This window comes from Aeromonas sp. 604443, assembly GCF_049170315.1.
GTDB lineage: Bacteria > Pseudomonadota > Gammaproteobacteria > Enterobacterales > Aeromonadaceae > Aeromonas > Aeromonas veronii_A.
On record NZ_JAAKMI010000016.1, the window covers coordinates 1 to 108668 of the forward strand.

The 108668-nt window shown below is 59.0% G+C and carries 94 protein-coding genes, 1 tRNA gene and 1 riboswitch; of the genes, 57 read left to right on the forward strand and 38 right to left on the reverse strand.

The genetic code is table 11. The features are described 5' to 3' along the window. Positions 1-198 precede the first annotated feature (198 nt). Positions 199-708: a VC2046/SO_2500 family protein gene (locus G5380_RS17895; RefSeq protein WP_421258549.1), complete on the forward strand. Its 510-nt coding sequence runs from the start codon at positions 199-201 to the stop codon at positions 706-708. 111 nt (positions 709-819) lie between these two features. On the opposite strand, the gene hpf is transcribed toward G5380_RS17895, so the two are convergent. After that, complete coding sequence (gene hpf, locus G5380_RS17900) at positions 820-1158, reverse strand: ribosome hibernation-promoting factor, HPF/YfiA family (protein WP_005334257.1); 339 nt, start codon at positions 1156-1158, stop codon at positions 820-822. 368 nt (positions 1159-1526) lie between these two features. On the opposite strand from hpf, the gene G5380_RS17905 reads away from it, so the two are divergent. The 3 genes from G5380_RS17905 (at position 1527) to G5380_RS17915 (ending at position 7208) form a co-directional block, all read left to right on the forward strand. Continuing rightward, the gene (locus tag G5380_RS17905; protein ID WP_421352952.1) at positions 1527-4031 is read left to right on the forward strand and encodes a putative bifunctional diguanylate cyclase/phosphodiesterase; all 2505 of its coding nucleotides are present in this window, start codon (positions 1527-1529) and stop codon (positions 4029-4031) included. Positions 4032-4130: 99 nt separating this feature from the next. After that, the gene (locus G5380_RS17910; RefSeq protein WP_040066126.1) at positions 4131-6032 is read left to right on the forward strand and encodes a transglycosylase SLT domain-containing protein; all 1902 of its coding nucleotides are present in this window, start codon (positions 4131-4133) and stop codon (positions 6030-6032) included. A gap of 177 nt (positions 6033-6209) precedes the next feature. Continuing rightward, complete coding sequence (locus G5380_RS17915) at positions 6210-7208, forward strand: LacI family DNA-binding transcriptional regulator (RefSeq protein WP_040066127.1); 999 nt, start codon at positions 6210-6212, stop codon at positions 7206-7208. A gap of 77 nt (positions 7209-7285) precedes the next feature. Here G5380_RS17915 and G5380_RS17920 read toward each other — a convergent pair whose 3' ends face one another. Both G5380_RS17920 and G5380_RS17925 read right to left on the reverse strand, forming a co-directional pair. Continuing rightward, positions 7286-8350, reverse strand: coding sequence for a 3-deoxy-7-phosphoheptulonate synthase (locus G5380_RS17920; RefSeq protein ID WP_421352953.1), 1065 nt, complete (start codon positions 8348-8350; stop codon positions 7286-7288). Between the two features lie 118 nt (positions 8351-8468). Then, positions 8469-10421, reverse strand: coding sequence for a TonB-dependent receptor domain-containing protein (locus G5380_RS17925; RefSeq protein ID WP_421352954.1), 1953 nt, complete (start codon positions 10419-10421; stop codon positions 8469-8471). A 266-nt stretch (positions 10422-10687) separates the two neighbouring features. On the opposite strand from G5380_RS17925, the gene G5380_RS17930 reads away from it, so the two are divergent. From G5380_RS17930 to G5380_RS17980, 11 genes are all read left to right on the forward strand, one after another. Then, positions 10688-11836 (forward strand): isochorismate synthase, encoded by a 1149-nt coding sequence (locus G5380_RS17930; protein ID WP_421352955.1) that lies wholly within the window; start codon positions 10688-10690, stop codon positions 11834-11836. Next, positions 11833-13473, forward strand: a complete 1641-nt coding sequence (locus G5380_RS17935) for a (2,3-dihydroxybenzoyl)adenylate synthase (RefSeq protein ID WP_421352956.1) — start codon at positions 11833-11835, stop codon at positions 13471-13473. Before G5380_RS17930 ends, G5380_RS17935 begins: the two co-directional genes overlap by 4 nt. Beyond that, the gene (locus tag G5380_RS17940) at positions 13470-14402 is read left to right on the forward strand and encodes an isochorismatase family protein (protein ID WP_421352957.1); all 933 of its coding nucleotides are present in this window, start codon (positions 13470-13472) and stop codon (positions 14400-14402) included. The genes G5380_RS17935 and G5380_RS17940 overlap by 4 nt, the downstream gene beginning before the upstream one ends. Next, positions 14399-15160, forward strand: a complete 762-nt coding sequence (gene dhbA / locus G5380_RS17945; RefSeq protein ID WP_421235716.1) for a 2,3-dihydro-2,3-dihydroxybenzoate dehydrogenase — start codon at positions 14399-14401, stop codon at positions 15158-15160. The genes G5380_RS17940 and dhbA overlap by 4 nt, the downstream gene beginning before the upstream one ends. A gap of 126 nt (positions 15161-15286) precedes the next feature. Then, the gene (locus tag G5380_RS17950) at positions 15287-19276 is read left to right on the forward strand and encodes an amino acid adenylation domain-containing protein (RefSeq protein WP_421352958.1); all 3990 of its coding nucleotides are present in this window, start codon (positions 15287-15289) and stop codon (positions 19274-19276) included. Then, positions 19273-20142 carry a hypothetical protein gene (locus tag G5380_RS17955; RefSeq protein WP_421352959.1) on the forward strand — a complete coding sequence of 290 codons (870 nt, stop codon included), beginning with the start codon at positions 19273-19275 and terminating at the stop codon, positions 20140-20142. The genes G5380_RS17950 and G5380_RS17955 overlap by 4 nt, the downstream gene beginning before the upstream one ends. Positions 20143-20410: 268 nt before the next feature. Beyond that, entirely contained in the window at positions 20411-21499 is a 1089-nt protein-coding gene (gene pdhA / locus G5380_RS17960) for a pyruvate dehydrogenase (acetyl-transferring) E1 component subunit alpha (RefSeq protein ID WP_279485772.1), read from the forward strand. After that, a complete protein-coding gene (locus tag G5380_RS17965; RefSeq protein WP_021231077.1) occupies positions 21492-22478 on the forward strand; it encodes an alpha-ketoacid dehydrogenase subunit beta in 987 nt (328 codons plus the stop codon). The genes pdhA and G5380_RS17965 overlap by 8 nt, the downstream gene beginning before the upstream one ends. Continuing rightward, a complete protein-coding gene (locus G5380_RS17970; protein WP_421352960.1) occupies positions 22475-23575 on the forward strand; it encodes a dihydrolipoamide acetyltransferase family protein in 1101 nt (366 codons plus the stop codon). The genes G5380_RS17965 and G5380_RS17970 overlap by 4 nt, the downstream gene beginning before the upstream one ends. A 208-nt stretch (positions 23576-23783) precedes the next feature. Beyond that, on the forward strand, positions 23784-23993 hold the full coding sequence (locus G5380_RS17975) for a cold-shock protein (RefSeq protein ID WP_005302803.1): 210 nt from the start codon (positions 23784-23786) through the stop codon (positions 23991-23993). 90 nt (positions 23994-24083) lie between these two features. Then, positions 24084-24389, forward strand: a complete 306-nt coding sequence (locus G5380_RS17980) for a hypothetical protein (protein ID WP_421312006.1) — start codon at positions 24084-24086, stop codon at positions 24387-24389. Here G5380_RS17980 and G5380_RS17985 read toward each other — a convergent pair. Next, positions 24376-24624, reverse strand: a complete 249-nt coding sequence (locus G5380_RS17985; RefSeq protein WP_005334209.1) for a TIGR02647 family protein — start codon at positions 24622-24624, stop codon at positions 24376-24378. The genes G5380_RS17980 and G5380_RS17985 overlap by 14 nt on opposite strands. Positions 24625-24869: 245 nt before the next feature. Between G5380_RS17985 and G5380_RS17990 the strand changes: the two genes are divergently transcribed. Together G5380_RS17990 and G5380_RS17995 are read left to right on the forward strand one after the other, a co-directional pair. Next, positions 24870-25424, forward strand: coding sequence for a hypothetical protein (locus G5380_RS17990; RefSeq protein WP_421352961.1), 555 nt, complete (start codon positions 24870-24872; stop codon positions 25422-25424). Between the two features lie 156 nt (positions 25425-25580). After that, positions 25581-25973, forward strand: coding sequence for a DUF2750 domain-containing protein (locus tag G5380_RS17995; protein ID WP_005344491.1), 393 nt, complete (start codon positions 25581-25583; stop codon positions 25971-25973). 94 nt (positions 25974-26067) lie between these two features. Here the strand turns inward: G5380_RS17995 and G5380_RS18000 are convergent, their stop codons facing one another. From G5380_RS18000 to G5380_RS18020, 5 genes are all read right to left on the reverse strand, one after another. Beyond that, the gene (locus tag G5380_RS18000; RefSeq protein WP_421352962.1) at positions 26068-27918 is read right to left on the reverse strand and encodes an extracellular solute-binding protein; all 1851 of its coding nucleotides are present in this window, start codon (positions 27916-27918) and stop codon (positions 26068-26070) included. Positions 27919-28047: 129 nt separating this feature from the next. Then, complete coding sequence (locus G5380_RS18005; RefSeq protein WP_421263595.1) at positions 28048-28941, reverse strand: EamA family transporter; 894 nt, start codon at positions 28939-28941, stop codon at positions 28048-28050. Between the two features lie 126 nt (positions 28942-29067). After that, positions 29068-29814, reverse strand: coding sequence for a DNA-binding transcriptional regulator YciT (locus tag G5380_RS18010; protein WP_216954124.1), 747 nt, complete (start codon positions 29812-29814; stop codon positions 29068-29070). A 94-nt stretch (positions 29815-29908) separates the two neighbouring features. Then, positions 29909-32341, reverse strand: coding sequence for a formate C-acetyltransferase/glycerol dehydratase family glycyl radical enzyme (locus G5380_RS18015; RefSeq protein ID WP_421352963.1), 2433 nt, complete (start codon positions 32339-32341; stop codon positions 29909-29911). 4 nt (positions 32342-32345) lie between these two features. After that, entirely contained in the window at positions 32346-33242 is an 897-nt protein-coding gene (locus tag G5380_RS18020) for a glycyl-radical enzyme activating protein (protein ID WP_421352964.1), read from the reverse strand. 128 nt (positions 33243-33370) lie between these two features. On the opposite strand from G5380_RS18020, the gene fsa reads away from it, so the two are divergent. Beyond that, complete coding sequence (gene fsa, locus G5380_RS18025; RefSeq protein WP_421352965.1) at positions 33371-34024, forward strand: fructose-6-phosphate aldolase; 654 nt, start codon at positions 33371-33373, stop codon at positions 34022-34024. 125 nt (positions 34025-34149) lie between these two features. Next, positions 34150-34329 carry a hypothetical protein gene (locus G5380_RS18030; protein WP_216954119.1) on the forward strand — a complete coding sequence of 60 codons (180 nt, stop codon included), beginning with the start codon at positions 34150-34152 and terminating at the stop codon, positions 34327-34329. Positions 34330-34337: 8 nt separating this feature from the next. Here G5380_RS18030 and G5380_RS18035 read toward each other — a convergent pair whose 3' ends face one another. After that, positions 34338-35537 (reverse strand): HD-GYP domain-containing protein, encoded by a 1200-nt coding sequence (locus G5380_RS18035; protein ID WP_216954117.1) that lies wholly within the window; start codon positions 35535-35537, stop codon positions 34338-34340. 168 nt (positions 35538-35705) lie between these two features. On the opposite strand from G5380_RS18035, the gene rsuA reads away from it, so the two are divergent. Further along, positions 35706-36398: a 16S rRNA pseudouridine(516) synthase RsuA gene (gene rsuA / locus G5380_RS18040; protein WP_421208144.1), complete on the forward strand. Its 693-nt coding sequence runs from the start codon at positions 35706-35708 to the stop codon at positions 36396-36398. A 19-nt stretch (positions 36399-36417) separates the two neighbouring features. On the opposite strand, the gene G5380_RS18045 is transcribed toward rsuA, so the two are convergent. Beyond that, a complete protein-coding gene (locus G5380_RS18045) occupies positions 36418-37317 on the reverse strand; it encodes a DMT family transporter (RefSeq protein ID WP_421352966.1) in 900 nt (299 codons plus the stop codon). Positions 37318-37474: 157 nt separating this feature from the next. On the opposite strand from G5380_RS18045, the gene G5380_RS18050 reads away from it, so the two are divergent. Continuing rightward, positions 37475-39112, forward strand: coding sequence for a peptide ABC transporter substrate-binding protein (locus G5380_RS18050; RefSeq protein ID WP_421352967.1), 1638 nt, complete (start codon positions 37475-37477; stop codon positions 39110-39112). Positions 39113-39122: 10 nt separating this feature from the next. Then, positions 39123-39665 carry a phosphodiesterase gene (gene yfcE, locus G5380_RS18055; RefSeq protein WP_421352968.1) on the forward strand — a complete coding sequence of 181 codons (543 nt, stop codon included), beginning with the start codon at positions 39123-39125 and terminating at the stop codon, positions 39663-39665. Between the two features lie 36 nt (positions 39666-39701). Here the strand turns inward: yfcE and G5380_RS18060 are convergent, their stop codons facing one another. From G5380_RS18060 to flgA, 3 genes are all read right to left on the reverse strand, one after another. Further along, positions 39702-40118, reverse strand: coding sequence for a flagella synthesis protein FlgN (locus G5380_RS18060; protein WP_421352969.1), 417 nt, complete (start codon positions 40116-40118; stop codon positions 39702-39704). After that, the gene (gene flgM / locus G5380_RS18065) at positions 40115-40435 is read right to left on the reverse strand and encodes a flagellar biosynthesis anti-sigma factor FlgM (protein WP_005344518.1); all 321 of its coding nucleotides are present in this window, start codon (positions 40433-40435) and stop codon (positions 40115-40117) included. The genes G5380_RS18060 and flgM overlap by 4 nt, the downstream gene beginning before the upstream one ends. A gap of 92 nt (positions 40436-40527) precedes the next feature. After that, the gene (flgA, locus tag G5380_RS18070) at positions 40528-41211 is read right to left on the reverse strand and encodes a flagellar basal body P-ring formation chaperone FlgA (protein ID WP_216954405.1); all 684 of its coding nucleotides are present in this window, start codon (positions 41209-41211) and stop codon (positions 40528-40530) included. A gap of 144 nt (positions 41212-41355) precedes the next feature. Between flgA and G5380_RS18075 the strand changes: the two genes are divergently transcribed. From G5380_RS18075 to mgtE, 14 genes are all read left to right on the forward strand, one after another. Next, complete coding sequence (locus G5380_RS18075; protein WP_005344523.1) at positions 41356-42267, forward strand: chemotaxis protein CheV; 912 nt, start codon at positions 41356-41358, stop codon at positions 42265-42267. A 19-nt stretch (positions 42268-42286) separates the two neighbouring features. Then, complete coding sequence (locus G5380_RS18080; protein ID WP_005344525.1) at positions 42287-43111, forward strand: CheR family methyltransferase; 825 nt, start codon at positions 42287-42289, stop codon at positions 43109-43111. Positions 43112-43371: 260 nt separating this feature from the next. Next, positions 43372-43770 carry a flagellar basal body rod protein FlgB gene (flgB, locus tag G5380_RS18085; RefSeq protein WP_005344526.1) on the forward strand — a complete coding sequence of 133 codons (399 nt, stop codon included), beginning with the start codon at positions 43372-43374 and terminating at the stop codon, positions 43768-43770. After that, positions 43770-44189 carry a flagellar basal body rod protein FlgC gene (flgC, locus tag G5380_RS18090; protein WP_005344527.1) on the forward strand — a complete coding sequence of 140 codons (420 nt, stop codon included), beginning with the start codon at positions 43770-43772 and terminating at the stop codon, positions 44187-44189. Before flgB ends, flgC begins: the two co-directional genes overlap by 1 nt. A 15-nt stretch (positions 44190-44204) precedes the next feature. Continuing rightward, on the forward strand, positions 44205-44945 hold the full coding sequence (locus G5380_RS18095; protein WP_216954111.1) for a flagellar hook assembly protein FlgD: 741 nt from the start codon (positions 44205-44207) through the stop codon (positions 44943-44945). 10 nt (positions 44946-44955) lie between these two features. Continuing rightward, complete coding sequence (gene flgE / locus G5380_RS18100) at positions 44956-46314, forward strand: flagellar hook protein FlgE (protein ID WP_421173084.1); 1359 nt, start codon at positions 44956-44958, stop codon at positions 46312-46314. A gap of 137 nt (positions 46315-46451) precedes the next feature. Then, positions 46452-47198: a flagellar basal-body rod protein FlgF gene (gene flgF / locus G5380_RS18105; RefSeq protein ID WP_005344530.1), complete on the forward strand. Its 747-nt coding sequence runs from the start codon at positions 46452-46454 to the stop codon at positions 47196-47198. A gap of 14 nt (positions 47199-47212) precedes the next feature. Further along, a complete protein-coding gene (gene flgG / locus G5380_RS18110; RefSeq protein ID WP_216954109.1) occupies positions 47213-48001 on the forward strand; it encodes a flagellar basal-body rod protein FlgG in 789 nt (262 codons plus the stop codon). 14 nt (positions 48002-48015) lie between these two features. Beyond that, a complete protein-coding gene (gene flgH / locus G5380_RS18115; protein ID WP_421173102.1) occupies positions 48016-48687 on the forward strand; it encodes a flagellar basal body L-ring protein FlgH in 672 nt (223 codons plus the stop codon). Positions 48688-48695: 8 nt separating this feature from the next. Then, entirely contained in the window at positions 48696-49793 is a 1098-nt protein-coding gene (locus tag G5380_RS18120) for a flagellar basal body P-ring protein FlgI (protein ID WP_227340838.1), read from the forward strand. Between the two features lie 43 nt (positions 49794-49836). Further along, positions 49837-50910: a flagellar assembly peptidoglycan hydrolase FlgJ gene (flgJ, locus tag G5380_RS18125; RefSeq protein WP_227340837.1), complete on the forward strand. Its 1074-nt coding sequence runs from the start codon at positions 49837-49839 to the stop codon at positions 50908-50910. Between the two features lie 3 nt (positions 50911-50913). Further along, on the forward strand, positions 50914-52917 hold the full coding sequence (locus G5380_RS18130; protein WP_337072996.1) for a FlgK family flagellar hook-associated protein: 2004 nt from the start codon (positions 50914-50916) through the stop codon (positions 52915-52917). A 4-nt stretch (positions 52918-52921) separates the two neighbouring features. Continuing rightward, positions 52922-54130 carry a flagellar hook-associated protein FlgL gene (flgL, locus tag G5380_RS18135; RefSeq protein WP_216954104.1) on the forward strand — a complete coding sequence of 403 codons (1209 nt, stop codon included), beginning with the start codon at positions 52922-52924 and terminating at the stop codon, positions 54128-54130. Positions 54131-54306: 176 nt separating this feature from the next. Continuing rightward, positions 54307-54476, forward strand: a riboswitch (M-box (ykoK) riboswitch). Positions 54477-54596: 120 nt separating this feature from the next. Then, complete coding sequence (gene mgtE / locus G5380_RS18140) at positions 54597-55940, forward strand: magnesium transporter (RefSeq protein ID WP_216954102.1); 1344 nt, start codon at positions 54597-54599, stop codon at positions 55938-55940. 62 nt (positions 55941-56002) lie between these two features. On the opposite strand, the gene ppx is transcribed toward mgtE, so the two are convergent. The 3 genes from ppx to G5380_RS18155 form a co-directional block, all read right to left on the reverse strand. Then, on the reverse strand, positions 56003-57493 hold the full coding sequence (gene ppx, locus G5380_RS18145) for an exopolyphosphatase (protein WP_421352970.1): 1491 nt from the start codon (positions 57491-57493) through the stop codon (positions 56003-56005). Next, positions 57483-59552 (reverse strand): polyphosphate kinase 1, encoded by a 2070-nt coding sequence (ppk1, locus tag G5380_RS18150; protein ID WP_139734028.1) that lies wholly within the window; start codon positions 59550-59552, stop codon positions 57483-57485. The genes ppx and ppk1 overlap by 11 nt, the downstream gene beginning before the upstream one ends. A 74-nt stretch (positions 59553-59626) precedes the next feature. Then, on the reverse strand, positions 59627-60142 hold the full coding sequence (locus tag G5380_RS18155; RefSeq protein WP_421173083.1) for a glycine cleavage system protein R: 516 nt from the start codon (positions 60140-60142) through the stop codon (positions 59627-59629). A 196-nt stretch (positions 60143-60338) separates the two neighbouring features. Between G5380_RS18155 and G5380_RS18160 the strand changes: the two genes are divergently transcribed. From G5380_RS18160 to G5380_RS18180, 5 genes are all read left to right on the forward strand, one after another. Further along, positions 60339-61217: a DUF2726 domain-containing protein gene (locus G5380_RS18160; protein WP_421352971.1), complete on the forward strand. Its 879-nt coding sequence runs from the start codon at positions 60339-60341 to the stop codon at positions 61215-61217. A 268-nt stretch (positions 61218-61485) separates the two neighbouring features. Beyond that, the gene (locus tag G5380_RS18165) at positions 61486-62907 is read left to right on the forward strand and encodes a sigma-54 dependent transcriptional regulator (protein WP_266133996.1); all 1422 of its coding nucleotides are present in this window, start codon (positions 61486-61488) and stop codon (positions 62905-62907) included. Between the two features lie 106 nt (positions 62908-63013). Continuing rightward, complete coding sequence (locus G5380_RS18170; protein ID WP_042033343.1) at positions 63014-64048, forward strand: sensor histidine kinase; 1035 nt, start codon at positions 63014-63016, stop codon at positions 64046-64048. 76 nt (positions 64049-64124) lie between these two features. Then, positions 64125-65468, forward strand: a complete 1344-nt coding sequence (locus tag G5380_RS18175; RefSeq protein WP_421352972.1) for a sigma-54-dependent transcriptional regulator — start codon at positions 64125-64127, stop codon at positions 65466-65468. 156 nt (positions 65469-65624) lie between these two features. Further along, positions 65625-66386 carry a Nif3-like dinuclear metal center hexameric protein gene (locus G5380_RS18180; protein WP_042033345.1) on the forward strand — a complete coding sequence of 254 codons (762 nt, stop codon included), beginning with the start codon at positions 65625-65627 and terminating at the stop codon, positions 66384-66386. A gap of 109 nt (positions 66387-66495) precedes the next feature. Here G5380_RS18180 and purN read toward each other — a convergent pair whose 3' ends face one another. Together purN and purM are read right to left on the reverse strand one after the other, a co-directional pair. Next, entirely contained in the window at positions 66496-67134 is a 639-nt protein-coding gene (gene purN / locus G5380_RS18185) for a phosphoribosylglycinamide formyltransferase (protein ID WP_421352973.1), read from the reverse strand. After that, positions 67131-68168: a phosphoribosylformylglycinamidine cyclo-ligase gene (gene purM, locus G5380_RS18190; RefSeq protein WP_335836776.1), complete on the reverse strand. Its 1038-nt coding sequence runs from the start codon at positions 68166-68168 to the stop codon at positions 67131-67133. The genes purN and purM overlap by 4 nt, the downstream gene beginning before the upstream one ends. A 176-nt stretch (positions 68169-68344) precedes the next feature. On the opposite strand from purM, the gene upp reads away from it, so the two are divergent. From upp to hda, 3 genes are all read left to right on the forward strand, one after another. Beyond that, the gene (gene upp / locus G5380_RS18195) at positions 68345-68971 is read left to right on the forward strand and encodes a uracil phosphoribosyltransferase (RefSeq protein ID WP_005334115.1); all 627 of its coding nucleotides are present in this window, start codon (positions 68345-68347) and stop codon (positions 68969-68971) included. A gap of 150 nt (positions 68972-69121) precedes the next feature. Next, positions 69122-70141: a DUF2066 domain-containing protein gene (locus G5380_RS18200; protein WP_421352974.1), complete on the forward strand. Its 1020-nt coding sequence runs from the start codon at positions 69122-69124 to the stop codon at positions 70139-70141. Between the two features lie 102 nt (positions 70142-70243). Then, positions 70244-70945 (forward strand): DnaA inactivator Hda, encoded by a 702-nt coding sequence (hda, locus tag G5380_RS18205; protein WP_013723920.1) that lies wholly within the window; start codon positions 70244-70246, stop codon positions 70943-70945. A 106-nt stretch (positions 70946-71051) separates the two neighbouring features. Here hda and aceA read toward each other — a convergent pair whose 3' ends face one another. The 4 genes from aceA to G5380_RS18225 all read right to left on the reverse strand — a co-directional run bounded on the left by aceA (position 71052) and on the right by G5380_RS18225 (position 75174). Beyond that, the gene (gene aceA, locus G5380_RS18210; protein ID WP_005344572.1) at positions 71052-72365 is read right to left on the reverse strand and encodes an isocitrate lyase; all 1314 of its coding nucleotides are present in this window, start codon (positions 72363-72365) and stop codon (positions 71052-71054) included. 73 nt (positions 72366-72438) lie between these two features. After that, positions 72439-74046, reverse strand: coding sequence for a malate synthase A (gene aceB, locus G5380_RS18215; protein ID WP_421352975.1), 1608 nt, complete (start codon positions 74044-74046; stop codon positions 72439-72441). A 688-nt stretch (positions 74047-74734) separates the two neighbouring features. Beyond that, positions 74735-74875 (reverse strand): hypothetical protein, encoded by a 141-nt coding sequence (locus G5380_RS18220; protein ID WP_421204665.1) that lies wholly within the window; start codon positions 74873-74875, stop codon positions 74735-74737. Between the two features lie 222 nt (positions 74876-75097). Continuing rightward, a tRNA-Pro gene (locus tag G5380_RS18225) sits at positions 75098-75174 on the reverse strand. A gap of 256 nt (positions 75175-75430) precedes the next feature. Between G5380_RS18225 and tadA the strand changes: the two genes are divergently transcribed. The 9 genes from tadA (at position 75431) to G5380_RS18270 (ending at position 86547) form a co-directional block, all read left to right on the forward strand. Continuing rightward, a complete protein-coding gene (gene tadA, locus G5380_RS18230; RefSeq protein WP_266133794.1) occupies positions 75431-75982 on the forward strand; it encodes a tRNA adenosine(34) deaminase TadA in 552 nt (183 codons plus the stop codon). A 204-nt stretch (positions 75983-76186) separates the two neighbouring features. After that, positions 76187-78424: a phosphate ABC transporter permease gene (locus G5380_RS18235; RefSeq protein ID WP_421352976.1), complete on the forward strand. Its 2238-nt coding sequence runs from the start codon at positions 76187-76189 to the stop codon at positions 78422-78424. A gap of 32 nt (positions 78425-78456) precedes the next feature. After that, positions 78457-80106, forward strand: a complete 1650-nt coding sequence (gene pstA, locus G5380_RS18240; protein ID WP_042012620.1) for a phosphate ABC transporter permease PstA — start codon at positions 78457-78459, stop codon at positions 80104-80106. 110 nt (positions 80107-80216) lie between these two features. After that, on the forward strand, positions 80217-81035 hold the full coding sequence (pstB, locus tag G5380_RS18245) for a phosphate ABC transporter ATP-binding protein PstB (protein WP_216954080.1): 819 nt from the start codon (positions 80217-80219) through the stop codon (positions 81033-81035). A 107-nt stretch (positions 81036-81142) separates the two neighbouring features. Next, the gene (gene phoU / locus G5380_RS18250) at positions 81143-81853 is read left to right on the forward strand and encodes a phosphate signaling complex protein PhoU (protein WP_005334097.1); all 711 of its coding nucleotides are present in this window, start codon (positions 81143-81145) and stop codon (positions 81851-81853) included. Between the two features lie 190 nt (positions 81854-82043). Next, positions 82044-83363 carry a hemolysin family protein gene (locus tag G5380_RS18255; protein ID WP_005334094.1) on the forward strand — a complete coding sequence of 440 codons (1320 nt, stop codon included), beginning with the start codon at positions 82044-82046 and terminating at the stop codon, positions 83361-83363. A gap of 19 nt (positions 83364-83382) precedes the next feature. After that, the gene (locus G5380_RS18260) at positions 83383-83925 is read left to right on the forward strand and encodes a hypothetical protein (RefSeq protein WP_069555291.1); all 543 of its coding nucleotides are present in this window, start codon (positions 83383-83385) and stop codon (positions 83923-83925) included. Between the two features lie 293 nt (positions 83926-84218). After that, positions 84219-85121 carry a homocysteine S-methyltransferase family protein gene (locus tag G5380_RS18265; RefSeq protein WP_421352977.1) on the forward strand — a complete coding sequence of 301 codons (903 nt, stop codon included), beginning with the start codon at positions 84219-84221 and terminating at the stop codon, positions 85119-85121. A 10-nt stretch (positions 85122-85131) separates the two neighbouring features. Then, positions 85132-86547: a basic amino acid/polyamine antiporter gene (locus tag G5380_RS18270; protein WP_421352978.1), complete on the forward strand. Its 1416-nt coding sequence runs from the start codon at positions 85132-85134 to the stop codon at positions 86545-86547. A gap of 109 nt (positions 86548-86656) precedes the next feature. Here G5380_RS18270 and G5380_RS18275 read toward each other — a convergent pair whose 3' ends face one another. Next, positions 86657-87496 carry a sterol desaturase family protein gene (locus G5380_RS18275; protein ID WP_421352979.1) on the reverse strand — a complete coding sequence of 280 codons (840 nt, stop codon included), beginning with the start codon at positions 87494-87496 and terminating at the stop codon, positions 86657-86659. 168 nt (positions 87497-87664) lie between these two features. On the opposite strand from G5380_RS18275, the gene G5380_RS18280 reads away from it, so the two are divergent. Then, positions 87665-88456, forward strand: coding sequence for a substrate-binding periplasmic protein (locus G5380_RS18280; RefSeq protein WP_005334089.1), 792 nt, complete (start codon positions 87665-87667; stop codon positions 88454-88456). Positions 88457-88563: 107 nt separating this feature from the next. On the opposite strand, the gene G5380_RS18285 is transcribed toward G5380_RS18280, so the two are convergent. From G5380_RS18285 to G5380_RS18295, 3 genes are all read right to left on the reverse strand, one after another. Then, positions 88564-89307 carry an amino acid ABC transporter ATP-binding protein gene (locus G5380_RS18285; RefSeq protein WP_421352980.1) on the reverse strand — a complete coding sequence of 248 codons (744 nt, stop codon included), beginning with the start codon at positions 89305-89307 and terminating at the stop codon, positions 88564-88566. A gap of 89 nt (positions 89308-89396) precedes the next feature. Further along, on the reverse strand, positions 89397-90356 hold the full coding sequence (locus G5380_RS18290; protein ID WP_421352981.1) for an amino acid ABC transporter permease: 960 nt from the start codon (positions 90354-90356) through the stop codon (positions 89397-89399). A gap of 99 nt (positions 90357-90455) precedes the next feature. Further along, positions 90456-91256, reverse strand: a complete 801-nt coding sequence (locus G5380_RS18295) for a transporter substrate-binding domain-containing protein (RefSeq protein WP_005334079.1) — start codon at positions 91254-91256, stop codon at positions 90456-90458. A 520-nt stretch (positions 91257-91776) separates the two neighbouring features. On the opposite strand from G5380_RS18295, the gene G5380_RS18300 reads away from it, so the two are divergent. Beyond that, positions 91777-92910 carry a GGDEF domain-containing protein gene (locus G5380_RS18300; protein WP_421352982.1) on the forward strand — a complete coding sequence of 378 codons (1134 nt, stop codon included), beginning with the start codon at positions 91777-91779 and terminating at the stop codon, positions 92908-92910. A gap of 86 nt (positions 92911-92996) precedes the next feature. Here G5380_RS18300 and G5380_RS18305 read toward each other — a convergent pair whose 3' ends face one another. The 8 genes from G5380_RS18305 to G5380_RS18340 form a co-directional block, all read right to left on the reverse strand. Further along, a complete protein-coding gene (locus tag G5380_RS18305) occupies positions 92997-94331 on the reverse strand; it encodes an MFS transporter (RefSeq protein ID WP_266133804.1) in 1335 nt (444 codons plus the stop codon). A 21-nt stretch (positions 94332-94352) separates the two neighbouring features. Continuing rightward, a complete protein-coding gene (gene uhpB / locus G5380_RS18310; RefSeq protein WP_421352983.1) occupies positions 94353-95873 on the reverse strand; it encodes a signal transduction histidine-protein kinase/phosphatase UhpB in 1521 nt (506 codons plus the stop codon). Further along, positions 95870-96460 carry a transcriptional regulator UhpA gene (gene uhpA, locus G5380_RS18315; RefSeq protein WP_421352984.1) on the reverse strand — a complete coding sequence of 197 codons (591 nt, stop codon included), beginning with the start codon at positions 96458-96460 and terminating at the stop codon, positions 95870-95872. The genes uhpB and uhpA overlap by 4 nt, the downstream gene beginning before the upstream one ends. Positions 96461-96652: 192 nt before the next feature. Beyond that, a complete protein-coding gene (gene rnk, locus G5380_RS18320) occupies positions 96653-97048 on the reverse strand; it encodes a nucleoside diphosphate kinase regulator (protein ID WP_005334070.1) in 396 nt (131 codons plus the stop codon). A gap of 245 nt (positions 97049-97293) precedes the next feature. Next, positions 97294-98031, reverse strand: coding sequence for a substrate-binding periplasmic protein (locus G5380_RS18325; protein WP_421208170.1), 738 nt, complete (start codon positions 98029-98031; stop codon positions 97294-97296). Between the two features lie 82 nt (positions 98032-98113). Then, positions 98114-98800 (reverse strand): hypothetical protein, encoded by a 687-nt coding sequence (locus G5380_RS18330; RefSeq protein ID WP_159159262.1) that lies wholly within the window; start codon positions 98798-98800, stop codon positions 98114-98116. 72 nt (positions 98801-98872) lie between these two features. Next, positions 98873-100264, reverse strand: a complete 1392-nt coding sequence (locus G5380_RS18335; protein WP_103250647.1) for an alkaline phosphatase — start codon at positions 100262-100264, stop codon at positions 98873-98875. An 11-nt stretch (positions 100265-100275) separates the two neighbouring features. Continuing rightward, the gene (locus G5380_RS18340) at positions 100276-101673 is read right to left on the reverse strand and encodes an alkaline phosphatase (RefSeq protein WP_421208172.1); all 1398 of its coding nucleotides are present in this window, start codon (positions 101671-101673) and stop codon (positions 100276-100278) included. 323 nt (positions 101674-101996) lie between these two features. Between G5380_RS18340 and ylqF the strand changes: the two genes are divergently transcribed. Beyond that, positions 101997-102947, forward strand: coding sequence for a ribosome biogenesis GTPase YlqF (ylqF, locus tag G5380_RS18345; protein WP_005334061.1), 951 nt, complete (start codon positions 101997-101999; stop codon positions 102945-102947). Between the two features lie 159 nt (positions 102948-103106). Here ylqF and G5380_RS18350 read toward each other — a convergent pair whose 3' ends face one another. From G5380_RS18350 to dinG, 3 genes are all read right to left on the reverse strand, one after another. After that, positions 103107-104003, reverse strand: coding sequence for a histone deacetylase (locus G5380_RS18350; protein WP_421352985.1), 897 nt, complete (start codon positions 104001-104003; stop codon positions 103107-103109). A 99-nt stretch (positions 104004-104102) separates the two neighbouring features. Continuing rightward, positions 104103-104762 (reverse strand): DUF2057 domain-containing protein, encoded by a 660-nt coding sequence (locus G5380_RS18355; RefSeq protein ID WP_216954052.1) that lies wholly within the window; start codon positions 104760-104762, stop codon positions 104103-104105. 142 nt (positions 104763-104904) lie between these two features. Beyond that, on the reverse strand, positions 104905-106977 hold the full coding sequence (gene dinG, locus G5380_RS18360) for an ATP-dependent DNA helicase DinG (protein ID WP_421352986.1): 2073 nt from the start codon (positions 106975-106977) through the stop codon (positions 104905-104907). Positions 106978-107372: 395 nt separating this feature from the next. On the opposite strand from dinG, the gene G5380_RS18365 reads away from it, so the two are divergent. Next, positions 107373-108422: a porin gene (locus G5380_RS18365; RefSeq protein ID WP_088869706.1), complete on the forward strand. Its 1050-nt coding sequence runs from the start codon at positions 107373-107375 to the stop codon at positions 108420-108422. The last annotated feature ends 246 nt before the right edge of the window (positions 108423-108668 follow it).

A 108668-nucleotide genomic window follows, 5' to 3' on the forward strand; every position in this document is an offset into this window, starting at 1 on the left:
GAAGGATTCGAACCTTCGAAGGCAGAGCCGTCAGATTTACAGTCTGATCCCTTTGGCCGCTCGGGAACCCCTCCACAAGTGCGAGGCGCATACTAACAGATCTTCCGGTTTTGTGAACCCCCAAGCAGGATTTTTCCATTAAAAGAATTGGATTTGTGGCCGATAACCAGTGAAATCGCCATTTTCGAGAGTTATCTCATGCTGCCCAGTTCAATCCGTAATCACCTGCTCGTCGATGAGGGCCAGTTGGGGCAGCGCCTCAACCGTGACCTGCAACATGGCGATCGGGCGGATTTCCGGTTGCATCTGGCCCTGCTGACCGACGCGGTGGAGGAGCAGCCCTGGTTTGATGCCAAACCGGCGGCCACTTCCCAGAGCCGTGACTGGCGTATGCACTTTGACCTGAGACCGGCAGAGGTGCTGGTGGCTGAAGGGGCTGGGAGTGACTGCAGTGCCATCAATGAGCGGTTGCAAAAGGGGGGAAGCATGGTGGATGTGCGGCTCTGGCTGGCGCTGCAAACGCCGCCGCTGGCGGTCAAGCAATCCTTGCTGGATGAGGCTGTCTACGACAACCTGTCACCGCTGGCGCGGGAGCGGTTGCAAGGAAAGCTGGCCGATGTGCCGAGGCAGGAGGATCCGCTGGTATTGCTGCCGATCCTCGATCGTTTGCAAGAGGGGGTGGATACCCGGTTGCACTGGCTCAGTTGATGGCGCCTGTTCACTGGTGTAACGCGATGCTTGTCGGAAAATCACAGGCAACAAAAAGGCGGGTAACCCCGCCTTTATGCTCTTTGGAATTTTTAGCCTTGCGGCATGCTATCAAGCGTCAGCTTCATCCGGTTGCGGCTGCTCTTTGAGCGCGGCATTGGCACGACGGGCAATCGGCTTTTCGGTGTGACGGTTGAGTTGGCGCTCCAGTTTTTGCCCCAGTTCGTTGATGGCGGCGTAGAGATCCTCATGCTCTGCCTGGGCAAACAGTTTGCCGTTGGGGATGCCAGCACTGGCTTCGACAGTGAACATCAGACGCTCTTTGGAAACAATCACATGGGGTGTGATGAGAGGCACCTGAAGACGTTCGAGCTTTTCAAAACGGGATTCGATGCGCTCGCGGATAGCCGGGGTGATGTCGATGATTTTGCTGGTAATTTCGATTTTCATATTGGCCCCCTTCGGGTCGTCTTGCTTGTGTCTTCACCTTCAGATTACTCATTGGTAAAGATTGAAACGTGATCCATGTCACATAAAATTCCCTTGGCTATTCAGCAACTTATAAATTGTGATCTTTTCCGGTTTCGTGCCAAAAACAGCTTGAGCTCCATGAAACTGGCAGGCAGTATGACGGGAATAGGATCGTTTCTGTCCCTTCTTGGCAGCACTTCGTGTCGACCTCATGTCCGGTTTCCACTGCTTGATATCGCATGTTTGTACTCTTCCCTCGCAACCTCTGATCTCATGAGCGGATGCAGGGGGCGTTGCTATGCCTGATTGGACATCAAACGTGGTTGGTTGTTGTGTTGGAGTGGTAAATGAAGCAGCAGGCCACGCAAGTCATGTGGTTTTTCGATCGGCAACATGATCAGTGGAGTCTCTCTGATCAGGAGGCCTACCAGCAGTGGCAAGGGGAGGGCAATCATCCCTGGGCCGCTCGCCTGTTACCGGAAGATGAGGCAGGCTTTGCCGACTTTCTTGTCCGGCTTCATGAATCACATCTGCCTGAGCAGTTCATCGGTCATCTGAAAGATGATCAGGGGCAGCTCAACCATGTGCTCTGGAGCGGCCAGTTTGTGCCCACCCAGCAGATCTGCTGTGGCTGGCTGGCCCCTCTTGATACCGCCAACAGTGCGGTCTCCTCCCTCAATCTCTCTTTGCCGTTGCTGCAAACCACCCTGCTCACCCAGTTGGCGCAGGCGCTCTCTGCCCGCACCGGGCTCGATTTCTTCAATACCCTGGTCAGCCAGTTGGCCCATATCCTCAAGGTGGATGCGGTCTGGGTGGGTGAGTTGTGCGGTGCCGACCGGGTCAAAGTGCTGGCCGCCGACGGGCTGGCGCAGAAGGATTATCCGCTGGCGGGATCCCCCTGTCAGGAGCTCTACAAGCAAGGGGCCATCTGTTTCGAGGTGATCGACCAGTCGCAGGAGTATCAACCCTGGCTGGCGGCCGGGCAGACTTACTACGGTCAGCCGCTGTTTGATGCCAGAGGCCAACTTCTGGGCCATCTGGCGCTGCTCTATTCGGCTCCGGCAGATACCAGCAACCTCACCTCGGTACTCAATACCTTTTCGGTACGGATGGTGGCCGAGCTGGAGCGCCTGCAATCAGATGCCCAGATGCGCCTCTCTGCCGTTGCATTCGAGACCCACGAAGGGATCATCATCACGGATCCGGGGTTCAAGATCCTGCGGGTCAACAACGCCTTCAGCCAGATCACCGGCTTTGACAGCCAGTCGGTGCTGGGCCTGCATCTGGAAGAGGATCTCTGGCCAAATCTGGGTGGGCTCGGTTACGAGCTCAATACCCTCAGCCGCTGGCAGGGGGAGACCCAGCGTCGCCATGTCGATGGTCACTCCTATCCCCAGTGGGAGATAGTGACGCCGGTGCAGGACGAGAAGGGGGTGATCAGCCACTTTGTCATCTGCTTCGAGGATATCTCCGAGCGCAAGGCGGCCGAGCGACGCATTCAGGATCTCGCCTATTACGACGAGCTGACCGGATTGCCCAATCGCCGTCAGCTCCACGAGACTCTGGTGCAGACCTTCAACGAGGCGACCCGCGATGGCTTGATTGGCGCCCTGCTCTTTATCGATCTCGATCACTTCAAGACCATCAACGACTCCCTCGGCCACGCTACCGGTGACTGGCTGCTCAAGGAGGTCGCCGCCCGTCTCAAACGGTTGGTGCGACAGGGGGATTGTCTGGCCCGCCTCGGTGGTGACGAGTTTGTGCTGCTGCTGCCATCGCTCTCGGCCAGCCCGCCCCAGGCGGAGATGCAGGCCGATATCATTGCCGAGCGGCTCATCACCGAGATTGCCGCTCCTTATACCTATGTGGGGCAGGTGCTGCACATCGGCGCCAGCGTTGGCATTACCCTGTTTCCGGATCGGGAGCAGGGGGTCGATGATCTGCTCAAGCAGGCGGATACCGCCATGTATCAGGCCAAGTCCGCTGGCCGCAAGACCCGTCGCTTCTTCGATGCCTCGATGCAGCAGCAGGCGGATCGCCGTTTGCTCATTCACAACGAATTGCGCAACGCCCTCAGCCAGCAAGAGCTGACCCTCTACTATCAGCCCCAGCATATGGTCGATGGCGGCGATATCATTGGTGTCGAGGCGCTGATCCGCTGGCAGCCAGCCGGTCGCTCGCTGGTCTCGCCGGCCGAATTTATCCCCATCGCCGAGGAGACGGACCTGATTGTCGATATCGGCAACTGGGTGCTGCACGAGGCGTGCGCCCAGTATGTGCTGTGGGAGGAAAACGGCATCCACATTCCGCAGATCTCGGTCAACGTCAGTGCCAAGCAGTTCCATGCCACCGATTTTGTCGAGCGGATCCACGATGTGTTGGCGCAAACCGGCATGGATCCGGCCTGCCTCAATCTGGAGATCACCGAGTCCGTGGTGCTGGGTCATGCCGAGGACACCATCAGCAAGATGACCGAGCTCAAGGAGCTCGGCATCAGCTTTGCCATCGACGATTTTGGCGCCGGTTACTCCTCCCTGAGCTACCTCAAGCGGCTGCCTGCCGATGAGCTCAAGATCGACCGCTCCTTCATTCAGGACATCCCGAAAGATGGCGACAACATGGCCATCGTCGAGGCGGTGATCGCCATGGCTCGACATATGGGGTTCAACGTCACGGCGGAAGGGGTGGAATCCCGCCAGCAACTGGAGTTTCTCAAGGCGCAGGGGTGCAGTTTCTATCAGGGCTATCTCGCCTCCAAGCCGCTGCCGGTGCCCTATCTGGAGAAATATGTACAGCGGCTGACCAGACCGGAGCAACTGCGTGAAATGCAGCTGAGCGAGGCAGAAAAATAGTCCTTGCTCCCCGCTGTAGCGCTGCCCGGCAACGGGTAGAATGAGAGGCAGTAGACCCACCGCCAGCGGGCGGTGTATTGCCCTCAATGGAGATGCTCAGTGAAAGCTGTATGGGGAATTGTTTTGTCGGCGCTGTTCGTGCCGACCCTGATGGCGCAGACTGCCGACCAGACGCTCTACCGTCAGGCGTATGACGCCGTACGGGCCAATGATCAGGCCCGTTTCCAGCAAATTCGTGCCCGGTTGACCCATTACCCCCTGCTCCCTTACCTCGATTACTATCAGCTCGCCTTTCGTCCGGGGGCGGCGGATTACAACGATGTGACCCGCTTTATCCGCCAGCATGGAGATACCCCCCAGTCCAACCGGCTGGAGCGCAGCTATCTGACCTATCTGGCCCAGAGCCAGCAGTGGTCGCAGTTCCTGCGCTTCTATCCGGCCAAGCCGAGCTCCACCGATCTGCTCTGCATGCACTATCAGGCGCTCTATTACACCGGCAAGCCGAAAGAGGCGTTGCAGGGGGCGGGCAAGATCTGGATGAGCGGTCAATCCCGTCCCGATGCCTGCTCCCCGCTGTTCCAGCTGTGGCAGGCATCCGGTCAGCGAACCCAGGAGAAGATCTGGCAGCGGATGACGCTGGCGTTCGAGGCGGAAAACCCCAACCTGATCCGCCACCTTGGCGCAACCCTGGGTAGCGGCTTGCAAAGCTATGGCGATCAGATGGTGACCCTGTTCGAGCAGCCTGCCAAGGCGATGAACCCGGCCTATTTCAGCAGCAATCCTTATTCTCGCAAGCTGCTCTCCCTCGGTTTGACCCGCTATGCCAATCAGGAGCCGGAGTCGGTGCTGCGCCAGCTTGCGCTGTTTCGCAGCCGTTTCGGCCTGACCCAGGCCGAGGTGAAACCGGTAGAACGTGCCATTGCCCGCCGCCTGCTGCTGGATCGCTCCATTGCCCAGCGTAGCTGGGTCGACAGCACGGTGAAAAAGCTGGCGGATCCCGACATTACCGAGCTGCGGGCGCGACTGGCCATCTGGGAGCAGGATTGGCGTGGCCTCTCCGGCTGGGTGAAGATGATGCCGATGGCCCGTCAGAAAGAGGATCGCTGGCGCTACTGGATGGCGCGCTCCCTTGAGGTGCAGGGGCAGCAAAAACCGGCGCGGGATCTCTATCTGGAGACCGCCAACCTGCGCGGTTTCTACGGCTTTATGGCCGCCCAGCGCACCGGCGTGCCCTATCGCATCAAGAACCAGAGCGTCAAGCATGTACCGGACTGGCGCACGGCCAGCCAGCGCTGGCCCTTCCTGTTGCGGGTGCGCGAATTGCTCTCGATGAACGAGATTGCGGCGGCCCGCTCGGAGTGGATCCACAACATGGATCGCAATCCGGTGGCCCAGCGCATCGAGTTTGGTCATATCGCCCTCAATCAGGGGTGGCACGAGCTGGCCATTCTCGCCAGCATTCGCGCCGAAGCGTGGGATGCCCTCGACCTGCGCTTCCCGCTGCCGCTCAAGCGCACCTTCTCCCAGATGGCGCAAGAGCGCACCATGAACACCAGTTTGCTCTATGCCATTTCCCGTCAGGAGAGCGCCCTCTATCCGCTGGCCCAGTCGCCGGTGGGGGCGCGCGGTCTGATGCAGCTGATGCCTGCTACTGCCAAAGAGACTGCCGGCAAGCTGGGGGTGCCCTATCGCAACGAGCAGCAACTGTTTGATCCGACGATGAATATTCGTCTGGGGAGCGCCTATCTCAAGCGCTTGCTGGATGTCTATGACGGCAACCGGATCTTGGCGGCTGCCGCCTACAACGCCGGGCCGGGACGGGTAAAACGCTGGCGAGAGCAGAGTGACAACAAGCCGATGGACGTGTGGGTCGAGAGCATCCCCTACAAGGAGACCCGCAACTACGTGCAAAACGTGTTGTCGTTCGATCTCATTTATCAGCACAAGCTGCAGCAGCCGCTGCGCTTCATGTCAGAGCGGGAGCTCAATCACGCCTATTGAGTCGGGGGCCGCCAGCCGGCCCCTGTTTTCAAATTTCCCTGCTGCCGGGTATCATCGGGTAAGGTTTTGTTACCAAAGGAAACATGCCTGGTGACCTGGCTCCGGGAATTGCATCAGGCCGCAGGGTATACTCGGGCGTCGGCACCGACAGGTTCCCCCACAATAAAGGAATGGATAGTGGCAACGATTAAAGACGTTTCTCAGCTGGCAAATGTGTCTATCTCCACCGTGTCGCGGGTTATCAACAACACGGCACAGGTAGCACCGGAAAAGCGTGAGGCCGTACTGGCGGCCATGAAGGAACTGAATTTTCGACCCAACAGTTTTGCCCAGGCACTGGTCAGCAAGCGTTCCAACTGCATTGGCGTGCTGGTTGGCGACCTCTGCGGCGGCCCCTTCTTTGCCCAGATGATGCGTGGCATCGAAACCATGGTCGATCAGGCCAACAAGTTCACCATCGTCATGTCTGGCAACCACGATATCGCGCGCGAGCGTCACGCCATTCAGGCGCTGCTGCAGCGCCAGTGCGATGCGCTGATCCTCCACAGCAAGGCGCTTCCGGACGAGGAGCTGAGCGAGCTGGCGGCAGGCTCTACCCCCATCGTGTTTATCAACCGTCAGGTGCCGGGCTTTGAGGATCGCTGCGTCTGGCTCGATAACCAGGCGGGGATCACCACCGCGTGCCAGCACTTGTTGGATGCCGGTCATCGCAACATCGCCTTTATCACCTCCGATGATGAAGAGTTTGTAGATGGTCAGCAGCGGATGGCCGGTTACACCCAGACCCTGGCCAGAGCCGGGATCGCCTTTGATCCTGCACTCGTCAGCCGCGCCTTTGCCGACGAAAATGGCGGCTATGTGGCGATGAGTGAACTGCTGGCCCGTGGTGTCGAGTTCACGGCCGTGCTCGGTTTCAACGACGGCATGGTGGCGGGGGCGATCTCTTGCCTGCTGGAGCGGGGTTACAAGATCCCGCAGCAGGTGTCGGTGGTGGGGTTCGACGATATCCCCTACGCCCGCTACATCTATCCCAAGCTCACCACAGTGCGCTACCCCATCGAGGAGATGGGCAGCCGCGCTGCTGAACTGGCGCTGCGCCTGCTCGATCACAAGCCGGTAGACGGCCTGGCGCTCAAGTTTGAAGCCCAGCTGGTGGAGCGTGAGTCAGTCGCCTGACGTGCGTCAAACAGTGAACAACAGTGTGGCCCCATCGGGGCCACACTGTTTTCTGAGTTATCTGAATAATCCGCCATTTATCCTGCCAGGGCGATCCGCTGCTGGCGGCGCGCCTCAACCCCTTCTGCCACCATATCGAGCAGCTGCCTTGTCTGTTCCCAGCCGATGCAGCTATCGGTGATCGACAGGCCGTAGCGCAGCGGTTTGCTGCCGATATCCTGACGCCCTTCACAGATAGAACTTTCCACCATGATGGCGGCGATGGCATGGCTACCAGCACCCAGCTGGTCGGCAATGTCACGGGCAACCAGCAGCTGGCGGGCATGTTGTTTCTGGCTGTTGCCGTGGCTGCAATCGATCATCAGGCGAGGGGAGAGATGATGCTGGCGCAGCAGCTCGCCAGCCTCTGCCACATGACTGCTCTGATAGTTTGGCTGGCGGCCACCGCGCAGGATCAGGTGGCAGTCGGGGTTGCCATGGCTGCGCACCAGTGCCAGCTGGCCATCACCGGAAGGCTGGGTATAGAGGTGGGCCGCCCGGCTGGCGAGGATCGCCTCGACTGCGATCCGGATATTGCCATCGGTGCCGTTTTTAAAGCCGATGGGGCAGGGAAGGGCCGAGGCCAGCTGGCGGTGGAGCTGGGATTCGGTGGTGCGAGCGCCAATGGCACCCCAGCTGATGAGATCCCCCAGATAGAGCATGCTGGTGAGATCGAGAAATTCGGTGGCACAGGCGAGCCCTTCCTGTCCAAGTGCAAGCAGTAACTCCCGGGCCTGGGATAGTCCCTTTTCAAGTTGATCGCTGCCATCGAGGTCGGGATCGAAGATAAATCCTTTCCAGCCGAGCGTCGTGCGCGGCTTTTCGAAATAGGTGCGCATCACCAGTTGCAGCTGCTCCCCGTATTGGCCCTGCAGTTCAGCGAGCTGGCCACCATAGTCGCGGGCGGCGGCCGGATCGTGAATGGAGCAGGGGCCGATCACCAGCAGCAGGCGGTCGTCCTCTCCCTGCAGAATATGGCGGGCTTGCTGGCGGCTGTGTGCGATTTGGCGAGCGAGCCGTGCCGGACAGGGTCTGGCCTTTAACATCTCGTCAGGGGTGGGCAGGGTGGCAAGGGGTGAAGCATTCAGAAGTGAGGTGAACATGAGCGATCCTGATGAAAATGGAAATCTGCATGCTCTTTGCTGTCCAGTGGGGATCTTCCCCTTATTCTCTTGGTTAACAGAGCGCGGGCATGGGCCCGCGCTGTTGGCTTTATGAGCTTTAGAAGCGGGCTGAGCCGCTGACGTAGTAACTGCGACCCGGTTCGACGTTCTGGAAGACGGTGTCTTTCTCTTGCAGGCGCACGTCGGTCAGGTTGTTGATCCCCAGTCGCAGGTCAAAGTTCTCGGTGACCTTGAAGCCGGTGCCGAGATCGAAGGTCTGATAGCTGGGCAGCTTGTGCAGTACGACAACCTTGTTGACGGTCTGCTCGGCAAACTGGGTGCCGGTGTAGGTGGTGCCGACAAAGGCATTGACCCGCTCGGTGGCCTGCCAGGTGATCTTGGCATTGGCCTTGTGCTCAGGCCGCTCGGGCAGAGCCTGGCCCTGATCGCCTTCAGCCTTGAGGTAGGTGTAGTTGGCGCCGAGGTTGATATCGTCGGTCAGATTGAGCTTGCCGGTCAGTTCCAGCCCCTTGGTGGTGGCTTTCTCCAGGTTGTACCAGGTGCGGTCAGTGGAGTTCGGCAGCTGTTTGAAGGTGAGCATGTCGTCGATATCGGAGTAGAAAAGGGTGGCGCTGGTCTCCCAGATCCCTTGCCCTGCGATGACGCCCAGCTCGTAGTTGGTGCTGGTTTCCGGCTTGACCTTGTCGCTGCCATAGATGCGGCAACTGCCGCCGCAGCTCTCGATGCTGTAGCCATTGGAGTACTGGTGCGGTGCCGGCGCCTTGAAGGCCTGGCTGACACCGCCTTTGACGGTCACCACATCGTTCAGCTCGTACACCAGATAGCCGCGCGGGGTGAAGTGACTGCCGTAGATCTCGTGGTGATCGTAACGGCCGCCCAGAGTCAGGGTCAGGCTGTCGGTCAGGCCGATCTCGTCCTGAGCAAACAGTGCCTCTTGGGAGTGACTCTCTTTACCGCCGATATCCTTGTAGCTCACCGCATCCACCAGCTCCCGATCCAGATATTCACCACCCAGGGTCAGGTAGTGGTTGGCCAGCGCCAGGTTGGTGTAGCCCTTGAGGGTGAAGGTGTTCTCCTCCAGTTCGCGATGCTGCGGGGCCGAGTAGCTGGTATTGAAATCATCGATCTGGGAGCTTTCATAGTTGGCCATGACGGTGGTGTCACCCCAGCTCCAGTTCCCCTTGTGAGTCAGGCCAAACAGGTTGCGATCGTTCTGCTGCTGGCGGCTGTGCACCTTGTTGCCGGTCTTGCGGAAGATATCGAGGGGGCGCTCATCCTGGTTGTAGAGATAGTCAAACTCGAAGCGCTGCTGCTCATCCACCAGCCAGCTCAGGGTGGAGGCAAAGTTGCGGGTCTGCTTGGCTTCGATGAGCGGAATGCCATCGGCCGCTTCGGTGGGGGTCCAGGCTTGACGGTCATACACCTCGCCGTTCATCCGGATCAGCAGGTTGTCGGTCAGCGGGCCGGTAAAGCCCAGGTTGGTTCTGTGCTGATCGCCGCCATCCTTGCCCTCGATGGCTTTGAAGTCGGCATCGGCTGCCCCTTGCCAGGTTTTGCCCGGCTGCTTGGTGATGATGTTAATGACACCGCCGATGGCATCGGAGCCGTAAAGTGCCGACATGGGGCCGCGGATCACCTCGACCCGCTGGATCATGCCAAGGGGGACCGGGGTGTTGTCGAAGTTGCCACCGCGCCACAGGGCATTGGAGGAGGAGAGGCGTTTGCCATCCACCAGCACCAGGGTGTACTTGCCGGACATGCCACGAATACCGATATCGCTGCGGCCATTGGTATCGGTCTCGGCCTGGATGCCCACCTCGTGGCGCAGCAGGTCGGCAAGGTCATTGACCGGTGCGGCCTTGATCTGTTCGGCACTGATAACCGAGATGGATGCGGGGGCCGAGCGGGTATTGTGCGCCGTGGTGGTGACAGTGATCACCTCATCAGCTTGAGGGGCGTTGCTGGCGGCGATTGCTTGCTGGGTCAGCAGGGTGACTATGGTGGTGGCCAGCAGGCTGGGGGCAATAAAACGGGAGGTTGAGGATTTCATTATTTACATCTTCCATAACATTCAAATGATAAGCGTTATCATTATCAAGTTGAATTTGCTCCGATCGCAACTCTTTTTTATCAATGATGTTCGGTTTCGTTCGCCCCTCTTTTTTGACTAAAAAGAAGTTGATGAAATTGATTCTCATTTGTGTTGATCGTTTTTTCACTCCTTGTTAGGATGCCGCTCACCCTGCGACAGGGTGGGTCAAATGACTCACTTTTTGTCGTTTCAGGCAGTGATTCATTCCAAGGAGTAGCACCGTCATGTGTGACCATGCACTGGAAGGAGAGTGGCCCGCCGCAACTGCCGGGCTGGATAAAGTGTGCTGTTTTGCCAGCGGTGACAGGGTACTGGTCGCCTCCGGTATCCACGACAGTTTTACCGGCATCCCGCCGGAGAAGCTGCTCGCCCATCTGCGTCAGTTGCGCCAGCAGGGGATGGTCAATCCCATCGCCATCGGCGCCATTCCGTTTGATACCCAATCCCCCTGGCATCTGGTGATCCCGGCGCAATCGCAGTGGGTCAAACGGGATGCGTTGTTACCCGCCCGCTGTTGCCAGCTCCATGGCGAGGTGAGCGAAGTGACCGGCTCTGCCCACTATCAGGGGGCGGTACGGGCAGCGTTGCAGCAGTTCAGCGAGGGGCAACTCGAGAAAGTGGTGTTGTCGCGCGCCATTGATGTGCAGAGCGCAGAGCAGACCTCCCCCGCACACGCCTATGGCTCTCTGCTGGCCCAGAATCCGGGCGCCTATGTGTTCCAGATCCCGCTGCCGGAGGGGGAGACCCTGCTTGGCGCGAGCCCCGAGCTGCTGGTATCACGCAGTGAGATGGAAGTGGTGAGCAATCCGCTGGCGGGCTCCCGTCCGCGCCACGCGTTTTCCGATCAACAGGTGGCAAGTGCCGAACTGCTGGGGGCCCAGAAGGATCGCTATGAACATGCGCTGGTGGCCGATGCAGTCGCTGCGGCCCTCGCTCCCTTCTGCCGCGAGCTGGACGTCCCCCTGGAGCCGCAGGTGATCGCCACTCCTACCATGTGGCACCTCTCGACCCGCATCGCCGGACGGCTCCATGAGCCCTCTCCCGTGCTGGCTCTGGCGCTGGCGCTGCACCCGACGCCAGCGGTATGCGGCACGCCGCTCTCGGCAGCACGTCAGGCCATCGCCCGGCTCGAGGGGTACGATCGCCGCTTCTACTGCGGCGCCGTCGGCTGGATGGATGCCGATGGTAATGGCGAGTGGGTAGTCACCATTCGCTGTGGCGTGCTGGCTGGCAGGCAACTGCGGCTTTATGCTGGCGCCGGGGTCGTGGTGGGCTCCTCGCCGGAAGCGGAGTGGCAGGAGACCGCCGCCAAGCTTGGCACCATGCTGCGGGCGTTTGGCCTCGAGAGCCGGGAGCCGGAGGTAACTGCATGAAGCCGCTGGTACCCTTTACCCCCTGGCCCGCCGAGCTGGCTGCCCACTACCGGGCACAAGGTTGGTGGCGCGGACAACCGCTCACCGCCCTGCTCGATGACTCCGCCGAACGTTATCCCGAGCGCACGGCCCTGATCTGCGGCGAGCGCACCCTCAGTTATGGCCAGTTAAAGCGTGAGGTCGATGCGCTGGCGGCGGGGCTGGCAGCGCGCGGGCTGGGCCATGGCGATACCGCTCTGGTGCAGTTGCCCAACTGCGCCGAGTTCTATATCTGCTGGTTTGCCCTGATCCGCTGCGGCGTAGTGGCTGTGCACGCCCTCTACAGCCATCAGCGGCGCGAGCTGGTAGCCTTTGCCCGCCAGATTGAGCCTGCCTTGCTGGTACTCAGCCCCTCTCACCCCGGCTATGCCGGTGAAACGGGAAGCCTTGTGGCCCTTGACGAACTGGTGGCGCCTTCTTGTCAGATACTGCTGTTCGAGCAGGCAGAAGGCTCCGATCTTCAGTCAGGATTTGCATGGTGTCAGCCTGACCCCATAGCCCGTGCTGATGGTTCGCCGCTGACGGCCATCGCGCCAACTCCTGCCGATCAGGTCGCCTTTTTCCAGCTCTCCGGCGGCAGCACCGGCACCCCCAAACTGATCCCCCGTACCCACGATGACTATGGCTACAGCGTGTGCCAGAGCGTAGCGGTGTGCGGCTGGGATGAGCGGGTGATCTATCTCTGTGCCCTGCCTGCGCCCCACAATTTTCCCCTGAGCTCCCCCGGCGCACTCGGGGTGTTTTATGCCGGTGGCTGCGTGGTGCTGGCAAAGGATCCTTCCGCAGCAACCTGTCTGCCGCTGGTGCAGCGCCATCAGGTCAACTGGGCGGCATTGGTGCCACCGGCTCTGGCGCTCTGGCTGGAGGCGGCCAGCCACTATTCGCAGACCTCTCTGGAGTGTGTGCAGGTGGGCGGTGCGCGCCTCAGCCCGGCTCATGCCGAGGCGGTGGCGAGCCGCCTTGGTTGCCGCTTGCAGCAGGTGTTCGGCATGGCCGAGGGGCTGGTCAACTACACCCGCATCGAGGATGACCAGTGGCACATCGTCAATACCCAGGGCCGTCCAATGAGCCCGGGTGACGAGGTGGAGGTGCGAGGCAGCGACGGGCGCCCCTTGCCCGATGGCGAGTGCGGCGAGCTCTGGACGCGTGGCCCCTACACCTTTCGCGGCTACTTCAAGGCTGATGCCCACAATCAGCGTGCTTTTGATCGGGACGGTTTCTACTGCACCGGCGATCTGGTCTGCCGCTTGCCCGGCGGCCATCTGATGGTGGTGGGACGCAACAAGGATCAGATCAACCGGGGCGGAGAGAAGATCGACGCCCTCGAGATTGAAGAGCTGTTGCTGACCCACCCGGAAGTGCGGCAGGCGGCGCTGGTCGCCATGCCTGATCCCATGCTCGGGGAGCGCAGCTGCGCCTTTCTGATGTGCCGCGAGCCCCTCAATCTGCCCCGCTTGCGCCGTTTCCTGCGCGAGCAGGGGGTAGCCGATTACAAACTGCCCGATCGCCTGGTGCTGGTGGAGCAACTGCCCCACACCCCGGTCGGCAAGATAGACAAACAGACGCTGCGCGAGCAGCTCGCCAAGGAGTGTGCATGACCATTCAATCCCTCGCCGCCTATCCGCTGCCTACCGCCGAGGAGCTGCCCACCGGGCGGGTGAACTGGCCCTTCGAACCGGGCCGCGCCGCCTTGCTGGTCCACGATATGCAGCACTATTTCGTCGACTTCTACGGGCCGGACAATCCGCTGATCAATCAGGTCATCGACCATATCGCCACCCTGATCCGTCAGGCGCGTGCTCTCGGCATGCCGGTGGTCTATACCGCCCAGCCCGCCGAGCAGAGCCAGGCCGATCGGGCGCTGCTCAACGACATGTGGGGGCCCGGATTGACCCGAGCGCCGGAGCGTCAGCCGATTGTTTCGGCGCTGGCCCCCGAGCCGCAGGATACGGTGCTGACCAAGTGGCGCTACAGCGCTTTTTGCCGTTCACCGCTGGCCGAGCTGATGGCCGGATGGGGGCGGGATCAGCTGGTGATCTGCGGCATCTACGGCCATATCGGGGTGATGCAGACGGCGGTCGATGCCTTTATGCGGGATATCCGCCCCTTCCTGGTGGCAGATGCCATCGCCGACTTTTCCCGCGAAGATCATCTGCTGGCGCTCTCCTACGTCAGCCGCAATGCCGGTCGGGTGATTACCGTGGCCGAGGTGATGGCGGCCAGCAAACGCCCCCTGATTCGCGAGTCGCTGCGTGCTCAGGTGTTGGCGCGGCTGCCCGCCGAGATGCAGCATGAGCAGCCCACCGAGGATGACAACCTGCTCGACTACGGTCTCGACTCGCTGGCGGTGATGGGGCTGGTGGAAGAGTGGCATCAGCAGGGGCTGGTGGTGGAGCTGGCCGAGCTGGCTCGCACGCCGACCCTGGCCAACTGGTGGGCGCTCCTCTCCCGTCAGCTGAATGTCAGTCAGGACACGGCTTATCAGGCCAACGAAGAGCACGTCAGCGAACCGGAGTGCACCCCATGAGCGAGTGGCAAGGCAGAACCGTCTGGGTGACCGGCGCGGCGCAGGGAATTGGCCATGCGGTGGCGGGCACCTTTGCCGAGGCAGGGGCCAGCGTGGTGGCGTTCGATCTGCAACTGGCCGAGGCACTGCCCGGCAACGTGAAGGGAGTGGTGATCGATGTGAGCGACAGCGAGGCTGTGACCCGCTGCTGCGAACAGCTGCTCGACGAGGGGCTGGGGCCCGATGTGCTGGTCAATGTCGCGGGCGTACTGGCGACCGGCAGGATCGATGAGGTGGATGACGCCCTCTTGCAGCGCACCTTTGCCATCAACACCTTCGCCCCCTTCTACCTGATGCGAGCCCTGACCCCGTGGTTTCAGGGACGGCGCAGGGGCGCCATCGTCAATGTCTCCTCCAATGCCGGTCGGGTGCCGCGAGTGGGGATGGGCATCTATGGCGCCTCCAAGGCGGCGCTGACCAGCCTGACCCGAACTGCTGGGTTGGAGCTTGCCCCCTACGGCGTGCGCTGCAATCTGGTGTCGCCGGGCTCGACCCGAACCCCGATGCTGTACGGCATGTGGCAGGAGGGGGAACAGCGCGAAGGGGAGCTGCGCACCATCGCGGGCCTGCCTGGGCAGTTCAAGCTGGGGATCCCCCTTGGCAAACTTGGGACCCCCGACGAGGTGGCTGCCTGCGTGCTGTTTCTCGCCTCTAATGCCGCCAGCCATATCACCCTGCAGGATCTGGTGGTCGATGGCGGTGCCACTCTGGGGGTCTAGCCCGCGCGCAGCCGATCTGGCAGGTGTGACACTCTACTTTATGGAGGAGGCCTGGCCTCCTCGCTTTTCAGCCATACGGGCAGGGGCAAGCCGCTGCCCGCTCTATGTTTGCGCAAGGACATTCCCATGGAACAGACAATGGCGATGCGCGCCACCCATCAGCGTGGGGAGCAGCCGCGCTGGTCGCTTACCACAGCTCAGGCGGGCATCTGGTTTGCCCAGCAAAAATATCCGCAGAGCCCCGCCTGCAATACCGGCGAGTACTGGCTGCTGGAGGGGGCGCTGGCTCCCCATCACTTCACCCGCGCTGTGCGTCAGACCATCGACGAGATCCCCGGTCTGCACTGCGCTTTTGTGGCCACTGCCGATGGCCCTCAGATGGTGGCCAACCCCGCCTGCTGGCAGCTGACCGAGCGGGATCTGCGCAGCGAAGCCGACCCGCTCGCAGCCGCGCAGGCCGAGATGCGTGCACAGCTGGCCGTCCCCTTCAATCTGGCCGGGGGGCCGCTGTTTGCCACCATCCTTTATCGCCTTGACGAGCAGCAGTGGGCCTGGTTTATCGCTGTACACCATATTGCCATCGACGGCTTTGGCCTGAGCCTGCTCTGCCAGCGGGTGGTGAGCTGGTATGAGGCGCTTTGTGCCGGCGAGCAGCCTGCCTCCTGCCGTTATGCGACTCAGCAGGAGTTGCTGGCCGAAGAGGCGGCCTATCAGGATTCGCCGCGCGCCGCGCGGGATCGCGATTTCTTCACCCAACAGCTAGCTGGGGTGGAGAATCCTGCGTCGCTCTCCCGCCGCTCGGCGCAAGGGCCGGGCCCCACATATCGTCTTGAGCAGCGGCTGGCTGGCCGCCAGTGGCAGGCACTGGTAGAGCGGGCGAGTCGCTCGGCCTGTCACCCCTACAGCTTGCTGCTGGCGGCAGTGGCCAGCTATGTGCAGCGAATGAGCGGCGCTGGCGAGGTGGTGCTGGGTATTCCGCTGATGGGGCGGCTGGGCTCAGCGGCGGCCGATACCCCTTGCATGAAGGTCAATGTGGTGCCCCTGCGCATCGAGCTGAGCGGCACCAGCCGGGTAGGGGAGTTGCAGGCACAGGTCGAGCGGCAATTTGCCGCCCTGCGTCGTCATCAGGGCTGCCGTCAGGAGTGGTTGCAACAGCGTCAGCCGGGCCAGCCGCTGTTTGGCCCTCAGGTCAATCTGATGCCCTTTGCCCGTACCCTCAGCTTTGGTGAAGGACACAACCAGGTACGTGGCGAGGTGCAGGTGCTGGCGGCGGGGCCGGTGGAGGAGTGCGCCTTCTATTTTGCCGAGGAGGCAGGCGCGATGACCCTGACCCTAGAAGCACATCAGGGGCGCTTCAGCCAACAGGAGAGCGAACGTCATCTGGCCCGGCTAGTAGCCTATCTGGCGGCCTGGAGTGAGGCGGGTGACGAGGCCCTGGCAGTGCGCTTGCCGCTGCTGCTGCCCTGTGAGCAGGTTGAGCTGGCGCGCTGGAACCAAACCGACCATCCGTTGCCGACCACCACCCTGAGCGCACTACTGGCCGAGGGGCTGGCGGCGGCAGATCAGAGCGTCATCGCGCTGGAGTGTGGCGCCGAGCGCTGGAGTGTGGCCGAGCTGCGCCAGCGTACCCGCCAGCTGGCCAGCTATCTGGCGGGGAGGGGCGTGGGCCCCGGTTGCCGGGTGGCGGTGGTGATCCCGCGCTCTTCCGAGCTTATTCTCGCCCAGCAGGCCATCATGGCGGTGGGGGCCGTCTATGTACCCGTTGACCCGGACTACCCGGCGGAGCGGATCGGCTACATTCTCGCCAGCAGCGATCCTGCGCTAGTGCTGACCAGTCGCACCTTGCGGATGCCGCTCGATGTGGTCGCGCCACTTGTCTGCCTCGATGCCCCCGGTGTGGCTGAGCAGCTGGCGACGATAGAAGTAGCGGGGATAGCACCTTGTGATCTGCCAGCCCCCAAACCGGAAGATGCGGCCTACATCATCTACACCTCCGGCTCGACCGGTCGGCCCAAAGGGGTGGTGGTGAGCCATGGCGCCATCGTCAATCGGCTGCTCTGGATGCAGCACATGTATCCCATCGGCCCGGCGGATCGGGTGCTGCAAAAGACCCCGGCCGGTTTCGATGTCTCCATCTGGGAGTTTTTCTGGCCCTTTATGACCGGTGCGCGGCTGGTGCTCGCCAAACCGGGCGGCCACAAGGATCCCGCCTACCTTGCCGAGCTGATTGAGCTGGCGGGGATCACCACCTTGCACTTTGTCCCCTCCATGCTGCAGATCTTCGTCGCACAAGCCGAGCTTGCATGTTGCAGGTCACTGCGGCAGGTCTTCTGCTCCGGCGAGGCGCTGCCCGCGGATCTGGTGCAGCGCTGGTATGGAACATTTTCAGCCCCCCTGCACAATCTCTATGGCCCGACCGAGGCGGCGGTGGATGTCACTTGGTACCCCTGCCGGGCAGACGAGGCGGTGACCAGCGTGCCCATCGGCTATCCGGTCTGGAATACCAGCATCCACATTCTCGACCCCTGGTTGCAGCCGGTGCCCCCCGGTGTGGCGGGGGAGCTCTGGATCGGCGGCGTGCAGGTGGCGGATGGCTACTTTGGTCAGCCCGGGCTCACCGCCGAGCGCTTTATTGCCAACCCCTTCGGAGCGAGACGGCTCTATCGCAGCGGCGATCTGGCCGCCTGGCGCGAGGATGGCGCCATCGAGTATCTGGGGCGCCTCGATTTTCAGGTGAAGATCCGTGGTCAACGCATCGAACTGGAAGAGATCGAGCAGGTGCTGCTGCGCCATCCCCGGGTGGCGCAGGCGGTGGTGCTGGCCCCCGAATTTGCCCCCGGCGATCGCCGTCTGGTGGCCTATGTGGTGGCCACAGATAGCAGCGAGTTGACGCTGGCCGAGCTGGTCCCCACCCTTGGCGCCGCCTTGCCCGATTACATGGTGCCGGGGCTCCTGGTAAACCTGGCTGAGCTGCCGCTCACCCCCAATGGCAAGCTGGATCGCAAGGGGCTGCCGCTGCCCGACATGGCGTCGGCGGTGGGTCAGTCGCTGCCGAAAACCCTGCTGGAGGAGCGGCTCTGTCGCCTCTTCGCCGAGGTTCTGGGGCTGGCGCGGGTCGGCGCCGACGATAACTTCTTTGCGCTCGGTGGCCACTCCCTGCTGGCGGCGCAGCTGGTGGTGCGCATTGAAGAGTCGACCGGACAGGCGCTCACTTTGGCCAGTCTGTTCGAAGCGCCGAGCCCAGCCCAGCTGGCGCGTCGTCTTGGCGGCGAGCGGGAGGCCATGCCCATGCTGTTGCCCCTGCGGGCGCATGGTACGCAGTCCGGCACATCGTGCCCCACCCTCTTTTGCGTCCACCCCGCAGGGGGGCTCGGCTGGTGTTATGCGCCGCTGGTGCCCCATCTGCCAGCCGACATGGCGGTCTATGCCTTGCAGGCAAGGGCGCTCTGCCAATCGGATGCGCCGCTGCCTGCCAGCTTCGACGAGTTGGCCCTCGATTATGTGACCGAGCTGCGCCGTCAGCAGAGCGAGGGGCCCTACTGGCTGCTCGGCTGGTCACTCGGGGGCATGCTGGTGCACCGGATGGCCGCCATGTTGCAAGAGCAGGGAGAAGAGGTGGCCATGGTGCTGCTGCTCGATGCCTACCCCTGTCAGCAGTGGCAGACCCAGCCGTTGCCTGACGAGCAGCGGATGCTCGATGCGCTGCTGCGGATGGGGGGGATTGCGGTTGCGGACGAGGCGCTGGACTCCCTCACTCGAGACGAGGTGGTGGCCCGACTGGGGGCGGAGGGGAGTGCGCTGGCCATGCTCGACGAGCAGGTGGTGAGCGCCATGATTGAGCTGGTGGGCCACAACAACAGGCTGATCCGTGAGCCGGTCGACTATTGCTACCACGGGGAGGTGATCTTTATCGAGGCGTCAGCCTCTCGCCAGCCCTGGCTGGATGGACGTGGTTGGGAGCCGCTGACAAAAGGGGAAATCCGCTATGAGCGCTTCCCCTGTCTGCATCAGGAGATGGTGCATCCCGACTGGCTGGCGAAGATCGGCGCCCTTATTTGTGAGCGGGTCGATGGGGTCGGGCAGCAACCGCACATCCGGCAGGAGGAGGACGCATGACCCCGGTTGCCGCCATCCGGGAAGCCTTGCAGGCGGGCAAGCTGGTAGGGCTGGGGGAGCCGCACTGGCACCCGGATTTTATCCGGCGCCAGCACGCTTGGCTGTGTGATCCGGCGCTCTGGGGAGTCATGACCGATCTGGTGCTGGAGTGCGGCAACCGCCGCCATCAGAGCTTGCTCGATGCCTGGCTGACGGGGCAGAAGAGCTGGCAGGGTGAGCCGCTGACGCTGGCACGGCTCTATCCGGTCTGGCTCGACTCCTGTGCCTTTCCCGCCTGGATGGCCCCCGAGTTTCCGGCCTTCTTTGCCGCCCTGCGCCAGAGCAATCTGGCGCGCCCCGAACATGTGCGGCTGCGGGTGCATCTCTGCGAGCCCTTATTCGAGTGGCAGGAGATGAGCCCGGAGCGGTGGCAGCAACACAACAGGGGGCGGGATCAGGCGCTGGCCGACTATCTTCTTGCACTTCCCGCCCGCGGCGTGGTGGTGCTGGCAGGGGCGCGCCATATGCTCAAAGTCGCAGGGGATCCCCACTTTGCGCAACCGACGCTGGGCCAGTTGCTGGAGGCCGCACGGCCGAGTTGGCTGCAGGTGCTTCATCCTTGGCCAATGGCTGATGGAAAGGGAGATGAGAAAGAGGAGCGAGTGTGCGAGCTGGCCGGGATCGCGACTGCCGACCTCTATCCCCACTGGCCGACGCATCCGCCGCTGGAGACTCTTATCGACAGGTTGGTGCGCGTGGCTGACCGGGGACGGGAGATGCGAATTTGCCCGACCTTGCTGGCCGAGCCCTGGCGTAGCCACTTGCTGAGTCGCGTTCACTTGCTGCCAGTTGGCATGGCCCGCCAGCTGCAACACTGGCTGGCGTAACTGCTGGTTGGAGTAACGGCTGACTGAAGTAACTCAATGGGGGAGCAAGGCTCCCCTTTTCATATTTGGCATCCTGCGTTCAGTGCTGCAAAGTTGCACCATTTACGGTATACCTTGCCACTCATCGCCGAAAATTCATCTCCTTCGCTACTTTAAAGAAGTTTCTACTGGTCTTACCTGAGTAAATCCCTTTGCTTTTTATTTAACAAGGTATTTACATCTAGGTGTCACCAGCATCGGTGACGCTCACAACGGCAAGGAGCCAGTTATGACCCATGTCGACATCCCTTTCCTTCGTTACCTCGATGCGGAAGGGTGCCCGGTCGCCACCTTACCGACCTGGCTGGACAAGGCGATACTGCACACCTTCTACCGCAATATGGTGATGGTGCGCAGCTATGACAAAAAAGCGATTGCGCTGCAACGAACCGGCAAACTCGGTACTTTTCCCTCCCATCTCGGCGCAGAAGCCGTGGGGATTGGCATTGGTCTGGCCATGCAGCCGCAGGATGTCTACGTTCCCTACTATCGAGACATGCCCACCCTCTATGTGCGGGGCGTGCCGATGGAGAAAAACCTGCAATATTGGGGGGGGGACGAGCGGGGGAGTTATTTTCTCAAACCCGATGGGACTCCCTCTGAAGATCTCCCCATCTGCGTCCCCATCGCCACCCAGATCACCCACGCCTGCGGTATTGCCTCGGCTTTCAAACTGCGTAATCAACCGCGGGTTGCCGTAGTCACTATCGGCGACGGCGGCACCTCCAAGGGGGATTTTCTGGAGGGGCTGAACTGCGCCGGGGTCTGGCACCTGCCGATGGTCATCATCGTCAACAACAACCAGTGGGCTATCTCGGTGCCGCGCAAGCTGCAATCGAGCGCTCCTACGCTGGCCCAGAAAGGGATTGGTGCCGGGGTGCGCAGTCTGCAGGTGGATGGCAACGATGTGGTCGCGGTCTACGATGCCGCGCGCAGTGCCGTCGAACGGGCCCGCAGCGGCAAGGGGCCGACCCTGATAGAAGCGGTCAGTTATCGCCTCGGCGATCACACCACGGCCGACGATGCCACTCGTTATCGCGATGGGGCCGAGGTCGAGGCCGCCTGGGCCAAGGAGCCGGTCAAGCGGCTGCGCCAGTTTATGCACAGCCAGGGCTGGTGGGATGAAGAGCAGGAGCAGAGCCTGCTGGCGGAAGCCACCCGGGAGGTAGAGCAGGCGGTCGCCCGCTATGAGGCGATGGCGCCCCAGCCGCCGGAGGCGATGCTCGATTATCACTACGCCAGCCTGCCCACCGAACTCTTGCCCCAGCGCGAGCGAGTCATTGCCAAGGGGATGAAGCAGGAGGTTGGCCATGAGTGAGATCAGTTTGCTGGAAGCGGTCAACATGGCCCTTCACTACGAGATGGAGCACGACCCTGATGTGGTGGTACTCGGCGAGGATGTGGGAGTCAACGGCGGGGTGTTTCGCGCCACAGTGGGACTGCGCGATAAGTTCGGTTTCAAGCGGGTGATCGACACGCCGCTCGCCGAGGGATTGATCGCCGGGGTGGCGGTTGGCATGGCCACTCAGGGGCTCAAGCCGGTGGCTGAGTTCCAGTTTCAGGGTTTCATCTTCCCCGGGATGGAGCAGATCATCTGTCAGGCGGCGCGGATGCGAAACCGCACCCGTGGCCGCCTCTCCTGTCCCCTCGTCTATCGCTCCCCGTATGGCGCGGGCATCCATTCGCCGGAGCATCACAGCGAGAGTGTCGAGGCGCTGTTTGCCCATATTCCCGGGCTGCGGGTGGTGATCCCCTCCAGCCCGAGGCGTGCTTATGGCCTGCTGCTATCGGCCATCCGCGATCCGGATCCCGTGATGTTTTTCGAACCGGACCGCATTTATCGCTCGATGAAATCCGAGGTGGTGGATGACGGTGTCGGCCTGCCGCTGGATGTCTGCTTTACCCTGCGCCCGGGCCGGGATATCACGGTAGTGGCCTGGGGAGCCTGCATTCAGGAGGTGATGCGGGCGGCGAACCTGTTGGCCGAGCAGGATATCCAGTGTGAGGTGCTGGATCTGGCCACCATCAAGCCGCTGGATATGGAGACCATCCTCACCTCGGTACGCAAGACCGGCCGGTTGCTGGTGGTACACGAGGCGTGTGGCAGCTTCGGGGTCGGGGCCGAAATTGTGGCGCGGGTGACCGAGCAGGCACTCCCCAGCCTCAAGGCGCCGCCCAAACGGCTGACCGGCGTGGATGCCGCCGTTCCCTACTATCGCAACGAAGCGTATTACCTCATCACCGAGCAGGATATCGCCGATGCCGCTCACCAGCTGATGGAGAACCAGTGGCTATGAAATTTTTCAAATTACCGGATCTGGGTGAAGGGTTGGCCGAAGCCGAGATCGTCGAATGGAAGGTGAGTGCCGGTGATACCGTCGCGGTCGATCAGGTGCTCTTGTCGGTGGAAACGGCCAAGGCGCTGGTGGATGTACCCTCTCCGGTGGCCGGGGTGATCGCCCGTCTCTGCGGCGCCGAGGGGGATATCCTCCATATCGGTGCGCCGCTGGTGGAGTTCGAGGGGGGCGAAGATGATGGCACCGTGGTGGGCAAGGTGAGCGCCCATCAACAACATATCGAGGATCACTTCGTGGTGGGGGCCATTGCCCCGGGTGGCACGCTGGTACAAGCCATGCCAGTGGTGCGCCTGCTGGCACAAAAACTGGGTCTGGATATCGACCGGATCAAGGGAAGTGGCAGCGGCGGCATGGTGACCGAGCTGGATGTGCAGCAGGCATTCGAGTCACAGCAGAGCAGTGGCAACGAATTCCTCAAAGGGTCGCGGCGTGCCATGGCCAAGGCGATGGAGCTCTCTCATCAGACTGTGGTGCCGGTCAGCATCACCGATGAGGTGGATTTGCGTCACTGGCGGCCTGATGAGGATGTGACGGTGCGCCTTATCAAGGCCATTGGCGTGGCGTGCCGCGCCGAGCCCTCGATGAATGCCTGGTTTGATGGCGACACCCTGTCACGGCGGCTGTTCAAAGAGGTCAATGTGGCCATCGCGGTGGATTCAAAGCATGGCCTCTATGTGCCGGTGATGGAGAACGTGGCCGAGCGGGAGGGGGCAGATATCCGGCAGGGGCTGGATCGGATGATCGCTGATGTTAAGGCGCGCGCCGTGCCGCGCGAGATGTTGCAGGGGGCGACCATTACGCTCACCAACTTCGGCGCCATCGCAGGCCGTTATGCCAGCCCCATCGTCACGCCGCCGCAGGTGGCCATCATAGGGGCAGGCAAACTGTTCGAAAAAGTGGTGTTCATCCATGGTGAAGCGCGTCCCGTCAGGGCATTGCCGCTGTCGATGACATTTGACCACAGAGCCTGTACTGGCGGGGAGGCGGCTCGTTTTCTCAGAGCGCTGGTCGAAGCGTTGGAAGCAGCCACCTTATAACGGTTTGTGCCCTGCCGTTGGCAGGGCACAAATTTGTTTGCGTAATCTACAAAGCCACGTATAATCCAAACCAGCTTGAAAGGGCGATAGTTATGTCAATGAATACGATGTTTCACATCTTGTCCTGTTGTTCATAAGTTAATCCCGTTTTTTGAGCTTTACCCGCTGAAAAGCATAAGTAATTATTTTGAATACAGGTTTAAAAGATATGTCTAACATGATCACCGGTACCGTTAAGTTTTTCAACGAAACCAAAGGTTTTGGCTTCATCCAGCAAGAAAACGGCCCGGACGTTTTCGTTCACTTCAGCGCCATTCAAGGTAACGGTTTCCGTACCCTGGCTGAAGGTCAGCGCGTACAGTTCTCTGTGACCCAAGGTCAGAAAGGCCCGCAGGCTGAGAACGTAACCGCTCTGTAATTCTTACAGAATTTAAGAAAGCCGTGGTACCTCTGGTGCCACGGCTTTTTGTTTATCTGGCTTCTGCTACTGACTCCCATGTGCTGAATCATGCTGTTATCGCTCCTGCTTGCTGCCACCTTGACTCTGACGTCCGATGCGCCGGTACCGGTTCAATCCGCGATGGAAGCGCAGGTGATCTGCCAGCAATTCGTCCAGGTCCGGATGGGCACTGCACAGCAACCCGATGAGGTGAATGCGCGACTGGTGCCTGAAAGGGAGGGGGAGTGGCTGGTGGATGGCAAAGTAAAAGGACCCGAAGGTCCTTTGCTGTTTGCCTGTCATCTTCACCAAGGGGAGCGCTGGGAGCTACTCAACTTTTCGCTCTGGGCACCACAGCCGGTCAAAGCGGTTTGAGTGCAACCAGCAGATGTTGCAGGTGTTCAACCATGGTCATGCCAAACGGGGTGAGATAGCCGCCATCTTCTGCGCTGATGAGCCCCTGTTGGTGCAGACGGGCTGCCGCCTGGCACAACTCTTCAGACATATCGCTGCGTAATTTAATCCCTAGGCTCATGTTGGCCGGATCAAAGCATGCCAGTATTTTCAAATCGTTCACGAATTCGTTAGAAACCTGGTCGATCCCAATCATGGATTTACTCCTTACGCTAAAGATGTATGCAAACTAGCATCCCCGGATCCACTTTAGTGGGCGCTGGCTCAAATTATTGATCTTTGGCTGGATGCTGCGTTTCAAATGCTGTTTTTTTCGGCGTAATCAGATGGTTGGCTGACAGCTTCGCCAAGGGCCGAGCCGGACCAAACGTGGTAGGATAGGGGAATTCTTTATATCGGACGGTCCATTGGCGGCTGTTCGCCCAGTCCAAGGTATTGCTCATGGTCAAGATCACGCTGGTATCCCTGCTGCATTCACACACCGCCACTTACCCTGTTTACCCAGTCTCCTTGCTGACCTCCTTGTTGGAGGGCCATGAGGGAGAGGTGTGGCTACCTGCCCGCAAGGGGGGCGACATTACCCATCTTCGCAAACATGCTAAAGGGGCTCGCGCCCGCGAGCTGGCAAATCTCGATGCCGGTTGGTGCGATTTTATATCTGGTCAGGAAGGGGCGACTGCGGAGCTGGATGCGCTGGCCAACTACGACACCGAGATGATGGACAACTTGCAGATGTACTGGCATAGCGCGGGCAAGATCAACAGCCCGATCACAGATAATTTGTTCGAACTTCGTCGCGAAGTGGTGGATGAGGCCCATGGCGAAAAGCTTGCCGCTCTCTGGGAGCAACAACAACAGCAGCGATTTGAGCAGTTGATGAAAAGTGCGGCTGACGGTCGGGATCAACTCTGTTTCGTCGAAGTAGAGTCTGCCTACTGGCTGCGACAGAAGTTGAGCGAGCAACCTGATGTAGAGCTGATCACCCCGACCTTTTAATCCGGTCTGGAAGGTGGGTGAAACGTTTTATTCGCCGCCCTGCTCTATCCTTATGAGCGTTGCTGTTTCCCCGACGGGAGTCAGGAGGCGGCAAGCTGGACAAGCTGACCACAAGATGTGAACATGGCGCCCTTTATCGAGAGAGAGACTTGGCCAATGAGCTATGAACTGAGCGACACCGAGCGCAATGCCGCGCTGCAACTGAACGCTGACTACCGTTACGATCACTTCATCAGCAAGCTGGTCGAGCATGAAGAGCTGTTCGTCCTGACTGACGAGCATGGCGTCATGATGCTGACCACCGACGATGAAGATTGCATCCCGGTATGGCCGCACCCGGAGTACGCCAAGGCGTGGGCCGAAGGTGAGTGGGCAGATTGCAAACCACAGTCCATCACCCTCAAGGTGTGGCTGGAGCGGTGGATTGACGGCATGGAGCAGGATGAACTCTGTGTAGCCGTGTTCCCGACTCCGGATCAGGAAGGTATCGTGCTGGAGCCGGCCGATGTGGCTGATGCCATCGCCCAGAAGCAGGCCAAGCGCGGCTGATCACCGAGCTATTTGCAACATCGGTTGCCAACAAAGACCCCGCTATCTGGCGGGGTCTTTGTTTTAGGTCTGTTTGCCAAATGAGTTGTCGCTATCAGGGCTGGCGATAGGTGGTGTCGATGATGGGCTCGGCCGGGAAAGTCTTGCCACTCTTGATGGCTGCCCTGGTCTCGGATTTTAGCTCTTCATCGATCCACAGCAGACCGCCATAGCTGTAACCGCTGTTGTCGCCACCGAGTGGCCAATAGAGCTGCTCGCTCTTGGGCGTTGCTGGTACTTTTGGCAGTTTGACCCAGCGCCATGCCCCTTCCCGGGTGTAGGGCACCTGATATGCAGGCACGAAGCTGGCCAGCTCATAGAGCCGCTGCTGGATCTGCCGTGACAGGGCCGCTTTTTTGGCAAAGTCGAACTCCTTGTCATACTGCTCCACCAAGGCTGTGATGGCGTCGTCATCGATGTTCATGATGTTGTTGGTCTGGGGCTTGTTGGCGTTGACCTTGTGGAAGAACTCCCAATAGGCGGGATAGCGGCTACCCGCCCAGGCCATCCAGGCGCTCTGGTGCTTTTTCTCCAGCATCGATTTGAAACCGGCCGATGCATCCATCAGGTTGAGCTCCAGATTAAGCCCCGCCTTTTTGGCCTCTTCCCGCAGCAGTGTGAGCCGCTGGGCGTGCTCTGCGGTGGTGTAGGTGATGGCGAGGGTCAGTGACTGCCCCTTGTCGTTTTGCAAAATCCCCTGCGGCCCCACTTTGTTAAAGCCTGCCTTGGCAAAGTATTCCCGTGCCAGTTGGGGATCGAACGGACGGGCCTTGATCTCGCTGTTGGTAAACTCCCCCTGACCTGAGCCATAGCTGTTGAGGCGTTGGTAATCCCCCCGCAGTAGGGTAGCGAGCATTCTGTCGAAATTGAGGGCATGCTGGATGCCGAGGCGAACATCGAGATTGCGCAGCAGCGGATCGGCGGTGTTGAGATAGAGCCCCATCGGCGGTTGCGGGGTCTGGTTGTAGAACCAGCGCCGCTCGATATACCCCTTCTCGAACTCGGCGGTGTTGGTCTTGTCGTGCCACCAGTTGGGGATCACCAGCGGGAAGCTGTCGAGATCGCCGCGCAGGAAGTGCTGCCAGGCGATGTTCAGAGCCCTGAGCACCTTGATCTCGATCCGCGCAGGATTGAAGCGATGCTGGAAGTAGCGCTCGTCATCCCCCCACCAGTTTTCAATCCGCTTGAAGGTGACCGATTTGCCCTTTTTCACCTGATCGATCTGATAGGGACCGGTGACCGGCAACACCTTCCAGTTGTACTCCTTGACCCAGTTGGCGGTGAGCTTGATGGCGTGGCTCGGCTCCGGGCTGATGGGCAGCGATTCGAGCAGATCCTGGCGGCTCTTTTCGGTGCCGCTGGTGATGGCCAGGGTGTGATCATCAAACTTGGTTATGTCTGCTATCTGGGTGCTGTAGTAGTTGTTGTACCAGGGGTCGTTGATCTCCTTGCTGCGCATCATCTTGAGGGTAAAGAGCCAGTCATCGGCGGTGACCGGTTGGCCATCTGACCAGCGTGCCTTGGGATTGATGCGAAAATAGAGGGTCTTGTTGTCGGCGCCGAAGGCCCACTCGTTTGCCAGCATCGGCATGGGGTTGCCGGTGACGGGATGAGTGCTCAGCAGTGGCAGGTTGGTTTCCCGCACGTAACCGGCAAAGCCGCCGTTGGAGTCGGGGCCATATTTGCGCAGGGTCAGGGGGAAGCTGGTCATAAAGGTGCGAAAGGTGCCGCCGCGCTTGGCGGCCGGATCGGCATAGAGAGGATCCTGGTTGTTGCTCTCCCACTTCAAGTCAGCGGGCAGCGTGGCACTCCAGCCAAACGGGCTCCAGCACAGGGTCAGGGTGATGGCGGTGGCGCGAATGATAGGGGAGAGTCGGCGCTCCCCGGCGATGATGGTCGATGGCATGTCCTTGCTCTCCTGAAGTCTGCTTCCTGCAGATCACACACTGGTGATGTCAGTCCCGATGGGGACTGGCTCATCATGGAAATTTTATCCTGTCAGGTCAATGAAATAGCGTAAATGGGCAGGCGCTCATCATGTCGCTCTCTGTGGTTTGAACCAGCGCAGTCGGCTACCCAGCAGATGGACCACAAAGCCGAGCAGCACCAGAGCTGAGCCCAGCCACTGCAAGGGTGTTGGATGTTCATCGAGCAGCAGCGCTGCCGTGACCATGCCGACACAGGGGATCAGCAGGGAGAGCGGTGCCACCTGCGCCACCGGATAGCGCATCAGCAGTCGTCCCCACAGGCCGTAACCCAGCCAGGTCGCGACATACGAGAGATAGAGCACGCACAGCAATCCCTGCCAGCTGAAGTCGCGCAGGCTGCTGGCCATCAGCTCCGGCCCTTCGAACAGCCAGGAGAGGGCGAAAAATGGCAGGATGGGCACCAGACCGCCCCAGGCGATCAGGCTCGGCAGCGTGGTCTGGTAGCGCAGACCAATCTGGCGATTGATGACGTTGCCAAGGCCCCAACAGGCGGCGGCACACAGCGTCAGGACAAACCCTAACAGGGTCAGGTTGCCTTCACCGTGAGTGGCGATGAGATAGAGGCCGAATCCCGCCAAGGGCAGCGCCACCCAGTGGTGGGATTGCCAGCGCTCCCCCAGCCAGATCATTGCAAAAAGCAGGGTGAATACCACCTGGGATTGCAGCACCAGCGAGGCCATACCTGCGGGCATGCCGAATTTCATGGCACTGAACAAAAATGCGAATTGACCGAGGCTGATGGCGCCGCCATAGGCCAGCAGCCAGCGCCAGGGCATGGCAGGTTTGGGTACCAGCAAGATGGCGGGGAAGACCACGCCGATAAAGCGCAGCGCACCCAGCAGCAGTGGGGGGATCCCCTCCAGCCCCCACTTGATGGCCACGAAGTTAAGCCCCCAGCAGAGGATGACCAGAGCGGCCAGAAACTTGTCTTTGGTGTGCATGCGGTGTCCTTCGGTCTGTGGCCTCTGCCATGAGAGGCCAAAAGAGGACGAGCATACCCCCGCCAGGGTGGGCGCCGTCAAGCCGACCGGCGGGGGAGCAACCCGGCAACGGGGGCCAGGTGCGATTCAGGCAGAGACGCAGTGCACTGTGATGCCGCGTGCGGCCAGGGTGGCCCGCATGGGGGCGGGCAGGGCATCGTCGGTAACCAGCACGTTGATCTGGCCCGGCGCGCCAAGCTGGCTCGGGTGGATGGCGCCAAATTTGCTGCTGTCGGTGATCACCACATTGGTCATCCCCTTGGCCAGCACGCTGTTGACCACGTCGGCCCGCATCATGTCGCGGCCGGTAAAGCCCATCTCGGGATGAAAACCGTCGACCCCGATAAAGGCCTTGGAGAAGTGCACCTGCTCGATGCAGAGGCGCGTGAGCGGCCCCACCACGCTCTCGCTCTGATGCTGGAACAGCCCGCCGAGCAGCACCACCTGAGCCGGGGTATCTTTGAGCAGATGGGCGATATAGCTGCTGATGGTGATGATGGTGACCCGTTTGTGCAGGGCCAGATGGCGCGCCAGCATGGCGTTGGCACTGCCCCCTTCGATAAAGACCGTCTCGCCATCTTCCACCAGCTGGGCGGCCCGCTCGGCGAGGCGCTCCTTGAGCAGGTAGTTGATGTTCATCCGGGCATCGGGGTCATCGGTCTCCAGCGCCATGGCCGAGCCGTGTACCCGTCTGAGCAGTCCCTGTTTCTCCAGCGCGGTGAGGTCGTTGCGCACCGTCACCTCAGACACACCTGTGTGTCGGGAGAGTTCACTCACGCTCATCTTGCGAGCCTGATGGACCAGAGTGAGGATCAGTTGGTGGCGTGGATTCATGGTGCGCTCGCATGCAAGGTGGTGGATAGCGGAAAGCCACCCGAGGGTGGCTTGCCAATCATATGACGTCACAGGCGCCATGGGGAGCGCCCCGTCAGAGACTGTGCTCGGTGCGGGCGATGATATCATCTTGCGCATCCGGGGATAAGGCGGTGAAGAAGGCTGAATAGCCCGCCACCCGTACCACCAGATCCCGGTATTGATCCGGATTGGCCTTGGCTGCCAGCAGGGTTTCCCGCGAGACGATGTTGTACTGCACGTGCCACCCCTTGTGCACCTCGAAGAAGGTGCGCAGCAGGCTCATCAGCTTGGCCTTGTCCCGCTCGTTCTCAAGGCTCGCCGGACTCAGCTTCTGGTTGAGCAGCACCCCGCCGAGGATGGCCGCCGTGGGCAGCTTGCCGATGGAGTTGAACACCGCCGTCGGGCCGAGACGATCCGAACCCGACGAGGGGCTGGCCCCTTCCGCCAGCGGCGTGCGGGCGTGGCGGCCATCCGGGGTGGCCATGGTGGCGGCACCGAAGGGGACGTTGGCCGAGATGGAGGAGGTGCCGGCATAGTAGGTGCCGCCGATGGGGCCGCGGCCGAAGCGGGTGTTGTGCAGCCCCTTGAGCTCGTCGATGTAGCTCTGGTAAGCCTTTACCAGCAGCATGTCTACCTCATCCAGATCGTTGCCATATTTGGGGGCGGCATTGGTGAGGCGCTGGCGCAGCTGCTCCCCCGCCAGTCCTGAAAAATCTTGCTCGAGTGCTTCGGCCAGCTCTTGCTGATCCACTATCCCCTGTTCGAACACCAGTTTCTTTAGGGCAGCCAGGCTGTTACCAAGGTTGGCGATCCCCACCTGCAGACCTGAGACCCAGTCATAGACGGCGCCCCCCTCCTTGATGGTCTTGCCGCGCTCGATGCAGTCATCCACCAGGGCGCTGCAGAGGATGTCATGGGCTTGAGCCTCCAGCACGCTGTCGACCACGCAGTCGATCTCGATGGATTTGCGGGTGAAGTAGCGCACCTGCTCATCCCAACGGGCCATCACCTCGTCAAAGTTGCCAAAGGTCCCTTCCCGCAGCGACTGGGATTGGGGCAGGAAGACCTTGCCGGTGGTGGCATCGCGGCCACCATCAAGGGAGGCCAGCAGGATGCGGGCGAAGTTGATAAAGCTCATGCCGGTGCAGCGGTAGCCCCACTTGCCGGGCACGGCGGTCTCGATGCAGCCGATGGCGGCGTAGTGGTGGGCATCCTCCACGCTCACCCCGAGCTTGATGAACTCGGGGATCACCACTTCGTCGTTGTTGAAGGCGGGCATGCCAAAGCCGCAGCGGATCACCTGAATGCAGGCGTCGAGGAAATCCTCGCTCATCCCGGCATGGTAGCGCACCGAGAGGTTGGGTTGGGTGGATCGCAGCTGGCCGCAGGACTCCAGAATCGCGTAGGAGAGGCCATTGATCGCGTCATGGGCACTGCCATCCCGCCAGTTCTGGCCGCCGATGGTGACGTTCTGATAGAGCGGGTTGCCGGCGGAGGCTTTGGAGTGGGTGCCGGAGCGGATCTTGTTCACCTCCAGCAACTTGAGCCAGCACCCTTGAAGCAGCTCGATGGCGCGCGTCCGTGGCAGGGATTCCGACAATTCCACCTCGCGGCGATACCAGGGGTAGAGATATTGATCCATCCGGCCGAACGACACCGAGTGGCCATTGGATTCGATCTGCAGGATGAGCTGGATAAAGTAGCAGAGCTGCAGTGCCTGCCAAAAGGTCTCGGGGGACTGGTGGGCGATGTGGGCGCAGTTGAGCGCGATGGTCTCAAGCTCGTTTCGGCGCTCGGGGCGAGATTCTTGTGCTGCCATGTCACGGGCAAAGGCAGCGTAGCGCCCGATGTGAGCGCTGACCGCATCCAGAGTGATGGCGACGGCGTGCAGGAACTGCTCGCGCTGCAGATCGGCCCAATCCGCCAAATCCAGCCGACTGCGGCGCTCGGCCACCTTGGCCTTGAAGCCATCGAGACCCAGCGTGAGCAGCTCCTCATAGTTGACCGCGAGGTGGGCATCCCCCGAGGTCATGTTGCCCTCGGCCTTGATGATGCCGCTCTCCAGCAGCGCTTTTTGCTCGTCGGTAAAGAGGCCGAAGCAGCGATCCTGCACCGTCTGGCCGCGCCAGAAGGGGGTGAGGGCGTGGATGATCTCCTTGTCGGTTTCGCTGACTGCAAAACCGGCGCCGGGACGGTCTGCCAGCTCGTCGACCTCCTTCTCAATCCAGCTCACCGTGTATTCGGGAAAGAGCGGCGCCGCCCGTACCTGACTGGCCTGATTGCCGACGATCAGCTCGTCGTGCTTGATCCAGATGGTGCGCTCCTTGAGGTGATGAGCCAGCGCCAGGGCGCGGCGCACCGGCAGCGGCCGGGCGAGATGAGCCTGATAGGCCTCGGTGTAGTGGCGGGCACGCTCGGTGCAGACCGGCGGCTGAACGATGTGGATCAGGCTCTCTTTGTGGGCGCGGATCCGCGGGCTGAGGGTATTGAGGTCGAGCTGGGTCATGATCTTATCCTCTGGTCACAGGGGTCAGCCCCTGACGTTGGGCGTATGCATGGGCAAAGTGGAGTAAATCGGGGTCCTCGAGCGGTGTCTCTGGCGCCTGATAGGGCAGATCCAGCAGGGCATATTTGCCCATCCCCAGGGTGTGGTAGGGGAGGAAGTGGATCTCCTGTACCGTGCCGAGGCTGGCAGCGGTGTCGGTGATGGCGCTGATCGATGCGCGGTCGGCATTGAAGCCGGGAATGAGCGGCACCCGGATCTGCATCGGCACGCCGTGCTCGGCGAGGCGTTTGAGGTTAGCGATGGGCAGCTCCACCTTGCCGCGGGTCCAGTGGAAGAAGCGTTCTTTATCAACGTGTTTGAGATCCGCCAGCACCAGATCCAGTGAGGGGAGGCTTGGCTCAATCTGATGCCAGGGCACATGCAGGCAGCTCTCGACCGCGGTGTGCAGCCCTTCGGCCTTGCAGCGGGCCAGCAGGGACGCGGCAAAGTCGGGCTGCATAAACGGCTCGCCACCGGAGAGGGTGACGCCACCGCCGCTGTGCTCAAAGAAGGGGCGATCCCGCAGGATGGTGTCCATCAGGGTGTCCAGCGTTTCATCCCGGCCGCACACCTGCAGCGCTTCGCTCGGACAGAGGCCGCGCAGCCGTTCCATATCATCGGCCTTGAGGGCAGAACGCCTGAGCTGGATGCCATCGCTGTCACGCAAGATTGCCGGACAAGCCTGGCTGCAGAGCTGGCATCCCTCGATGCACTGGCGCCGGTCGAGTAGTATGTCCGGCTTGGGAGAGCGGCTTTCCGGGTTTTGACACCACCGACAGGCCAGCGAGCACCCCTTGAGAAACACCAGGGTGCGAATGCCGGGGCCGTCGTGAGTTGAATATCGTTGCAGGTCGAAAATCATACCGCCTCCTTTTGTATACGCATTTTATTTGCTTTCATTCGAAAGTTGATTTGATTTCGATCAAGCTATTTGCAGATGTTTTATCGCTAGAATGGTGATATATTGAACATCCCGTTAAGGAGTTAGAGATGGAGCTGTATCTCGATACCGCCGATGTGGCGGCAGTGCGTCGCTGGTCACGGATCCTGCCGTTGGCCGGTGTCACCACCAATCCTTCCATTACCGCCGCCGGGGGATTGCCGCTCTGTGAGCTGCTGCCCGCCTTGCGCGATGTGCTGGGGCCCAAGGCGCGCCTGTTTGCCCAGGTGATGGCCAAAACTGAAACCGAGATGGTGCGCGAGGCGTTCGCCCTGCGTGAGCTGGACCCGGATCTGGTGATCAAAATCCCGGTATGCGCAGAGGGGCTGGCGGCCATCAAGAGCCTGACCGCCAACGGTGTGCCGACTTTGGGCACCGCTGTCTATACCCCGCTGCAGGGTTGGCTGGCGGCGGTGGCGGGGGCAGAGTACGTGGCGCCCTACGTCAACCGGCTGGATGCCCAGGGGGGTGACGGCATCGCCACCGTGCAGGAGCTGCAACAGCTGCTTGCGCTGCACGCGCCGAACAGCAAGGTGCTGGCGGCATCGTTCCGTACCCCGCGCCAGGCGCTCGACTGCCTGCTGGCCGGTTGCCAATCCATCACATTGCCGCTCGATGTGGCCGAGCAGTTGCTGAACGTGCCGGCGGTGGATGCGGCATTGACGAAGTTTGATCAGGATTGGCAGCGCGCCTTCGGTCGCTGATTGCCTGATTGCAGTGACAGATGGGGGAGGGTGAGGAGACGCAGGAGGGGATTGGGATTGACCGACTAGACTTGTAATAGGCAGTCAGATGCGCTGGCTGCCTTGCGATCTACCGGAGGTATCCCATGAGCGACCATCTGCTGCTCCCCCATGGTGAAGATCTGCGACGTGCGGTGCGCTGGCTCAGTGAGCACCACCAGTACGATATCGCCGCCATCGAAGAGGCCAGCCTGCGTTTCGATCTCTCGCCGCTGGATGAGGAGTTTCTGATCCGGCACTGGCTCGATAGCCAGCGCCAGTCGTGAGGACAGAGTTAGAAGAAGTTGGTGAGGTTGATGCCAAACTCTTTGGGGTCGACCGTGCACTCGATGCTCTCCTTCACACTCGATCTGGCCAGATCCAGCCACTGCACATCGAGGTAGTGGCGCTGGGAAGCGTGATAGATCACCTTGACCACCGGCTTGAGCGGCTGCTGCTCGTTGCGCTGCATCACGATGGCCAACCGCTGGTTTGAAAGCTGTACCAGCGTTCCCACCGGATAGACCCCCATGCATTTGATGAACTTGGTGACCAGTTCGGCATCGAAGTGCTGGTTGACTCCCTTTAGCAGAATGCGAAAGGCCTGGGTGGGTTGCATGCCAGCCTTGTAGACTCTGTCGGCAGTTACTGCGTCATAGACATCGACAATACCGCTCATGCGGGTATAGAGGGAGAGTTCATCCCCCTTCAGCCGCTGCGGGTAGCCAGTACCATCGAGCCGCTCGTGGTGGTTGGCGGCTACTTCCAGCATGGTTGGGGTGATGCCGGGGGTATTGCGGAGAATGTCGTAGCTATGCACCACATGCTGGCGCATGATGGCAAACTCCTCGTCGGTCAGCTTGCCCGGTTTGTTGAGCACCTCGTCCGGCGTCATGATCTTGCCCACGTCGTGCAACAGCCCTCCCAGAGTCAACTCCTTGAGCACGCTGCGCTCCAGCCCCAGATAACGGCCGAAGTTGGCCAGCAGAATGGCCACGTTCATGGAGTGCTCCATCAGGTAGGCATCCTTGGCGCGAATACGGGCCAGACAGAGCATGGCATCGCCGTGGGTGAACATGGTGTCCACCATCTCTTCGGCGACTTCGGCCAGCGGGGTGATGTCGATGGGTTCACCCGCTTTGAGGTGACGAATGAACTTGCCTTGCAGCTCGCGCGCTTCCTGATAGAGGCGGCGGATTTTAAGCTCCCGTCCTTCGCCGTTGGCACTGGCCCGGCGCCCTACCTGGGCGCTGTTGGCATTGAGATCGGGGGAGGTAACGGCGTCACTCTCGGCACTGCCCAGCTTGCTGCGGGCCAGATCGATGCGTACCGTGAGCACCCCCTGACGCACCAGATTGGCAATTTGCGCCACGCTGGTCACCAAGCCCATCTGGGCGATCTCCATCCCACCTGTCTGGCTGGCGATAGCAATGACATACATGCCGGGTTTCAGCTGGTTGACGGGAATGACGGGATAGGATGCTTGAGACTTCATGAGGGCTTCCTGACTCTTATTATTATGAGTATCGTTCGGATGGGTCACACCGGAGAAGTGTAACATCGGATGACCAGTTCGTCATAATTGGCAACCCCTTAACAGTGGCGTTGTCGCCCCCGCCCGATATAATGACGCCCCTTTACTTGTTGGACTCCGAGGTTGTGAATGCGGCTTGATAAATTTCTGTGCGATTGTTCCGATTTGACCCGCTCGCTGGCAGGCAAACTGATCCGTCAGGGTGAGGTCATGGTGGATGGCATTGTGGTCAAGCAGCCTGCCTTTCATATCAATGAGCAGAGCCAGATCGAGTTTGACGGCGTGCTGCTGACGCTGGAGCAGCGCAACCGTTATTTCATGCTGCACAAACCGGAAGGGTATGTCTGCTCCAACGAGGATCCGGATCACCCGACCGTTTTCTTCCTGATGGATGAGCCGGCGATGGGCAAGCTGCACGTGGTGGGGCGCCTTGACCTCGATACCACCGGACTGGTGTTGGTGACCGACGATGGTCAATGGTCCCATCGCATCACCTCGCCGCGTCGCGAATGTGCCAAAACCTATCACGTCTGGCTGGCCGACCCGGTGAGCCCGGATGCAATCGAGTTGTTCGCCGAAGGGGTCTACCTGCGCAACGAGACCGATAAAACCCGTCCAGCCCAGCTGGAAATTCTCGGTGAGTGCGAGGCCAGGCTGACAATTCACGAAGGCAAGTACCATCAGGTCAAGCGGATGTTTGCCTCCATCGGTAACAAGGTCGTTGGCTTGCATCGCGAGCGGATTGGCGGCCTGACGCTGGATGAGACGCTTGCTCTCGGTGAATACCGTGAGCTGACCGTTGACGAGATCGCCCTGTTCTGATCAAGCTTGTTGCCGGGTGTCAGTGAGTGCTGAAACCCAGCACCAGTGCCGTACCCAGGGTGGCAATCAGTGCCCCCACCCAGGCGGCAATGGATGGCCGCTCCCCCGAGTGCCACCACAACAGTGGCAGCAGCAGTACCGGCGTGGTGGAGGAGAGAATGGCCACCATGCCAACCTCGCCCTGCCGTAACGCAATCAGGATCAGCGTCATGCCTAGCGTCATCGCCAGGAAGCCATTAGCGATGATCATAGCTAGGACCCTACGGTTGATAGGGTTTAACGGACGTGCGATAGGCATTCCTGCCAGTTGCAAGCTGCAGTGTGCCAGCAACGCGGTGGCCATTCTGACCCCGGACGCGCTGACGGCATCGACATTGCCGCTCACCATCACAGGTTTGGCGATGATCACACCGAGACTCTGGCAAAGCGCAGCGGTGAGACCCAGCGTGATGCCTATTCCCAGGCCGCCACGGATCTGCTCCCACTCGTTATTGTTGCTGCGCCTGCCAAACAGGATCGCCAGCATCACGCCGACAAAAACCAGCAAGGCACCCAGCAAGCGCCATCCGGTCAGTGGCTCATTAAACAACCAGAGCCCCAGCATGGCTGAGAAGAGGGCATGACAGGAGAAGAGCAGGCCGCTGCGTCTTGGGCCCATCCTGTTCATGCAGGCATAGAGCGCCGTATCACCAATAAAAATGCCGATAAGTCCGGAGAGGGCGAGCAGTGGAAGTGTGCCGGCGGTGAGGGTTTGCCAGCCGCCGCTGAGCAGGCTGATGCTGCCGAGCATCAGGCTGACCAGAAACATGCGCCAGCGGCTGTAGGCAAATGCGCCGAGATGACGGGCCGGTTTGACCGAAATCAGCGCTGCAATTGCCCATAAACTGGCCGAGGCGAGGGCCAGCCACTCATAACCCATAAAAACTCCTGAAAAAAATCTCCCGAAAGACTCCATCTCCCGGGCAAGCCCGATACAATACGGGGCGTTTTCGGGGATAACAAGCGCGGCATCAGGCATTCATAAGGCGAGCCGTCGGCCTTCCCCCTCCTGCAGTAGTTTTATTCGAGGTTTTGTCATGAGGTCTGGTTTCTTCCCCACGCTGGCGCGACGCTGGCTCCCCCCCCTATTGCTTGCCGCGCTGGCCGTTCCACAGGCTCATGCAACAGCCGTTGTACAGCAGCCTCCTGTGGCCGACCGGCAGATGTTGGTCAAAGGCAATGGTGCCGAACCGGAATCCCTTGACCCGGCACTGGTGCGCTCCGGTTTTCCGGGGGAAGCCGTGTTGGTCGATCTTTTTGAAGGGCTGGTCAGTGAGGATGGCCAGGGGCATATCGTCCCGGCTCAGGCACAGCGCTGGGAGGTCAGTGAAGATGGGCTGGAGTGGCGATTTTTCCTGCGCCCCCAACTGAAGTGGTCCAATGGCGAGCCGCTGGTAGCCGCTGATTTCGTCTATGCCTGGCGCCGTCTGCTCGATCCGGCCATCAACTCCCCTTCTGCCGGATTGCTGTTGGCCATGGGGATCAACAATGCGCAATCCATCTATGCCGGCGCACTGGAGCTCGACAATCTTGGCATTGAGGCGCAAAGCGATCAGATCCTGAAAGTCACCCTGGAGCGGCCGGTTCCTTATTTTTTGCAGCTAATAAGTCAGCGTCCCTTTGTACCGGTCAATCGGCAGGTGATAGCCCAGTTTGGCAAACAGTGGACCGAGCCCGGCAAGCTGGTGAGCAATGGGGCGTATCGTTTGGCTAGTTGGGTGCCTAACGAGAGACTCGAAGCCGAACGCAATATCCACTACTGGGACGATCGCCACACTCGCATCGGGCGAGTCACCTACCTGCCGATCACCTCGCAACATGCGGAGCGGCTGCGTTATGAGGCCGGTGAAATCCAGCTGACCAACAAGGTCTCCCTCGGCTATTACCAGAAGATGAAGCGCGGATCCCCGGAGCGGCTCTGGGGCGTGCCGCTGTTTGGCACCTATCTCTATGCGTTCAATCTGAAGCGCCCCGAACTGCAGGATGTGCGGGTGCGTCAGGCGCTCTCCATGGCGGTTGATCGACAGCAGCTCATTGGATCGGTGAGCGGGCAGGATGAGCAGGCAGCATGGTCGCTGTTGCCGGAGATGCCGGGTTACCCCCGGGTGATATTGCCTGTGGCGCTTGAAGATATGCCAACCCGCCAGGCCAAAGCGGCAGCGCTGCTGTCAGCGGCCGGGTATAACAGTGCGAATCCACTCAAGCTGAGCATTACCTACAACAGCGCAGAAACCCACAAGCAGATGGCGATGGCCATTGCCGCCATGTGGCAGAAGCTGGGGGTACAGGTCACCCTCAGCAGTCTGGAGTGGGGCGCCTATCAGGTGGCCAAGGATAGCGGTGATTTCCAGGTGGCCAGAAGCTTCCTGTTTGGCGATTACGTGGAGCCATCAGCCATGCTGGGCAGCTTCCGTTGTCAAGATCTGCGCAACGAGAGCGGCTACTGCAATCCCGACTTTGATCTGATGCTGGAGCAGGCAGCCAATACGCTGGACAGCGCGAGCCGGGTTGAACTCTACCGGCATGCCGAACAGTTGCTGCTTGAGGAGGCGCCGATCCTCCCCGTGTATCATTACAATCAGATGAGACTGGTCGATCCCGCGCTGCGAGGGCTGCCCAGCCAGAATTTGAAAGGGACGATTGCCACCAAGGATCTCTATTTCAGCCCGCAGTGAGGAGCATTTCATGAAACTTGCCATCATTTCCGACATCCACGGCAGCATCATTGCGCTGGAGCGGGTGCTGACCCAACTTGACTCCTGGCAGCCGGATCACTATCTGCTGCTCGGCGATCTGCTCAACCATGGCCCGCGTAATCCTCTGCCGGAAGGGTATAACCCGGCGGCAGTGGCTGACAGGCTCAACGAGCTTGCGCCACAGATCATCGCGGTGCGGGGCAATTGCGATTCCGAAGTGGATCAGATGCTGTTGCGCTTTCCCATCACAGCCCCCTACAACCAGTTGCTGATCGATGAGCGGCGCTGGTTTGTCAGCCACGGTCATCTTTATCGCCCGGACGAGGTACAGCTACCGGCGGGTAGTCTGTTCATGAGCGGCCACACCCATGTACCTGTGCTGGAGTGGCAGGGGGAACGGATATTGATGAACCCGGGGTCAATCTGTTTCCCGCGCGGCGAGCTGCCAGCCAGTTATGGAAGCTATGAGGATGGGGTACTGCGCGTCAACGCGTGTGAGGATGGGCGGGAGTTGTTGCGCCTCGCGCTTTAAAACGGAGAGCAAAAATGCAAGGCCTGATAAGAGATGTCAGGCCTTGATACTGTAGGAGCGGGTGCCAGAGCGAGTATTGCCTTTGGCGTCATAGGTCAGGCTGTTGCGATCACGCAACTGACTCAGAAAGGTTGCCAGACGACGGTTGGAGACGATGCTCAATTCAAGCAAGCGACCGTTGATATCATTTTGTGCCTGGCAGGCATCCAGTTTTGCACGAAGCTGCGCCATCTCGTCGGGATAGGCTGCTAGCTGCAGTGCCAGTTCCGGCATCTCTGCCAGTGTCTTGTCCAGAGTTTCTATCGCAGCAAGCAACTGCTGTTTGCGCTCGGTCAGTGCAGGCAGGGCCAGTGCCTGATGCTGCTCGAGCAAGCTGAACTCCTCTTCCAGAATGCCTTGCATCTGGCTAAGGTAATCATCTTGGGTGTGCAGTAACGAAGGTAAGTCCATCATCCCAGAACTTTGTCCAGATTGGCCTCGAAACTGAACATCTTCTTGGCTACAGCGTCGCTGTTAACCTGATATTCGCCACTCGCGACGGCTTTTTTCAGTCGTTCAACCTTGCTCTCGTTGCCGGTTGAGGCGGTATTGAGGTTCTGTTGCATTTTTTGCAATTGTTGCGCCTCACTGGTCAAGGAGACGGAGTCCAGCTTGACAGTGGTCGCTTTGTTTTCGGGCGATGAGGTGACTGACTTGCTGCCTGTCCCTTGGCTATTAGCGGTATTTTGCAACCGATTATTCGCCAAGTTGTTGATATTGTTGATGGCCATTTTAGTTACCTTCGTCTGCTTTAAGATTTGCTTACCTGTTTATCGGTGCGGCAGGTCAAAACTTTAGAAAAAAAATTGTCAGGCTCCAGATATCAAAAAGTGACTGATGCGGCACCGACTGCTGTGACTTTACCTTCCACCGTTTTGCCGGAGCGAATATTGACGAGTTTGATGATCTCTCCGAAACTGCCATCTTGCAAGGCTCGGGCCATGGTTTTGATCTGGAAGTTGCTGTTTTCGGCTGTCAGGGTGACCTGATCCCCTTTACATATCACGCAAACCTGGCTCAAGCGGATGGGCTGTCCCGGTTTGATCTCCCGCTTGCTGCGTACCCCAATCAAAGGGGCCGGGTTGGTCAGATAGTCACCACGGATCAGGGTTTGATCCTGAAACGCCACTACCAGCTTGCTTTCATTCAGCAGATCCCCTTTGGCAATGGGGTCGGTGACAGTAACAAAGGGTTTTTGAATACTGACCCTTACCGGTAAGTAGACATCCCAGGGTTTTTCTTCCTCACACTTCATGTAAACAGTTGTATTACGACGAATTTCCATTTTTGCTGGCAAGCTGATGGTCAACAGATCATCGCAACGGGTTAGCGGGAGTCTCTCATCAAGGGTCGCGGCAGTGACCTCTGCTCTGGCATCCAGCGGCAGATCGAGTTGACCATAAACGAACTCTTGTGCCTGCTCTCTCAGATAGGTTGTGACATCCGAGGCATGGCTCGAGGATATGCTGCCAAAAAAGAGGCTGATGAGTAAAAGTCGGTTAATCATTTTCGCTCGTCGGTCGATAAGTTGTTCACGCATATCACCATATTTAACTATGATTGCTTCAGAATCTGTTTGTTGTCACATCGATAGTCTGACGCAATCCATCACGCATGCATGATTAATGCCAAGCGTTTTTAGGGAGTGTTTATGGCCAGTATCCTGGACTCGGTCAACCAACGTACCCAGCTAGTGGGGCAAAACCGGCTGGAATTGTTGTTGTTTCGTCTCAATGGACGTCAAAGATTTGGCATCAACGTATTCAAAGTGCGTGAAGTGTTGCAGTGCCCCCCCTTGACCGTGATGCCCAAGTTGAACTCCTGTATTCGCGGAGTGGCTCATATTCGTGGCCAGACTATCTCGGTCATCGATCTCAGCATGGCAATGGGCAAGCGCCCCATTGAAGATTTGAGCAAGTGCTTCATTATCATCTCCGAGTACAACCGCTCCATTCAGGGTTTTTTGGTGCACTCGGTCGAGCGCATCATCAATATGAACTGGGAATCTATCCTTCCTCCCCCCAAGGGGGCTGGTCGCATCAACTATATGACGGCGGTTACCGAGGTTGATGGCGAGTTGGTCGAGATCCTCGACGTTGAACGTATTCTCAACGAAATATCTCCGGTTTCTACTGAGGTCAGCCAGGAGCTGGTGGAGGCCAGTGTCGAGCATCCGACCTTGGGACGTCCCGTATTGGTTGCTGACGACTCTTCGGTTGCGCGCAAACAGGTACAGCGTGCGCTGGAGGCGATCGGAGTTGAATGCGTGCTGGCAAAAGATGGCCGCGAAGCATTGAACATGCTGCTGGAGATGACCAAAAATGGCCCTATCAAGGATCAGATTGCGCTGGTGATTTCCGATATCGAAATGCCCGAGATGGATGGCTATACATTCACTGCCGAGATCCGGAATAATCCCAATCTCAAAGATTTGCATGTTATTCTGCATACCTCGCTCAGTGGTGTATTTAACCAGGCTATGGTGCAAAAAGTTGGTGCAAACAACTTTATTGCCAAGTTCCAGCCTGATGAATTGGCCAAAGCCGTACAAAACGCACTCTAATTTAAAGAAGAACAGCTGCATGAAGACACTTTCGGATGACTTATACAAACAGTTCAGCAACTTTCTTGCGGTTCAGAGCGGGATCGTGCTGGGTGATAACAAACAGTATCTGGTGAAGAGCCGTCTTTCACCTTTGATGGCACAGTTTGGCATCGAGAGTCTGTCTGAACTGGTCACCCGTGCAATGAGTGTACGAGAGCGTGACCTGAAAATGGCGGTTGTTGATGCGATGACCACTAACGAGACCCTCTGGTTTCGTGATACATATCCGTTCCAGCTGCTGACCGACAAGATTTTTCCTGAATTGGGCAAAAGTGGTCGCCCTGTCAAGATTTGGTCTGCTGCCTCATCTTCGGGACAGGAGCCATATTCTATCGCCATGACGGCGCTGGAGCAGCAGATGAAGAAGCCGGGTACCTTGCCCGGTGGAGTGCAGATTGTCGGGACAGACATATCGACTACCATGCTGAATCAGTGCAAGGAAGGGGTATATGACAGTCTGGCTTTGGCACGCGGATTGTCGCCAGAGCGCAAGAAGATGTTTTTTGAGCCCTATGGTGACAACAAAATGCGGGTGGTAGAGCGAGTCAGAAAATTGACCACCTTTCGGCCGCTCAATCTGCTGGAGAGTTATAGTCTGCTCGGTAAATTTGACATCATTTTTTGCCGTAACGTGCTTATCTACTTTGCACCGGAAGTGAAGTCAAAAATCCTCAACCAGTTTGCATCCAGCCTCAATCCTGGTGGATACCTGATGCTGGGAGCGTCGGAATCGCTGGCGGGTTTGACTGACCGATTCGAGATGATTCGGTGCAATCCCGGAATTGTTTACAAGGTCAAATAACGTTGCAGCCCATGGTATTCAATGAGTTGTGATTGGTGACATTGTTATAAGAGAAGGAGGCACAGTGCCTCCTTCTCTCTTTATGGCTCCATTCTTATAGCTCAATTCGTGATGGCATTGCACCATGTTCCTATCTATCGCGCAGCAGATCCTTGCACTCCGTTTAAAGGCTTTTATAGCTAGGCTCGACGGCCCGCAGCATTTTGAAAATCGTCTGGCACATCTCTTGCAGGCAAAATATACCAAGCAGGAGGTGTGCTATGGCTTTTTCATTCGACAAGGCATTTGGTATCCATCAATACACGCTGGGTGTTCGCGCCAAGCGTGCCGAGGTGTTGTCCAGCAATATTGCCAATGCGGACACGCCAGGTTTTAAAGCAAGGGATATCAACTTTGCACAGGCATTGCAGGATGCCCAGCATAAACAGGGTTTTGGCCTGGTAACAACCAGTGAAAAGCACTTTGCCTTGAATATGGATGCCCCCGGTACTGTTCAATACCGCAATCCGTTGCAGCCTGATACGGGTGATGGCAACACGGTGGATGTGCAGCAGGAGCGGAGCGAGTTCTTGCGCAACAGTCTGGAGTACCAAACCTCCTTGGAATTTATGAATCGCAAGATCAGTGGCCTGCTTAAAGCCCTGAAAGGAGAGCAGTGATGAGTTTGTTCAAGGTCTTTGATATTGCCGGCTCGGCCATGAGTGCGCAGTCCGTGCGTCTCAATACGGTTGCCAGCAATATGGCCAACGCGGACAGCGTAAGCTCCAGCGTGGAAAACACTTACCACGCAAGGCGGCCAATTTTTGCCGCTCAGCTCGATCAGGCCATGTCAGATAAGCAGGGATCGGTCGGCGTTGAGGTGAAGGGCATTGTCGAGAGCAAGGCTCCACTGCTCAAGGAGTACAACCCTAACCACCCGATGGCGGACAAGGATGGCTTTATCTTCAAACCGAACGTCAACATGGTTGAAGAGATGGCTGACATGATCAATGCCTCGCGCAGCTACCAGACCAATGTACAGGTTGCAGATTCGGCCAAGAAGATGCTGCAGCAGACGCTCCAGCTTGGCAAATCCTGATAGGAGGGATGCAACATGGTCGACACCACAAACAGTGTGAACGGCATTGGCCGTACCACGACCCAGACCACAGGCACCACAACGACGCCGAAGAAAGAGCTGGATCAGGCTTCGTTTATGAAACTGCTGACCATGCAACTATCATATCAGGATCCCTTCAAGCCGGTGGACAATGCCCAGATGCTCTCCCAGATGGCTTCCATGTCTACCTCGGAGGGGATCAGCAGTCTGTCTACCCAGATGGGCAAGCTCAATGAGCAGATGATCTCCAGCCAGGCTCTGCAAGCATCTTCTCTGGTTGGCCAGAATGTACTCTTGCCCAGCAATGTGGGCTATCTGGACAAGGAGGGCCCTGTTTCCGGTGTCGTTCAGGTTGGCACGACCAATCAATACGCGGGTGTCAAGATTATCGTTGAAGACGAGGCGGGTCAGGTCATCAAGGAATTTAGCCTGGAAGGAGAACAGAAGGGCAATGTGGAGATCGCCTGGGATGGCACTGACAAGGCGGGCAACCGGGTCAAGCCAGGCAAATACGTGATCAAGGCCAGTGGCAGTGTGGATGGCAAGGCAGAAACTATTCCCACATACGCTTATGGCAAGGTCGACAGCGTTGCCCTGGGGAATGCAACAAATCCCACAATGCTTAATTTGAAGGGACTGGGGAGCACCCTGCTGAGTTCCGTCCTGCAAATATCAGGCACCAATCCAAACCAGACGGCTACTCCGTCAAAAACCACGTCGACAGCATCGATCTAAGGAGCTGGATATGTCATTTAACAATGCCTTGAGCGGTGTCAACGCGGCACAAAAAGACTTGAACGTCACCGCTAACAACATTGCGAACGTCAATACAATGGGCTTTAAAGAGTCCCGTGCCGAGTTTGCGGATGTCTACGCCAACTCCATCTTTGTCAATGCCAAGACTCAGGTCGGTAACGGTGTGGCGACCGGTGCTGTTGCCCAGCAGTTCCATCAGGGTGCGCTGCAATTTACCAATAACGCACTGGATTTGGCCATTCAGGGGAACGGCTTCTTTGTCACCTCTGATGGTTTGACCAACCTGGATCGCACCTACACCCGTGCCGGTGCATTCAAGCTCAATGAAAACAGCTATATGGTCAACAATCAGGGCCACTATCTGCAAGGCTACGAGATCAACGCCGATGGCACACCCAAGGCGGTCAGTATCAATGCGACCAAGCCGATCCAGATCCCTGATCGGGCGGGTGAGCCGATCAAAACCAGCAAGATTGATGCAAGTTTCAACTTGCCTTCCACCGCATCGCCCCTGCCTGCAGGTAATGGTGCGGGGGATGCCTCCACCTTTGACCCTAAGGATTCCAAAACCTACTCCTCATCCACCTCAGTGGTGATTTATGACTCGCTCGGTGAACCTCACACTATCACCCAGTATTTTGTCAAAGAAGCAGATCCAGCAGACCTGACCAAGCCAGCCAGCCCGACAGCTTGGCGCATGTATCTTTATCAAGGTGACAAGCCGGTCGATATCGTCGGAGGGGTGACGCCAACAATGGCCACAGGGTTGAATCCTGCACCTGCCGGTGCCCGAATTACCTTTGGTGCCGATGGTAAAATGATTACTCCGACCACACCGGCAAACATCCAAACGGAGCAGTTGGGGGCAGCAGGAGCGGGAATTATTACCAATGGTGCGGATCCTACCCAGCAGGTAGATATCACTTTCGGCACTGTGACCCAATATGCCTCACCGTTTGAAGTCAACAAGTTGTCACAGGATGGTTCCACTGTCGGCCGTTTGACCAAGGTCGAGATCACGCCGGATGGGATTGTCTCTGCAACCTACAGCAATGCCACCACCATCAAGGTAGCCATGGTGGCCATGGCCAAATTTGCCAACTCGCAAGGGCTGACCCAGGTGGGTGATACTTCCTGGCGGCAATCCCTGCTCTCCGGCGATGCTTTGCCGGGAACGCCCAATTCAGGCACCTTCGGTACCATCAAATCGTCGGCGCTGGAGCAATCCAACGTAGATTTGACCTCCGAACTGGTTGATCTGATCACTGCCCAGCGTAACTTCCAGGCGAACTCCCGCTCTCTGGAGGTCAACAGTTCGCTGCAGCAGACCATCTTGCAGATCCGTTAATTCCTCTCAGGCGACGGGGCACCTTGGGTGCCCCGTTTTTTTATCGTTCTCTACTGTCGAATGGCGTGGCATTCCCCTTCTGTTGGCATCCAAATTGCAGTTCTGCTGTCAGAGTCATCTGTTTGACGGAGAATCCCATGGATCACCTGCTTTATATCGCCATGTCCGGGGCCAAAGAGAACATGAACAGCCTGGCTGTTCGCGGTAATAACCTCGCCAATGCCAATACCACCGGCTTTAAATCCGATTTCGAGCAGGCCCGCAGCATGCAGGCCTTTGGTGAGGGGCTGCCCAGTCGGGTATTTGCCATGACGGAACGTCCCGGCCAGAACCTGCAGCATGGCATGTTGATGACCACGGGGAGGGATCTTGACGTGGCGGTGGATGGTCCCGGCTGGATTGCGGTGCAAGATCCGAAGGGGGGGGAGGCCTATACCCGTATGGGAAATCTGCAGGTCAATGCGACTGGCAACCTGCAGACCTCTACCGGCTTGAACGTCGTGGATGACGGTGGTCAACCCATCGTGCTGCCAATGCCGATGGAGAAGCTGGAGATTAACCGGGATGGCACCATCAGTGGCCGTCCTGAAGGGGCCGCCGCGAATTTGTCGGAAGATTTTCAGCGGATCAAACTGGTTAACCCGGCCGCCGATGCGGTAGAGAAGGGCCAGGATGGGCTTTTTCGGCGCAAAGATGGCCAGAATGAGCCTGCCTCTGCCAACGTTGGCCTGATCGCCGGCTCCCTGGAGGGGAGCAATGTCAATGTGGTGGATGAGATGACCAACCTGATCCGGTTACAACGACAGTTTGAAACCCAGGTCAAGATGATGAAAACGGCCGAAGAGAATGACGAGGCCCAAACCCAGTTGCTGCGTATCAGCTAATCAAGGAGTTACCTATGAATCCTGCACTCTGGATCAGCAAGACCGGGTTGGATGCTCAGCAGACCAATATTTCGGTCACCTCGAACAACCTGGCGAACGCCAGCACCGTTGGTTTCAAGAAATCGCGGGCCATTTTCGAGGATCTGCTCTATCAAAACATCAATCAGCCCGGCGGCCGTTCGTCGGCGGATACCGAGTTGCCCTCCGGCTTGATGCTTGGCGCGGGCGCCAAGGTGGTGGCTACCCAGAAAAACCACAGTCAGGGCAACGTACAGACTACGGATAATTCGCTGGATCTGATGATCAGTGGCCGTGGCTACTTTGAAATTCAATTGCCCGACGGCAGCCTGGCCTATACCCGTAATGGGCAATTCACCCTTAACAGCGAAGGCACCATAGTGACGCCGGGTAACGGTTATCCCCTGCAGCCAGAAATCCAGATCCCGGAAAATGCCCAGAGTGTCACTGTCGGCACTGATGGTCAGGTCTCGGTACAGCTGAAGGGGGATGGTGCTTCTCAAGTGGTCGGACAGATCACCCTGTCAGATTTTGTCAATGCCAGTGGTCTGCAGCCGATGGGTGAGAACATGTTTCTGGAAACCCAGTCCAGCGGTGCAGCCATTCAGGGAACTGCAGGGGCGGATGGCATGGGGGTCTTGAAGCAAGGGATGCTGGAAAGCTCCAACGTTAACGTCACCGAAGAGCTGGTGAATCTGATCCAGGCTCAGCGGGTCTACGAGATGAACTCTAAAGTCCTCTCTGCGGTGGATGGCATGATGTCCTTCCTGATCCAGCGGACCTAATGGGGAGAGCCATGATGAAAAGCGTATGGATGCTGGGGTTGCTGGTGTTGGGGGGGTGTAGCAGTACTCCCAATACACCCAGGCCTGATGACCCCGAGTTTTCCCCCGTATACGGGGAGTCGGAGCCAGTCTCGGTGAGACCGACAGGTGCTATTTTTCAGCCGGATCAGGTTAATGGCATCTATTCGGATATCAAGGCGCACAAGGTGGGTGACATCATCACCATCGAGCTGGCCGAGTCCACTTCCGCCTCGAAGAAGGCAAATACCCAGAGTGGCAAGGATAACAAGTTCAATCTGGATCCGGTGACGCTGGGGGGCGTGCCTGTCACTGCCAGCCCCTATGATCTCTCCGCATCCATCGCTCAAAGCAGTGCCTTCAAGGGGCAGGCCAAGGCGGATCAGAGCAACAGCCTGCAAGGCAATATTTCGGTCAGTGTGGCCAAGGTACTGCCCAATGGCAATCTGCTGGTACGGGGCGAGAAGTGGATCATGCTCAACAATGGCAATGAGTATATCCGTATCACAGGTCTGATTAGACCGGAGGATGTCACCTCGGATAACAGCGTGTCATCCCAGAAAGTGGCGAATGCCCGTATCTACTATGGTGGTACCGGCGATCTTGCCAATACCCAGGAACAGGGATGGCTTACCAGCTTTTTCAATGGTCCCTGGTGGCCGCTCTAGGAGATGTTATGAAGTCACTCCGTTTGGTTACTCTGCTCTGCTGTCTGCTGCCTTTGGGGATGGCTAATGCCGCCCGGATAAAGGACATCAGCTCGGTAGAGGGGGTGCGTAGCAACCAGTTGATCGGTTACGGTCTGGTCGTGGGTCTGCCAGGTACCGGCGAGAAGAACAACGCCTTTACCGAGCAGACCTTCCGCACCATGCTCAACAACTTCGGCATCAAGGTCCCGGACAACATCAAACCCAAGATCAAGGATGTGGCGCCGGTGGCGATCCATGCGGATTTGCCGCCGTTTGCCAAGCCGGGCCAGACTATCGACGTCACTGTCTCTGCCATCGGTGAGGCCAAGAGCCTGCGCGGTGGTACGCTGCTGCAGAGTTTCCTGAAAGGGCTGGATGGGCGGGTCTATGCAGTCGCACAGGGCAGCCTGGTGGTAGGCGGGCTGGGTGCCGAGGGGGCTGATGGCTCCAAGGTAGTGGTCAATACTCCGACCGTCGGCCGGATTGCCAATGGTGCAACCGTAGAGCGAGAGGTGCCCAACTCATTTAGTCAGGGAGATACGATTACCTTCAACCTCAACCGCCCCGACTTTACTACTGCGCGTCGGCTGGCTGACGTAGTCAACGATCTGGTGGGGCCCAATACCGCTCAGGCTCTGGATGCCACCTCGGTCAAGGTCTATGCCCCGCGGGATCCGGGCCAGCGAGTCTCCTATCTGGCGACTATCGAGAACCTGGAGGTGGACCCGGCCAACGAGGCGGCCAAGATCATCGTCAACTCCCGCACCGGCACCATCGTTATCGGCAGTCAGGTGAAGCTCAAACCGGCGGCCATCAGCCACGGAGGCCTGACGGTGACCATAGCCGAAAACCAGCAGGTCTCTCAACCCAACCCGCTGGCAGGGGGCGAGACCACGGTCACCAACAACTCGACCATCAATGTCCAGCAGGAGCCCGGGCGGATGTTCAAGTTTGATACCGGTGCGACTCTGGACGATCTGGTCCGAGCGGTCAATCAGGTCGGGGTCGCCCCCGGTGATTTGATGGCTATCCTTGAGGCGCTGCAGCAGGCAGGTGCCATCGAGGGGCAACTGGTCATATTGTAACTGGCGGCAAGTGATTGCCACGGGTGGCAATGAGGTAAGCAAAATGGCGGAGTTTGACACCAACAGCGGCATGAATCTCGGGGTGGTGCAGGATATCAAGAACCTGGACCGTCTGCGCCAGATGAGCCACAGCAAAGAGGGACAGGCCGGGGCACTGCAGGGGGCTGCGCGCCAGTTCGAGTCAATCTTTACCCAGATGTTGTTTCAGAGCATGCGTCAGGCCAACGGGGTGTTGACTCAGGACAACCCGATGAACAGCAGCTATACCCAGTTCTATGAAGGGATGCTGGATGAACAGCGAGTGGCAGACATGTCCAGCAAGGGGGGGCTTGGATTGGCTGATATGGTTGCCAGGCAGCTCTCACCGGCGACATTTGTCCATCAGGATGGCCGGGTGCTCAAGATGCCGCAACGGACGGAACGGGTCTATAAACCCTACGAGCCACCCAAGACGGCTGCCACTGATTTGATCTCGGCATCAAAAGTTGGCAAAGATTTTGCTGAAAAAGAGATGACCGAGGGGGTCAAGGAGAGCCACGCACTCACTATGCCCCGTCGACCGCACCGCAGCATTCCGCCCATGGGACGCATGGCCAGCGAAGAGGGCAGTGCCGCCAGTAGTGGGGGCAAAGAGTTCGATACGCCGGAAGAGTTCGTTAATCGCCTGATGCCGCTGGCCAAGAAAGCGGCCGACAAGTTGGGGTTAAGCCCGGCGGTACTGGTCGCTCAGGCGGCATTGGAGAGCGGCTGGGGCAAACGGGTGATCAAGGATGGTGAAGGGCAGATGACCCATAACCTGTTTGGCATCAAGGCCGATCCTCGCTGGGAAGGGCCCAAGGCGGTAGTCAGCACCCTGGAATATGAAGAGGGAGTGGCGTCCCGCCAGAAAGCGGCGTTTCGTTCCTATGGCTCGTTTGAAGAGAGCTTCAACGACTATGTGGACTTTCTCACCTCCGGTTCCCGCTACAAGGGGGCCCTGGCCAGAGTGGACAGTCCGGATCGCTACTTCGAGGCGCTGCAACAGGCGGGTTATGCCACCGACCCGCACTATGCCAGAAAACTGAAACAGGTATTGCGCAGTGATGCCATTGCCCGATACAACGAGATGGAGCTGTAACATATGGCAAGCGATCTGCTTGGAATTGGTACATCGGGCGTGCTGGCACAGCAGCGCCTGCTGCAGAGCACCAGTAACAATATCGTAAACGTCAATAGCCAGGGCTATGTGCGTGAGCGTACGCTGGTGTATACCAATGCCATCGGTCTTGGCACAGGTGACATCAGGACCGAGCGGGTAATCAACAGCTATATGCAGGGAGAAGTGCGTCGCGATACCTCTGCCTTTTACGCATCCCTGACTCATTACGAGCAGCTGGCCGGCGTGGATCGCCTGCTGGGAGACACCAGCAATAGCGTAGGGGAGACCATCACCTCTTATTTCAAGTCCTTTCATTCGGCAAATGAATCACCCGCCGAGATCGGTGGCCGCAAGGTAGTGATGACGGAGCTGAGCGGTATGGTGAACCGCTTTCACACACTCTCGGCCCAGCTCGACAAGCAGAGCGATACCCTCAACACCCGTATTGAAGATGAGACCAAGCAGGTCAACAGTCTGCTCACCAGCATCAATGATCTCAACCAGGCGATCATCCGTACTCAGGGGTCTCCCGAAGAGAACCTGATGCTGTTTGATCAGCGTGACGAGGCGATCAGGCAGCTCTCCGAGAAGATGGATATCCGTACCGTAACCCAGGCTAACGGCAGCGTATTGGTCAATATGAGCACTGGTCATTCGCTGATCCTGGATGGGGGCGTTGCCCAGTTCAAGGTGGTGGCGGGCGATCCCGATTCCCGTGATCAGGAGTTGCAGCTGACTCTTGGCGACAATCAGGCTCTCATCGATCACGATACCTTCGGGGGGGCCATGGGAGGGCTGTTCAAGGCGCGTACCGACCTGGAGCCGACCAAGCGTGAACTGGGCCAGCTGGCCGTTGCGATGGCGGATGCCATGAACCAGCAAAACCGTCTCGGGATGGATCTGGACAACGAGTTGGGCAGCGATATTTTCACCCTGCCAACCAGCAAGGGATTGCCTTATGGCGACAACACAGGGTCGGTCGGAGCGAATGTCAGCTTTGTACCCGGCAAAGGAAGCTCTGTAACCCCCTTCGACTATGAAGTGCGCTTTAGCAGTGCGACCGGATATGAAGTGTTCTCGCTGGACAAATCTGGTAATCGCACCTCTGTGGCGACGGGCACCACGCCGCCAGCAACGTTTGAACTGGCTGGCCACGGGATCTCGATCGATCTCACCGGTACGCCAGCGGCAGGAGACAAGCTGCTGCTGCAACCAACCAAGGGGGCTGCTGCCGGGCTGGCTCAGCAGATCAACCGGCCGGAAGACCTGGCCTTGGCTGCACCTCTTAAAGTACAGAAGACTACCAACAACATCGGCAGTGCAGACATCAAGCTCGATGGCATCTTCAATACCGGAACGGGTTCCGGTTTTGGTACCAACAGCCTGGATCCCGCCGCTCCCCAGATCGTCAAGATCGGCAATAACGGCAATTATGAGGTGTATGCCGGTGATGGCACTACCTTGATCGGTGTCGCGCCGGCAGCCAGCAAAGGGCAGAATTTGATGGCCTCGATAGTAAACCCCTTTCCGGGTGGGCCTGCGGTCTACAGCAACCCGAAACAGAGCCCGGGCTACGAGTTCAGCATTACCGGCACGGTAGAACAAACCGACAGCTTCCAGCTTAGTTACAACACCAATGGTTTTGCTGATAACAGCAATGGTCTGGCAATGGCTGAGTTGCAGAACAAGGATCTGGTACGCAAAAGCACCAATGGTGGGACGACCAACGACAAGATGACCTTTAACCAGGCTTACTCCGGGTTGGTGATGGAAGTGGGTAACAATACCAGTCAGGCAAAAACCCTGCTCAAGGCTAATGAATCCAAGCTGATCCAGAGTACCGGGATCTACGAGAGCGTCTCCGGGGTCAATCTGGAGGAGGAAGCGGCCAATCTGATCCGTTTCCAGCAATCTTACGCGGCATCCGCGCAGGTGGTCAGTACGGCCAAAACCATCTTCGATACACTGCTTTCGTCCGTGAGGTAACGTCATGCGCATCACTACAAACATGATCTACGATCGGAATCTTTACTCCCTCACCAATACCAACGAGCGACTGGACAAGGCCTATCAGCAGCTGCAAACCGGCAACAAGTTTCAGAGCGCCGGTGAGGATCCGGCAGGCATGAGCCAGAAGATGGCGCTGACCAAAGAGATTGAACTGTTTAAACAGTACGGGGTGAATGGCAGTTTGCTGCAGAACAGTCTGGGGCATGAAGAGACGGTATTGGACTCTCTCAATACTGCGATGCTCAGTGCCCAGACCCTGATCCAGAAATCCAATAATGGTGCCATTAGCCTGGATGACCGAAAGGCCATTGCCAGTGAACTGGAAGGGTTGCAGCAGCAAATGTTTGACCTGATGAACAGCAAGAACTCATCGGGTGAATTTATTTTCGGGGGCAATCAGAGCAAGACCCAGCCCTATGTGAAAGATGCCAACGGTAAATACATTTATCAGGGAGATCCTGGCCAGCGAAATATTCAGGTATCGCCCACAGTGCAAATTGCTGCCAATGACTCCGGACAAGATCTGTTTGAAATCGTAGCAACCAGAAGAACCGCCAGTGCCACCAGTGCGAATATCAAGGTAGGGGTCGGGGATCAGGGGGATTTTGATAATTTCTATAAATCCAGTTACGACCCGGCACTGCCCAGCAACACCTACACAGTCTCCACCACAATTGGCCCGCCCGATACCTATGATATCAAGGATGCGGGTGGCAATACCCTGCAGACAGGTAATTACACTCCCGGTACCAAAATACCGTTCAATGGTCTCGAACTGACACTGGATCAGCCTGCAGGTGGTGCAGCACAGCAGTTTGCTCTCAATCCTCCCAAGAATGACAACGTGTTGAACGGGATGTCAGACTTCATTACGGCTCTGCGTGATCCCAATATTTCAGCCGAGAGTTTTGAGCAAAAAGTGGCCGATGCCACCGTTCATATGAAAAATGCCCGTTTGAACATTGATCATGGGCTGGGTGAACTGGGTGGCCGGATGAACAGTCTGGAGCAGGTGATGGGTTCCAACGAGGGGTTGAGCACCCTCAATGCCGAGGCGAGAGCCAAGGTGTCGGAAGCCGATCTCTATGAGGTAATTTCAGCACTGTCAAAAGAGGATGCGGCATTGAGTGCCTCGCAGCTCTCGTTCAGCAAAATAAGTCGTCTGACGCTATTTGACTATATTCGCTAAGAAAAGGCCCCTATGGGGCCTTTTTGCTATGCATCCCCGGCAGAGTTCCCCTGATATGTTCCGACAATTGTAACAAGCTGTTGCCATACCCTGTTTCCTGGTTGAGGCGGGGTTGACCTCCCTGTGGGATTGGATAATCATGCCGCCCGCACAACAGAGGGTTGTGCATATTATTTGCAGCATCTCGTTAGGCGAGGCTCCTGTATAAACACAGGCCACTGATCTCACGACGTCCAGAGACGCCCAAGATCAGGACAGTTTTCATCGGATTAAGGTGTAAACCCAAGTGGCTTCCGGCATGCCGGATACGTTATGCAGTGCTAAAGCTGGTACGTGGGGATGATGACACGCCGAACGGCGTCATTTCCTGCCTATTACTCGTCAATCAAATTGCTGTTTTCTTTCAGACAGCGAACGGTCTCCGCTCGCGCTCAGGCTTGCCTGAAATCACATGAGGTTCTTTGTGATGAAGAAAACACACACCATTCTCAACCGTCATCAACTGCTCGATCTCGCCAGCCTGCAAGGCTGGCTGGAACACAATCTGGATCCGGTTCAGCGCGCCGATCAGCTGCTGACCCTGCGTCCGGAAGAGCTCAACTGCATCTTTGACACCTTGCCTGCGTCAGAAGGGGCAGAACTGATCGCTTCTCTCTCCGCAGAGAGTGCCGGTCGCCTTTTGCTGCGGCTCCATGGCAGCATCGTCAGCGTGTTGCAGGAGGCTATTCCCCGTCGCGAAATGGTGGCTATCCTGCGCAAACTGAGTCGTCAGGATCGCACCATGTTGCTGGCTCGCTTCCCGACCCAGGCGCAGGCCATCTACTACTCACTGCTGGATTGGCCGCCTGAGTCCGTCGGGGCCAATATGCGCCACGAGTATCTGGCAGTGAGCGAACAGGATTCCGTCGGCAAGGCCAAGCAGCTGATCCACGATGCCTGGGACAATGCCCAGCTGTTCCGCCACATCTATGTGGTCAACGTGGATGGCCGTCTACAGGGGAGTATCTCGCTCAAGAGCTTGCTGATTGCTGACCCCGAGGCCAGTGTCGCTAACCTGATGGACCGAGAGACGGTGCGGATCAACGCTCGGGCTGATCAGGAGCTGGCGGCGCGCCTGCTGATCGACCGCGACCTGTCGGTATTGCCGGTCGAGGATCAGGGGCGACTGGTCGGTATTTTCCACGTCGATGATGCCGCCGACATCCTGGAGCTTGAATCTACCGAGGATGCCGAGATGCAGGGTGGCTCATCACCGCTCGATACCCCTTACTTGCAGGCGACCCCCTGGCAGTTGTGGCGCAAACGGGTGGGCTGGCTGCTTATCCTGTTCGTGGCGGAAGCTTACACCGGCACCGTGCTGCGGGCATTCGAGGAGCAGCTGGAAGCCGCCATCGCGCTGGCCTTCTTCATTCCGCTCCTGATCGGTACTGGCGGTAACAGCGGCACCCAGATCACCACCACCATAGTACGTGCCATGGCGGTCGGGGAGGTGAGTCTGCGCAATCTCGGCACCGTGCTGAAAAAGGAGCTCTCCACCGGTCTGCTCATCTCGGGGGCCATTGCCATGGCGGCCTGGGTACGGGCATGGAGTCTCGGCGTCGGTCCCCAGATTGGCATGGTGGTGACCTTTACTATCATCGCCATCGTGCTCTGGAGTGCCACGGTCGCATCCATTATTCCCATGGTGCTGCGTCGTTTCCGCATCGATCCGGCGGTGGTCTCTGCACCCTTCATCGCGACGCTGGTGGATGGTACCGGCCTTATCATCTACTTCGAGATGGCCAAGCTGTTGCTGCCCGAGTTGCAGTAACCGGGAGATTGAGATGCAAAAGGCAGCCATTGGGCTGCCTTTTGCATTTATCTTTTTCCGGTTTAGCCGAGCTGGAACAACAGTGGCCAGCCCTGCTCCTGGCAATAACGATGCTCCTTCTCCAGATTCTGCATCAGGAGACGGTTCTCCTCGCACCAGTCGATCGGCAGGGTCACGACCAGCTGATCCCCTTGCACTGCGACTTTCCACTCAGGCAGCAGGTTGTCCTGACGCTTGTGGTGAGCGGCGACTGCGAGGCGCAGGATGCGGATGCAGCGCAGCACCGTCTGCATGTCGTGGTTGGGTAGGGGCGGCAGCTCGGAGAGCTTGAGCCCCTTGCGCTGAAAGCGTACCAGCGCAGCCAGCAGCGCCTGATCGTCCTGGTTGAAGCCAGGCAGGTCGGTGTGTTGCAGGATATAGGCGGAGTGGCGATGAATGCCGCTGTAGTTGATGGCAAGGCCAATTTCGTGAAGCCGGGCCGCCCAGCCGAGGATGGCTCGATAGGGCTCTATCTCCATCTGCCAGGGCTCTTGCAAGGCATCAAACAGGGTCAGCACGCTCTGCTCCACCCGGGCTGCTTGTTTGCGGTCCATCCGGTAGTGGATGCCTAGCGCCTGTGCGGTACGCTCGCGAATATCGTGGTGCTGCAAGCGCTCCTCGAATTCATAAAGCAACCCTTCACGCAGCGCACCGTCGGAGTAGTCGAGCCGCTCGATGGGCAGCGAGGTAAACAGCCCGAGCAGGATGGCGACCGCAGCGGCAAACACCTCCTGACGCTCCTCGGTAAGCCCGACCAGTTTGAGGTTATCGACTCGCTTGCGCTCAATCATCAGCGCCTTGAGCCGCTCCAGCCCCTCCAGCGTAATGCTGCCGTCAGTCAGCCCTTCGCCTTGCAGTACATCCCGTACCGTACGAATGGAGCCTGAGCTGCCAAGGCAGCTCTGCCAGCCCAGCTTGCGGTACTGGTTGACGATGGGGGCGAGCTGGTGCTGCGCCTCCAGCACGGCATTGGTGAAGTGCTTGTCGCTCAGCTTGCCGCTGGCGAAGAAGCTTTGGGTAAAGCTGACGCAGCCCATCTTGCGACTGGTGAGGGCCTTGTGTTCAAACCCTTCACCGATGATGAGTTCGGTGCTGCCGCCGCCGATATCGATCACCAGTACCTGGCCCTCGATATGCTGGGTATGGGCAACCCCCTGATAGATGAGCCGTGCTTCTTCCTGCCCGCTGATGATCTCGATGGGGTGGTTGAGCACCTTGGCTGCTTCACTCACAAATTCGCGCGCGTTGCTGGCACGGCGCAATGTGTAGGTACCGGCGATGCGGATCTGATCCGGTTTGATGTTGGTGAGCCGCTCGGCAAACAGCGACAGGCAGGCGAGGCCGCGTTCCATCGCCTCCGGGCTCATCCGCTTTTGCTCATCCATCCCTTCCGCCAGCCGCACCCGCTCCTTAATGCGATCGACGATGCGAAAACGCCCTTCGCTCAGATGGGCGATCACCATATGAAAACTGTTGGAGCCGAGATCCACGGCGGCATAGAGACTATTGTCCATTGTTTGACTCGATACGTTTGAGATAGTCGTAAATAGCCACCTGAGAGCGGATCTTGCGGCGGTTGCCCCGCTTCACATATTCGTTCTGCTGGTCGGCATCGATGACCCGCGCCTTGCAGGTATCACTCAGTTGTAGCTCGAGAATGTCCATGATGCGCTGCTTGAGCCGCTCGTCATAAATGGGGGTGCCCACCTCGATCCGGCCGTCGATATTGCGGCTCATCCAGTCGGCGCTGGAGATATAGAGCTGGGGGTTGCCCTTGTTGTGGAACACCATCACCCGCGGGTGCTCGAGGAAGCGGTCGATGATGCTGATCACCTTGATGTTGTCACTGAGGCCCGGTACGCCCGGACGCAGGGCGCACATGCCACGGATGATCATCTGGATCGGTACTCCCGCCTGACCGGCGGCATAGAGGCGGTTGATGAGATCCTTGTCCACCAGATTGTTGATCTTGAGGATGATGCCGCTCGGCTGGCCCGCCTTGGCGTTGGAGAGCTCGTTGTCGATGAGGCGATAGAGCTGACGGCGGCTGTTGATGGGGGAGACCAGCAGGTGGTTGAACTTGTAGCGCCGATAGGGGTACTCGATGTATTCAAACACCCCTTCCACTTCGGCGGTGATATCCGGGTTGCGGGTGAGCAGCGAGAAGTCGGTGTAGATCTTGGCGGTCTTCTCGTTGAAGTTTCCGGTGCCGATATGGGCATAGCGCACCGCCTCGCCATTTTCGTGACGGGTGATGAGGCAGAGCTTGGAGTGGATCTTGAGGCTCGGTACCCCGAACACCACCTTGACTCCGGCATCGGTAAGGATGTTGGCCCAGTCGATGTTGGCCGCCTCGTCGAAACGGGCGCGCAGCTCGACCACCACGGTCACCTTCTTGCCGTTGTTGGCGGCATCGATAAGGGAGTGGATGATCCGCGACTTCTTGGCCACCCGATAAATGTTGATGCGAATGGCGCTGACCGCCGGATCGAACGCCGCCTGGCGCACTAGCTCGGTGAAGTGGTGGAACTTGTGATACGGGTAGTAGAGCAGAATATCCTGCTTGGTGATGGCATCGAAGGCGTTGACGAAGCCGTCAAAATCGCGGCAATCGAGGGCCGGCAGTTTGGGGTTTTCCAGATAGTCACGACCCACGTTGGGGAAGCCGATGAAATCCTTGAAGTTGTGATAGCGCCCACCCGGCATGATGGCGTCGTAGGAGCTGATCTGCAGCTTGAGTTTCAGGAAGCTTATCATGGCGGCGGGCATCTCCCGCTCGTAGACGAAGCGCACCGGCATGGCGGTGAGGCGCTGCTTCAAGCCGTCACTCATCTTGTCCACCAGGCTCAAGTCCAGCTGGTCGGAGAGATCATATTCGGCATCCCGGGTCAGCTTCACCGCATAAGCGGCAATCTCGTCGTAGTCGAAGAAGCCTTTGAAGATCTCGTCGAGGCAGAAGCGGATGACGTTATCAAGAATGATGATCTGCTTCTTGCGGCGGGTCCCTTCCGGCGGCAGCTGGAAGAAGCGGGGCAGGTCGTCGGTCGGCACTTCCACCAGAGCGTACTGGATCACCTGACCGTTCTTCTTCATCTCGATGGCCAGATAGGTGTACTCATCCTTGAGGAATTTGACCGGATTAACCTCTTTGTTGAGCAGGATCGGGATGATGTGGCGCAGCACCTTCTCCTTGAAGAAGACCCGCAGCCATTTCTGAATGGCATCGGAGAGCTGGTTCTCGTTGACCAGAAAGATGTTGTGGCGGGCCAGCGCAATCAACAGCTCCTTATAGGTGTTGTCGAACGCTTCACCGAGCGCCATCACTTTTTGCTGGATGGCGCGCAGCAGCACTTTCGCTTCATCGTCGCCACCATGTACTTCATTGATGAGGATGCGACGCTTGACGTCCGATACCCGTACCTTGAAGAACTCATCCTGGTTGGAGGAGAAGATCCCCAGAAAACGAACCCGCTCGATGAGGGGCACCGTCTTGTCCATTGCCTCTTGCAACACCCGTTCATTGAATGAGAGCCAGCTTAGCTCTTTCTCTTCATACTGCTTGTCGGTGCTCATCTTGTGCCTCTGTTTCAGGTCGCGTCTGCGCGGCAGTTATGGCGTTAATATATGACAAATAAATGACAGTATTGTTACTGCTCGCTGAACGCTTCGTCGATGTCGACCACCAGATCGTCGGAGAGGGATTCCAGCGCGGTGATCAGCTTATCCATCGCGAGCCCGTCGGGCAGGGCAACCAGCGCATGGGCATAGAAGAGCGGGGCGCCGGAGTGGGGAGCCGGTTCACAGCCGGTGGTGAGATCGGCCACGTTGATCTCGAGCTGGCGCAGGATGCTGGCTACTTCATGGACGATGCCGGGGCGGTCGTTGCCGGTCACTGTCATCATGACTTGATGGGCTGGCTCGGCGGTAGGTGTCCCTTCGGCAAAGCTGATGGTCAGACCCGGTAGCAGGGCCAGTGCTTCGCACAGGCTGCGATAGTGCTCATCGGGGACAGAGACATGGAGGATACCGGCAAACTGTCCCGCCAGTTCGCTCATGGCGCTGCCCAGCCAGTTGCCCTGCTCGCTGCTGATGACTGCAGCCAGACTCTCGACGATCCCGGGTTTGTCTGCACCGATCACGGTGACCACCAATTGCTTTTGCATCCTGCTCTCCTTGAAATGGGATTTCTTGCTCTATCCCTATTGTGCCTGCTGGGGCTGGTCATATGAACCCCCGCCTGCTGACAAATAGATAAAAAGACGGGACTTTTCACTTTCTATACACGGGTCTGCTGCCTTGCTCCGTGGCGGCTGTGGTAAAGTAATTCCCCTTTCGTGTCGTGAACTGGATCGTGCTCTCATGAATACCCTTGTCCTATCGGGATTGCTGTTGCTGGCGCTGCTTGTGCTGGCGATCTTCTGGAGCAGAGGCAGACAGCAAAAGCGCCTGCCCTATGATGTGCAGGAGACCCTGTTCAGTCCCGCCGAGCGATCCTTCCTCGGGGTGCTGGATCTGGCGGTGGGTGACAAGGCCCGGGTCTTTGCCAAGGTGCGGGTGGCCGATGTGCTGACGCCGCAGGCCGGGATCGGCAAAAGCAAATGGCAGCAGTACTTCAACAAGATCAGCGCCAAGCATTTCGACTATCTGCTTTGCCACCCTTCTGATCTCTCCTTTATCTGTGCCATCGAACTCGATGACAGCTCCCACCGCCATCAGAAGCGCAAGGCGCGGGATCTCTTTCTGAAAACCGCCTGTGACAGTGCCGGTCTGCCGTTGCTGCAGATCCCGGCAAGTGCCAGCTATCTGGTGGAAGAGCTGCGCGAACAGATCTTGCCGCTGCTGGTCAAAACCAGCGAACCATTGATCGATGATCTGCCGCACGGGGCGCGGCGCGAGCCGACGTTCAACCCTCTGCTGCTGGATGGTGTGGATGTTGGTGCCGGGATGCGTGGCCGCACTGCCCATGCCGAGGCTGTCTCGCCCTCGTCGCTCCACGAACCTGCCATCCGGGCCAAGGGGATGGTGGAGACACCACAGAGTGAGGGTGAGCTGGTCGATGGACTGTTCGCCGATGTAGAGGAGGACGAGGAGCTCGAGGTGCAGCATTGCCCCCGTTGCGATGCGCCGCTGGTGGAGCGGGAGGCGAAAAAAGGCCCCCACGCCGGTCGACTCTTCCTGGCCTGTAGTCGTTTTCCCGAGTGTCGTTATGCGGCGCCGCATCACCACCACAGCCACTGAGTTCATCTGACCGTGCTGCATGCTGCCCTCTGACGAGGGCAGTTTTCTTTCCGCCATTGGCGGCGTTTGCTAGCGGCGCCAATGCAGAAAATTCCTCGGCAAAATTTATCTAATCTCCCGTTTCTATCGATACACTTAGCCTGAATACGACAATTTTTGACAATGTGTCGGTTTTTTGGCACTTTGTGTGCCTGCAAAAAGACAGTCAGTAGCTGTTTTATTACTAAATAAAACAATAAGTTAGTTCAGGATATCGCGAGGGATGGATATGGTGGAGATGGGCGTGTTGATTGTTGATGCCGATGCGCAGCGGCGCCAGCAGTTGGGAACCGTGCTCTCGTTTATGGGGATCCTGTGGCAGGATGTCGCAGAAGGGGACCTGGATGTCGCCATCGAATCTTCTGGTCCACTGCAAGGGGTGCTGGTGGGTGAACTGGCAGGTCGCACCTTGCCCGAGTTACTTGCCGCTTTCCCTCGTACCCCCTTTATCTCGCTGGTTGAGGCGGAACTGCCCAACAGCAACTTTATCGGTGTTGCCCAGGCCCCCTTTACCTATGAGTCGCTGACTCGTCACCTGCACTTCTGTCAGGCTTTTGTCTCTCTCCATCCCCGTCAACAGACCCACGACAAGGGGCAGACGTTGCTGCGTTTGCTGGTGGGCAAAGGGAAGGGGATCCAGGAGGTTCGCCGCCTCATCAGCCAGGTGGCCGAGACCGATGCCAACGTGCTGATCCTTGGTGAATCGGGAACCGGCAAAGAAGTGGTGGCCCGTGCCATTCACGAACTCTCGGCCCGCAGTAGTGGCCCCTTTGTGCCTATCAACTGTGGTGCCATTCCTGCCGAGTTGCTTGAGAGCGAACTGTTCGGTCACGAGAAGGGAGCCTTTACCGGCGCCATCGCAGCTCGTCGCGGTCGTTTCGAGCTGGCGCAGGGGGGCACTCTGTTCCTCGACGAGATTGGCGACATGCCGATGCCGATGCAGGTCAAACTGCTGCGGGTATTGCAGGAGCGGCTGTTCGACAGGGTCGGTGGCGGCAAGCCCATTCAGGCCGATGTGCGCATCATTGCGGCGACCCATCGGGATCTGGAGGCATTGATCCGCAGTCAGGGTTTTCGTGAAGATCTCTACTACCGCCTCAACGTCTTCCCCATTGAGACCCCGCCACTGCGGGATCGCATCGATGACATTCCGCTGCTGCTGCAGGAGTTGCTCAACCGTCACGCGGAGCAGCACCACAGTGTGATCCGTCTGACCCAGCGGGCGCTGGAGTCGCTGATGCAGTACCCCTGGCCGGGCAATGTGCGCGAGCTTTCCAACCTGCTGGAGCGGCTGCTTATCCTCTACCCGCAACAGATCGTCGATGTGGCGGATCTGCCGAGTCGTTATCGTCTGTTGCCGAGCGAGCCGCGGGATGAGCGGCTGACCGAGATGGATGAGCGGGATGCGCTGGCGGCGGTGTTCCAGGAGCCGCCGGAGCTGGATCACCCCCTCGCCTCTGCCCGCACCATGCAACTGCCGGAGGAGGGGGTCAATCTCAAGGAGATGCTGGCCGACCTTGAAGTGGAGCTGATCCGCCAGGCGCTGGAGTCGCAGGACGGGGTGGTGGCCCGCGCCGCCGATCTGCTCGGCATGCGCCGTACCACCCTGGTAGAGAAGATGAAAAAGTACGGGATGAGCAAGGACGTCTGAGGGTCAAAGCCTTGACGCAAGGCGGTAATCCATTGGTTTTAATAGATTAATTTAGTGGCATGGAAATTGAATAACCTGACCAGGTCGCCAGTTTGAGGTCAGGTTTATGACAGCCCAACAGCAGGATATCCCACTCCAGTCTCACGAAGTGAGCCAGCTTTACGCCATCTTCAAGGCGCTCCCGACCGGGGTGCTGTTGCTTGATGGCACTGGCATCATCACTCGTGCCAATCCGGCGGCGATAGACCTGCTGGGGGAGCCGCTGGAGGGGGAACTCTGGCGTCACGTCATCACCCGCTGCTTCGAGCCGCGCGAGGATGACGGCCACGAGATCTCCCTGCGCGATGGCCGCCGGGTCCAACTCTCGACCCAGCCGCTGCAGGATCAGGCGGGCCAGCTGGTCTTTATCAACGACTTGACCGAAACCCGTCAGTTGCAGGATCGCATCAACCACATGAAGCGGTTGTCGGCCCTTGGCAATATGGCCGCTTCGTTGGCCCACCAGATCCGTACCCCGCTCTCGGCCGCCATGCTCTATGCCGCTAATCTGGCCAACCGCACCCTCAAACCTGAGTCCCGCACCCAGTTTCAGCAAAAGCTGATGGCCCGGTTGCAGGACTTGGAGAAGCAGATCAACGACATCCTGCTGTTTGCCCGCAATGGCGACAATCAGGTGGTCACCCCCATCTCGGTGCAGGGTCTGCTGGCTGAAGTGCAGGCGGGGGCAGAGGCGTTCTGCGCCCAGCAGGGTTGCGAGCTGCACATGGAGGCACCGGAGCCCGATCTCTGCCTGCTGGCCAACAGCAGTGCCCTCTCCGGAGCCATCAACAATCTCATCGCCAACGCCCAGCAGGCGGGGGCAACGTCGCTTCTGGTGAGCGCGGTGCGCAGCGGTGCTCGGGTCGAGATGCGGGTGATCGACAATGGCAAGGGGATGCCGGCCCACCTGCTCAGCCAGATTTTCGAACCCTTCTTTACCACCCGCTCCCAAGGCACTGGCCTCGGGCTGGCGGTGGTGCAATCCGTCGTGCGTGCCCATCAGGGGGAGGTCGGTGTGGCCTCGGTTCCCGGTGAAGGCACCTGTTTTACTCTGTCGTTCCCCCTGCATCAGCAGCAGGTGCAACTTGGAGGTGCAGCATGAGCCTTGTTAAGGAGCTGTGCCTGCCGAGAGGGAGCCATATCAATGCGGCCAGGTTGGCTGTCGTGGGAGGTGTAGCATGACTCAGGCCCGGATCCTGGTTGTAGAAGATGACAATGGCCTGCGCGAAGCGCTGGTGGATACCCTTTTGCTCGGCGGTTATGAGTGCCGCGAAGCGGACAGCGGCGAGCGTGCTCTGCTGGCCCTCTCCCGTCAGCCGTTTGACATGGTGATCTCCGATATCCAGATGGGAGGAATGGATGGCCTGACCCTGTTGGCTACCATACGCCAGCAGTATCCGCAGGTGCCGGTGCTCCTGATGACTGCCTACGCCAACATCGACGGCGCGGTGCGCGCCATGCGTGAAGGGGCCATCGACTATCTGGCCAAACCCTTTTCGCCCGAGGTGTTGCTCAACCAGGTGAGCCGCTATGTGCCGGCCCAGAAGGTAGAAAAACGTGCCGTGGTTTATGGCGATCCCAAGAGCGCCGAGCTGTTCCAGCTGGCGACCCGGGTGGCCAGAAGCGAAGCGACCGTGATGGTGACCGGCCCGAGCGGGACGGGTAAAGAGGTGCTGGCCCGTTACATTCACGACAACTCCAGCCGCGCCGAGCAGCCTTTCGTCGCCATCAACTGCGCCGCCATTCCGGAAAACATGCTGGAGGCGACCCTGTTTGGCTACGAGAAGGGCGCCTTCACCGGTGCGGTACAGGGGTGCCCGGGCAAGTTCGAGCAGGCGCAGGGGGGCACCCTGCTGCTTGACGAGATCACCGAGATGGATCAGGGGCTGCAAGCTAAATTGCTGCGGGTGTTGCAGGAGAAAGAGGTGGAGCGGCTCGGCAGTCGCAAGATGATCCCGCTGGATGTGCGGGTCATCGCCACCAGCAACCGGGATTTGAAAAAAGCGGTGCAGGATGGCCTGTTCCGCGAAGATCTCTACTATCGCCTCAACGTCTTTCCGCTGCGCTGGTCTGCCCTCTGTGAGCGGTCCGGCGACATTCTGCCGCTGGCGGAGCACCTGCTGGCACTTCATGCCAGTCAGCAGGGGCTACCGACACCACAGCTGACAGATGCCTCGCGGGAACGGCTGCTGGCTCACCCCTGGCCCGGCAACGTGCGGGAGCTCGACAACGTGGTACAGCGAGCGCTGATCCTCAGCCCTGATGGAGTGATCGATTGCAGCCACCTCATTCTGGAAGAGGTGGACGAGCAGGAGATGGAGTTTGCCGTTGCAGAGCGCGCTTATGGCGGTGATCGTCTCGGCAGCGAACTCAAGCAGCAGGAGCACCAGATCATTCTCGACACCCTGCAAGAGTGCAACGGCAGTCGCAAGGATGTGGCCGACCGGCTCGGGATCAGCCCGCGTACTTTGCGCTACAAGCTGGCCCAGATGCGGGATGCCGGCATCGACTTGCCTGCCTGAATCAGGCTGGTGCCTCAATAGAGGGAAGTATCACTGTGTGGGAACCGTCATGGTCTTGATGACGGCTCTCGATTATCATAGGGCCCTTGGCGTTTTGAGCCGGGGCCTTGTTTTTATTGGTAAAACAGGGAATCGCGCCGTTATAAAGGGACCCTTATGATCTCTCATCGAAAATTGGAAACCGTACTCAACCACCTGCTTGAGCCCCACGCCATCAAGGATTACTGCCCCAATGGTCTGCAAGTGGAGGGGCGCGAGCGCATTCGCAAGGTGGTGACCGGTGTGACCGCCAGTCAGGCCCTCATCGATGCAGCCGTGGCTGCCGATGCCGATGCCATTCTGGTTCACCACGGCTACTTCTGGAGCGGTGAACCGGCCCAGATCACCGGTATGAAGCAGCGCCGCATCAAGACCCTGCTGGCCCACGATATCAACCTGTTTGCCTACCACCTGCCGCTCGATGTCCATCCCGAGGTGGGCAACAACGCCCAGCTCGCCAAGCTGCTCGATATCAAGGTGCGTCGCGGGCTGGAGCCGTGGAACAGCAAGAGCGTCGCCATGGTGGGCAAGCTGGAAGAGCCGATGAGCGGCAGCGATTTTGCCAAACTGATTGCCGAGCGTCTCGGTCGTGAGCCGCTCCACTGTGGCGACAGCGGCCCCGAGCTGATCCGTTCAGTGGCCTGGTGCACCGGCGGCGGTCAGAGCTACATCAATCTGGCGGCGGAGCAGGGTATCGATGCCTTTATATCTGGCGAGGCTTCCGAACAGACCATCCACACCGCCCGCGAGATGGGGATGCACTTCTACGCTGCTGGCCACCACGCCACCGAACGTTACGGCGTCAAGGCGCTGGGAGAGTGGCTGGCGACGGTGCACGGGCTGGATGTCACCTTTATCGATATCGACAATCCGGTGTAGGGTCGCTTGGCCGAGTAATCCGACCTAACCGCTGCCATCGTGCGGTAGGTAGAAATGACAAGGGAGGCCTAAGCCTCCCTTGTTGTATCTGACATGCAGTTGTTAGCTGTTACTCGCAGGCGTAACCAGCGGGGCCCAGCAGGGCGCCATCCAGTTGCACGGCGCCATCTACCATCTGCAGCCTGCCTTCGCAGAACCAGCGTACCACCAGCGGGTAGATGCTGTGCTCCTGCGCCTGTACTCGTGCCGCTACCTCGTCCGCCGTGTCCCCTTCAAAGATGGGCACGCGGGCCTGCAGGATCACCGGGCCCCCGTCCAGCTCTTCGGTGACAAAGTGGACGCTGGCGCCGTGTTCACTGTCACCGGCATCTATGGCGCGCTGGTGGGTGTGCAGGCCCTGATACTTGGGCAGCAGGGAGGGGTGGATATTGATCATCCTGCCGGCGAAATGTCGCACCAGATCGCCGCTCAATATCCGCATAAACCCGGCCAGCACCACCAGATCCGGCTGATAGTCTGCCATCAGCGCCAGCAGGGCGGTGTCATACTCCTCCCGGCTGGCAAACTGCTGCTGGGCCAGAATGGAGGTCGCCACGCCAGCTTCTTTGGCGCGAACCAGACCATAGGCATCGGCCTTGTTGCTGATGACGCCGACCACTTCACCGACAATCTTACCGCTTGCGCAGTGGTCGAGGATCGCCTGCAGATTGCTACCGCTGCCGGAGATTAGGACGAGGATCCGCATCATTTGATGACGACCTGCTCCTCACCGTCTGTTGCCTTGGCGATATGACCGATGTGCCATGCGTTCTCGCCTTCCGCTTTGAGCAGGGTCAGCGCCTTCTCCAGCTGATTGGCAGGCAGGGCGATGATCATGCCGACGCCGCAGTTGAAGGTGCGATACATCTCGTGACGGGTGACGTTGCCAGCCTGCTGCAGCCAGCTGAACACCGCCGGCCACTGCCAGCTCTGCTCGTCGATCACAGCTTGAGTATTGGCAGGCAATACGCGGGGGATGTTCTCCCAGAAGCCGCCACCTGTGATGTGGGAGAGGGCGTGGATCTCGCACTCCTTGATGAGCTTGAGCACAGGTTTCACATAGATGCGGGTCGGCTCCAGCAGGGCGTTGGCCAGGGTGGTGTCACCCAGCGGCTGATGCACGTCGGCTTTGGAGACTTCCAGAATTTTACGGATCAGGGAGAAGCCGTTGGAGTGAGGGCCGCTGGCGGCCAGGGCGATCAGGGCATCCCCTTCACCGACCTTACTGCCGTCGATGATTTCGCTCTTCTCCACCACACCGACGCAGAAACCGGCGATGTCGTAGTCTTCCCCTTCATACATGCCCGGCATCTCGGCGGTCTCGCCGCCCACCAGGGCACAGCCTGACTGCTCGCAACCGGCACCGATCCCGGTGACCACCGCGGCCGCGGTGTCCACGTCCAGCTTGCCGGTTGCATAGTAGTCGAGGAAGAACAGCGGCTCGGCGCCCTGTACGATCAGGTCATTGACGCACATGGCCACCAGATCGATGCCCACGGTGTCGTGCTTCTTCAGGTCGATGGCCAGCCGCAGCTTGGTGCCCACACCATCGGTACCGGAGACCAGTACCGGCTCCTTGTAGCCCGCAGGGATTTGACACAAGGCCCCAAAGCCGCCAAGACCACCAAGGACTTCAGGACGACGAGTGCGCTTTGACACGCCCTTGATACGTTCAACCAGTGCATTGCCGGCATCGATATCTACGCCAGCATCCTTGTAGCTCAGTGAGGTTTTGTCAGTCACGAGTATTCCCCGTCATGTAAAGAAGTGGAGGGTAAAATTCGGGGCGTATTCTAACAGTGGCGGTGAAAAACCAGAAAGGAAATCGTTTGCGCGTTTTTGCGCGGAAATGCTCTACAAGCGGTGGCTTTTGTTGTATGATTCCGCGATTTTTTTGCGGCAGGTTAGAGGAGATAATAATGAAAGTCGTTGAAGTCAAACACCCCCTGGTCAAACACAAGATCGGTCTGATGCGTGAAGGCGATATCAGCACCAAGCGTTTCCGTGAACTGGCCAAAGAAGTGGGCAGTTTGTTGACCTATGAAGCGACCTCTGACTTCGAAACCGAGAAGGTTATCATCGATGGCTGGAATGGGCCAGTAGAAGTTGACCAGATCAAGGGCAAGAAGGTAACCGTCGTGCCTATCCTGCGTGCCGGCCTTGGCATGATGGATGGCGTGCTGGAGCACATGCCGAGTGCCCGCGTCAGCGTGGTCGGTATCTACCGCGATGAAGAGACCCTGCAACCGGTTCCCTATTTCGAGAAGATCGTCAGCAACATCGAAGAGCGTCTGGCGCTGGTCATCGATCCGATGCTGGCCACCGGTGGCTCCATGATCGCCACCATCGATCTGCTGAAGAAGAAAGGCTGCCAATCCATCAAGGTGTTGGTACTGGTTGCCGCGCCGGAAGGGATCAAGGCGCTGGAAGCCGCTCACCCTGACGTAGAGCTCTATTGCGCTTCTGTCGACCAGGGGCTGAACGAGAAAGGCTACATCGTGCCGGGTCTGGGCGATGCAGGCGACAAGATCTTCGGTACCAAATAAGTTAATGCCTTGACCCGCTTCCCATGTGGAAGGGGTGATCGGAGCCGGCGCATCGCCGGCTCTGCTGTTTGTGGCCGCTTGTGCCAGCCTTGCCGCAGGATGCGCCTTGCCGCTACCATAAGCACACTCTCCCATTTCGAGACTCTGTTCATGTTCAAACGTGTTGTGACCGCCCTCTGCTGCGGCTTGTCATTCATGGCCTCGGCCGCTCAGGTGACCGACCTCTATCAGGGCAAGGCCCCGACCAGTGGTGACATGGTGGCCGCTCAAGGGAAGGCACTGGGTCAGGTGCTGATCAAGGTGACCGGCAAGCGCGACATCCTCACCCAGCCGGTGGTGGTCAAGGCGCTGGCGGCCCCGGGCGACTATGTCAAAAGCTATGGCTATCAGGATCAGGACTCCGTCAAATATCTGAAGGCCGAGTTCAAGAGTGACAAGGTCAACAGCCTGGTCTCCGAGAGCCAGTTTGCCCTGCTTGGCCCGGCTCGTCCCCAAATGGCCATCTGGCTGGTGGTGGATCAGGGTGAGCGTCGCTTGCTGGCGGATCAATCCAGCGATGGTTGGGCGCAAGCCTTGCGCGAGCAGGCCCAGACGTTGGGGCTGCCCATCAGCATTCCGCTGATGGATCTCGATGACAACATGGCGGTCAGTGCCACCGACGTCTGGGGACGCTTTGCCGACCCGATTTTGCAGGCAAGCCAGCGCTATGGCGCCGAGATGGTGGTGCTGGGCAAGCTGACACCAGAAGGTGACAAGTGGAGCATCGATTGGGGACTCTACGGCCCCAAGGCGGCCGGTGAAGTGGCCGAGCTGACCCGTGGCAATAGCACCGGCACTCAGGCCGAAGTGGCGCAAGGGTTTGCTGATACCCTAGCGGCCTGGCTGGTGAAAAACTACGGTGCCCGTATCTCGGGTCCGGCAACCAGCCAGACCCTAGTGGTAGATGGCCTCTCCGAAGTGGACAGCATGATCGCCGTGCAGAAGATGCTGCAGGGGATGGCCAACGTCAGCAAGGTGGCGATCGGCAAGCTGGAGGGGGACCAGGTCACCTTCAACTTTACCCTGCAAGGGGATCAGGCCGAGCTGGTACGGGCGCTGCAACTTGAGAGTCGTTTGCGCAAGGTTGACGATAATGGCAGCGGTTTGCGTTACCAATGGTCGCAGCCCTGATTTTATAAGGCTTTTGTAGACCGCCCGGCTTGTCCGGGCGGTTCTCTATCTGCCTTTGCGATGATACACTTAGCCACAAATGTCACAGTCAAAGCCCAACGAGTGAAGCAACCGGCCCAACTGTCTTTAGCCGTACAACTACCGGATGATGAAACCTTCGTCAGTTTTTATCCCGGCAACAATGCTCATCTGATCACCGCCCTCAAGAATGCGGCCATCGGTCAGGGATCGCCTTTCCTCTATTTCTGGGGAGCCAAGGGATCCGGACGCTCTCATCTGCTCCATGCCACCTGTGCCGAGGTCAATGCCCGCGATGCGGCGGCGGCCTATCTCTCCCTCGATCAGTTTGAACAGCTCGATCCCAGCATGCTCGATGCCCTCGAAAGCCTGCCGCTGGTCTGTCTCGACAGCCTCGAGGCGATCGCCGGCAATGCCGTGTGGGAGCGGGCGCTGTTCGATTTCTACAACCGCTGGCAGGAGAAGGGCGAGGGGACGCTGGTGGTCACCGGCTGCAGCGCACCGCGTAAACTGGGACTGCAACTGCCGGATCTCGCTTCGCGCCTCGACTGGGGTGTCAGTTTCCATCTCGAAGAGCTGGATGATGAAGGCAAGCTCAGTGCCCTGCAGCTGCGTGCCGAGCTGCGGGGCTTCAAATTGCCCATCGATGTGGGCCGCTTCCTGCTCAACCGACTCTCCCGCGATATGCGAACCCTGCTCACCACTCTCAATCAGCTCGACAACGCCTCATTTCGCGCCAAGCGCAAGCTCACCATTCCCTTTGTCAAAGAGATCCTCGAGCTCTGATCCTCTCTGCGGTGTGCGGTTGTGGCCTGACTTTCGTTTGAATGGCAGATAAAAAGAAACCCCGACATCAGGCCGGGGTTTTGCTATCTCAAGGGGGCTCTGTCTATCAGTGGAACTGATCTTCTTCGGTAGAGCCGGTCAGTGCGGTCACCGAGGATTGGCCACCCTGAATCACGGTAGTCACCTTGTCGAAGTAACCGGTACCGACCTCCTGCTGGTGGGCCACGAAGGTGTAGCCACGGCTGGCGGCAGCAAATTCCGGCTCCTGCACCATCTCGACGTAGTGCTTCATCCCTTCGCCACGGGCGTACTGGTAGGCCAGTTCGTACATGTGGAACCACATGTTGTGGATACCCGCGAGGGTGATGAACTGATACTTGTAGCCCATGTCGGAGAGCTCCTGCTGGAAGCGGGCGATGGTGGCATCGTCCAGATTTTTCTTCCAGTTGAAGCTCGGGGAGCAGTTGTAGGCCAGGATGCGATCCGGGAACTTGGCCTTGATTGCTTCGGCAAATTTACGCGCTTCGTCCAGATCCGGCTTGGCGGTTTCACACCACACCATGTCGGCGTAGGGGGCGTAAGCCAGACCGCGAGCGATGGCCTGATCGATACCGGCACGCACCTTGTAGAATCCTTCAGCAGTGCGCTCACCAGTCAGGAAGTCTGCATCGTACGGGTCGGCGTCGGTGGTCAACAGGTCAGCGGCGTTGGCGTCGGTACGGGCGATCACCAGGGTGGTGGTGCCGCACACATCGGCTGCCAGACGGGCAGCAACCAGCTTCTGCACCGCTTCCTGAGTCGGTACCAGCACTTTGCCACCCATATGACCGCACTTCTTGACCGAAGCGAGCTGATCTTCGAAGTGCACGCCAGCGGCGCCCGCTTCAATCATCCCCTTCATCAGTTCGAAGGCGTTCAGCACACCGCCGAAACCGGCTTCCGCATCAGCCACGATCGGCAGGAAGTAGTCGATAAAGCCCTCATCCTGAGGTCCTACCTTGTTGGCCCACTGGATCTGGTCGGCACGGGCGAAGGAGTTGTTGATGCGCTCCACCACGGACGGTACCGAGTTGGCCGGGTAGAGGGACTGATCCGGATACATGGTGGAGGACAAGTTGTTGTCCGCCGCCACCTGCCAGCCGGAGAGGTAGATCGCCTCGATCCCCGCCTTGGCCTGCTGCACTGCCTGACCACCGGTAAGGGCGCCGAGGCAGTTGACGTAGCCTTTCTTGGCGTCGCCGTGGATCAGACCCCACAGCTTGTCGGCTCCACGCTGGGCCAGGGTGTGCACCGGCTGCAAGCTGCCGCGCAGGTTCACCACATCTTCGGCGCTGTAGCCGCGTTTGATCCCTTTCCAGCGGGGGTTTTCCGCCCAGTCTTTCTCGATAGCCTGGATCTGTTGCTCACGGGTCAGTGCCATATCAGTTCCCTCTTTCATTGATTTCACGTTTCCATTGACTTGTTATTGGCGAGCCCCGCTGGGGGCCCGTGATTCAGAGCCGCTCGTAACCGGGCAGCGTCAGAAAATCGATCAGGGTATCGGCGCAGGTGATCTCTTCCATCAGTTCGCCTGCCTCGGCAAAGCGTCCTGTCTGCCAGCGCGTGGTGCCCACCTCGGCTTTGACCACCTCCAGCTCCTCGGCCAGCATCTGGCGGAACAGCTCCTTAGTCACCACCTTGCCGTTCGACAGGCTCTTGCCGTGGCGGATCCACTGCCAGATGGAGGTGCGGGAGATCTCGGCGGTGGCGGCATCTTCCATCAGACCGTAGATGGGCACGCAACCATTGCCGTTGATCCAGGCCTCCAGATATTGCAGGGCAACCCGGATATTGGTGCGCATCCCCGCCTCGGTGCGCTCGCCCTCACAGGGGGCCAGCAGGTCGGTGGCGGTGATGGGGGCATCCTGCTCGCGCAGCACGCCGATCTGGTTCTTGGCACCAGCCGCAATGGTGGCGTTGAACACCGCCATGGCGGTATCAGCTAGGCCAGGGTGGGCGACCCAGGTACCGTCGTGGCCGTTGTTGGCTTCGCGCTCCTTGTCGGCCTTGACCTTGGCGAAGACCTGCTCGTTAACGGCCGCGTCCTTGGCCGGAATAAAGGCGGCCATGCCACCCATCGCCAGCGCACCGCGCTTGTGACAGGTCTTGATCAGCAGCCGCGAGTAGGCGGAGAGGAACGGCTTGTCCATGGTCACCACCTGACGATCAGGCAGTACCCGATCCGGATGGTTCTTCAAGGTTTTGATATAGCTGAAGATGTAGTCCCAGCGGCCGCAGTTGAGGGCGACGATGTGATCTTTCATCTGATAGAGCAGCTCATCCATCTCGAACACGGCCGGCAGGGTTTCAATCAGCACGGTGGCCTTGATGGTGCCGCGGGGCAGGCCGAACTTGTCCTCGGTCCAGGCGAACACCTCGCTCCACCAGCGCCCTTCCAGATGGCTCTGCAACTTGGGCACGTAGAAGTAGGGGCCCGATCCTTTGGCCAGCAGCGCCTGATAGTTGTGCAGGAAGTAGAGAGCAAAATCGAACAGGCCGCCGGGGATGGGCTCGCCATCGAAGGTGACATGTTTTTCCGGCAGGTGGAGACCGCGTACCCGGCAGATGAGGACGGCCGGATTGGGAGTCAGGGTATAAGCCTTTCCTTCCGGGCTGGTGTAAGAGATGGTGCCGTTGACCGCATCGCGCAGGTTGATTTGGCCCTCGATCACCTTATTCCAGGCGGGAGCCAGTGAGTCCTCGAAGTCCGCCATGAACACCTTGACGTTGGCGTTGAGGGCGTTGATCACCATCTTGCGCTCGACCGGGCCGGTGATCTCCACACGGCGGTCTTGCAGGTCGGCGGGAATGCCGCGAATGGTCCAGTCACCTTCACGGATGTGGGCGGTTTCCGGCAGGAAGGCCGGCAGCTCGCCGCCATCGATACGGGCCTGGCGTGCCACACGTTGTTTCAGCAATTCCCCTCTTTGGGGAGCAAAACGTTCCGCCAGTTCGGAGACCAGAGCCACCGCGTCCGGCGTCAGAATTTGCGCGTATTCGGGTAGCATCTCGCCCTGGATGCGAAGGCGGGCGCTGCAGTGGGTCTGAGCCGGTGCCGACATAAGGTTCACTCCTTTGAGAATTACATTTTGAACTTACTAACTACGACTAAAGTCGAATCCCTGTTCCTGAAACGTTCCCGCAACAACGGGGTAACACGATTGATAAGGTGCGAAATATTGTTGAGTACGTCAACAGTTTTTTTTAAACACCTGTTTTTTGGATATGGTTAAGTTGATGTTTTTTATTGTTTTATTGGGTTGGTGTAAAAGCTCTACGCAGATGGTTATGCTCCTGCTTTTTCCCATCGGACAACGGCTAATTTGGGCCGTTACCCTGACCCTTATTTTGTAACTTATTACGTAATAAAATTACAAATGCAAAAACAAATCCCGACCTAACTCCAGGCTTTGCCAAAACAGCCGTATAAAGCGCGTTTGAATGTGGTAATGAATGTTTTGCTAATGCTAGACCTGATTGGTGAACGTGCGTTTTAAACTTGGTGTGGTGATGCAGGCTCTGTTGGCACCAGAGGTTGCAGCGATGGAAAGTGAAGCGCAATAACGTAGGTTTGTATCAGTTGTCGGGGGGAATGCCGGAGAGGGAAGGGTGAGACACATTAGTCAATAATACTGCCATCCTTGATAGAATTAGCAGTTTGTCGTTTTTTGCAGATTTCTCGCCAAGGGCCTGAAACTGAGTGCGTTGAACAGGCGATGTGCTGGTGATTGAGCGGCCATCTGGCCGGGCTCAATAGTCATCATCCGGTTCGGCCAGATCGATCACATCCAGCTGGATGACCTGTTCGTCTTCGCTTTCGGTGTGGCAAGGGGTGTCATGAGGAACGGAATAAAGTGTAATGGCGGGTGCGAAATCGGTGTTCTGGTTCATGCCTGGTCCTGTGTTGCACGCAAGCCGGACAGTGATCCCTTCACTCGTGTTTCCACCTCCCTGTGTTGTCTACCGGCGGAAAGTTGCGCATCTTAATGAGTTCGGCAAAAAGATTCAAGTGGTTCTGAGTGATTTTTGTGCTTGATCGGCGGGGGCGTCAGGAGGATAAATCGGAAGCAAAAAAATAGCCCAGTCGTTTGACTGGGCTATTCTCGGGGAAAATGGTCGGTGTGAGAGGATTCGAACCTCCGACCCTCTACACCCCATGCAGATGCGCTACCTGGCTGCGCTACACACCGACGGAGTCAGACTCGGCTGACGGGGAGGAAGTCTAATAGCATGGCCAAACGGGTGCAACTCCTTTTTTATCATAGAGATGCCGATTGCTTCTTTATTGCTCAGTCGGGATCCGGCTTGGGTCTGACGTGCAGATTTGGCATAATCGCCGCCCTGTCTCCGCGAGCTATCATGCCTGCTATCTATGGAATTATCTGACTGGTGTAGGGTCGCGGGAATGCAAACGGCACAATTGAACAATATAAAGAGGGGATGGGCGTGAAACCATCAGAGGTCCCAGAAACACTGGGTCAGGCTCCGAGTCAGACCGCGCAGGATGAACAGTGGATGCGCCATGCCATGGCATTGGCCGCCCGGGCCGAAGGGATTGGCGAGATCCCGGTCGGTGCCGTTCTGGTGCTGGATGGTCAGGTGGTGGGCGAGGGGTGGAACCGCTCCATCAGCGAACACGATGCCTGTGCCCATGCCGAGGTGATGGCAATTCGGGCAGCGGGCCAGCAGCTGGCGAACTACCGCCTGCTCGACACCACACTTTATGTGACGCTGGAACCCTGCTGCATGTGTGCCGGTGCGCTGATCCATAGCCGGGTCAAGCGGGTGGTTTACGGCGCACGTGATCTCAAGACCGGTGCTGCGGGGTCTGTGTTCGAGATCTTGCAGGACCCGCGCCACAACCACAGTGTCGAGCTGACCGGCGGTGTGCTGGCCGATGCCTGCTCGGCCCAGTTGTCGGCCTTCTTCAAGCGTCGCCGCGCCGAGAAAAAGGCGGCCAAACTGGCGCTGCAACAATCAAACGATGCCCTTTCCTGAATCATTTGGGGGCAGCACAGGCTGCCCTTGCTGATTATTCTCACAAATATCTCTTTATAAACAATATATTGTGTTCACTTTCCCTCGAAAGGACCCCCGCCCATTTTTCCACTAGCAACCTCGGTTAAAGCGCTCTCGATGTAACAAAACTGTCATGCAACCGCCATATAATGCCGCCAAGCCTAGCTTACATTGAGGTCTTGCATGTCATCGGAATCGTTAAACCTGGTCATGGCGGGCAGTAGAAAACGCCGGATCAAGGATAAATTGGCCAAATATGGCGTCACCACAGGCGGAGCCCTGGTACTGGTGGCGCTGCTGCTCATCTTCTTTTATCTGCTCTATGTGGTGAAACCCATCTTCAATGGCGCCTCCATGGAGCCAACTGCCTCATTTACTCTGCCTGCAGCAGGGAAGACCGCCTGGCTCGGCGTGGAAGAGCAGAACGAGATCGGCTATCGCTTCAGCGATAAAGGACTGGTCAACTTCTTCGCGGTGCAGGGAGATGACAAGATCAAGGTCGGGCAATCCCTTGGTCATGCTGAGGTCACCGGTGATGTCACTGCGGTGGCGCCACCGTCCCCTGGTCAGAAGCTGATCGCCTACGGTTTCGCCGATGGCAAGGCGCAGGTCGTCCAGCCTGCGTTCAAGGTCTCCTATCCCAACGATGTGCGGGTGATCGAACCCAGTCTGCAATATCCCTTTGGCGAGGAGCCGGTAGTGGTCGATCCGCAGGGCAAAGCGCTCAGTGCCATGGTGTTTGAGGCCACCAAGGACAAGATGGCGACCGCCGCCGTGACCGAAGATGGTCGTGGCGTACTGATGGTGATGAGCGGTGAGGAGAACTTCCTCTCCGGCGAGATTGAGTGGAGCAGTGAGAACTACACCATTCCGTCCCTGCCGCGCCATGTGGATCAGATGCTTTTGACCCCCAATCTGCGGATCCTCTTTGTGCGGGAAGGCAATCGTCTCTCTGTCTATGACATTCATGACCTGAGCAATATATCCGTGCGCAACGTGCTGGAGATCAATGCGCCAGATGCCAACGTGACCCGGGTCGAGCTGCTCTCCGGTGCCTCCTCCCTGCTGGTGGGCAACGACAACGGCATCATCTCCCAGTGGTTTGAAGTGGCAAAAGATGGCAAACGCCAGTTCACTCAGATCCGTGACTTCAAGGGCGATGGCGCGGTGGATCTTCTGACCCCCGAGCACTATCGCAAAGCCTTCATCAGTGCCGACAAGGACGGCATCATCAGCTTCTTCCACGCCACTGGCGAGACCAAGCTGCTGACCGAGACGGTGGAAGGGGGTGAACTCTCTGCCCTGGCCATCTCCCCCCGTCACAACCTGTTGCTGATGCAGCAAGGGGAGACCTTCAAGCTTTTCTCGGTGGAGAACGATCACCCCGAGGTGACCTGGTCGGCCCTGTGGCAGAAGGTATGGTATGAAGGGTATCCGGAGCCCCAGTATGTGTGGCAATCCACCTCCGCCAGCAACGACTTTGAAGCCAAGCTGAGCCTGGTGCCACTGGTATTCGGTACGCTGAAAGCCTCTTTCTACGCCATGGTGTTTGCGGTGCCGCTCGGTGTCGCCGGTGCTATCTATACCGCCTACTTCATGTCGGCGGGGCTGCGCAAATACGTCAAACCGACGGTGGAGATCATGGCGGCGTTGCCGACCGTTATCCTGGGCTTCCTGGCGGGTCTGTGGCTGGCGCCCATCATAGAGGGGGCGCTGCCCGGGGTGATCCTGCTGTTGATCCTGCTGCCGATGGGGATGCTGTTGACCGCACTGGTCTGGAACTACCTGCCGGAGCGTGGCAAGTCCTGGCTGCCGGAGGGATGGCACGCCATCCTGCTTATTCCAGTGCTGCTGCTGATTGGCTGGGGGGCCTTCGCCCTGAGCCCGCACATCGAGAATGCCTTTATGCACGGTGATTCGCGCATCTGGCTGACCCACGAAATGGGTATCAAGTTTGACCAGCGCAATTCGCTGGTGGTCGGTATCGCCATGGGCTTTGCGGTCATCCCCACCATCTTCTCCATCGCCGAAGATGCGGTCTTCTCGGTGCCCAAGCACCTGACCCAGGGCTCGCTGGCGTTGGGGGCTACCCCGTGGCAGACCCTGAGCCGGGTGGTGATCCTCACTGCCAGCCCGGGCATCTTCTCGGCGGTGATGATGGGCCTTGGCCGTGCCGTGGGCGAAACCATGATCGTACTGATGGCTACCGGCAACACCCCCATCATGGACTTCTCCATGTTCCAGGGGCTGCGTACTCTGGCCGCCAACATTGCGGTGGAAATGCCGGAGTCGGAAGTGGGCAGCTCCCACTATCGGGTACTGTTCCTCGCGGCCTTCGTCCTGTTTGTGTTCACCTTTATGTTCAACACCCTGGCCGAGTTTGTCCGTCAGCGGTTGCGTGAAAAATACAGCTCGATGTAAGGGGCGGCTCTGTAATGGACAAGGAATCGACAATGGGTAAGTGGTTTAAATCAGGGGCCCCCTGGATCTGGATGACCGGCGGAGCCGTCAGCCTGAGTCTGGTGGCGGTACTGGGTCTGCTGCTGCTGATCGGATGGCGTGGTCTGGTCTACTTCTGGCCGCACCCCATCTATGAGTGGCAGTTGGAGGACGCCAGCGGCAACAAGAGCGTGCTGATCGGCGAGATCAACGATCGCGAGCTGGTGCCGGTGGAGCGACTGCGCGCCGCAGGTCTGCCGCTGGAGGGGGAAGAGCGCGAGCTGCTGACCCGCTATCTGGTCAAGACCGGCAACCGTGAGTTCGTCGACCTCGATTTTCGCTGGGTATTGGAGACGGACATCAAGTCCCAGAGCCAGCCAGCCGAGCTGGCCATGGTTGAGCGTGCCACCAACGGTAACTTCTACGGTTATATCGTCGGGGTAAAAGAGGATGGCCGCGAGCTGACTTCGGATCTGCATCCTGCCCTGCAGCGGGTGCTGGCGAGAGCCAATGCCCTCTCCGAACAGGCCAACGATCTGCAAAAAGGGGACATCGGCAGCATCAACTATCAGCTGGAGCGGCTGCGCCTGAAAGAGCGCAAGGCCGAGCTGGAAGAGAAGCTGACCGATCAGCTGAAAGCTCAGCTGGAGCGTGAACGTCAGGCCCTTAACGATCGTTATCAGGTGCTGGAAAAAGAGCTCTTCTCACTGCGCAGTCAGGCTGACCGGGACAGCATCACCGTCAAGGATATGCGTGGCGAGCTGGTGACCATGCCCATGTCCAGGGTACTGGATGTGGTATGGCCCAACGACATGAGCCTGCTGGCCAAGGTGGGTCACTGGTTCCACCAGATCGGCAAGTTTGTATCCGACGATCCCCGTGAGGCGAACACCGAGGGCGGCGTCTTCCCGGCCATCTTCGGCACCGTCTTCATGGTGTTCCTGATGGCGATCATCGTGACCCCGCTCGGCGTGGTGGCGGCGGTCTACCTGCACGAGTACGCAGGCAAGAACAGCCTGACCAAGATCATCCGCATCGCGGTGATCAATCTGGCGGGCGTGCCCTCCATCGTCTACGGCGTGTTTGGTCTGGGCTTCTTCGTCTACACGCTCGGTGGCTCGCTGGATCAGCTGTTCTACCCGGAGGCGCTGCCGAGCCCGACCTTTGGTTCACCTGGCGTGATCTGGTCGGCGCTGACCCTGGCCATCCTGACCCTGCCGGTGGTGATCGTCTCCACCGAAGAGGGGCTGGCGCGGATCCCGAGCACCATCCGTCAGGGCTCGTTGGCACTGGGCGCCACCCAGGCCGAGACCCTGTGGCGCATCGTGCTGCCGATGGCGAGCCCGGCCATCATGACCGGCCTTATTCTGGCGATTGCCCGTGCAGCCGGTGAAGTGGCGCCACTGATGCTGGTGGGGGTGGTGAAACTGGCTCCGACCCTGCCGATGGATGGCAACTTCCCGTATCTGCATGTGGAGCGCAAGTTCATGCACCTGGGCTTCCACATCTATGACGTCGGCTTCCAGAGCCCCAACGTCGAGGCGGCCCGCCCGCTGGTCTATGCCACCTCCTTCCTGCTGGTGACGGTGATCGTGGGTCTCAACCTGACCGCTATCGGTATTCGTAACCACTTGCGCGAGAAATTCCGGTCGCTGGAACATTGATAGGCCAGCCACCACAGAGACGGGCAGGGGACAGGGTTCCCTGCCAGCCAAGCGTTCCGGCCGCGGGCGATGAGATTGCCCGCCGCCACCGACAGATTTTGAGGTAACAGATGATCAACGTAACGACTACGTCTACCCAGCACACCGCGCTGGACCTGCTTAACCTGAGCCCGGAGCAGACCGCGCTGGAGGTGAAGGATCTCAACCTGTACTACGGCAGCAAGCAGGCGTTGTTCAACGTCAACATGAAGATCCCCAAAGGGCAGGTGACCGCCTTCATCGGCCCGTCAGGCTGTGGCAAATCGACCCTGCTGCGCTGCATCAACCGGATGAACGATCTGGTGGAGATCTGCCGCATCGACGGGGAGATCCTGCTGCACGGCCACAACATCTATGACAAGAGCGTGGATGTATCCGCCCTGCGCCGTCAGGTGGGCATGGTGTTCCAGCGCCCGAACCCGTTCCCCAAGTCTATTTACGAGAACGTGGTCTATGGTCTGCGCCTGCAGGGGATCAACGATCGCCGCACCCTGGATGAGGCCGCCGAGCGCTCCCTGCGCGGTGCGGCCCTGTGGGACGAGGTGAAGGATCGTCTGCACGACAACGCCTTCGGTCTCTCCGGGGGTCAGCAGCAGCGTCTGGTGATCGCCCGCGCCATCGCCATCGAGCCGGAAGTGTTGCTGCTCGATGAACCGACCTCGGCGCTCGACCCCATCTCCACCCTCACCATCGAGGAGTTGATCAACGAGCTCAAGAGCCAGTTCACCGTGGTGATTGTGACCCACAACATGCAACAGGCCGCGCGGGTGTCGGATCAGACCGCCTTCATGTACATGGGCGAGCTTATCGAGTACTCGGATACCAACACCATCTTCACTACACCGGCCAAGAAGAAGACCGAGGATTACATCACAGGTCGCTATGGCTAAGGCGTGGTTGAACAAGGGTTATGGATATGAACATGATGAGCATCAATAAACAGATTACCGGTCAGTTCAACGGCTAAGGCATACTCGGAGCATCAAGGATTATTTGTATGGACAATATGAACCTCAATAAACACATCTCCGGTCAATTCAATGCCGAGCTAGAGAGCGTGCGCAATCAGGTGCTGGTGATGGGCGGTCTGGTAGAGCAGCAGCTCACCGACGCCATTGCGGCGATCCACGATCAGGATCTCGATGCGGCGCGCAAGATCGTGGCCAACGACCACAAGGTCAACGCGATGGAAGTGGCGATCGACGAGGAGTGCACCCGCATCATCGCCAAGCGTCAGCCGACAGCCTCCGACCTGCGACTGGTGATGGCCATCATCAAGACCATCACCGATCTGGAGCGCATTGGCGACGTGGCCGACAAGATCGCCCGCATGCTGACCGACAACGCCAACAAGCCGCAGCCGCCGCTGGTGTCGCTGGAGAACATGGGCCGTCGTACCATCAAGATGCTGCACGATGTGCTCGACGCTTTCGCCCGCATGGATCTGGATGCGGCGCTGGCGGTCTACAAGGAAGATGACAAGGTAGACCGCGAGTACGAGTCCATCATCCGCGAGCTGATGACCTATATGATGGAAGATCCCCGCACCATCCCCCAGGTGCTCAACGTCCTGTGGGCGGCGCGTGCCATCGAGCGGGTCGGCGATCGCTGCCAGCACATCTGCGAGTACATCGTCTACTACGTGAAAGGCAAGGATGTACGCCACACCAAGGCGGACGATCTGGGCACCTTGCTGGGCAAGGGCTAACCGGAAGTGAATAAAAAGGCGCGTGAAGCGCCTTTTTTGTTGCATAACTGGTCGGAGTAAGATAAAGCCCCCAACTGGCTGTTTTCTGATAGAATACTCCCCCTGTGTGAGTCCCGGATGGGCTCACGGTCCGGTCTCCCGGGCCCAGTTTGCCGTCTTGTGCTAAGGCGGGTGTAGCAATAGGTTAATCATGAGTTTTGCCGATAGTTTGTTCTTTTTAATGCTGCTGGTTGGCGGCAGTGTGTTCTTCTCCCTCTCCGAGATCTCTCTCGCCGCGTCTCGCAAAATCAAATTGCAGGTGATGGCGGATGAAGGTAATCGCCAGGCCGAAAAGGTGCTGGCCCTGCAGGCCCAGCCGGGCAACTTTTTCACCGTGGTGCAGATTGGCCTCAATACCGTCGCCATTCTGGGCGGTATCCTGGGTGAGTCTGCCCTCAACCCCGCCATCAAGGGGATTGTCTCCCAGTTCTACCAGGGACCCTGGCTTGGCGAGATCAGCTCCGGTGCCTCCTTCGTGTTCGTCACCGGCATGTTTATCCTGATCGCCGACCTGATGCCCAAGCGTCTGGCCATGACCATGCCCGAGCAGATTGCCGTGGTGGTGGTGCGCCCCATGCTCTTCTTCGTCACCGTGTTGATGCCGCTGGTGTGGGTCTTCAACGGATTGGCGAACTCCCTGTTCCGTCTGATGCGCGTCTCCACGGTGCGTAACGACGAGATCACCTCCGACGATATCTATGCGGTGATGGATGCCGGTGCCGAGGCGGGGGTTATCCAGCGCGAGGAGCATCAGCTCATCGAGAACGTGTTCGAGTTGCAGTCCCTTGGTGTCACCTCTGCCATGACGGCCCGCGAGAGCCTCATCTACTTCACCCTGCAAGAGAGTGAAGAGAGCATCAAGGCGAAGATCGCCGAACATCCCCACAACAAGTTTCTGGTCTGTGACCACAACCTCGACAGCATCAAGGGCTTTGTCGATGCCAAAGAGCTGCTGATCCGCGTTATCGGCGGCCAGAGCATCGACCTTATCGGTGGCAACCTGGTGCAGAACGTCATCATCATCCCCGATACCCTGAACCTCTATGAGGCGATGGAGTACTTCAAGAATCATCGTGGCGACTTTGCCGTGGTGATGAACGAGTACGCGCTGGTGGTGGGGATCGTCACCATGAACGACCTGATGAGTACCGTCATGGGTGAGTGGGCCACCCACGTGGTGGAAGAGCAGATCGTCCAGCGTGACGAGAACTCCTGGCTGGTGGACGGGGTGACCCCCATCTCCGACGTGATGCGCGCCTTCGATATCGAAGAGTTTCCCGAGAACCAGAACTACGAGACCATCGCCGGCTTTATCATGTATATGCTGCGCAAGATCCCCAAGCGCACTGACTCGGTCAAATACGCCGGTTACAAGTTCGAAGTGGTAGATATCGACAGTTACAAGATTGATCAGCTGCTGGTTACCCGGGTCGAACCGGCTGTGGCCGAGAAGCCAGCTCAGGAATCGTAAAAGGAGCGACATAAGAGTCATGAAGATGCAGTCTCATTCCCGTGCGCTGGCTTGTGTCGCGCTCGCCCTGGCACTGGGTGCCTGTAGCCAGAGTGCGCCGCGCAAAGCCACAGTGGCAGCCAAGCCGGTTGCCCCCAAGCCTGCCGTGGTCGTGCCGCAGCCGGATCCCGATGCGGTGGTACAAAGCGGCATGGCCGAGCCGAGCCCGGTCTTTGACGAGCAGTACCATGGCCCGGACCAGGGGTCGCTGGAGTCGGTGACCGCCCTATTTGCCCGTGGCTACATCGAGTCCGCCATGCGCGAGACCATGCTGGCGGCGGTGCACAACGACTATCCGCTGCTCGGCATGCGGGATGTGCGGTTGACCGATCCGGTCTCCAAATTCCTCACCTCCGAGCATGCGGCCACCACGGCCCATGACTACCTCTATGCGGGTGTGCAGCGTCGCCTCGGTCGTCCTCTCAGCCCTGCCCAGTGGGAGCAGATCTGGCGCGGTCTGCCGCAGCAGGGTCGGGTCTCCGACTGGGTCAAGCAGATCAAGCGAGTGCTGGCCGGGCGTTAAGTCGCCAGCGGATCAAGATTGTGATGAGGCCACCTTCGGGTGGCCTCTTGCATTTCTGCGTTTGCCTCGCCGTTTGCACGCTGATTTCTGCTGATACTGATTGCCGCCCGTGGCACTTTGTTTTATCTTGCTTTGGCCGTCTAAACATCCATATGTTTTTATGGCTGTATAATAAAAGGGCTTCCCAGGATGAAGCAGGACGATCTGCAGCGATTCGATGCGAAACCGCAGATCAACAAAACAAACAGATAAATACGCAAATAAACAACGCACATAACAAAGAGACACGACAGATGGAAACCAGGGAATTGTGGGTGCTGGATGGGGGCATGGGGCGCGAGCTGGCACGGCGAGGAGCACCGTTTCGTCAACCCGAGTGGTCGGCGCTGGCCTTGATGGAGGCGCCAGAGACGGTGCGTGACGTGCATCAGGCCTATGTGGCTAGCGGTGCCCGGGTCATTACCACCAACAGCTATGCGCTGGTGCCGTTTCATATCGGCGATGAGCGTTTCTTTGCCGACGGGGAGGGGTTGGCAGCGCTGGCTGGTCAGCTGGCCCGTGAGGTGGCTGACGAGCAGAAGGGCGCTGTGCAGGTGGCGGGTTCTCTGCCACCGCTGTTTGGCTCCTACCGTGCCGACCTGTTCAAGGCGGACCGGGTGAGCGATCTGGCGACGCCGCTTATCCGGGCGCTATCCCCTTATGTGGATATCTGGCTGGCCGAGACCATGAGCCTGATTGCCGAGCCACTGGCCCTGAAAGCGCTGTTGCCTGACGATGGCAAGCCGTTCTGGGTCTCCTTCACGCTGGAAGATGAGGCGCCGGGCAACAAGCCGCGACTGCGTTCCGGCGAGCGGGTGGCCGATGCGGTGACCTCGCTGGTAGCGGCTGGAGTCGATGCCATCCTGTTCAACTGCTGTCAGCCTGAGGTGATTGAGGGAGCCCTCGAGGTTGCCTGCACCCGATTGCAGGCGCTGGGCCGCGCAGACATTCGCCTCGGTGCCTATGCCAACGCTTTCCCGCCGCAACCCAAAGAGGCCACCGCCAATGATGGGCTGGATGAGATCCGCGCCGATCTGGGGCCGCTGGATTACCTGGGTTGGGCCGAGCGCTGGCGCGCGGCCGGGGCGAATTTGATCGGCGGTTGCTGCGGTATCGGCCCCGAGCATATTCAGGCGCTGAGCAGCCGGTTGCGCTAAGGAGCCCCTTATGAAAGAGAGCAAGATTGGGCTCTGGTCACTCACCGCGCTGGTGTTCAGCTCCATGGTGGGGGCGGGGATTTTCAGCCTGCCCCAGAACATGGCCGAGGTGGCGGGGGCGCGCGCCGTGCTGATCGGCTGGGGCGTGACGGGTGTGGGCATCCTGGCGCTCGCCATGAGTTTTCTCTATCTGTCGCGGTTAAGGCCGGATCTCGACGGCGGTATCTACAGCTACGCCCGCGCCGGTTTTGGCGAGCTGGTGGGATTCTTCTCCGCCTGGGGTTATTGGCTCTGCGCCACCATCGGCGTGGTGGGCTATCTGGTGATCGCCTTTGCGGCGCTGGGCAGCTTTATCGACACCCCCGAGCAGGTCTGGTTTGGCGAGGGCAACACTCTGGCGGCGTTTGTCGGTGAGTCCTGCATCCTCTGGGCGGTGCACCTGCTGGTGGCCCGTGGCGTGCAGCAGGCGGCGCTATTCAATCTGGTGGCGACCCTGGCCAAGAGCCTGCCGCTGCTGCTGTTTATCCTGTTTGCCTGCTACTGGTTCGATCCGGTCACCTTCGCGGCGGATCAGCAGGGCAGCACCCTGGCGGTGCCGGTCTCCGAGCAGGTGCGCAACACCATGCTCATCACCCTCTGGGTCTTCACCGGTATCGAGGGGGCTGCGGTGCTGTCGGCCCGCGCCAGAAACCGGCGGGATGTGGGTACCGCCACCGTACTGGGGGTCGTGCTGGCGCTGCTGCTCTATGTGCTTATCTCGGTGCTGGCGCTCGGAATATTGAGCCGACCCGAGCTCGCAGCGCTGCCCAACCCCTCCATGGCAGGGCTGATGGCCCAGATGACCGGCTCCTGGGGCAAGCTGCTCATCAGCGTCGGCCTTATCGTCTCGGTGCTTGCCTCCTACGTGAGCTGGACCCTCTTCTCGGCCGAGGTGCCGTTCAGCGCGGCACGCCACGGCGCGTTTCCTGCTATCTTCCGGCGCCAGAACCGCAATGGGACGCCTATCGCCTCGCTCTGGCTCACCAGCCTGACGGTGCAGACTTGCCTGCTGCTGGTATGGCTGCTCGGCAAGGGCTACACCAGCTTGCTGCTTATCTCTACCTCGATGATTTTGGTGCCCTACCTGCTGATCGGCCTGTTCTTGCTCAAGCTCTCGTTCAGCAAGAAGGGTGAGGGCGGGCAGGGCAGCGGTCTGATGCGGGCGGTAGCGCTGGTATCGAGTTGTTACGGTTTCTGGCTGCTCTATGCTGCCGGGGTGGAGTATCTGCTGCTCTCCTTACTGCTCTACGGGCCGGGTCTGCTGCTGTTTCTCTACAGCCGCCGTCAGCTGGGCGCAGATCTTTGCCTGAGTGGTCGCGAACGGCTGTTGGCCGGAGTGACTTTGCTGAGCCTGATCCCCGCCGTCTGGTCGTTCGCCCATCTCTGACATCGAAGATATGGCTGACCATAAGAGAGCGCCACCGTGGCGCTCTCTTGTTATCAGGGACTGGTTATCAGGGGCTTGCTATCCGTGAGTTGCTATTCGATGCGAAGGCTCAGCGGCTGGCTGGTCCGGCCGGTTTGCCAAACAGCACTGCGAGCTTTTGTCGCCAGGTTAGGCCACGGGCGTCGCGCAGCATGTCGCGCCACTCGTGGAAGGTGAGAGTGAGGGGATTGAAGCTGTGGATCGGCTTGGTGATGCCAAAGCGGCATGGCTCGGCAGGATCTTCCTCGACAAAGGTACCAAGCAGCCGATCCCAGATGATCAGCACCCCGGCGAAGTTGCGGTCTATGTACTTGGCGTTGCTGGCATGGTGCACCCTGTGGTGGGAGGGGGTGTTGAAGACCCACTCAAGCCAGCCGAGTTTGCCCACCACCTGGGTGTGGACGAAGAACTGGAAGCCCAGACTCAGCAGCACGGTGGCGACCACCGCCTCAGGCGGGAAGCCGATGACAATCATCGGGATCCAGAACAGCCACATGCCGGAGATCGGGTACATCAGGCTCTGGCGAAAAGCGGTGGAGAGGTTGAGCCGCTCCGAGCTGTGGTGCACCACGTGGGAGGCCCACAGCCAGCGAACATGGTGGCTGGTGAAGTGGAACAGCCAGTAACAGAGATCCTGCAACAGGAACAGCAGTAGCACACTCCAGAGATTCAGCTCGATATCGAACAGTCGCCAGCCCCAGAGGGTGTCATACAGATAAGCAATGGCGATGGCCGCCAGCGCATCGCCACCCTGATGCATCAGGGCCAGCGCGGCGTTGGCGAACAGATCCCGCCACTGGTAGGTGGCGGTGGGAAAGGCCGCGCCATGTTTGCGCAGGTAGAACATCTCCCAGCCGATAAAGGCCAGAAAAATCGGGGAGAGGTAGAGCAGAAGCAGTTGCACATCCATATGCGGCCATCCATTCAGAGCAATTGCTCTCCAGCATAAAGGATGGGTTTAATAATTCATTAACATTTTTCTGCCAACGAAGAGATGGCATGAAATATGGCGCGGCAGCAGAGGAAGGCGCGCTGGATGGCTATGCTTGATGCAGGCTTTTTCAGGAGGTGCTGGCTTATGCGCGTCTGGTGTTGCTTGTTGCTGGGGTTGTGCATGATGGCGCACGCCAAGACCCGGGTCGAGATCCTGGCGGATGCCGCCTATCCCCCCTACTCCTGGCAGGAGGGGGAGGAGGTCAGGGGGATCTATGCCGACATCATCCGCGAGGTGACCTCTGCCATGCCTGACTATGAGGTGGTGCTCAAGCCGATGCCGTGGCGGCGCGGTCTGAGCATGGTGGAACAGGGGACCGCCTTCGCTATTTTTCCACCTTACTACATGCCCGATACCCGCCCTTACATGTGGCCCTACTCCCAGCCGATGCTGGATGAAGAGCTGGTGGTGATGTGCGGCGCCAGTGTGGCAGCCAATACCCCGCAGGCCAGGTTTCCGCTCGACTATCACGGTTTGCGCTTTGGCATGAACGCCGGTTTTGCCGTCGGCGGTGATGCCTTTTGGCAGGCGGTAAAAGAGAAGCAGATCGACGTGGAGGAGGTGAAAAGCAATCGGGAGAACCTGCTCAAGATTGTCCGCGGCCGGGTCGATTGCACCATCAATGATCGCCTCTCCCTGCTCTATGAGTTGCTCAACATGATAAAGGCCGATCAGCTGGCGGTGGCCGATATGTCCCTGCTCAAACAGGGGCCGGTGCTCAGCAAGGAGCAGGGGTTTCTCGGCTACAGCCGCAAGGGGGAGTATCCCTACAAACAGGCCTTTATCGACCAGTTTGACAAGGAGCTCTATCAGCTCAAAAAACGTGACGGGGTGAAAGTGATCGTGGAGCGCTATCTGGGAAAGTCCCCGCGCTGAGCCGATGAGAGGGGCACTCGGGTTCAGCTGGGTTAAGCCTGCTCAGCGTGACAGACAAGAAGAGGGACCTTGCGGTCCCTCTTCGTTTATCCAGCAGAGCGTGTTGGCTACAGCACCTGACTCAGGAACTGGCGCAGGCGTGGGGAGGGGGGATTGTCGAAGAATTCGGCCGGTTTTTCATCCACTAGCAGTTCGCCACTCTCCATAAAAAGCACCCGATCCGCTACCTCACGGGCAAAGCCCATCTCGTGGGTCACCACCACCATGGTCATCCCCTCACGAGCCAGCCCCTTCATCACATCCAGCACTTCGCCCACCATTTCGGGGTCGAGCGCACTGGTGGGCTCGTCAAAAAGCATGATACGCGGCTGCATGGCGAGCGCCCGGGCGATGGCCACCCGCTGTTGCTGACCGCCGGAGAGTTGGGAGGGATAGCTGGCCGCTTTCACCGACAGCCCCACTTTCAGCAGCAGCGCCTTGGCTCTGTCTTCGGCCTCACGGCGCGACAGGCCACGCACCTTCTGCGGGGCGAGACAGATGTTATCCAGCACCGTCAGGTGGGGAAAGAGGTTGAAGGACTGGAACACCATGCCCACCTCTTCTCGCAGCTTGTTGACATCGCCCGGCTGGGTCAGGCAGATGCCGTCCACCACGATATCGCCGTCGTTGATGGTCTCCAGCTGGTTGAGGGTGCGCAGAAAGGTGGACTTGCCCGAGCCGCTGGGGCCGACGATCACCACCACTTCCCCTTCGGCGACCTGGGTGCTGACATTTTTCAGGGCATGCACTTCGCTACCGTAGAACTTCTCTACGCCGGTCGCTTTGATGATGGGATCAGTTGCTGTACGCATATTTCGCCTCCAGAAAACGAACCGGGAAGGCGCGGGGCGTGCCGGTGATGGCAGCACTTCTCGACTTCTGTTGAGCCTTGATAATGGGATCAGTTGCTGCGCGCATATTTCACCTCCAGACGGCGTACCAGGAAAGAGAGGGTGCCGGTCAGCACCAGATAGAGCAGGGCCACGGTGAACCATACCTCGAACGGGCTGAAGGTGGAGCTCACCACCTCGCGCCCCGCTTTGGTCAGATCGGTGATGGAGATAACCGAGACCAGCGAGGAGTCCTTGATCAGGTTGATGAACTGACCCGCCAGTGGCGGCAGTACCCGCTTGAACGCCTGCGGCAGAATGACATAGCGCATGGTCTGGGCCGAGGTCATTCCCAGGCTGCGGCCCGCCTCCATCTGCCCCTTGTGGATGGAGCTGATACCGGCGCGGACGATCTCCGCCACATAGGCACCGGTAAAGACCGCCAGCGCGGCGACCCCGGCGGTGAAGCGATCGAGGTTCAGCACGGTGCCGATAAAGAAGTAGACGATGAAGATCTGCACCAGCAGCGGCGTGCCGCGGATGAGCTCAACGTAGGTGACCGCCAGATTGCGCAGGGCCGGATTGGGGGATAGACGCGCCAGCCCGGCTAGGGTGCCGAGCAGGATGGCGAAGATGCCTGCTACCAGCGAGAGCTTGACGGTGACCCAGACGCCCCAGGCGATGGGGCCTGCGGTCCAGCTCAGTTGGGTGTCGAGGGTATCGCCACGTAAAACGGTATCCCCTTCGGCGACTTGTACGCCGGTACTAGCGATGGCTTGCCGCACATTGGGGTCGAGATCGTCTTGCAGGAACAGCTTGCCCTTCTCGGCCTCGCTGGTGCCCGCCATCACGGTGCCGTCAAATTCGGCCAGATTCTTCTGCTCCGCCTGATAGGCGATGTATTGGGGAATGCGTTCCCAGCGCCAGGTGTAATCCACGGACTGGACAGCCTTGTAGATGCCGAATACGGCAACCAGCAGCATCAGCAGGAAAACCCCATGCCAGAGTAGCTGATTGGGTTGTTTTTCCATCTGTCTTGTCGGTTTGGGTGTGTGCACAGTCACAACCTCTTCTCGTTATTGTGTGGGGAGCTGCGTGGTGCAGGGGCGGCATGTGCCGCCCCCCGGAGGTTATTTGAGCTGATTCAGCCAGGCGTTGGATTCGAACCACTTCTTGTAGAGACGGTCGTAGCTGCCATCGCCCTTGATCTGGCGCAGGTAGTTGTTGAACCAGTTGAGGGTGTCCTGATCCCCTTTGCGGATGGCCCAGGCCAGCGGCTCGAAGGTGAACGGCTTGTCGAGGTGCACCACGGCGCCCTGATTCTGGGAGGCGAAAATAGCGTTGTAGGGCAGGTCATAGACGAACGCATCGACCTTGCCGTTGATCACCTCCAGCTTGGCGTCATCCTGAGTTTCAAACTGCAGCAGGGTGGCTTTGGGGATCAGGCGCTTGACTGCCTGCTCGCCGGTGGTGCCGAGCTTGACCGCGATCTTGTATTTCGGGTCGTTGAGGTCGGTGAAGGATTTGATTTCGCCCGCCTTCTCTTTGCGCAGGACGATGGTCTGGCCGACCACGATGTAAGGATCGGCAAAGTTGACCCGCAGGTTGCGCTGGGGAGTGACGGTCATGCCGCCCATGATGACGTCGAACTTGTTGGTCAGCAGCGCCGGAATGATGCCATCCCAAGCGGTGTTGACGAATTCGACCTTCACGCCCATCTCTTTGGCGACCATCTTGGCGAGATCCACATCAAAGCCGATGTATTGGCCCTGCTTGTTGGTCATCTCGAAGGGTTGATAGCCGGCATCAAAGCCGACTCGCAGCACGCCGCGTTCTAGCACGGCATCCAGGGTGGAGGTGGGGGCTGGGGTCGGGGCCGCCGTGGCGATCCCGCAAAACAGCAGGGTAGAAAGAATCAGTTTTTTGATCATAAGTGACGTCTCTGTCGGTGGTGTGTTCGGCCTTGAACCTGATCCCGTGCGACTCCGTGGCACAAGAGACTGCTGCATCCGGCAACAGGCAAGACAGGATGAATGTCTTGAGCGGGACAAAAGCCCCATATGAGATGCTATGAATAGTGGTTGAGTGAAAAATGTACCAAAAACAGATTGTGTCAGAAGACTCAACAGGTTAGAGACATTTATTGCTCATGGCTTCATTCATAAAATCACACGAAAACAACATATCTATCTAATTGAGTGGGTTCAAGCCCAAATTATCCCCAAGACATTTTGTTACAAAGCCTGGGTGCCGCTTGCGGCTCTTATTGAGTTACTGGGCCCCGTAAGAGGCTTTTTATGGGGTTAAGACGAATACGCATTGGTGGGATATCACACGCATTGCTCTGTTTGTCAGCAAACGAACGGGCTTTATTGTGAAAACCATCAAGTCGCACTGGGTCTTGGCAAACGCTTCTCATATACTCAGTTACCCTCTCTGCATGGCTTTGGTATGGACGCCTCACTACTGCTTAAGCTGGATATTTTTACCTTGATGATCATGGCCTTGTGTGGCTATTGTCTCGGTTTCCTCACTCTTACCATCATTCGCGTTACCCACAACGATATTCCCGGCGTCGGGGTCTGGTGGTGGTCCAGCCTGTTTGCCATGCTGGGTCAGGCGGGATTTGCCAGTCTGCTGCTGACACCCACCCCCTATGGCTCCTGGGTGGGCAATGTGTTCCTGATTTTTCATGTGTCGTTGCTGCTGGTCGCCCAACGCTGTTTCTTCCGTCAATCGCCGGGCTGGCCTGTCTGCTGGGGATTCATCCTGCTGTTTGCCGCCATCATGACCTGGTCGGTCGCCATCGATGGCCGGATTGCGGTGCGGGTGATGATCAGCAGCGCCACTTTCCTCATGCTCAGTTCGCTCATCATCTGGCAGCTCTGGCGTCACGGCCGCCCTGATTATCAGGTGGCAGTCTGGGTGCTGATTGGCCTCAATCTGGTGCTGATTGCCATGACATTGATGCGGATGTTTACCGTGTGGGGCGAGGTGATCGAAAGCCCGTTCCAGCGTCAGTTGTTCAACGTGTTGCCCTATGTCTCCATGCTGGTGGGTAGCTCCATGCTCACTTTCGGGGTGCTGCTGCTCTGCAACCAGCACCGGGCGCTGGAGCTGCGCTATCAGGCCAGTCATGACCCGCTGACCGGCTTGTTCAATCGCCGTGGTTTTATGGAGCGTCTGGCCCGGGGACGCCCTGCACAACAGGGGGCGTTGGTGGTGCTCGATCTGGATGACTTCAAGCAGATCAACGATCGGCATGGTCATGAGGTGGGTGATCGGGTGCTGGAGCGGGTCGGGTTGGCACTGCGCGAGCTGGAGGGGGTATTGGCGGGCCGCTTTGGGGGTGAGGAGTTTGTGCTGCTGTTTCGCCATGTCGCCGCAGACGAGGCCATCGCCCGTTGCCAGTCACTGCTGGTTCAGCTTGCGGCCAGCGAGGTGGAGGGGATTCATATCACCGTCAGCATGGGTATTGCTTACTGGCAGGGGGAGTGGCACTTTGACAGCCTGTTCAGCCGTGCGGATGACGCTCTCTATCGGGCCAAGCGGGAAGGAAAGAACCGGGTCTGTCAAGCTGCCTGATGCAGGAATAGGTTCAGGAATAAAATCAGGGCGCGGTGATCCGCGCCCTGTCTGCTTGCCGGATATAGCTCGTTAGCTGCCACCCGCTAATCTGCATTCGCTTGAGGGGGTCTCGGTGCCTGCGCCTTGAGGAAGGGGAGCAGCAGCAGGGCCGAGACACCTGCCGCCACCGAGATCACCACGAAGAAGCCGTTCCAGTGCCAGATCTCCATCACCTTGGCCAGCGGATAGCCTGACAGCGCCGCCCCCATGTAGGCAAACAGGCCGACAAAGCCGGTGGCGGCCCCCGCCGAGTTTTTGTGGGAGCACTCCGCTGCCGCCATGCCGATCAGCATCTGCGGGCCAAACACGAAGAAGCCGATGGTGAAGAAGCATGCCGCCTGCATCACATAGCTGAAGAAGGGCATCAGCCACAGCGACCCCACCGCCAGCAGGATCCCCACAGCAAAGATGAGGTTCATCGGGCCACGGTTGCCATTGAACAGCTTGTCCGAGCCCCAGCCCGCCACCAGGGCGCCGATAAAGCCCCCCACCTCGAACATGGAGATGGCCGAGTTGGCGCTCATCAGATTGAAGCCGCGCTGCTCGGTCATGTAGAGGTTGCCCCAGTCATTGATGGCGGTACGCACCACATAGACCAACACGTAGCAGCAGGCGAGCAGCCAGATATAGGGGTTGCCCAGCACATATTTGCGCAGGATCTGGCGATGGGAGAGCCCCACATCCTGAGTCTGCTGGGCCAGCTCCATGGCATCCTTGCGCCACTCGCCTACTGTCGGCAGTCCCATGGCACTCGGGGTATCCCGCAGCCGCCAGCAGAGGAACAATCCCGCGATGATGGCGATAAGGCCGGGCACTATCATGCCGTAGCGCCAGCCATGCTGCAGGGCGATGGTGCTGACGATGAGAGGGATGAGCGCGCCACCGACGTTGTGGGCGGTGTTCCAGGCCGACCACCAGACTCCGCGCTCGGTACGCGAATACCAGCTTGTGAGCAGCTTGGAGCAGGGGGGCCAGCCCCAGCCCTGGAAGAAGGCGTTGGCGACCCAGAGGGCGGCAAACATCCAGAGTGCCGACGAGAGGCCGAATAGTATGTTGATAACGCCGGTGGCCATCAGTCCGACACCCATGAAGTAGCGCGGGTTGGCGCGGTCACTGATGATGCCGGAGAAGAACTTGGAGCAGCCGTAGGTTATGTAGAACAGGGTCCAGAGCATGCCGATGTCGGACTTGTCCAGCATGCCGCTCGCCAGCATGTCCGGCATGGCGAAGTTGAAGCTCTTGCGGGTGAAGTAGAAGACCGCGTAGCCCAGATACATGGTCAGCAGCAGGTGCAGCCGCCAGTGGCGATAGGTGGTGTCGATCTCGGCCTGATCCCGGATAAGGGGCCGGGGCGGCGCGCTTCTCATAAAACTCAGCACAGGCTGGCCCTCTGGTGGTGATTAGCCATGGATCTCTTCCCGTCTGCGACTGGGCAGGTTGACCGTCAGCTGGGTGCCGTGGATGCAGGAGAGTTGCAGACTGCCTCCGAGGGCCTGTACCCGTTCGCGAATGCCGAGCAGGCCATAGCCCTGTTGCGGGCGGCTTTCCGGCAGACCGCGGCCATCATCTTCCAGCACCAGTTGCAACAGATCGCCGCTGGCCCGGACGCGAATGGTGACCGAGTGGGCGTTGGCATGTTTGACCACGTTGTTGAGCCCCTCCTGACAGACCCGAAACAGGGTGACCCGCTGGGCATCGGAGAGATCCCCATCCGCCAGCTGCCACTCCAGCCGGGTGACGATGCCGTGACGCTCCAGCTCCAGCTCCCGCAGCAGCGCCCGTACCGCCTGTTCCAGAGTCATGTCGTCGAGCTGGCGCGGGCGCAGCCGCCCGAGCAGACCGCGCACAGCGTCGTAGATCCCGAGCGACAGTGTGTCGATCAGAGCGCTGCTCTGGCCCACCCCGGTATTGTCGGGGGCGAGGCGGCGCACGATCCCTGCCTGGGTACGAATGGCTGTGATGGTTTGGCCGATATCATCGTGTAGCTCGCGCGCCACCTCCTTGCGGATGCTCTCCTCGGTCTCCAGCAGCCGTTCGGTGAGCTGGCGATTATGGGCGAGCTGGCGGGTCAGCGCCTGATTGAGTTCGCGCTGGCGCTGGATCCCGGCGCCGAGCAGCAGGCCGGTAAGGCTCTGGGCCAGCAGGGAGAGCAGCAGATCGAGGGGGTGATCGTGCCAGGCCTGACTGGCCAGCAGGGCGATGGTGTTCATCAGGGTAGCGAGCAGCGCCCCCTGCCAGCCGTAGCGCCACGCCATGGCGATGATGGGGATGGCCAGACAAAACGGGGTAAAGCGCACCAGCGAGTTGGGCAGCCCCAGCTGCAACCAGAGGCTCAGCACGAACAACAGTAGATACCAGACCAGATGGCGAAAGCGCCAGTCTACCGGCTGATCCACCAGCGCAGGGCCGAGCGGCACCCAGGTAGCGCGGGTAAGGTAGTGCCAGATCAGCATGCAGGTGGAGGTGAGGGTGAGCCCGCCGGTGAGGGTGAGCAGCAGGGCCGAGAGGCCATCTTCTCCCGCCAGATGCCAGAGCAGGGATTGCAGCAGGGCTGCCACCGAGACGGTGGCGAGCAGCAATAGCAGTTGCTGCCAGTCGTTGCGCACTGGCTGGCGGCGGGCAATCAGCAGCGGCAGCAGGGTGAGCAGACTGCCGATCAGCAACCACTGCCAGTGGGGCAGCCCCACTTCCAGATTGAGCCAGTAGAGCAGTAGCCCTTCGCACAGCAACAGCGGCGGCCAGTAGTGGCCGGGACTTTGCAGCAGTAACCCGAGGCGCAGGCCGAAGGGGAACAGCAGCACCGCCAGCGCCGGGCCACCCGCCAGATGCAGGCTGATGCTCCAGAGGCAAAACCAGCCGGCGGCAAAGATGAAGCAGGCCGCCAGCGCGATGGCGACATAGCTGGCAAAACGGGAGATCACCAGCTATCCAGCATGCGGTGGGCCAGCTCGACGTTGTTGCTGACCTTGAGCTTGTCCATCAGGTTGGCGCGATGGACGTGGACGGTTTTGGGGGAGAGGCCGAGCTGCTCGGCGATGGCCTTCACCACCAGCCCCTGTGCCAGCAACTGGGCAATCTCCCGCTCCCGATTGGTGAGGGGATCCCGGCTGCTGCTGGCCAGTTTCTGGGCGATGTCCGGCGTCAGATAACACCCCCCCTGGGCGGCGGTACGCACCGCGGCGATCAGCTCGTCCGGACTGCAGCGCTTGGAGAGAAATCCCTTGGCACCGGTTTGCAGCGCCTGCTCGATGAGGGCGGGGCTGTCGTGCACCGAGAGCATCACCACCGCAAGGCCGGAGGGGAGCTGCTTGAGCAGATCCAGCCCCGATTGGTCGGGCATCGAGATGTCGCAGACGCAGACGCGCGCCCCGCTGCCGGGCAGGCCGGCAAGGGCATCGCTGGCGGAGCCGAATTCGGCGACCACCTGCAGGTCGGGCTCCAGATTGAGCAGTTGGGCAAAACCGGATCGGACGATCTGGTGATCGTCGATAAGGGCAATTTTTATCATGATGTCAGCCTGAAATTCGGTGCGTCATGACCATGACGCGGCCAACAAGATACCTGCCCCTCGAGTCAGGCTCAAGCAGCAGCAGGAAAAGGGGCTAAAAACCGGGGAGCAAGGTGAACAAAGCTTGATCGGGATCAGCTGGCAAGGGCGAGCAAGCGGGCTGATCAACAGGGGATGACCAGCCCGTGGGACTCAGCGGTGCAGCTCGCCGGCGCGCTCCGGCTGATAGACCACTTCCAGAATTTCGACCTCGATGGTGCGACCGGCCGGGCCCGGCCAGGCGATGCTGTCGCCCACTTTCAGACCGAGCAGGGCGCTGCCCACCGGCGCCAGTACCGAGATGTTGCTCTCGTCGCCCTTGGCATCGCGCGGGTAGACCAGGGTGAGGCAGAACTCGTTGCCGCTGCTCTGCATCTTGAAGCGTACCTTGCTGTTCATGGTGACCACGTCCGGCGGCATGTCGGCCGGTTCGCGGATCTCGGCGCGGTCCAGCTCCTCTTGCAGGGCGAGATGCTGCGGGTGGTTGCCGAGCAGTTGTTCGATACGGTCCAGATCAAGGCTGGAGATAACCAGATGAGGTTGTTTCATAAGATATTCCTTATCAATAGCGGATAGGCCCATACCGGCGGGTGCAGGTTGGCCATCACGCAAAGTGTTACAAAAATGGATTCAACAGGTTCAATCGATTGAAAATGCCATGCCCCCAAGCGACTCGCGGCCGAAGGAGCGAGGCGGGGGCTCAGCAGGGTGTGAGCAAATGCGAGGAAATAGCGAGTATTTTCATGGGGCTACCATAACCATTCTGGCCGGCCTTGGCAACCGTGATTGAGTGACTACTCAGGAACCTGATAGTTGTACTGACGGATGATCCGCGCCAGTGTGCCATCATGGCGCATCTCGTCAATCACGGCTTGCCAGCGACGCCCTTCGGTGAAGGGAAAATCCTTGCTGGCCGCGATAAATAACTGGGTACGCATCAAGGATTCGCCTTTTACTATCTCATCGATGGAAAATCCGCCCGTCTGCTGGTTGTAGAGGATGACGTTCCAGGCTGCGACCCAGGCATCGATGCGTCCTCGTTGCAGTTTGAGGGCATTGAGGTCTTCGGTGGCGACGGTTTGGCTGGCGAGATTCAGCCTCTGCTTGAGCAGATACTGGCCGAAGGAGTGACGCAAGGTGCCCACCTTGAGTGAAGGAAGCGCGTTTATCATGAGCGGGGTGGGATGCTTGTGGCGATTGCTGACAATGAGGAACTCTTCATCAAGGATGGGGGAAACCCAGTAGTAGAGATGCTCCCGTTGAGAGCTGCGTACTGGCGGTATCAGCAGTACATCCTTGCGATGGGCGGTTTGGGTGAGGGCTCGGGCCAGCGGCATCAACTCGATGGTGAGCGGTTCTTTAAGGCGTCGCGCGGCCTCTTCCATGATCTCGATGGCGACACCGCTTGGTTTGCCGTGAGAGGAGCGAATGACGTAAGGGGGCAACTCGGCCGCCACCAGCACAATAGCCTGGGCACCGGTGTTCACCAGCAATAACAGCAGGGCAAAAAAGGGCAGGCAGAGAGCGCGCATCAAGGTCGTGAGCCAGAGTCGAATATGCAGAGTGTAACATTCCTGCCTGCGTTGTCGTTGTGCCCGCTGAGAGGTTGGGATCTCAGTCGAAGAAATCCCGCAGATCGCGCACTTCGTAATCAGCGAGTTGCTGCCAGGGGAGCTGAGCAGGCAGCTTGCGCAGGGTCACCTCCATCCGGTAGCTGCGATAGCCGTCGAGACTGGCCGATTCGACCACCAGCGGGATCTGCCACTGACTCGACCAGAGAATGCGGGTTCGTTGCTGCCCTTCGCGTTTTTCATACCAGCGGGCCTGCTCGGGGGCGGCCTCATCCAGCGGAGTCATCCCCTCGATCAGCACCGGGTTGACGAGATGGCGGATCCGCAGCCAGTCGGGCTTGAAGGCCACCTGGCCATACTCTTCCACCGGCACTTCAACCAGCTGGTTGTGCCAGCTGTCGGCATAGCGCAGCTGAAGTTCACCCTCATCACTGCGGCTGACCCAGCGGGCCGCCATCTGGTGGGTAAAGTGCTTGTGGCCGGGCGTGGCGTCGTGAGTGGCATGATAGGCTCGGGCAAGGGGGAGGGGAATGAGCCGCTGGCTCCACACCTGATTGCCCACGCGCAGCCACTTCTCTTGCCAGACACTCTCTCTGGCGATGCCATCGCTGCCGGTATTCCGGTCGTGATAGCTGATCCGGGCGGCGAGATCCGGGGGCGTGTCGTCAGCATGCAGGGGGAAGGCGAGGGGGCTGCCAAGCAGCCATAACGAAAGCAAAAGTCGCATCATCATCTGTCGCTCGAAAGAGCCGGGGCCCGGGCCGCTGAGTCGATTGCTCAGATGCACCCGGGCCCCTGCTGCTTACAGGCCGAGCGCCTCCCGCAGTTTGCCAAACACCTTGGTGTTATCCAGCGTGCCTTTGAAGCGGTTGCTGCCGGCGCCATCGGCAAACAGCATCACATCGCCGCCGCCGTGGGTTTCCGATGTCAGTTTGACGCCGGTCTCCTGCAGGTAGTCATTGGCCATCACCTGATCGCTGGTGAGGACCGGGCGCACATCGGGGCGGTTGGGGCCGTTACCGAACACCAGGGTGGTGAAGGGCTTGCCATCCACATCGTTCTGGGTCGAGCCATCGCCATTTTTAACCAGGTCGAGCACCGGATTGCCCTTGGCGGAGTAGCCGTTAATGGTCATGGTATGGTCATGGTCGGCGGTGACCACGATCAGGGTATTGTTGAGATCCACTTTACCCAGCGCCGTCTTGACCGCCTCATCCAGAGCCACCGCGTCGGTGAGCGAGCGCTTGGCATTGGTGCCGTGCAGGGCGTGATCGATCCGGCCGCCTTCTACCATCAGGAAGTAACCCTGACTGTTCTTGCTCAGCAGGTCGATCGCTTTGGCGGTCATTTCGGAGAGGGACGGCTGGGTATTGGCAGCCCCCTTGGCGACCCGATCAAGCTCGTAGTCCAAGTGGGATTTGCTGCTGAACAGACCGAGCACCTTACCGCTGGTGACCTTGGCCAGTTCACTTTGGGTGGTGACATAGCTGTATCCCTGCGCCTTCATCTCGGCGGTCAGGTCGCGGTTGTCATTGCGACCGCCCTTGTTGCTGGCGCTGTAGGGGGTCCAGTGGTTGGCACCACCGCCCATCAGCACATCGACCCCATCCCCAAGCGCCTGGTTGAAACCAGTTCCTCCCGGAACAGCTTGTGCGGCGATGTCATAAGCGGCATCCCGATGGCAGATGTGGGCGTAGGTAGCCGCCGGGGTGGCGTGGGTCAGCTCAGTAGTGGTGACGGCTCCGACCGATTTGCCTGCCGCCTTGGCCAGCTCCAGGATGGTGGGCACCGGCTTGCCATTATCGCTGCTGCAATTGTTGACGGTTTTGTTGCCATTGACGTCTTTGCCGGGGGCGACGGCTTTGGTGTCGCTGCTCATGGCGATCACCTCGTTGTTCATCTTGACCCCGGTGGTGTAGGCCGCCATGGAGGGGGCCGAGTCGGTGGTCTGGGCATCGTTGGAGAAGGTCTTGATGCGGGCACTGCGCGGCAGTTTCATCATCTCCAGATTGCCCTCTTCTCCCACCTTGAACAGGCGGGTGGCGGTGAGCACGGTAGGCCCCATGCCATCACCGATAAAGAGAATGACGTTTTTGGCATCACCGGCCTGTGCCTGGGAGGTTGCGCCCAGTGCACTGAACAGGGCGGCGCAGACCAGCGTGTGCTTGATGGATGTGTTCATCTGTTTGCTCATGAAAGTGCTCCTTACAGCTTGGCCGCAGCCTTGATCTTGCCGAACACGGCGGTGTTGTCGAGTGAGCCATGGAAGCTGTCAGCCCCCTTGCCGATGGCGCCGAGGAAGACATCTGTGCCGCCGTGGGTCTCGTTGCCGATCTCGCCCACCTTGACCACCACTTCCTGGTGGTAGTCATTGGCGGAGACGGTGGCATCGTCGAGCGGGGCGACGCTGCTGCGCGGGCCATCCAGCCGGTTGTAGCCGTTGCCAAAACCTATGATGGTGTAGGGCATGCCCTCGCTATCCTTGCTTGGCTCGCCAGTCTCGTAGTTCTTCACCAGCCCGAGTACGCCGGGGTTGTCGGCGGTGGTCTTGCCGGTGCGCTTGGCATAGCCGTTGAGCACGAGCGTGTGGTCGTGATCGGCGGTGACCACGATCAGGGTGTTTTTCAGCTCGGGGTCGCTCTTTTTCACCTCGTCGATGGCGGCTTTGATGGCGTTGTCGAAGGCGATGGTGTCCTGCAGCGCCCGCTTGGCGTTGGTGTCGTGCAGGGCGTGGTCGATGCGGCCCCCTTCCACCATCAGGAAGTAACCCTTCTCTTTGCCCTTGAGCTGCTTGATGGCGGCCAGGGTCATCTGGGCCAGTGACGGCTCGCTGGCAGGGCGGTCCAGGTCATATTTCATGTGGCTGGAACCAAACAGACCCAGCAGCGGCTTGCCCGCATCGGCCTTGTTCAGCTCATCCAGATTGCTGGCAAACTGGTAGCCCTTGGCCTGCATTTCGCTGATGAGGTTGCGGCCATCCTCCCGCTTGCCCTTGTCGGCTTTGGGCAGGAAGAAACTGCTGCCGCCACCGAGCACCACATCCAGCCCCTCCTTGAGGGCGCTGTTGTAGCCTTTGCCGCCCGGTACCAGCTGGACGGCGATATCTGCCTCCAGATCCCGGTTGCAGATATGGGCATAGGTAGCCGCCGGGGTGGCGTGGGTCACCCGGGTACTGGTTACCACGCCGGTACCGCGGCCATCGGCTTTGGCCAGCTCCAGCAGGGTCGTCACCGGCTTGCCGGCGCTCTTGCTGCAGTCGCTCTCATAGGTGGCGTCGCCGTCCATGCTGATGACGCCGTTGTTGCTCTTGACCCCGGTCATGTAGGCCGCCATGGAGGGGGCCGAGTCAGTGACCTGGGCATCGTGGGAGAAGGTCTTGATAAAGGCCGTTTCTGGCAGGGTATCGATGGTGAGATCACCCTCTTCGCCGACACCGTAGATGCGGGCTGCCGTCAGGGTGTTGAGGCCCATGCCGTCACCGAGGAAGAAGATGACGTTGGTGGGTTGGGCTGCGGGCTTGGTCGCCACCGTGTCATTGTCTGATTTGCAGCCGGCAGCCAGGGCGGCGCCGATCATCACTGCAAGTCCTGCCATTTTTCTCATTGGGGTTCGCTCCTTGTAAAACCTGAGCGCAGCCTAGAGGGGGCAGATGACACTTTTACTGACTATCGGTGACGGTTGTGTGAAAAAGTGATGAAAATGTTACACTATATCAATGTGTTATCTGTCAATTGAGCCAGTTGGTCCGGTCGCTTCCGGCAAGGTCGCTCCGCCTCGGCGGTTTGCTGATTTGATGAGGTGATGGTTAGAATGACCTGTCAAAAGAGGCCCGCAGCAGGTAAAATGCGCCCCCTTCGTTCGATGCCCGCGGCAGAGCGCCTGTTGTTCCATGCGCCCGCCCGCAGCCCCCACAGAGAGTAACGGATATGTCCATCAACTGGTTCCCCGGTCACATGCACAAGGCCCGCAAAGAGATTGCCGAGGTCATGCCCCAGGTCGATGTGATCATCGAGATGCTCGATGCCCGCATCCCCTTCTCCAGCGAGAACCCGCTGGTGCCCGAGCTGCGTGGTGATACCCCGGTGATCAAGGTGCTGAACAAGGCGGACCTGGCCGATCCGGCGATCACCGATCTGTGGGTGGCGCACATGGAAAAAGAGAAGGGGATCAAGGCGCTGCCGCTGACGCAACAAGAGCCGGAGAAGATCAAGCAACTGCTGACCCTCTGCCACGAAATGCTGCCGGAGCGCAATTTTGAGCTGCGCGGCGTGCGGGCGATGATCATGGGGATCCCCAACGTGGGCAAGTCCACTCTGATCAATACCCTGGCGGGGCGCATCATCGCCCGTACCGGCAACGAGGCGGGGGTGACCAAGTCCCAGCAGCGGATCAAGCTGGATAACAACGTTATCCTGACCGATACCCCGGGTTTCCTCTGGCCCAAGCTCAACCCGCCCTCCTGTGGTTATCGTCTGGCCATCACCGCGGCCATCAAGGACACAGTGTTCGACTATGCCGATATCGCCATGTTCGCCGCCGATTACTTCATCAAGGCCTATCCGGAGCGGATCAAGGCGCGCTACCAGATTGACGAGTTGCCCGAGACCGAGATCGAGCTGCTGGAGATGATCGCCCGCCAGCGGGCGTTTATGCGCAAAGGGGGGCTGGCCGACTTGCACAAGGCGTCCGAGATCCTGATTAACGAGTTCCGCTCCGGCTTGCTTGGCCGCATCTCGCTGGAGACGCCGGAGATGGTGAGCGTCGAGATTGTCGAAGCTGCCGCAGAAGCCGAGCAAAAAGCCAAAGAGAAGGCCGAGCGGGAAGAGGAGCGTCAGGCCCGCGCCCGTCGCAAGTACGCCCGCAAGCGTCAGAAATAATTATCCTCAGATGTCCCGAGCTTGCCTGACAACGAGCGAGCTTGTGTGACCGAGATGACGGAACACGAAGAGGCGACCCCAGGGGTCGCCTCTTCTGTTTTATCTAGAGAAATCTCCTCCCACTCTGATGGCGTGTCCGCGCCATATAAAGCCATGCCATCAGCCAAAACGATGGCGCGCCGTCTCAAACAGCGACATATGAAGCGGGATCAGCTGTCGCCAGTCGCGGCGATAGCCGCCACCGGGCACCGCCGCGATGGGCAACCCATGCTTGATTGCACAGCCAAATACCATGGCATCGCGCAGGCGAACCCCTGCATCGCTCAAGGAGAGATAACCAAGCTCGTCGGCATGATGCACATCGACGCCCGCCTGATAGAGGATGAGATCCGGCGAATAAAGCCGCAGTGCCAGCGAGAGTGCCTGTTGCAGTGTGGTGAGATAGGCATCGTCCGTCATGCCGCTTGGCAGCGGAAAGTCGAGGTGAGAGGCGGCTTTGTGATGGGGAAAGTTGTGCTCCCCATGAAGGGATAGGGTGATGATATCGCGCCGTCCGGCGCACAGGGCCGCACTGCCATCTCCCTGATGCACATCGAGATCGATGATCAGCACCTGTTCACAGCGCCCCTCGTCGAGGCAAGTCTGGGCGGCAATCACCAGATCGTTGAACAGACAAAAACCGCTGCCGTGATCCCGATGGGCGTGGTGGTAGCCGCCGGAGATCTGCAAGCCGCAGCCCTGCTCAAGAGCATGGCGGCTGGCGGCAATAGTGGCACCGACCGAGCGCAAGGTGCGCTCCATCAGCATGGGTGACCAGGGAAAACCGATCTTGCGGATGGCGCGCTCTTCAAGCTGGCCGCTCAGGGCCGCTGCGACATAATCGGCATCGTGAATGCGACAGATTTGCTCCCGGGTGGCCGACGGCGCTTCGCCAAGGGGGTAACCCTGCACCTGCAGGCGCTCAAACAGCCCCTGATACTTGGCCAGCGGGAAGCGATGGCGTTCGGGCAGGGCCAGGGAGGAGTAGAGGGGGTGATAGAAAATATGCAGTGACATCAGGGCATTGTTCCATCGATGCAGAGATGAACCTGGATATGAAAAAGGGGAGCCAAGCTCCCCTTGTCATTCCCGACGGGTCAGGATGATGTTTCCGGATTACTGCTGCTGGATAACCCAGATCTGGAAGGCTTTGCGGGTTTCCGCATCGGCCTTGTTGTACCAGTTTTGCAGTTGGGTCAGGGCTTCCGGATTGCTTTGCGCCTTGCTGGGCGCGGCTTGGGCCGGTGCGCTGGCGGCAGCCATCACGGCAGCAGAGGAGACGGCAACGGTTTTGGGCTGGTTGAATGCTTTGCCCATGTTGATCAGCTCTTGCTGATAGTCACGGGTCAGCTGGAAGCCCTCTACTTTCGGCATTACGAACTGTTCACTGCTCACTTGCTGTCCTGTGACCTTGTCTTTCAGCGCCACTTTCTGATCTTTCAGGAACTGTTTGGCTTCTGCTTCATTGCGGGGCTTTTTATAGTCCAGCACCAGCTGCTGATTGTCGGCTGCAGTGAAGTTCAGCACCAGCGGCTCGGCGGTCACCAGCTTGATTTCGTTACGGCTGGAGTAGTTGCCTTCAAAGGCGACGACCAACTGGTGCTTGCCGGCAGAGAGGGGGAAGGTGCTGGTTTTGTCGAGCAGCTGGGGGTTGATGGATTGGCCATCAATCAACTGCACGATGTAAGGGGTGGATACTTCCAGTTTGGCATCAGCCAAGGCGCTACCGGCCCACAACAGACCAGCCAGCGCCGGTACCAGAACAGTCAGTTTCATTTCATCTCCTTGAACAGTCAGGCGATTGCCCACTGAAAACAGGGGCTCATTTTTACAGGTTTGGTCTACTGCGGCAATGGCTCTTTCTGGAGGTGTATGTTCGTGCAGTTGTCAGTTCATTTATCAATAACGGCATGCTTATTTATTCGATCCGCCGTGTAAACGGGGGGAGGGCATCAAGTAACCCCTTGCCATAACGTTTGGTCAGCAGACGCCGGTCAAGAATGGTGACTCGCCCCCGATCGGCCTCTTTGCGGATGAGGCGGCCACAGGCCTGGATCAGTTTGCGCGATGCCTCCGGCACCGTCAGTTGCAGAAAGGGGTTGCCTCCTCGCTGCTCCACCCACTCGGCGGTAGCCTCCTCGACCGGCGAGTTGGGCACCGCAAAGGGGAGTTTGGTGATCACCAGATTGGTGAGGTAGTGACCCGGCAGATCCAGCCCCTCCGAGAAGCTGCCGGTACCAAACAGGATGCTGGCTTGACCGCCATCGCATTTCTGCTTGTGCAGGGTGAGCAGGGCATTGCGGGAGGCTTCCCCCTGCACCAGCAGTGACAGTCCCTTGGCTCGCAAGCCAACGGCCACCTCATTCATCTGGCGGTAGGAGGAGAAGAGCACCAGACTCGCCTCCTTGCCCGCCAGAATACGTGGCAGCACGCTGATGAGTTCATTGGTAAAGGCTGGTGAGTTGGGTTCGTGCTCCATCTTGGGCAGATAGAGCTCGGCTTTCTGGTAGTCAAAGGGGGAGCGCAGGCGCAGATAGCGGGTACCGTCGTGCTCCTTGAGCCCCACCTGATGGCGAAAATAACTAAAGGAAGAGAGTGCTGTGAGGGTCGCGGAGACCAGTACGGCTCCCAGACATTTCGACCAGAGCCACTCCTCCAGCAGATAGCCCACCTCTATCGGTGAAGCGTGCAGCCAGATATCGCCGTCATCGCTCTTGGCCATCCAGCGGGCGAGCGGGGTTTTGCCGGTCGGCACATGGCGCCCCAGCATCTCCCAGAGGGCGCAGAAACTCTCCAGCCGCTGCAGATGAAAACCGCTCTCGGCCAGCAGGGGTTCGGCCTCCTTGCGGCGGATCTCGCCATCTTTCAGCGCTTCACCTATGGCCCCTTGCATCCGATCCAGCGCTCGCAGCGCCTTCTTGCTCGACTCCTTGAGATTCTCCGCCAGCATGGGCAGGGGATCCGGCAATACCCCTTCGACGAAGCGGTAGTGGGGTTCCGTGCCAAACAGCCGATCGTTGGCGCTGAGCCACTGCTCGACCGCCTTCAGATCAGGCTGGATGGTGGCCAGTGCATCCTGCAGTTTGAGTTGGGGGTCGAGCAGGCTCTCCTTATTAAGAGTCCGCGCCAGCTTGCCTGCACTTTGTACCAGCTTCTCCAGCCAGCGACGCGAGCCTTTGACGCTGGCCGACGCTGCGCCGTGATCCCGGGCGATGGTGGGCAGGTGATGGGCCTCATCCAGCACATAGATGCACTCATCAGGGGGCGGCAGAATGATGCCGCCGCCCATGGTGAGATCGGAGAGCAGGAGTGCATGGTTGACGACCAGCACATCGGCGCTCTCCATGTCGTTGCGGGCGCGATGAAAGGGGCAGTGCTGGTGATGGCTCAGCGCCTTGTTGCAGGTGTGGCGGTCTGCGGCGATGCGATCCCAGCAAGTGTCGGGAATGGGCTCCGGCCAGTTGTCCCGATCCCCGTCCCACTTGCCATTGGTGTAGGTCTGCCACAGCGCCTGGTAGCGATCCTTGTCGCTGTCCGATGGTTTGGATTTGCTCAAACTGCCAAAGTCGAGCTCGAAGTTGGCCATCTCGGCGCCACTGGCTGCCTGCTCCAGCAGATGCTCGCAACAGTAGCGTTGACGCCCCTTGACCAGCATAAAGCGAAACGGAAGCTCGCTGTGGCGGTGGTAAAAAGGAAGGTCTTTGTGGATCAGCTGCTCTTGCAGGGCCACTGTGGCGGTGGAGATCACTAGCTTCTTCTGGGTGAGTCGCGCCACCGGAATGGCGCCCTGCGCATAGGAGAGGGATTTGCCGATACCGGTGCCCGCTTCGGCAACCAGAATACGGCGTTGTTTGTCGTACTCGCCGGTCAGGGTTTTGGCTATCTCGGCCACCAGAAAGTTCTGCTCTTTGCGCGGCACAAAACCGGGTAATCCATCCGAAATCTGGCGATAGGTTTGACGAATGGTTGCTTTGAGGCGAGTAGAGAGCATGAAGAGAAGGCCAGTTAGGGGTTAATAGAAGGACAAGGATACCCGCAACCCCTCGGTGAGGTCGAGGCAACAGCCATTATCACGGCAGTTTTACGCTGATCAGACCACTTTGGTTGTTTATCAGGTAGTTAGCGTTATTTGCATGCAAAATAGACTATTTGAGTCCAAATAATCAGCAGGATTCATTGTAAACGTTTTCCTTTTACCTTGCCGTCAGGTGAGACTTGGCTCACATTTTTGCCTCCATGACTATGGTTTGCGTAAAAAGTTCCAAGTTTTTTCATTGCGGTTCAAAAAATCCGGTGCTAGTCTCGGCGGCATAGTGATGCAAAGAACATCGCTAACACAGGGAATAACAACAACTTAGTGTTTAATTACAGTAGGCATTGGAAACTATGAAAAAGACAATTCTGGCTATTGCTATTCCGGCTCTGTTTGCATCCGCCGCTAACGCCGCAGTGATCTATGACAAAGACGGTACCACTTTCGACGTATACGGCCGTGTACAGGCTAACTACTACGGTGAGCACGATGATACCGATGGCGAGCTGATTGGTTCTTCCCGTCTGGGCTGGTCCGGTAAAGTTGCTCTGAACAACACCTGGTCCGGTATCGCCAAGACCGAGTGGCAAGTTGCTGCTGAAAACTCCGACAAGGGCAGTGACGGTAAGTCTAGCAAGTTCGATGCTCGTCATATCTATGCAGGCTTTGACGGCACCCAGTACGGTAAAATCATCTTCGGTCAGACCGACACTGCTTTCTACGACGTACTCGAGCCGACCGATATTTTCAACGAGTGGGGCGATGCGGGTAACTTCTATGACGGTCGTCAGGAAGGCCAGGTTATCTACTCCAACACCTTCGGTGGTTTCAAAGGTAAAGTTTCCTACCAAACCAATGACGACGTAGCGGTCAAGATCACTGACGTTGGTCAGAAGGTCAAAGAAGATGCCATCTTTGGTTCCGACGTTAAGCGTAAGAAAGCTTATGCCGTTGCCGCCGGTTACGATTTTGACTTCGGCCTGGGCTTCAACGCCGGTTATGCCTACTCCGACCTGCAAAACAAAGTTAATGGTCAGACTGGTAAGAAAGACGAGTGGGCTATTGGCGCGCACTACGCTATCAATGGCTTCTATTTTGCCGGTGTTTACACTGAAGGCGAAGTGAAGAACAAGAGCCTGGGTCTGAAAGATGACGGCCGTGGTTACGAGCTGGCTGCTTCTTACAACGTAGATGCTTGGACCTTCCTGGCTGGTTACAACTTCAAAGAAGGCAAGGCCAACGCTCAAGCTGCCGGTTCTACTTACAAGGATCTGGTTGACGAGACCCTGCTGGGTGTTCAGTACGCTTTCACTCCGAAGCTGAAAGCTTACACCGAGTACAAGATCCAGGGTATCGAGAAGCATGACGACGAGTGGACTGTTGCTCTGCAGTACAACTTCTAATAAGTTGAACAAGAGTAATATCCAGGCTTGAGTCTTTGACCAGGCTACAAATGGCCGAGATAATTTCTCGGCCATTTTCTTTTTTGGCGACAGCGGATTGGCGCCATGATAAATCGCCGGATTGCTGTGTTAAGTGATCTTTGGCAAACCATTTGTCTCGGTTAATCTCTCCTGCTTCCTGCTTCCTGCTTCCTGCTTCCTGCTTCCTGCTTCCTGCTTCCTGCTTCCTGCTTCCTGCTTCCTGCT

Excerpts from the sequence above, each read along its gene's own strand:
- G5380_RS18270 (WP_421352978.1), top strand. The coding sequence starts at position 85,132 with ATGAAAGAGAGCAAGATTGGGCTCTGGTCACTCACCGCGCTGGTGTTC.
- dinG (WP_421352986.1), bottom strand. The coding sequence starts at position 106,977 with ATGCTCTCTACTCGCCTCAAAGCAACCATTCGTCAAACCTATCGCCAG.
- phoU (WP_005334097.1), top strand. The coding sequence starts at position 81,143 with ATGGACAATATGAACCTCAATAAACACATCTCCGGTCAATTCAATGCC.
- flgG (WP_216954109.1), top strand. The coding sequence starts at position 47,213 with ATGAATCCTGCACTCTGGATCAGCAAGACCGGGTTGGATGCTCAGCAG.
- ylqF (WP_005334061.1), top strand. The coding sequence starts at position 101,997 with ATGTCCATCAACTGGTTCCCCGGTCACATGCACAAGGCCCGCAAAGAG.
- uhpA (WP_421352984.1), bottom strand. The coding sequence starts at position 96,460 with ATGATAAAAATTGCCCTTATCGACGATCACCAGATCGTCCGATCCGGT.
- G5380_RS18180 (WP_042033345.1), top strand. The coding sequence starts at position 65,625 with ATGATCTCTCATCGAAAATTGGAAACCGTACTCAACCACCTGCTTGAG.
- G5380_RS17965 (WP_021231077.1), top strand. The coding sequence starts at position 21,492 with ATGAGTGAGATCAGTTTGCTGGAAGCGGTCAACATGGCCCTTCACTAC.
- G5380_RS18020 (WP_421352964.1), bottom strand. The coding sequence starts at position 33,242 with ATGATTTTCGACCTGCAACGATATTCAACTCACGACGGCCCCGGCATT.
- G5380_RS18255 (WP_005334094.1), top strand. The coding sequence starts at position 82,044 with ATGAGTTTTGCCGATAGTTTGTTCTTTTTAATGCTGCTGGTTGGCGGC.
- G5380_RS18160 (WP_421352971.1), top strand. The coding sequence starts at position 60,339 with ATGAATACCCTTGTCCTATCGGGATTGCTGTTGCTGGCGCTGCTTGTG.
- G5380_RS18050 (WP_421352967.1), top strand. The coding sequence starts at position 37,475 with ATGAGGTCTGGTTTCTTCCCCACGCTGGCGCGACGCTGGCTCCCCCCC.
- G5380_RS18300 (WP_421352982.1), top strand. The coding sequence starts at position 91,777 with ATGGACGCCTCACTACTGCTTAAGCTGGATATTTTTACCTTGATGATC.
- G5380_RS18365 (WP_088869706.1), top strand. The coding sequence starts at position 107,373 with ATGAAAAAGACAATTCTGGCTATTGCTATTCCGGCTCTGTTTGCATCC.
- dhbA (WP_421235716.1), top strand. The coding sequence starts at position 14,399 with ATGAGCGAGTGGCAAGGCAGAACCGTCTGGGTGACCGGCGCGGCGCAG.
- G5380_RS17940 (WP_421352957.1), top strand. The coding sequence starts at position 13,470 with ATGACCATTCAATCCCTCGCCGCCTATCCGCTGCCTACCGCCGAGGAG.
- flgJ (WP_227340837.1), top strand. The coding sequence starts at position 49,837 with ATGGCGGAGTTTGACACCAACAGCGGCATGAATCTCGGGGTGGTGCAG.
- flgE (WP_421173084.1), top strand. The coding sequence starts at position 44,956 with ATGTCATTTAACAATGCCTTGAGCGGTGTCAACGCGGCACAAAAAGAC.
- G5380_RS18350 (WP_421352985.1), bottom strand. The coding sequence starts at position 104,003 with ATGTCACTGCATATTTTCTATCACCCCCTCTACTCCTCCCTGGCCCTG.
- upp (WP_005334115.1), top strand. The coding sequence starts at position 68,345 with ATGAAAGTCGTTGAAGTCAAACACCCCCTGGTCAAACACAAGATCGGT.
- G5380_RS18325 (WP_421208170.1), bottom strand. The coding sequence starts at position 98,031 with ATGCGCGCTCTCTGCCTGCCCTTTTTTGCCCTGCTGTTATTGCTGGTG.
- flgA (WP_216954405.1), bottom strand. The coding sequence starts at position 41,211 with ATGATTAACCGACTTTTACTCATCAGCCTCTTTTTTGGCAGCATATCC.
- G5380_RS17950 (WP_421352958.1), top strand. The coding sequence starts at position 15,287 with ATGGAACAGACAATGGCGATGCGCGCCACCCATCAGCGTGGGGAGCAG.
- flgL (WP_216954104.1), top strand. The coding sequence starts at position 52,922 with ATGCGCATCACTACAAACATGATCTACGATCGGAATCTTTACTCCCTC.
- G5380_RS18175 (WP_421352972.1), top strand. The coding sequence starts at position 64,125 with ATGACTCAGGCCCGGATCCTGGTTGTAGAAGATGACAATGGCCTGCGC.
- G5380_RS18095 (WP_216954111.1), top strand. The coding sequence starts at position 44,205 with ATGGTCGACACCACAAACAGTGTGAACGGCATTGGCCGTACCACGACC.
- G5380_RS18155 (WP_421173083.1), bottom strand. The coding sequence starts at position 60,142 with ATGCAAAAGCAATTGGTGGTCACCGTGATCGGTGCAGACAAACCCGGG.
- pstA (WP_042012620.1), top strand. The coding sequence starts at position 78,457 with ATGGGTAAGTGGTTTAAATCAGGGGCCCCCTGGATCTGGATGACCGGC.
- flgB (WP_005344526.1), top strand. The coding sequence starts at position 43,372 with ATGGCTTTTTCATTCGACAAGGCATTTGGTATCCATCAATACACGCTG.
- G5380_RS18060 (WP_421352969.1), bottom strand. The coding sequence starts at position 40,118 with ATGATGGACTTACCTTCGTTACTGCACACCCAAGATGATTACCTTAGC.
- G5380_RS17930 (WP_421352955.1), top strand. The coding sequence starts at position 10,688 with ATGTGTGACCATGCACTGGAAGGAGAGTGGCCCGCCGCAACTGCCGGG.
- G5380_RS18220 (WP_421204665.1), bottom strand. The coding sequence starts at position 74,875 with ATGAACCAGAACACCGATTTCGCACCCGCCATTACACTTTATTCCGTT.
- G5380_RS18000 (WP_421352962.1), bottom strand. The coding sequence starts at position 27,918 with ATGCCATCGACCATCATCGCCGGGGAGCGCCGACTCTCCCCTATCATT.
- G5380_RS18200 (WP_421352974.1), top strand. The coding sequence starts at position 69,122 with ATGTTCAAACGTGTTGTGACCGCCCTCTGCTGCGGCTTGTCATTCATG.
- G5380_RS18355 (WP_216954052.1), bottom strand. The coding sequence starts at position 104,762 with ATGAAACTGACTGTTCTGGTACCGGCGCTGGCTGGTCTGTTGTGGGCC.
- ppx (WP_421352970.1), bottom strand. The coding sequence starts at position 57,493 with ATGGACAATAGTCTCTATGCCGCCGTGGATCTCGGCTCCAACAGTTTT.
- yfcE (WP_421352968.1), top strand. The coding sequence starts at position 39,123 with ATGAAACTTGCCATCATTTCCGACATCCACGGCAGCATCATTGCGCTG.
- G5380_RS18330 (WP_159159262.1), bottom strand. The coding sequence starts at position 98,800 with ATGATGCGACTTTTGCTTTCGTTATGGCTGCTTGGCAGCCCCCTCGCC.
- G5380_RS17905 (WP_421352952.1), top strand. The coding sequence starts at position 1,527 with ATGAAGCAGCAGGCCACGCAAGTCATGTGGTTTTTCGATCGGCAACAT.
- G5380_RS18170 (WP_042033343.1), top strand. The coding sequence starts at position 63,014 with ATGACAGCCCAACAGCAGGATATCCCACTCCAGTCTCACGAAGTGAGC.
- G5380_RS18265 (WP_421352977.1), top strand. The coding sequence starts at position 84,219 with ATGGAAACCAGGGAATTGTGGGTGCTGGATGGGGGCATGGGGCGCGAG.
- ppk1 (WP_139734028.1), bottom strand. The coding sequence starts at position 59,552 with ATGAGCACCGACAAGCAGTATGAAGAGAAAGAGCTAAGCTGGCTCTCA.
- G5380_RS17970 (WP_421352960.1), top strand. The coding sequence starts at position 22,475 with ATGAAATTTTTCAAATTACCGGATCTGGGTGAAGGGTTGGCCGAAGCC.
- G5380_RS18045 (WP_421352966.1), bottom strand. The coding sequence starts at position 37,317 with ATGGGTTATGAGTGGCTGGCCCTCGCCTCGGCCAGTTTATGGGCAATT.
- G5380_RS18340 (WP_421208172.1), bottom strand. The coding sequence starts at position 101,673 with ATGAGAAAAATGGCAGGACTTGCAGTGATGATCGGCGCCGCCCTGGCT.
- flgM (WP_005344518.1), bottom strand. The coding sequence starts at position 40,435 with ATGGCCATCAACAATATCAACAACTTGGCGAATAATCGGTTGCAAAAT.
- pstB (WP_216954080.1), top strand. The coding sequence starts at position 80,217 with ATGATCAACGTAACGACTACGTCTACCCAGCACACCGCGCTGGACCTG.
- G5380_RS18130 (WP_337072996.1), top strand. The coding sequence starts at position 50,914 with ATGGCAAGCGATCTGCTTGGAATTGGTACATCGGGCGTGCTGGCACAG.
- G5380_RS17980 (WP_421312006.1), top strand. The coding sequence starts at position 24,084 with ATGCTGTTATCGCTCCTGCTTGCTGCCACCTTGACTCTGACGTCCGAT.
- G5380_RS18030 (WP_216954119.1), top strand. The coding sequence starts at position 34,150 with ATGAGCGACCATCTGCTGCTCCCCCATGGTGAAGATCTGCGACGTGCG.
- G5380_RS18290 (WP_421352981.1), bottom strand. The coding sequence starts at position 90,356 with ATGGAAAAACAACCCAATCAGCTACTCTGGCATGGGGTTTTCCTGCTG.
- G5380_RS18075 (WP_005344523.1), top strand. The coding sequence starts at position 41,356 with ATGGCCAGTATCCTGGACTCGGTCAACCAACGTACCCAGCTAGTGGGG.
- G5380_RS18280 (WP_005334089.1), top strand. The coding sequence starts at position 87,665 with ATGCGCGTCTGGTGTTGCTTGTTGCTGGGGTTGTGCATGATGGCGCAC.
- G5380_RS17975 (WP_005302803.1), top strand. The coding sequence starts at position 23,784 with ATGTCTAACATGATCACCGGTACCGTTAAGTTTTTCAACGAAACCAAA.
- G5380_RS18165 (WP_266133996.1), top strand. The coding sequence starts at position 61,486 with ATGGTGGAGATGGGCGTGTTGATTGTTGATGCCGATGCGCAGCGGCGC.
- G5380_RS17955 (WP_421352959.1), top strand. The coding sequence starts at position 19,273 with ATGACCCCGGTTGCCGCCATCCGGGAAGCCTTGCAGGCGGGCAAGCTG.
- G5380_RS18295 (WP_005334079.1), bottom strand. The coding sequence starts at position 91,256 with ATGATCAAAAAACTGATTCTTTCTACCCTGCTGTTTTGCGGGATCGCC.
- G5380_RS18080 (WP_005344525.1), top strand. The coding sequence starts at position 42,287 with ATGAAGACACTTTCGGATGACTTATACAAACAGTTCAGCAACTTTCTT.
- G5380_RS18235 (WP_421352976.1), top strand. The coding sequence starts at position 76,187 with ATGTCATCGGAATCGTTAAACCTGGTCATGGCGGGCAGTAGAAAACGC.
- aceB (WP_421352975.1), bottom strand. The coding sequence starts at position 74,046 with ATGTCGGCACCGGCTCAGACCCACTGCAGCGCCCGCCTTCGCATCCAG.
- G5380_RS18120 (WP_227340838.1), top strand. The coding sequence starts at position 48,696 with ATGAAGTCACTCCGTTTGGTTACTCTGCTCTGCTGTCTGCTGCCTTTG.
- hpf (WP_005334257.1), bottom strand. The coding sequence starts at position 1,158 with ATGAAAATCGAAATTACCAGCAAAATCATCGACATCACCCCGGCTATC.
- aceA (WP_005344572.1), bottom strand. The coding sequence starts at position 72,365 with ATGGCACTGACCCGTGAGCAACAGATCCAGGCTATCGAGAAAGACTGG.
- G5380_RS18335 (WP_103250647.1), bottom strand. The coding sequence starts at position 100,264 with ATGAGCAAACAGATGAACACATCCATCAAGCACACGCTGGTCTGCGCC.
- G5380_RS18275 (WP_421352979.1), bottom strand. The coding sequence starts at position 87,496 with ATGGATGTGCAACTGCTTCTGCTCTACCTCTCCCCGATTTTTCTGGCC.
- G5380_RS17990 (WP_421352961.1), top strand. The coding sequence starts at position 24,870 with ATGGTCAAGATCACGCTGGTATCCCTGCTGCATTCACACACCGCCACT.
- flgC (WP_005344527.1), top strand. The coding sequence starts at position 43,770 with ATGAGTTTGTTCAAGGTCTTTGATATTGCCGGCTCGGCCATGAGTGCG.
- flgH (WP_421173102.1), top strand. The coding sequence starts at position 48,016 with ATGAAAAGCGTATGGATGCTGGGGTTGCTGGTGTTGGGGGGGTGTAGC.
- rsuA (WP_421208144.1), top strand. The coding sequence starts at position 35,706 with ATGCGGCTTGATAAATTTCTGTGCGATTGTTCCGATTTGACCCGCTCG.
- G5380_RS18005 (WP_421263595.1), bottom strand. The coding sequence starts at position 28,941 with ATGCACACCAAAGACAAGTTTCTGGCCGCTCTGGTCATCCTCTGCTGG.
- G5380_RS17995 (WP_005344491.1), top strand. The coding sequence starts at position 25,581 with ATGAGCTATGAACTGAGCGACACCGAGCGCAATGCCGCGCTGCAACTG.
- G5380_RS17895 (WP_421258549.1), top strand. The coding sequence starts at position 199 with ATGCTGCCCAGTTCAATCCGTAATCACCTGCTCGTCGATGAGGGCCAG.
- fsa (WP_421352965.1), top strand. The coding sequence starts at position 33,371 with ATGGAGCTGTATCTCGATACCGCCGATGTGGCGGCAGTGCGTCGCTGG.
- rnk (WP_005334070.1), bottom strand. The coding sequence starts at position 97,048 with ATGAAACAACCTCATCTGGTTATCTCCAGCCTTGATCTGGACCGTATC.
- G5380_RS17925 (WP_421352954.1), bottom strand. The coding sequence starts at position 10,421 with ATGAAATCCTCAACCTCCCGTTTTATTGCCCCCAGCCTGCTGGCCACC.
- pdhA (WP_279485772.1), top strand. The coding sequence starts at position 20,411 with ATGACCCATGTCGACATCCCTTTCCTTCGTTACCTCGATGCGGAAGGG.
- G5380_RS18260 (WP_069555291.1), top strand. The coding sequence starts at position 83,383 with ATGAAGATGCAGTCTCATTCCCGTGCGCTGGCTTGTGTCGCGCTCGCC.
- G5380_RS17935 (WP_421352956.1), top strand. The coding sequence starts at position 11,833 with ATGAAGCCGCTGGTACCCTTTACCCCCTGGCCCGCCGAGCTGGCTGCC.
- G5380_RS18285 (WP_421352980.1), bottom strand. The coding sequence starts at position 89,307 with ATGCGTACAGCAACTGATCCCATCATCAAAGCGACCGGCGTAGAGAAG.
- G5380_RS18035 (WP_216954117.1), bottom strand. The coding sequence starts at position 35,537 with ATGAAGTCTCAAGCATCCTATCCCGTCATTCCCGTCAACCAGCTGAAA.
- flgF (WP_005344530.1), top strand. The coding sequence starts at position 46,452 with ATGGATCACCTGCTTTATATCGCCATGTCCGGGGCCAAAGAGAACATG.
- purN (WP_421352973.1), bottom strand. The coding sequence starts at position 67,134 with ATGATGCGGATCCTCGTCCTAATCTCCGGCAGCGGTAGCAATCTGCAG.
- G5380_RS18010 (WP_216954124.1), bottom strand. The coding sequence starts at position 29,814 with ATGAATCCACGCCACCAACTGATCCTCACTCTGGTCCATCAGGCTCGC.
- G5380_RS17985 (WP_005334209.1), bottom strand. The coding sequence starts at position 24,624 with ATGATTGGGATCGACCAGGTTTCTAACGAATTCGTGAACGATTTGAAA.
- G5380_RS18015 (WP_421352963.1), bottom strand. The coding sequence starts at position 32,341 with ATGACCCAGCTCGACCTCAATACCCTCAGCCCGCGGATCCGCGCCCAC.
- G5380_RS17920 (WP_421352953.1), bottom strand. The coding sequence starts at position 8,350 with ATGTTCACCTCACTTCTGAATGCTTCACCCCTTGCCACCCTGCCCACC.
- mgtE (WP_216954102.1), top strand. The coding sequence starts at position 54,597 with ATGAAGAAAACACACACCATTCTCAACCGTCATCAACTGCTCGATCTC.